The 115,343-nt window shown below is 42.3% G+C and carries 112 protein-coding genes and 4 pseudogenes (1 of these 116 running past the window's edge); 66 read left to right on the forward strand and 50 right to left on the reverse strand.

The genetic code is table 11. The features are described 5' to 3' along the window. Positions 1–537: 537 nt before the first annotated feature. On the reverse strand, positions 538–2,733 hold the full coding sequence (gene katG, locus WA1_RS00005; protein ID WP_017742290.1) for a catalase/peroxidase HPI: 2,196 nt from the start codon (positions 2,731–2,733) through the stop codon (positions 538–540). Positions 2,734–3,036: 303 nt separating this feature from the next. On the opposite strand from katG, the gene WA1_RS58460 reads away from it, so the two are divergent. After that, positions 3,037–3,324: a hypothetical protein gene (locus WA1_RS58460; protein WP_017742289.1), complete on the forward strand. Its 288-nt coding sequence runs from the start codon at positions 3,037–3,039 to the stop codon at positions 3,322–3,324. A 193-nt stretch (positions 3,325–3,517) separates the two neighbouring features. Here WA1_RS58460 and WA1_RS00015 read toward each other — a convergent pair whose 3' ends face one another. Continuing rightward, complete coding sequence (locus tag WA1_RS00015) at positions 3,518–5,206, reverse strand: M3 family oligoendopeptidase (protein ID WP_017742288.1); 1,689 nt, start codon at positions 5,204–5,206, stop codon at positions 3,518–3,520. A gap of 464 nt (positions 5,207–5,670) precedes the next feature. Between WA1_RS00015 and acpP the strand changes: the two are divergent. The 3 genes and pseudogenes from acpP to WA1_RS00025 all read left to right on the forward strand — a co-directional run. After that, positions 5,671–5,907, forward strand: a pseudogene (acpP, locus tag WA1_RS61520) (acyl carrier protein); the annotation flags it as partial. Between the two features lie 33 nt (positions 5,908–5,940). Then, positions 5,941–6,978: a GTPase gene (locus WA1_RS54470; RefSeq protein ID WP_419183606.1), complete on the forward strand. Its 1,038-nt coding sequence runs from the start codon at positions 5,941–5,943 to the stop codon at positions 6,976–6,978. A gap of 157 nt (positions 6,979–7,135) precedes the next feature. Further along, on the forward strand, positions 7,136–7,321 hold the full coding sequence (locus WA1_RS00025; RefSeq protein ID WP_017742286.1) for a hypothetical protein: 186 nt from the start codon (positions 7,136–7,138) through the stop codon (positions 7,319–7,321). A gap of 150 nt (positions 7,322–7,471) precedes the next feature. On the opposite strand, the gene WA1_RS00030 is transcribed toward WA1_RS00025, so the two are convergent. Together WA1_RS00030 and WA1_RS00035 are read right to left on the reverse strand one after the other, a co-directional pair. Next, positions 7,472–8,041 carry a PIN domain-containing protein gene (locus tag WA1_RS00030; protein WP_017742285.1) on the reverse strand — a complete coding sequence of 190 codons (570 nt, stop codon included), beginning with the start codon at positions 8,039–8,041 and terminating at the stop codon, positions 7,472–7,474. Positions 8,042–8,044: 3 nt separating this feature from the next. Continuing rightward, positions 8,045–8,512 (reverse strand): helix-turn-helix domain-containing protein, encoded by a 468-nt coding sequence (locus tag WA1_RS00035; protein WP_017742284.1) that lies wholly within the window; start codon positions 8,510–8,512, stop codon positions 8,045–8,047. Between WA1_RS00035 and WA1_RS00040 the strand changes: the two genes are divergently transcribed. After that, positions 8,506–8,724: a LexA family protein gene (locus WA1_RS00040; RefSeq protein ID WP_017742283.1), complete on the forward strand. Its 219-nt coding sequence runs from the start codon at positions 8,506–8,508 to the stop codon at positions 8,722–8,724. The two genes, WA1_RS00035 and WA1_RS00040, sit on opposite strands and share 7 nt — an antisense overlap. A 145-nt stretch (positions 8,725–8,869) precedes the next feature. On the opposite strand, the gene WA1_RS00045 is transcribed toward WA1_RS00040, so the two are convergent. Then, on the reverse strand, positions 8,870–9,199 hold the full coding sequence (locus WA1_RS00045; protein WP_272819031.1) for a hypothetical protein: 330 nt from the start codon (positions 9,197–9,199) through the stop codon (positions 8,870–8,872). Between the two features lie 512 nt (positions 9,200–9,711). Between WA1_RS00045 and WA1_RS00050 the strand changes: the two genes are divergently transcribed. Then, a complete protein-coding gene (locus tag WA1_RS00050) occupies positions 9,712–10,644 on the forward strand; it encodes a Tll0287-like domain-containing protein (protein WP_033334859.1) in 933 nt (310 codons plus the stop codon). Positions 10,645–10,673: 29 nt separating this feature from the next. Here WA1_RS00050 and WA1_RS00055 read toward each other — a convergent pair whose 3' ends face one another. The 4 genes from WA1_RS00055 to WA1_RS00070 form a co-directional block, all read right to left on the reverse strand. Continuing rightward, positions 10,674–12,170: a serine/threonine-protein kinase gene (locus WA1_RS00055; RefSeq protein WP_017742280.1), complete on the reverse strand. Its 1,497-nt coding sequence runs from the start codon at positions 12,168–12,170 to the stop codon at positions 10,674–10,676. A 122-nt stretch (positions 12,171–12,292) separates the two neighbouring features. Next, positions 12,293–12,580, reverse strand: coding sequence for a VapC50 family PIN domain-containing toxin (locus tag WA1_RS00060; RefSeq protein ID WP_017742279.1), 288 nt, complete (start codon positions 12,578–12,580; stop codon positions 12,293–12,295). Positions 12,581–12,584: 4 nt separating this feature from the next. After that, positions 12,585–13,052, reverse strand: a complete 468-nt coding sequence (locus WA1_RS00065; RefSeq protein WP_017742278.1) for a helix-turn-helix domain-containing protein — start codon at positions 13,050–13,052, stop codon at positions 12,585–12,587. A 176-nt stretch (positions 13,053–13,228) separates the two neighbouring features. Further along, on the reverse strand, positions 13,229–14,476 hold the full coding sequence (locus WA1_RS00070; RefSeq protein ID WP_017742277.1) for a tRNA nucleotidyltransferase/poly(A) polymerase-related protein: 1,248 nt from the start codon (positions 14,474–14,476) through the stop codon (positions 13,229–13,231). A gap of 86 nt (positions 14,477–14,562) precedes the next feature. On the opposite strand from WA1_RS00070, the gene WA1_RS00075 reads away from it, so the two are divergent. Next, on the forward strand, positions 14,563–14,811 hold the full coding sequence (locus WA1_RS00075; protein ID WP_017742276.1) for a Ycf34 family protein: 249 nt from the start codon (positions 14,563–14,565) through the stop codon (positions 14,809–14,811). Between the two features lie 64 nt (positions 14,812–14,875). Here the strand turns inward: WA1_RS00075 and WA1_RS00080 are convergent, their stop codons facing one another. Further along, on the reverse strand, positions 14,876–15,544 hold the full coding sequence (locus WA1_RS00080) for a hypothetical protein (protein ID WP_272819032.1): 669 nt from the start codon (positions 15,542–15,544) through the stop codon (positions 14,876–14,878). A 159-nt stretch (positions 15,545–15,703) separates the two neighbouring features. Further along, a complete protein-coding gene (locus tag WA1_RS00085; RefSeq protein WP_017742274.1) occupies positions 15,704–15,970 on the reverse strand; it encodes a type II toxin-antitoxin system ParD family antitoxin in 267 nt (88 codons plus the stop codon). Between the two features lie 247 nt (positions 15,971–16,217). Between WA1_RS00085 and WA1_RS00090 the strand changes: the two genes are divergently transcribed. The 4 genes from WA1_RS00090 to WA1_RS00105 all read left to right on the forward strand — a co-directional run bounded on the left by WA1_RS00090 (position 16,218) and on the right by WA1_RS00105 (position 19,061). Beyond that, positions 16,218–16,589, forward strand: a complete 372-nt coding sequence (locus WA1_RS00090) for a hypothetical protein (RefSeq protein WP_017742273.1) — start codon at positions 16,218–16,220, stop codon at positions 16,587–16,589. A 144-nt stretch (positions 16,590–16,733) separates the two neighbouring features. After that, positions 16,734–16,928: a hypothetical protein gene (locus WA1_RS59185; protein WP_272819033.1), complete on the forward strand. Its 195-nt coding sequence runs from the start codon at positions 16,734–16,736 to the stop codon at positions 16,926–16,928. 185 nt (positions 16,929–17,113) lie between these two features. Beyond that, positions 17,114–18,199 carry a c-type heme family protein gene (locus WA1_RS00100; protein WP_272819034.1) on the forward strand — a complete coding sequence of 362 codons (1,086 nt, stop codon included), beginning with the start codon at positions 17,114–17,116 and terminating at the stop codon, positions 18,197–18,199. A 94-nt stretch (positions 18,200–18,293) separates the two neighbouring features. Continuing rightward, positions 18,294–19,061, forward strand: a complete 768-nt coding sequence (locus WA1_RS00105) for a MinD/ParA family ATP-binding protein (RefSeq protein ID WP_026134526.1) — start codon at positions 18,294–18,296, stop codon at positions 19,059–19,061. Here WA1_RS00105 and WA1_RS00110 read toward each other — a convergent pair. Continuing rightward, complete coding sequence (locus tag WA1_RS00110; protein WP_017742269.1) at positions 19,058–19,912, reverse strand: phosphate/phosphite/phosphonate ABC transporter substrate-binding protein; 855 nt, start codon at positions 19,910–19,912, stop codon at positions 19,058–19,060. The genes WA1_RS00105 and WA1_RS00110 overlap by 4 nt on opposite strands. A 90-nt stretch (positions 19,913–20,002) precedes the next feature. Between WA1_RS00110 and WA1_RS00115 the strand changes: the two genes are divergently transcribed. Beyond that, positions 20,003–20,893 carry a c-type heme family protein gene (locus WA1_RS00115; protein ID WP_017742268.1) on the forward strand — a complete coding sequence of 297 codons (891 nt, stop codon included), beginning with the start codon at positions 20,003–20,005 and terminating at the stop codon, positions 20,891–20,893. A gap of 122 nt (positions 20,894–21,015) precedes the next feature. Here WA1_RS00115 and WA1_RS00120 read toward each other — a convergent pair whose 3' ends face one another. The 4 genes from WA1_RS00120 to WA1_RS00135 all read right to left on the reverse strand — a co-directional run bounded on the left by WA1_RS00120 (position 21,016) and on the right by WA1_RS00135 (position 25,210). Beyond that, a complete protein-coding gene (locus tag WA1_RS00120; RefSeq protein ID WP_017742267.1) occupies positions 21,016–22,449 on the reverse strand; it encodes an AAA-like domain-containing protein in 1,434 nt (477 codons plus the stop codon). 59 nt (positions 22,450–22,508) lie between these two features. Further along, a complete protein-coding gene (locus WA1_RS00125; RefSeq protein WP_017742266.1) occupies positions 22,509–23,282 on the reverse strand; it encodes a MinD/ParA family ATP-binding protein in 774 nt (257 codons plus the stop codon). A gap of 101 nt (positions 23,283–23,383) precedes the next feature. Then, complete coding sequence (locus tag WA1_RS00130; RefSeq protein WP_017742265.1) at positions 23,384–23,803, reverse strand: hypothetical protein; 420 nt, start codon at positions 23,801–23,803, stop codon at positions 23,384–23,386. 507 nt (positions 23,804–24,310) lie between these two features. After that, entirely contained in the window at positions 24,311–25,210 is a 900-nt protein-coding gene (locus WA1_RS00135; protein WP_017742264.1) for a pyridoxamine 5'-phosphate oxidase family protein, read from the reverse strand. Between the two features lie 349 nt (positions 25,211–25,559). Here WA1_RS00135 and WA1_RS00140 point away from each other — a divergent pair, with 349 nt between their 5' ends. Beyond that, positions 25,560–29,243, forward strand: a complete 3,684-nt coding sequence (locus WA1_RS00140) for a WD40 domain-containing protein (protein WP_026134525.1) — start codon at positions 25,560–25,562, stop codon at positions 29,241–29,243. Here the strand turns inward: WA1_RS00140 and WA1_RS61525 are convergent. Beyond that, positions 29,167–29,403: a DUF4278 domain-containing protein gene (locus WA1_RS61525; RefSeq protein ID WP_081402809.1), complete on the reverse strand. Its 237-nt coding sequence runs from the start codon at positions 29,401–29,403 to the stop codon at positions 29,167–29,169. The genes WA1_RS00140 and WA1_RS61525 overlap by 77 nt on opposite strands. A 202-nt stretch (positions 29,404–29,605) precedes the next feature. On the opposite strand from WA1_RS61525, the gene WA1_RS00145 reads away from it, so the two are divergent. From WA1_RS00145 to WA1_RS00190, 10 genes are all read left to right on the forward strand, one after another. Continuing rightward, entirely contained in the window at positions 29,606–29,827 is a 222-nt protein-coding gene (locus WA1_RS00145) for a type II toxin-antitoxin system RelE family toxin (protein WP_017742262.1), read from the forward strand. A gap of 51 nt (positions 29,828–29,878) precedes the next feature. Then, positions 29,879–30,091, forward strand: a complete 213-nt coding sequence (locus WA1_RS00150) for a type II toxin-antitoxin system VapB family antitoxin (protein ID WP_017742261.1) — start codon at positions 29,879–29,881, stop codon at positions 30,089–30,091. Then, positions 30,078–30,476: a type II toxin-antitoxin system VapC family toxin gene (vapC, locus tag WA1_RS00155; protein WP_017742260.1), complete on the forward strand. Its 399-nt coding sequence runs from the start codon at positions 30,078–30,080 to the stop codon at positions 30,474–30,476. Before WA1_RS00150 ends, vapC begins: the two co-directional genes overlap by 14 nt. Positions 30,477–30,676: 200 nt before the next feature. Continuing rightward, entirely contained in the window at positions 30,677–32,866 is a 2,190-nt protein-coding gene (locus tag WA1_RS00160) for an ATP-binding protein (RefSeq protein WP_017742259.1), read from the forward strand. A gap of 96 nt (positions 32,867–32,962) precedes the next feature. After that, positions 32,963–33,415 carry a Panacea domain-containing protein gene (locus WA1_RS00165; RefSeq protein ID WP_017742258.1) on the forward strand — a complete coding sequence of 151 codons (453 nt, stop codon included), beginning with the start codon at positions 32,963–32,965 and terminating at the stop codon, positions 33,413–33,415. Beyond that, the gene (locus tag WA1_RS59190) at positions 33,405–33,839 is read left to right on the forward strand and encodes a hypothetical protein (protein WP_017742257.1); all 435 of its coding nucleotides are present in this window, start codon (positions 33,405–33,407) and stop codon (positions 33,837–33,839) included. Before WA1_RS00165 ends, WA1_RS59190 begins: the two co-directional genes overlap by 11 nt. 123 nt (positions 33,840–33,962) lie before the next feature. Next, positions 33,963–34,565 carry a Pvc16 family protein gene (locus WA1_RS00175; RefSeq protein WP_081402810.1) on the forward strand — a complete coding sequence of 201 codons (603 nt, stop codon included), beginning with the start codon at positions 33,963–33,965 and terminating at the stop codon, positions 34,563–34,565. Between the two features lie 8 nt (positions 34,566–34,573). After that, positions 34,574–36,622: an eCIS core domain-containing protein gene (locus tag WA1_RS00180; RefSeq protein WP_017742255.1), complete on the forward strand. Its 2,049-nt coding sequence runs from the start codon at positions 34,574–34,576 to the stop codon at positions 36,620–36,622. Positions 36,623–36,694: 72 nt separating this feature from the next. After that, positions 36,695–37,192, forward strand: a complete 498-nt coding sequence (locus WA1_RS00185) for a type III secretion system chaperone family protein (RefSeq protein ID WP_017742254.1) — start codon at positions 36,695–36,697, stop codon at positions 37,190–37,192. 40 nt (positions 37,193–37,232) lie between these two features. Further along, positions 37,233–37,421 (forward strand): hypothetical protein, encoded by a 189-nt coding sequence (locus WA1_RS00190; RefSeq protein WP_017742253.1) that lies wholly within the window; start codon positions 37,233–37,235, stop codon positions 37,419–37,421. Here the strand turns inward: WA1_RS00190 and WA1_RS52055 are convergent. Both WA1_RS52055 and WA1_RS54480 read right to left on the reverse strand, forming a co-directional pair. After that, a complete protein-coding gene (locus tag WA1_RS52055) occupies positions 37,340–37,759 on the reverse strand; it encodes a transposase (RefSeq protein WP_272819393.1) in 420 nt (139 codons plus the stop codon). The genes WA1_RS00190 and WA1_RS52055 overlap by 82 nt on opposite strands. A 112-nt stretch (positions 37,760–37,871) precedes the next feature. After that, complete coding sequence (locus WA1_RS54480) at positions 37,872–38,057, reverse strand: hypothetical protein (RefSeq protein WP_148662582.1); 186 nt, start codon at positions 38,055–38,057, stop codon at positions 37,872–37,874. Between the two features lie 272 nt (positions 38,058–38,329). On the opposite strand from WA1_RS54480, the gene WA1_RS00195 reads away from it, so the two are divergent. From WA1_RS00195 to WA1_RS00285, 20 genes and pseudogenes are all read left to right on the forward strand, one after another. Further along, positions 38,330–38,680 (forward strand): type II toxin-antitoxin system RelE/ParE family toxin, encoded by a 351-nt coding sequence (locus WA1_RS00195; protein WP_017742252.1) that lies wholly within the window; start codon positions 38,330–38,332, stop codon positions 38,678–38,680. Then, complete coding sequence (locus tag WA1_RS00200) at positions 38,677–38,973, forward strand: helix-turn-helix domain-containing protein (protein ID WP_017742251.1); 297 nt, start codon at positions 38,677–38,679, stop codon at positions 38,971–38,973. Before WA1_RS00195 ends, WA1_RS00200 begins: the two co-directional genes overlap by 4 nt. 264 nt (positions 38,974–39,237) lie before the next feature. Next, the gene (locus WA1_RS00205) at positions 39,238–40,515 is read left to right on the forward strand and encodes a phage tail sheath family protein (RefSeq protein WP_017742250.1); all 1,278 of its coding nucleotides are present in this window, start codon (positions 39,238–39,240) and stop codon (positions 40,513–40,515) included. Between the two features lie 40 nt (positions 40,516–40,555). After that, on the forward strand, positions 40,556–41,722 hold the full coding sequence (locus tag WA1_RS00210) for a phage tail sheath family protein (protein ID WP_033334836.1): 1,167 nt from the start codon (positions 40,556–40,558) through the stop codon (positions 41,720–41,722). Positions 41,723–41,884: 162 nt separating this feature from the next. Further along, on the forward strand, positions 41,885–42,304 hold the full coding sequence (locus WA1_RS00215) for a phage tail protein (protein ID WP_017742248.1): 420 nt from the start codon (positions 41,885–41,887) through the stop codon (positions 42,302–42,304). A gap of 19 nt (positions 42,305–42,323) precedes the next feature. Next, positions 42,324–42,686 (forward strand): hypothetical protein, encoded by a 363-nt coding sequence (locus WA1_RS00220; protein ID WP_017742247.1) that lies wholly within the window; start codon positions 42,324–42,326, stop codon positions 42,684–42,686. A gap of 26 nt (positions 42,687–42,712) precedes the next feature. Continuing rightward, a pseudogene (locus WA1_RS61245) lies at positions 42,713–42,838 on the forward strand (DUF6760 family protein); the annotation flags it as partial. Positions 42,839–42,842: 4 nt separating this feature from the next. Then, complete coding sequence (locus tag WA1_RS00225) at positions 42,843–43,376, forward strand: phage tail protein (protein WP_017742246.1); 534 nt, start codon at positions 42,843–42,845, stop codon at positions 43,374–43,376. A gap of 2 nt (positions 43,377–43,378) precedes the next feature. Further along, entirely contained in the window at positions 43,379–44,635 is a 1,257-nt protein-coding gene (locus tag WA1_RS00230) for a hypothetical protein (protein WP_017742245.1), read from the forward strand. Beyond that, on the forward strand, positions 44,632–45,300 hold the full coding sequence (locus tag WA1_RS00235; protein ID WP_017742244.1) for a CIS tube protein: 669 nt from the start codon (positions 44,632–44,634) through the stop codon (positions 45,298–45,300). Before WA1_RS00230 ends, WA1_RS00235 begins: the two co-directional genes overlap by 4 nt. 11 nt (positions 45,301–45,311) lie before the next feature. Continuing rightward, positions 45,312–46,376, forward strand: coding sequence for a phage late control D family protein (locus tag WA1_RS00240; protein WP_017742243.1), 1,065 nt, complete (start codon positions 45,312–45,314; stop codon positions 46,374–46,376). Beyond that, entirely contained in the window at positions 46,373–47,020 is a 648-nt protein-coding gene (locus WA1_RS00245) for a phage baseplate assembly protein V (RefSeq protein ID WP_017742242.1), read from the forward strand. Before WA1_RS00240 ends, WA1_RS00245 begins: the two co-directional genes overlap by 4 nt. Positions 47,021–47,031: 11 nt before the next feature. Continuing rightward, a complete protein-coding gene (locus WA1_RS00250) occupies positions 47,032–47,427 on the forward strand; it encodes a PAAR domain-containing protein (protein ID WP_017742241.1) in 396 nt (131 codons plus the stop codon). A 171-nt stretch (positions 47,428–47,598) separates the two neighbouring features. Beyond that, positions 47,599–48,000, forward strand: coding sequence for a GPW/gp25 family protein (locus WA1_RS00255; protein ID WP_017742240.1), 402 nt, complete (start codon positions 47,599–47,601; stop codon positions 47,998–48,000). Between the two features lie 2 nt (positions 48,001–48,002). Then, entirely contained in the window at positions 48,003–50,864 is a 2,862-nt protein-coding gene (locus WA1_RS00260) for a putative baseplate assembly protein (RefSeq protein WP_017742239.1), read from the forward strand. Between the two features lie 63 nt (positions 50,865–50,927). Beyond that, positions 50,928–51,857 (forward strand): baseplate J/gp47 family protein, encoded by a 930-nt coding sequence (locus tag WA1_RS00265; RefSeq protein ID WP_017742238.1) that lies wholly within the window; start codon positions 50,928–50,930, stop codon positions 51,855–51,857. A gap of 16 nt (positions 51,858–51,873) precedes the next feature. Further along, positions 51,874–52,551, forward strand: a complete 678-nt coding sequence (locus WA1_RS00270; protein ID WP_017742237.1) for a phage tail protein — start codon at positions 51,874–51,876, stop codon at positions 52,549–52,551. Positions 52,552–52,568: 17 nt separating this feature from the next. After that, positions 52,569–53,732, forward strand: coding sequence for a hypothetical protein (locus WA1_RS00275; protein ID WP_017742236.1), 1,164 nt, complete (start codon positions 52,569–52,571; stop codon positions 53,730–53,732). 28 nt (positions 53,733–53,760) lie between these two features. Next, a complete protein-coding gene (locus tag WA1_RS00280; RefSeq protein ID WP_017742235.1) occupies positions 53,761–54,345 on the forward strand; it encodes an Ig-like domain-containing protein in 585 nt (194 codons plus the stop codon). Positions 54,346–54,696: 351 nt separating this feature from the next. Next, entirely contained in the window at positions 54,697–55,857 is a 1,161-nt protein-coding gene (locus WA1_RS00285) for a Fic family protein (protein WP_017742234.1), read from the forward strand. Positions 55,858–55,999: 142 nt separating this feature from the next. On the opposite strand, the gene WA1_RS57990 is transcribed toward WA1_RS00285, so the two are convergent. After that, the gene (locus tag WA1_RS57990; protein ID WP_169886882.1) at positions 56,000–56,173 is read right to left on the reverse strand and encodes a hypothetical protein; all 174 of its coding nucleotides are present in this window, start codon (positions 56,171–56,173) and stop codon (positions 56,000–56,002) included. Between the two features lie 125 nt (positions 56,174–56,298). After that, positions 56,299–57,582: a flavin-containing monooxygenase gene (locus tag WA1_RS00290; protein ID WP_017742233.1), complete on the reverse strand. Its 1,284-nt coding sequence runs from the start codon at positions 57,580–57,582 to the stop codon at positions 56,299–56,301. Between the two features lie 524 nt (positions 57,583–58,106). Between WA1_RS00290 and WA1_RS00295 the strand changes: the two genes are divergently transcribed. Together WA1_RS00295 and WA1_RS00300 are read left to right on the forward strand one after the other, a co-directional pair. Next, on the forward strand, positions 58,107–58,619 hold the full coding sequence (locus tag WA1_RS00295) for a DUF4365 domain-containing protein (RefSeq protein ID WP_017742232.1): 513 nt from the start codon (positions 58,107–58,109) through the stop codon (positions 58,617–58,619). Continuing rightward, positions 58,616–58,927, forward strand: a complete 312-nt coding sequence (locus WA1_RS00300) for a hypothetical protein (protein ID WP_017742231.1) — start codon at positions 58,616–58,618, stop codon at positions 58,925–58,927. The genes WA1_RS00295 and WA1_RS00300 overlap by 4 nt, the downstream gene beginning before the upstream one ends. Here the strand turns inward: WA1_RS00300 and WA1_RS56490 are convergent. Continuing rightward, a complete protein-coding gene (locus WA1_RS56490) occupies positions 58,924–59,097 on the reverse strand; it encodes a hypothetical protein (RefSeq protein WP_017742230.1) in 174 nt (57 codons plus the stop codon). The two genes, WA1_RS00300 and WA1_RS56490, sit on opposite strands and share 4 nt — an antisense overlap. 244 nt (positions 59,098–59,341) lie before the next feature. Here WA1_RS56490 and WA1_RS00305 point away from each other — a divergent pair, with 244 nt between their 5' ends. Continuing rightward, positions 59,342–60,964, forward strand: a complete 1,623-nt coding sequence (locus WA1_RS00305) for a cyclic peptide export ABC transporter (RefSeq protein ID WP_026134524.1) — start codon at positions 59,342–59,344, stop codon at positions 60,962–60,964. A 140-nt stretch (positions 60,965–61,104) separates the two neighbouring features. Here WA1_RS00305 and WA1_RS00310 read toward each other — a convergent pair whose 3' ends face one another. Then, a complete protein-coding gene (locus WA1_RS00310) occupies positions 61,105–61,908 on the reverse strand; it encodes an anti-sigma factor (RefSeq protein WP_017742228.1) in 804 nt (267 codons plus the stop codon). Further along, positions 61,901–62,506, reverse strand: a complete 606-nt coding sequence (locus WA1_RS00315; protein WP_017742227.1) for a sigma-70 family RNA polymerase sigma factor — start codon at positions 62,504–62,506, stop codon at positions 61,901–61,903. Before WA1_RS00315 ends, WA1_RS00310 begins: the two co-directional genes overlap by 8 nt. 333 nt (positions 62,507–62,839) lie before the next feature. Here WA1_RS00315 and WA1_RS00320 point away from each other — a divergent pair, with 333 nt between their 5' ends. The 4 genes and pseudogenes from WA1_RS00320 (at position 62,840) to WA1_RS61255 (ending at position 64,984) form a co-directional block, all read left to right on the forward strand. Then, on the forward strand, positions 62,840–63,373 hold the full coding sequence (locus tag WA1_RS00320; protein WP_026134523.1) for a TlpA family protein disulfide reductase: 534 nt from the start codon (positions 62,840–62,842) through the stop codon (positions 63,371–63,373). 64 nt (positions 63,374–63,437) lie between these two features. After that, positions 63,438–64,289 (forward strand): cytochrome c biogenesis CcdA family protein, encoded by an 852-nt coding sequence (locus WA1_RS00325; RefSeq protein ID WP_017742225.1) that lies wholly within the window; start codon positions 63,438–63,440, stop codon positions 64,287–64,289. Between the two features lie 7 nt (positions 64,290–64,296). Next, positions 64,297–64,587: pseudogene (locus WA1_RS61250) on the forward strand (NAD(P)/FAD-dependent oxidoreductase); the annotation flags it as partial. A 55-nt stretch (positions 64,588–64,642) separates the two neighbouring features. Beyond that, positions 64,643–64,984 carry a thioredoxin family protein gene (locus tag WA1_RS61255; RefSeq protein WP_026134521.1) on the forward strand — a complete coding sequence of 114 codons (342 nt, stop codon included), beginning with the start codon at positions 64,643–64,645 and terminating at the stop codon, positions 64,982–64,984. A gap of 47 nt (positions 64,985–65,031) precedes the next feature. On the opposite strand, the gene WA1_RS00340 is transcribed toward WA1_RS61255, so the two are convergent. After that, positions 65,032–65,637, reverse strand: a complete 606-nt coding sequence (locus WA1_RS00340) for a cysteine dioxygenase family protein (RefSeq protein ID WP_017742224.1) — start codon at positions 65,635–65,637, stop codon at positions 65,032–65,034. A 219-nt stretch (positions 65,638–65,856) separates the two neighbouring features. Between WA1_RS00340 and nrtS the strand changes: the two genes are divergently transcribed. After that, entirely contained in the window at positions 65,857–66,093 is a 237-nt protein-coding gene (gene nrtS, locus WA1_RS00345) for a nitrate/nitrite transporter NrtS (RefSeq protein ID WP_017742223.1), read from the forward strand. Positions 66,094–66,154: 61 nt separating this feature from the next. Here nrtS and WA1_RS00350 read toward each other — a convergent pair whose 3' ends face one another. Then, positions 66,155–69,790 (reverse strand): AAA-like domain-containing protein, encoded by a 3,636-nt coding sequence (locus tag WA1_RS00350; RefSeq protein WP_017742222.1) that lies wholly within the window; start codon positions 69,788–69,790, stop codon positions 66,155–66,157. Between the two features lie 295 nt (positions 69,791–70,085). Between WA1_RS00350 and WA1_RS00355 the strand changes: the two genes are divergently transcribed. After that, positions 70,086–71,435: a DUF2254 domain-containing protein gene (locus tag WA1_RS00355; protein WP_017742221.1), complete on the forward strand. Its 1,350-nt coding sequence runs from the start codon at positions 70,086–70,088 to the stop codon at positions 71,433–71,435. 360 nt (positions 71,436–71,795) lie between these two features. Here WA1_RS00355 and WA1_RS00360 read toward each other — a convergent pair whose 3' ends face one another. From WA1_RS00360 to WA1_RS00385, 6 genes are all read right to left on the reverse strand, one after another. Next, positions 71,796–72,479, reverse strand: coding sequence for a general stress protein (locus tag WA1_RS00360; protein WP_017742219.1), 684 nt, complete (start codon positions 72,477–72,479; stop codon positions 71,796–71,798). A gap of 104 nt (positions 72,480–72,583) precedes the next feature. Continuing rightward, a complete protein-coding gene (locus WA1_RS00365) occupies positions 72,584–74,446 on the reverse strand; it encodes a response regulator (RefSeq protein WP_017742218.1) in 1,863 nt (620 codons plus the stop codon). Positions 74,447–74,886: 440 nt separating this feature from the next. Then, positions 74,887–75,666: a M48 family metallopeptidase gene (locus tag WA1_RS00370; RefSeq protein ID WP_148662584.1), complete on the reverse strand. Its 780-nt coding sequence runs from the start codon at positions 75,664–75,666 to the stop codon at positions 74,887–74,889. Between the two features lie 34 nt (positions 75,667–75,700). Beyond that, the gene (locus WA1_RS00375; protein WP_017742215.1) at positions 75,701–76,975 is read right to left on the reverse strand and encodes a DUF389 domain-containing protein; all 1,275 of its coding nucleotides are present in this window, start codon (positions 76,973–76,975) and stop codon (positions 75,701–75,703) included. A 176-nt stretch (positions 76,976–77,151) separates the two neighbouring features. Further along, positions 77,152–78,411 carry a fasciclin domain-containing protein gene (locus WA1_RS00380; RefSeq protein ID WP_017742214.1) on the reverse strand — a complete coding sequence of 420 codons (1,260 nt, stop codon included), beginning with the start codon at positions 78,409–78,411 and terminating at the stop codon, positions 77,152–77,154. Between the two features lie 287 nt (positions 78,412–78,698). Then, a complete protein-coding gene (locus WA1_RS00385) occupies positions 78,699–80,744 on the reverse strand; it encodes an ATP-binding response regulator (RefSeq protein ID WP_017742213.1) in 2,046 nt (681 codons plus the stop codon). A 359-nt stretch (positions 80,745–81,103) separates the two neighbouring features. Here WA1_RS00385 and WA1_RS00390 point away from each other — a divergent pair, with 359 nt between their 5' ends. Together WA1_RS00390 and WA1_RS00395 are read left to right on the forward strand one after the other, a co-directional pair. Beyond that, entirely contained in the window at positions 81,104–81,373 is a 270-nt protein-coding gene (locus WA1_RS00390) for a hypothetical protein (protein WP_017742212.1), read from the forward strand. Positions 81,374–81,598: 225 nt separating this feature from the next. Beyond that, on the forward strand, positions 81,599–82,042 hold the full coding sequence (locus WA1_RS00395) for a DUF3611 family protein (RefSeq protein WP_017742210.1): 444 nt from the start codon (positions 81,599–81,601) through the stop codon (positions 82,040–82,042). An 83-nt stretch (positions 82,043–82,125) separates the two neighbouring features. Here the strand turns inward: WA1_RS00395 and WA1_RS00400 are convergent, their stop codons facing one another. Further along, the gene (locus WA1_RS00400) at positions 82,126–82,506 is read right to left on the reverse strand and encodes a sensory rhodopsin transducer (RefSeq protein ID WP_017742209.1); all 381 of its coding nucleotides are present in this window, start codon (positions 82,504–82,506) and stop codon (positions 82,126–82,128) included. A 549-nt stretch (positions 82,507–83,055) separates the two neighbouring features. On the opposite strand from WA1_RS00400, the gene WA1_RS00405 reads away from it, so the two are divergent. The 5 genes from WA1_RS00405 (at position 83,056) to WA1_RS00430 (ending at position 88,056) form a co-directional block, all read left to right on the forward strand. Next, a complete protein-coding gene (locus WA1_RS00405) occupies positions 83,056–83,877 on the forward strand; it encodes a hypothetical protein (RefSeq protein ID WP_033334851.1) in 822 nt (273 codons plus the stop codon). A gap of 26 nt (positions 83,878–83,903) precedes the next feature. After that, a complete protein-coding gene (locus tag WA1_RS00410) occupies positions 83,904–84,719 on the forward strand; it encodes an ion transporter (protein WP_017742207.1) in 816 nt (271 codons plus the stop codon). 82 nt (positions 84,720–84,801) lie between these two features. Then, on the forward strand, positions 84,802–85,812 hold the full coding sequence (locus tag WA1_RS00415) for a mechanosensitive ion channel family protein (RefSeq protein WP_017742206.1): 1,011 nt from the start codon (positions 84,802–84,804) through the stop codon (positions 85,810–85,812). A gap of 146 nt (positions 85,813–85,958) precedes the next feature. After that, the gene (locus WA1_RS00420) at positions 85,959–86,588 is read left to right on the forward strand and encodes a hypothetical protein (RefSeq protein ID WP_017742205.1); all 630 of its coding nucleotides are present in this window, start codon (positions 85,959–85,961) and stop codon (positions 86,586–86,588) included. A 967-nt stretch (positions 86,589–87,555) separates the two neighbouring features. Continuing rightward, positions 87,556–88,056, forward strand: a complete 501-nt coding sequence (locus tag WA1_RS00430; RefSeq protein WP_017742203.1) for a PRC-barrel domain-containing protein — start codon at positions 87,556–87,558, stop codon at positions 88,054–88,056. A gap of 52 nt (positions 88,057–88,108) precedes the next feature. On the opposite strand, the gene WA1_RS00435 is transcribed toward WA1_RS00430, so the two are convergent. The 3 genes from WA1_RS00435 to WA1_RS00445 all read right to left on the reverse strand — a co-directional run bounded on the left by WA1_RS00435 (position 88,109) and on the right by WA1_RS00445 (position 90,112). Next, a complete protein-coding gene (locus WA1_RS00435) occupies positions 88,109–88,630 on the reverse strand; it encodes an HPP family protein (RefSeq protein WP_017742202.1) in 522 nt (173 codons plus the stop codon). A gap of 112 nt (positions 88,631–88,742) precedes the next feature. Beyond that, on the reverse strand, positions 88,743–89,111 hold the full coding sequence (locus WA1_RS00440; RefSeq protein ID WP_017742201.1) for a four-helix bundle copper-binding protein: 369 nt from the start codon (positions 89,109–89,111) through the stop codon (positions 88,743–88,745). A 332-nt stretch (positions 89,112–89,443) separates the two neighbouring features. Continuing rightward, positions 89,444–90,112: a BON domain-containing protein gene (locus WA1_RS00445; protein WP_017742200.1), complete on the reverse strand. Its 669-nt coding sequence runs from the start codon at positions 90,110–90,112 to the stop codon at positions 89,444–89,446. Positions 90,113–90,439: 327 nt separating this feature from the next. Between WA1_RS00445 and WA1_RS00450 the strand changes: the two genes are divergently transcribed. Together WA1_RS00450 and WA1_RS00455 are read left to right on the forward strand one after the other, a co-directional pair. After that, complete coding sequence (locus WA1_RS00450) at positions 90,440–90,841, forward strand: hypothetical protein (RefSeq protein ID WP_017742199.1); 402 nt, start codon at positions 90,440–90,442, stop codon at positions 90,839–90,841. A gap of 213 nt (positions 90,842–91,054) precedes the next feature. After that, the gene (locus WA1_RS00455) at positions 91,055–91,435 is read left to right on the forward strand and encodes a response regulator (protein WP_017742198.1); all 381 of its coding nucleotides are present in this window, start codon (positions 91,055–91,057) and stop codon (positions 91,433–91,435) included. A 370-nt stretch (positions 91,436–91,805) separates the two neighbouring features. On the opposite strand, the gene WA1_RS00460 is transcribed toward WA1_RS00455, so the two are convergent. The 9 genes and pseudogenes from WA1_RS00460 to WA1_RS00500 form a co-directional block, all read right to left on the reverse strand. Further along, on the reverse strand, positions 91,806–93,878 hold the full coding sequence (locus tag WA1_RS00460) for a translocation/assembly module TamB domain-containing protein (protein WP_051077028.1): 2,073 nt from the start codon (positions 93,876–93,878) through the stop codon (positions 91,806–91,808). A 47-nt stretch (positions 93,879–93,925) separates the two neighbouring features. After that, complete coding sequence (locus tag WA1_RS59195; protein ID WP_272819035.1) at positions 93,926–94,420, reverse strand: hypothetical protein; 495 nt, start codon at positions 94,418–94,420, stop codon at positions 93,926–93,928. Positions 94,421–94,589: 169 nt separating this feature from the next. Then, complete coding sequence (locus WA1_RS00470; protein WP_051077026.1) at positions 94,590–96,101, reverse strand: AsmA family protein; 1,512 nt, start codon at positions 96,099–96,101, stop codon at positions 94,590–94,592. A 304-nt stretch (positions 96,102–96,405) separates the two neighbouring features. Then, on the reverse strand, positions 96,406–97,482 hold the full coding sequence (gene pstS, locus WA1_RS00475; RefSeq protein WP_017742197.1) for a phosphate ABC transporter substrate-binding protein PstS: 1,077 nt from the start codon (positions 97,480–97,482) through the stop codon (positions 96,406–96,408). Positions 97,483–97,560: 78 nt separating this feature from the next. Beyond that, the gene (locus WA1_RS00480; RefSeq protein WP_017742196.1) at positions 97,561–98,421 is read right to left on the reverse strand and encodes an HAD family hydrolase; all 861 of its coding nucleotides are present in this window, start codon (positions 98,419–98,421) and stop codon (positions 97,561–97,563) included. A gap of 15 nt (positions 98,422–98,436) precedes the next feature. Then, positions 98,437–98,874, reverse strand: a complete 438-nt coding sequence (locus WA1_RS00485) for a hypothetical protein (RefSeq protein ID WP_017742195.1) — start codon at positions 98,872–98,874, stop codon at positions 98,437–98,439. Between the two features lie 145 nt (positions 98,875–99,019). After that, positions 99,020–101,149, reverse strand: a complete 2,130-nt coding sequence (locus tag WA1_RS00490; protein ID WP_272819036.1) for a S9 family peptidase — start codon at positions 101,147–101,149, stop codon at positions 99,020–99,022. A 661-nt stretch (positions 101,150–101,810) separates the two neighbouring features. Then, positions 101,811–104,186 (reverse strand): annotated as a pseudogene (locus tag WA1_RS00495) (efflux RND transporter permease subunit); the annotation flags it as partial. 10 nt (positions 104,187–104,196) lie between these two features. Beyond that, on the reverse strand, positions 104,197–105,033 hold the full coding sequence (locus WA1_RS00500; protein ID WP_017742192.1) for a CPBP family intramembrane glutamic endopeptidase: 837 nt from the start codon (positions 105,031–105,033) through the stop codon (positions 104,197–104,199). A gap of 327 nt (positions 105,034–105,360) precedes the next feature. Here WA1_RS00500 and WA1_RS00505 point away from each other — a divergent pair, with 327 nt between their 5' ends. The 5 genes from WA1_RS00505 to WA1_RS00520 all read left to right on the forward strand — a co-directional run bounded on the left by WA1_RS00505 (position 105,361) and on the right by WA1_RS00520 (position 108,858). Then, complete coding sequence (locus WA1_RS00505) at positions 105,361–106,152, forward strand: DUF4336 domain-containing protein (protein ID WP_017742191.1); 792 nt, start codon at positions 105,361–105,363, stop codon at positions 106,150–106,152. Positions 106,153–106,390: 238 nt separating this feature from the next. Beyond that, entirely contained in the window at positions 106,391–107,035 is a 645-nt protein-coding gene (locus WA1_RS00510; protein ID WP_017742190.1) for a DUF1772 domain-containing protein, read from the forward strand. Between the two features lie 51 nt (positions 107,036–107,086). Continuing rightward, positions 107,087–107,224, forward strand: a complete 138-nt coding sequence (locus WA1_RS59200; RefSeq protein ID WP_158516572.1) for a hypothetical protein — start codon at positions 107,087–107,089, stop codon at positions 107,222–107,224. 173 nt (positions 107,225–107,397) lie between these two features. Next, positions 107,398–108,000, forward strand: coding sequence for an SH3 domain-containing protein (locus tag WA1_RS00515; protein WP_158516573.1), 603 nt, complete (start codon positions 107,398–107,400; stop codon positions 107,998–108,000). A 237-nt stretch (positions 108,001–108,237) separates the two neighbouring features. Next, positions 108,238–108,858, forward strand: a complete 621-nt coding sequence (locus WA1_RS00520) for a DedA family protein (protein ID WP_017742187.1) — start codon at positions 108,238–108,240, stop codon at positions 108,856–108,858. A 44-nt stretch (positions 108,859–108,902) separates the two neighbouring features. Here WA1_RS00520 and WA1_RS00525 read toward each other — a convergent pair whose 3' ends face one another. From WA1_RS00525 to WA1_RS00545, 5 genes are all read right to left on the reverse strand, one after another. Continuing rightward, the gene (locus tag WA1_RS00525) at positions 108,903–109,685 is read right to left on the reverse strand and encodes an SDR family NAD(P)-dependent oxidoreductase (RefSeq protein WP_017742186.1); all 783 of its coding nucleotides are present in this window, start codon (positions 109,683–109,685) and stop codon (positions 108,903–108,905) included. A 285-nt stretch (positions 109,686–109,970) separates the two neighbouring features. After that, positions 109,971–110,204, reverse strand: coding sequence for a hypothetical protein (locus WA1_RS00530; protein WP_272819037.1), 234 nt, complete (start codon positions 110,202–110,204; stop codon positions 109,971–109,973). A 76-nt stretch (positions 110,205–110,280) separates the two neighbouring features. Further along, complete coding sequence (locus WA1_RS00535) at positions 110,281–112,680, reverse strand: glycoside hydrolase family 15 protein (RefSeq protein ID WP_017742184.1); 2,400 nt, start codon at positions 112,678–112,680, stop codon at positions 110,281–110,283. A 17-nt stretch (positions 112,681–112,697) separates the two neighbouring features. Next, complete coding sequence (locus WA1_RS00540) at positions 112,698–114,116, reverse strand: Nramp family divalent metal transporter (RefSeq protein ID WP_017742183.1); 1,419 nt, start codon at positions 114,114–114,116, stop codon at positions 112,698–112,700. A gap of 149 nt (positions 114,117–114,265) precedes the next feature. Then, positions 114,266–115,343, reverse strand: the final stretch of a protein-coding gene (locus WA1_RS00545; RefSeq protein ID WP_017742182.1) for a glycoside hydrolase family 31 protein. 1,367 nt of this gene lie beyond the right edge of the window; the window shows 1,078 of its 2,445 coding nt (coding positions 1,368–2,445); its start codon lies off the right edge, out of view; it ends in the stop codon at positions 114,266–114,268.

Consider the following 115,343-nt stretch of genomic DNA (forward strand, 5'->3'; position numbering starts at 1 on the left):
AGTGCAACGTCTTTACATACCTGTTATGCGATCGCACTTGGCTAAGTTCTATCTATTTCCTCTGACAAGAACGATTCTTTTGGAAGATGCTTCTCATAAACGATTTCATAGGGTTGATACCCTGCTTTACGGTAGAACATTGCGGCTCTTTCATTGCTACATAACAAACCGACTCTGACAATTTACAATGTGGTATGTGAAAAGATTACAGTCAAGGCGATCGCTGTCTGAAATATGCCGTCAAATTCCCAGTTTAAGTCCCATTAGTTTCCGTCATTATCCGTAATAAATAGTTTTAATTTATACAAATTTTTAAAAAATTACGTAATCCTCTCTGGCAAGGGACTTCCAAGAAATAAATTATCCATTTTGTGGGGTGGGCGTCCCCGCCCGCCCTCCGATCTGTAACGGGCGAGACGCCCGTCCCACAAGAGATTTTGGGATACTTTTTTATTTGGAAGTCCCTAATTGGTTCGGATTTTAGTCCGGTTGATGAGTGATGGTACTCTCCTAATCTGAAGACCTTTGCGCTCTCGACTAAACGAGGTCGAAGCGATCGAGGTTCATCACCTTGTCCCACGCTGCCACAAAGTCATGCACAAATTTCTGCTGCGAGTTCTTAGATCCGTAGACTTCCGCGAGGGCACGTAGCTGAGAGTTTGAGCCGAAGATGAGGTCAACACGGGTAGCGGTCCACTTGAGTTCGCCTGTTCTGCGATTGCGCCCCTCGAACTCATATTCATCTTCAGTGGTCGCCTTCCACGTCGTGCCCAGATCAAGCAGGTTCACGAAGAAGTCATTGGTCAACGTCTCTAGACGATCGGTGAAGACGCCGTGTTTGGACGCTTCAAAGTTCGCACTCAGGACGCGCAAGCCACCTACGAGAATCGTCATCTCAGGGGCTGACAGGGTTAGCAATTGCGCCCGATCAACTAGCAACTCCTCAAGCGATTCGCTGTGTTTGCCGCTGGAGTAGTTGCGGAACCCGTCTGCGGTTGGCTCAAGCACGGCGAAGGACTCAACATCCGTTTTCTCTTGCGACGCATCTGCACGTCCTGGCTTGAAGGGAACTTTGACCTCATGCCCAGCCTTCTTCGCCGCTTGTTCAATGCCCACGCATCCGCCTAGAACAATTAAATCAGCGAGCGAAACCCGCTTTCCGCCAGACTGCGAGCTGTTGAACTCCTCTTGGATCGCCTCCAGGGTTTGCAGCACCGTTGCCAGTTGGGTCGGCAGGTTAACTTCCCAATCCTTCTGAGGCGCAAGACGAATGCGCGCTCCGTTCGCTCCACCGCGCTTGTCAGACCCACGGAACGTTGACGCCGACGCCCAGGCAGTCGAAACGAGTTGTGAGACAGACAGTCCCGAAGCAAGAATCTTGCCTTTGAGAGCGGCGATGTCCTGTTCATCAATCAATTCATGGGTGACTGCGGGGATGGGATCTTGCCACAAGAACTCTTCCTCTGGAACCTCTGAACCAAGATAGCGCGATCGCGGACCCATGTCGCGATGTGTCAGCTTGAACCACGCCTTGGCAAATGCGTCGGCGAACTCATCCGGGTTCTCGTGGTAACGCCGCGCAATCGGCTCGTAGATAAAGTCCATCCTCATGGCCATGTCCGCCGTGGTCATCATAGGAGCGTGCCGTTTCGACGAATCGTGCGCGTCGGGCACTGTATCCGCGCCAGCACCGTTCTTAGGCTTCCATTGCCACGCGCCAGCAGGACTCTTTGTCAGCTCCCAGTCATATTTGAACAGGGTGTCGAAATAGCTGTTGTCCCACTGTGTCGGAGTAGGAGTCCATGCACCTTCAATACCGCTGGTGATCGCATCGACGCCTACGCCAGTGTTGAAGGTGCTCTTCCAGCCGAGGCCCTGCTCCACAATGCTGGCACCCCCAGGCTCATGACCGACGTGCGACGATTCGCCCGCACCATGGCATTTGCCAAAGGTATGTCCACCAGCAACGAGCGCGACCGTTTCTTCATCGTTCATCGCCATCCGACCAAAGGTCTCGCGAATATCGCGCCCTGAGCCGACCGGATCGGGCTCGCCGTTCGGCCCTTCTGGGTTCACGTAGATCAGACCCATCTGAACGGCAGCGAGGGGATTTAGGAGCACCCGATCGCCGCTATAACGCTCGTCGCCGAGCCAGACTTTCTCAGAACCCCAGTAGATGTCTTCCTCTGGCTCCCAAACGTCCTCGCGCCCGCCGGCAAAGCCGATCGTCTTGAAGCCCATCGACTCGAGCGCGCAGTTACCAGCGAAGATCATAAGGTCAGCCCACGAAATTTTCTTACCGTATTTCTGCTTGACTGGCCAAAGTAATATGCGCGCCTTGTCGAGGTTGGCATTGTCGGGCCAACTGTTGAGCGGCTCAAACCGCTGGCTACCAGAACCTGCGCCGCCGCGACCGTCGCCAATCCGATACGTGCCTGCGCTGTGCCACGCCATGCGGATGAAGAGCGGTCCATAATGACCGTAGTCGGCTGGCCACCAGTCCTGAGAGGTGGTCATCAGGTCGAAGATATCTGCCCTGAGGGCAGCTAAGTCGAGGCTCTTGAACTCAAGAGCGTAATTGAACGCCTCACCCATGGGATTGGCTTGGGGTGAGTGCTGGTGGAGGATGTTCAGATTCAAATATTTCGGCCACCAGTCTCGGTTCGACGGCATATGACGAGCCGTAAGTTTCTGACCTCCGCCTGTAAACGGGCATCCGCTTTCGCTGCTCATATTATCTCCTGTCTTTGGAAAAGCGCTAATCTACGGTTACAAATTAGAGCTACCGAGAAAGCGATTTAAATTACCATGAAATAGTCACGGATTTAATCATAATCGATATGAGTCCGTTTTAGCAGTACCTTTAAGCTATTGTAATAAGTGCGCTCTTTGATCGCACTGGCGCAAGGTAATGGGCAAGGTGTGAGCAGGCATATGAATAAAGTCAGTAGAAGCATTTCTTAAAGAAATTCGAGCAACAGAATTCGGAATGCTGTCGTAACACCAGATATTAACCTGCCAAGAGAGGAAAATGGAGTGTGGAGGTATTATGAAAAATTGACCATTGGGGATGATGCACAATACCCATTTCCTTTCAATGGTTTTCCAGCACAGCTTCGTCGTTGTGCAATAAGAAAAGCTATTGGTGCATGGGAATCTTGGAACACTAGCTACCAAAAATGGCTAAATCGCATACCTTTATCCCCCTTCCACCATAGCGAGGATAATCGTGGCGGTTTGGATTCGTGCAGCGCAAGCGCATCATACGCCAACTATTATATTCAGAGAGATATTTTAAATTTTCTTTACCCTTATTCCCGTTGATACAACCGCAATGGGTATTTTTTTGCCCGGTTAGGGAAATGATCGTTATTGTGCGGACTGTTCCACACACAAGCCACTTTAACAAAGCGATCCCGATAGTCTGCTTTTGTACAGCTAGGAATTTTTTCTTTTCCCTGTCCAATGGCCGTGGCGATCGCCTATTTGTAAGTTTTTGTAATGAATCCGCTTCAGGTCAAGCCTTCAAAGAAGAACGCACTTTTTCAACGACTTGAGTAAGTGCGCCCGGTTCAAATGGAGAAAGGAGATTTGCCGATCGCACTAATTCTCGAAAGGATGCAGAACCCCCGCGATCGCATAACGCAATATACTCCGCCAACGCCTGCGAATAATCTTCTTCTGCTTTGACCCAAAACTGCAACGCGCAACACCCCGCCAAGGTGTAATCAATGTAGTAAAATGGCGAACAGTAGATGTGCCGTTTGTCTTGCCAAAGTCCGCCTTTGTTGAGGTAGTTCAAGTCTCCATATTGACGCCAAGGCAGATAACGAGCTTCCAGCTGTTGCCACATTTGATGTCGTTCTTGCGGCGTTGCTTTTGGGTTCGCATAGACCAAATGCTGAAAATGATCGACTGCTACGCCATAAGGCAGAAACAGAATTATCGCGGCTAGATGCTGAGAGCGAAATCCATCGGCTCGATCGCCGAAAAACTTTTCCATGTGCGATCTGGTGAGAAACTCTAAGCTCATAGAGTGAATTTCGCACGATTCTAAAGTAGCCCACAGGTAATCGAAAACTGGCAAATGGCGACTGCGCCACATTTGGAAGGCGTGACCGATCTCGTGAGCAAACACCTGCACATCGTTTTTTGTGCCATTGAAATTTGCGAATATGTAGGGAGCGTCATAGGTTGGGAAGTATGTGCAGAATCCGCCTCCTGCTTTTCCAGGACGGTTTTGCAAATCCAGTAAATCCCGCTCAACCATCATGCCGAAAAAGCTACCCAGCGATGGATGCATGGCATCAAACATTTCTTGCGCTTGTTGCAGCATCCAGTCAAGATCGCCAATTGGTGCGGGACTACCTTCTGCATCAAAGACGGACTCATCCCAGAAATACACGGTGTCTAGGTTGAGCCGTTTCGCCTGTTGCTGAATGAGATCCATTGCTAAGGGAACAACCTCTTGGACGACTCGATCTCGATAGCCCTCGACCTCGGTTTGAGTGTAATCCACCCGTCGCAATCGGCGATATCCTAACGCAATGTAGTTCTCATAGCCCAATTTTTTTGCCATGCGATCGCGCAGTTTCACCAACCGATCGAACAGTTCATCGAAGCGGTCTTGATTCTGCTCAAAAAACTGCCAGCGACACTGTTCTACCTGGTGGCGAATATTTCGATCTTTACTTTGCAGATAGGCTTGCAAACCCGATAAATTTACCTGCTCGCCTTGGAAGTCTAGCTTTGCCGAGGCTAGCAGTCCGGTGTACTCATTGGTGAGTTTGGATTCTTCGACTAAATCTGTTGCGATCGCTGGTTCAAAAGTCGTGATGTCTGCTTCCCACAGCAAAAAGGCTTGCCGTCCCAAATTTTGTTCTAGCTCGGCGCGATGGGGGCTGTGGATCAGTTGCCGTTTTAGGTCTACTTCAAGGGCGGTCAAAGACGGCGAAAGTTCGCTGTAGTAGTCCAAGGCAGTTTTGGACTCTGGGTTTTGCGTATCTTGGTGAAAGCGCAGTTGCGTAAGTTCGCTCCACGTATTGATTCGGCGTCGCAAAGCATCCCACTGCTGAAAGACAGCCTTTCGTTGCTCAGAGGTTTGAGCCTGGTTAAACTGCATCTGGATGACTTGGTATTCGGCGGTCACGGTTTCCAGTGTTGGAGTTTCCGCTATGATGTCAGCAAAATCTACTCTCGTTGGCATTAGTCATTCCCCTCTGCGATTTGACATTCAGCGATCGGGATATCAGTACAATACTGAATTAGTATCCCATATCCATTTACATTTTGTAATATAGTTCTGTTTATTTCTGCCTATCTACTTATTATTACGTTTGCTAATTATGTTTTGTCAAATCAAACTGTAGAAATCTCTGAGGACAAATAAAAACTATAAATGCTAATTAAGCTTTATAGTTTTTATAATATCGTTATTTATCTGGTTGATCAGGTATTCCCGTTGACCGCCTACGAGCCGGAAAGCTGGAACCACGAGAAAGACAAAATTTTTCAGATGCAATGGCGATTCTTTCTAAATTGCCCATAGATAGAGATCGTGTCTCAACGAGCGTAAATGAACTTAATTAATTTACAAGCCTGTTATTAACTGGCTTTTTTTGGGAACTATATAAGCATCGACCAAAATCTATAATTAGGTTAATTCCGTTTATGAACCCTCAAACAATCTTTGAGAAAGTACAAGCTATAGTTTCCCAAGAACTAAATGTAGAACCAGATAAAATTACTTTACAATCTAATCTTGAGAAAGATCTGGGAGCAGATTCGCTAGATGCAATTGAATTACTAATGGCTCTGGAAGAAGAGTTTGATATAGAAATACCTGATGCAGTCGCAGAAAAAATGAAAACCGTCAAAGAAATTGTTGATTATATATATAATAAACTTGACAAACAAGACAATAAAAATTTAAAAAATACTATTGAAGATTTAACTAAAAAAATACATACAGCCATGATGGATGGGAAAGAATCAATATCTTCCATCATGAGTCGGTTTTTAAAATCTTTAATTGAAGTTTTAGAAATCTCTCGTAATGAAAAATTTGTCTATCTTTTAGTTGGTCGCACTGGAGTAGGGAAATCCAGCACTATTAATGCGTTAATGGGTCAACAAGTTGCAGCAACTAGTCGTCGTAAACCAACAACAATGGATGTTACTTTTTATGATAATGAAATTAATGGAGTTTCATTTACGGTGATTGATACTCCAGGTCTTTGTGATGATGTCATAGAAGAGGGAAATGACTACAAGTATTTAGAACTAATACGCTCTAAAGTAAACAATATTGATTTAATTTGGTTTGTTACACCAATTTATGAAACTCGAATTCGGAGAGATGAATTAGACGGAATAAAAATAATTACAGAAGCCTTTGGTGCAGAGATATGGAAACACTCAATTATCGTATTTACATTTGCAGACAAAGCTGAAGAGGATTATTTAGTTCAATTGCAAGAAAGAACAGAGGATATTCAATCAGCAATAGCAAAGTATACAGGAATTGAAATAGCTAGCCAAATTCCATCAGTAGCAGTAGATAATAAAAATGAAACTACTCCCGATGGTAAAGTATGGCTTGCAGAACTTTATACAAAAGTTTTTGTAAGAATGTCTAAAAGAGGTACTATCCCTTTTCTACTGACAACAGTTAAAAGATTAAGTTTTAGTAGTATTTTTTTTACACCTGCATCAAAATGGCAGAATATTGAGCTAAACGAAAATCAGAAAAAAGAGATTAAAGAAAAATTATTTAGTGTGATTCCTTTTTTGAAATCTGTATGTGGGAAAATCGGGTCTGTTGTTGGTTCAGTAATTTCTAATTTTACAGGAGTTGAAGAAGCAAAAGATTTGGGGAAATTTACGGGTGAAGTCATTGGAGAGGATTTAGGCAAAAAAGTAGATGACAATATAGTTCATCCTACTTTGAAATTTTTTAAGCAGCTTTTTGATTGGTAGAGATTATGCTAAATTAGCAAGTCTTTATTTCCCTGTTCTGCTGCTAGCAGTCGTTGTGAGCTCCCCGCCCCCTACCCCTTGCCCCCTGCTATCTTTATGATAAGTCTTTAACCGGACTTGATATTACTCTCTTTCCGCCCGAAGATTACTTATTTAAATGAACCGCAAAGACGCAAAGAGCGCGAAGGAAGAAGAAAAGAAGATGAGTCTGAATATCATTAGATATCTCCCAGGACTTATGCAACTTCAACAGCATTTCGGGTATTTAACTTTTGAAAAATGGCAGCGCGATCGCTTTTTGGCTGCTATCGTTTGTGCGATCGCATCTTCGTTCTACAGGTAAATTATTACACAACGTTGTTGATATCAGGTTGAGCATTACAGTAGACTACGACTTAGCTATCTGCTTTCTGTGTACTCAGCAAACGACCTCTTTTGACTTAATATGAAGATACATTTTCTCTGTATGATGCTTGTATTAACAGATCCAAATTTAAATCTCCTGACAAACCTCTCTTAAACGAGTAGCCGTAAGTGCAAGCCCTTGCTGTTTCAACGTTTCTAAATACTCTTCCACTGTTTTAGGAGGATTTTTAAGAGTTTTTCTTTGTCTTTGAGCCGCTTCACAAACTACTGTAAAATTTTGGTTAAGCAAGTTAAGGATAAAATTATCTGGGGACTGCGCTTCAATCCGGTATAAATTTAAAACTTTTGCCAGAAAATCACTTAAATTAAAACTAACGATAATATTAGCACGGCAATGAATTGCGGCGGCGAGGATATGCCTGTCATCAGGATCGGGAAGTTGTAAATCAGGAATAATTGATTCATAACCTGTGACTAAACAGTTTGGGACACTACTATTCATCAGATTTTTTGTTCTCTCCAATTGTTTTTTTGTAAGATCGGGACGGTTTTTCAAAACATTCCGCGTCCACTCGTCATGGATCTCATCCGTCCATCTTGCATGAAACAAATTTGTGAGTGCCAACCATACTAAAAAATCACGCAGTGCGGCTGGATATAGTACACAGGCGTCATACACTACTGTCAAGTTTGACATGAATTAGTATCCCATGTCCAGTTCTTGCGCTTGAGCAGCAAGTTCATTAAGAGCTTTTATTCTTTCGGTATCTTGACGGTTCTTATATTCAAGAACATCTTCATAGCGCATCGTGCGGAGGTTTCCTTCGACTTTGTAGGGAATTTGTCCGGCATCAAGTAAACTCCATACATAATCTTTGGAAACACCTAAAATCTCTGCTGTATGAGAAATATTTAGCTCCTTCGGGATTGCAGTTACTTTTACAGTATTCCCCTGACCCATAATTCCTAAAATCTCAATCAGTAAATCGATAGCAGGAGCGGGTATAGTTACTTTTTTCCCTTGAGTTTCATTTTCCATGACCTCTATATTGTAGTAGCTTTGGTCTTTTGGCAAGGATGCCAAAACTTGACAACTTGCCTGTGCAGCAGTGGCTTGCTCTTGTGTAGGGAGAATATTTTTTGGCGTTTGATGGGTAGAGATTGTCATGTAAATATTTAGCTTTTATCTACTACTATACAAAACTCAATGGTTACCCACCTGCGGAGGCTGATATGCAGCATTATTTTAAAACAACACCACCCACAGTACACAATATGGTGGTGACTTTAGAAAATTTAGGATTGATTGAAAGGGAAAAAGGAAAACCACGCTCTATCCGCCTATTGTTAACAAGAGAAGAATTACCCGACTTGGAATAAATTGTGTAAATTTATAGCAGTGCGATCGCTTTTTGGTTGCTATACTCTGTGCGAGCGTGGTGATAGATAGTTCACTGACACTCTCGACTCATGACTAACTGTCCATTAGCTAGTCGATATACACCTTCTGCGCTCTTGGTAGCGCTCACAGGTGAAGGAAGTAATAGATAATTAATACACAGGGTGTGGTGATTAACAACCACACCACAAAAATCATCGACCATAAAGAGCATACGGAGATGAAATCAGAGACAATTGCTCTCACCTCTGCGCTACTGAGAGCGGAGTTGTGGTTCCGTTTTCTAGTAGTTGAGTTTGCAATGCTTGAATCTGTTCCCCCATTCGTCAAAATCTGTTCTTCAAGGGTGACTATTGTGCTTGAAATGACCCGATCGCTAACCACTGTAGTCTTGTGCTCATTTTTCAACTCTTCAAAAAGGTTTGCAGATTCTAGTTCTGTAATCTTGTAACTCATAATGACCTTGATATTTTTGTTTTTTCGCCAGCTTGTATTGTAAATAACCAAAAAATGTACTGAGTTTAAAAAAACTTTTATCTCAGTATTACTCATTGTTTAGTAACTTTTAAGACATATCTTTGTCATCTGCACCCAAAATGAAGCTATTTGTAGGAATCACTTAGCCGTGAATCTTCAGTTTCTAGACCAATTAAGCGATAAATAAAATCGAAAACCTTTTTCACTGCTCATTCCTCAGGTTTGAGTGGTTTAACACTATCCAAAGTACAATCACAAAATGAAGAACTTGTGAGGAATTCTACTCTTTGTTGCGTAGTGTTAGGGATTGGGCTTGGTGTTGGCTTAGGGAATTGGGGTCTGCGGTCTGCGCTCCGTATATGATATTTGTATTCTCGGAATTCTGACGGCTACTTAAACACGAAAGATCGACTGAAGTGCTGAGCAGCTGGATGCTTACCGAAAAGTTAAAACTCTTTATCATTTTTTCAGGAAATGCATCCTTAAGATATATGTTAATAAAATTAACAAGAAAGTTTCAAAACTTAACATTAGCGACCAAGCTCACCACATTACTACTAATAATATTTATTGGAGGAATTACATTAAGTAGTATAGCTTTTGCTAATCTCCTAAATTACCAAGCTGAAATTGCAGTCAAATCAAGAGCTCGCTTTATATTTCAGAATATAAATGCTGTTCGGCAATACACAACTGATGAAGTGCAACCAGTATTGGAACGACGCTTAGGAGAAGATGAATTTGCACTGCAAGCTATCCCGTCTTACTCAACACGGAAGGTCTTTGTAACTTTACAAAAACAAGACGAAGCTTACAAAGACTTCTTTTACAAGGACGCGATGCTAAATCCTACCAATTCTCAAGATCGAGCTGATAATTTTGAAACAACAATTGTGCAAAAATTCCAGCAAGCCAATAATCTTAAAAACACAACATCAGGATATCGTTGGATTAACGGAGAAAAATACTTTTACACTGCTAGTCCCTTAGCCATAACAGACTCAAGTTGCTTAAGATGTCATAGTAATCCAGATGTCGCTCCTAAGAAAATGATTAAAAGGTATGGAACAGAGCATGGATTTGGCTGGAAATTGAATGAAATTAATGGCACTCAGATTGTTTCTGTTCCAGCAAATATAATTCTTGTGCGAGCTAACCAAGCATTGATCTTAGCGATAGGAATTATCACTTTAGTTTTTGCGATCGCTATATACGTGGCTAACCTATGGCTGAAGCGATATGTTATACAGCCTATCAAGCGCGTTGTTCGAGTTGCAGAAGCCGTGAGTACTGGTGATTTCGATGCTGAATTTGAGAAAGTGTCCAACGATGAAATAGGCTCTCTTGTAGAAGCTTTTACTCGTATGAAGTTGAGTTTGGTTATGGCAATTCAAAGTTTTGAGGAATACCGTCCAAAGAATTAGAAGCAGATGACCTAAGTCATGTATTTCCTCTAACGGTTATGAGGGATTTGAATACGATTTTTAAATTCTTGTGCTCTCTGTTGGTGAGGTATTTTTGCTACTAAGACTTCTACCAACTGCTCTGGTGTTATTTGTGGGTTATTAGCTATAGTATCTTCGATAAGAACAGTAGCGAAAGGTCCGACAAAACTCACCAGTTCTTTACGACAATATTGTAAAAACTCTGGATCGTTAGCAGCCGGGAAGCTGGTTACCATATCCTGAGAGACGGTTGTTTCTTGATGTGTTCCTGTTTTTGAAAGCAGAATTTGAGCGCGGTTTCTAAACTCTTGCGATCTTTGCGAATGAGGAATTGCTACAGCCAGCCGTTCAATAAGTTCGCTGGGTGTAAGCTGTGGGAATTGATTCAAAGTATTTCTGAGTAGAACACTAGCAAACGGTCCCACAAAACTAGTTAATTCTTGCTGACAAGATTCTAAAAACTCTGAGTCAATACCGAGCTGATTTTCAATATTTGTCTTGATATCGGGTAGCTGTTGCTTCCATAGTTTATTTTCTTCTGTCTCTCCAGTCTTTGCAGTTTCAAGCTCATTATTGCCAACAGTTTGGACTTTTTTATCTGGCTGAAGCGCACCAGAATTACCAAATACAAGATGCAATTCCCCTTGGCTGCGGTAACAGCCCTGCAACTCATCGAAAACTTCTTTGGCTGACTGGTAACGGTCTGATGGATTATCTGCTAAGGTTTTTTCTAGTATTTCACTCAATTGATGACTGACCTTAACGTAGGATTGCCATTGCCACTTTAGAGACGGATCGAGTAACAAATTTGGCATTTTTCCAGTCAAAAGAACAACAGCAGAAACACTCAGTGCGTATAGATCGCTACAAGGGTAGCATTGACCCATACGAATTTGCTCCGGTGGAGAATAGCCAATTTTACCCACCACTGAACCCATAACAGAGTACTGGTCATTTTCTGAATCAGCATTCCAAACCTCAGAGACTTTCTGTTTAACGATTCCAAAGTCGATAAGCACGGGTTTAGACTGTTTCTGGGAAAGGATGACATTATCCGGTGCAATATCCCGATGAATGATATTCAACTGGTGAAGATAATCTAACACCGGCAGCAACTCCAGTAACCATTGAATAACTTCAGCCTCAGAAAAAGGTTTTTTTTGCTGAGAAAGGCGAGCACGCAAAAGTTGAGAGTAGGTTTGACCATTAATATATTCCTGCACGATAAACAACCGCTCTTGTTCGGTCAACCAGGCTAGAAATTTAGGGATCTGGGGATGATTAATTTGGTATAAAACTTTTGCTTCGCGCTCGAATAGGTCACGATATTTGTTCAGTAAACGCTCTGATGTGTTTGGAGGTACAAATTCTTTAAGGACACAAGGTTCACCAAACCGCTGAGTATCATACACTAAATAAGTTCTTCCAAAGCCTCCCTTTCCAAGAAGCTTGTGAACCAGATAACGGTGACCAATCAAAGTTCCGGGTTGAATCTCGGCTAGCATGGTTGTGTGGTTGTTTATAAGTAAAATTTTACCTAATAGAACGGGAGCATCTCAAATGTGCGTTTTTGATAATTTTGTGGTGTGAGCTGAAAAGCAAGCTTACCCAAACACAGTAGCAAACCTTAAATCTCCTGACAGACCTCTCTTAAACGAGTGGCTGTCAGCGTAAGCCCCTGTTGTTGTAACGTTTCTAAGTACTCCTTAACTGCCTTGGGTGGATTTTTCAGTCGGCTTCTTTGCCTTTGTGCTGCTTGGCAGACTGCTATGGAATCTAGATGAATAAGGTGTAGAATAAATTTGTCAGGATGCAAAGCTTGGACGCCATATGGAGCGAGATCTGTGTCGCGAAAGTCTCTAAGATTGAAAGTTACAATATAACTTGCATCATAGACAACTCTGAAACTTGCCATGAATTTAATATCCCATATTCAATTCTTGCGCTTCGGCAGCCAGATCATCTAAAATTTTCCTTCTTTCTTCATCATTTCGTTTCTTGTAATCCAGTACATCTTGACAACGCATCCGCCGACTTGTCCCTTCCATGCGATAAGGAATTTTTCCTGATTCCAGTAAACCTATCACATAGGCACGGGAAACACCCAGGATATCAGCAGCTTCGTAAACTTCAAGCTCGTGTCGGATTGGGTGCAGCTTGACTGCGTTACCTTTAGCCATTTGTGCCAAAATCTCTACTAACTGACAAAATGCAGACTCTGGTATCACAATAGTCTCTTCCGTGTTACTTTGCATGAGCTTAATAGTGCGGTTAGCTTGAGGATTCTGCAAATGCTTTGCTAATTTTTCACAACTTGCTTGAGCAACTGCTACCTCTTCGTCAGTTGGTAAAACTGTATCTAAGGATTTGCGAAGGTCGAGTTTCATCAATTTTGACCTGTTGAATGTGTAACATCAAAGCTATCTAAGCTTTACAATAGTAAGACCCGATAATTTAATTGTGAACTACCTTACCTTCTAAAATTCCTCTTACCTAAAATATTCTTTGAATTTGTCATTGGTCACTGGTCACTGGTCACTGGTCACTGGTCACTGGTTACTGGTCACTGGTCACTGATTAACCCAGCCGCAAACTCTATTGCCTCTGTTGCTGTGGAAACCTTACCTTCTATCTGGGCTAGAGCAATTTCGGTTAGCAGTTTACCTACAAGTGGCGAAGCAGGAATTTTTAAGGCTATCATTATATCATTGCCACTCACTATTGATGTGGGATGAGCGACCAGATCGTCAGGGTTAAGGTAGCGGGTGATTAAGGGTGCAATCTCCCCTACCGGAGTTTCGCTTGCTATGGCTAAAGCGGCGATCGCCGGAAACGCCAGTCCTGCTTCTTGAAACAAGAAGTATTGTTCTCGTATGGACAATTGAGAAGTCTTTAACTGTGGTAACACTCTTAAGGTTGTCATCACAGCTTTGACTTCAGCACGGCTGTAGGTGAGTTGCATTAACTCTGTTTCTGCTGTCTCTGGTTCTGGTTTGACAAGACAAGCAAGTTTTGCAATTCCCAACCGTGTGGTTTTAACTGTGTCGCGTATATACTGGGAGAGTTCTATCCCCAGTTGATGCCATGTTTCTGCTATTTGAGAAGCGGCTGTGTCCACTTCTGGAAGTAGAGAAACACTTTCTTTTGTCGCGTATTTGAAGAACGGCGTCAACAAACCATCTTCCCAAGCTTTAATGAGCCAAGGAGTTCCTTGGAATGAATTCAGCATATAACCTAATTCTACTCTGACTCTTTCTGCAGCTACTTTGTTTATGCACCGGGCTAAAGAGCGAATAGTGTCTTGTGTATTTGACTCAATCGTAAAACCAAGTTGTGCTGCTTGGCGATATGCTCGCATTAACCGCAACGGATCGTCTTCTAAGTTGGCAGGTGATACCATTCTTAAAAGACGCTGCTGCAGATCCGCATAGCCTTGCAGGGGATCGATAATTTCTTGAGTATAGGGATTGTATGCGATCGCATTCACTGTAAAATCCCGTCTTTGCAAGTCAGTTGTCAAACTATCGCCTTCCTGTTGGGCGAAGTCAACTGTAGCTTGAGGAAACACCACGCGAGCAATTTGTCTTTCTGCATCAAGTAAAACAAAACCCGCTTTGTAATGTGAAGCGATTTTGCGGGCTGTCTTCACAGCCTTAGATGGTAGTACAAAATCTAAATCTAGATATTCCCGTGTCCTTGAGAGAATAGCATCCCGCACGGCACCGCCCACCATATAAGCTGGTTGTGGCAATAACTCTAAGCTAAAAGGCCAATAATCTGGGGATAAAGTAGAAGGAACTGAGATATTCATTGTAATAAAAATAAACCCAAAGACCAGGCAATATCAATTGCGCTTAAGCTAGATTATCAATAAAGGTTCCTGGAATTGGTTCGATTATGTGTATTTGCGTGAACTGCCATTATGTAGATCGCTGTCTCACCTACCACGCGGTAGAAGGGCAGCACGAGCAGCCCCACTTGACTGAAACACCAGATTTTGAGCCTAATGAACCTTCCATTAATGTTAACATCCGTCCGCGAGAGGATGTCATTGAAATGGAATGGGATGTTGTGGGATGTCTCAGCTTTAAGCGCGAAACGGGTAAGTGGTCTAAGTTACGTCCCGGTGAATTAGTGCCAACTTGAGTGTTGACGAAGTGGTGATGAAAAGGCTAGGGAACAGGGATTGGGGAAAAGTGAGCCTTCCACTCTAGCCCTCGACCCCTTTAGTTTCAACAAAAAACAGATCTTTGAACAACAAAACTAACTTGATACTACAGTAAGCGATCGCCATCCCAAAAAGTCCCCAAGTTATCTGTACTGCAGCAATATGTAACATCCAAAGGCTCACTAAAACTAGCCCCAGAAAGTCGGCAATTAACACGTTGTAACGTTCGGAAATTTTCCAAGGCTGAATGACCATTTCTGATGACGTATAAATTTTGACTCCAGCAAATAAGTTAAACCACACCTGGCTCAATAAAATCAAAATCGAACCCCATCCCAGCCAAATTGATGCTGTATAAAATCCTAAAAGTTCTATAAAAATTGTACTGATAGTGATTTTCAAGAAAGTATCCAGACGACTATCCTTAACTTGCTCCTTCGCTTTAACAATTTGTTGCAAATCCCGATCGGCCATCCGGGCTTGTTCTATACAAAACAAAAACATCCCTGTTGCCAGTAGTTGATGGGTTAATTCCTGACCCCAAATAACTTGTCTCAATATACAAAGATTTGCCGGAAAAAATAGTAAAAATATCATTCCAGGAATTGGCAACATAATGGTTTCCAGGGTTAAATAGATGAAAAATCCATCGTAAAGCGATCGCTCAAGCCTTGGCTGTGGTACGATGCCACTTTCTACTGTTGGTACCAAAAGTTAGTGGACATTGCTACACGATCGCAGTTTAATATCAGCTTACGTAGCGACCCGCCAACTCTATTCATCATCTCCTAGAAAAATTGCCTCCAGATCCCGATAGCCACTTAGCACTCGAATCACCTGAATACTATTTGGTTTGGGAAAATAGAGGACTCATGCACCAGCCTGCTCAATCTGGCGAATGTCCTCCTCTAGCTCTGCAAAGACTGCTTCGCCATCCACAATGTCCCCACGCTCGATCTGCTCAACTCCAACCATAATTTCCTTTCGCAGAGTTTCCAACTTAATTTGCTGGATGCGATCGCGCTCTTCCAACAACCGCAGCGCCTCGCGTACAACTTCACTCGCAGACGGATAACGACCAATTTTGACTTTTTCTTGGACAAACTGTTCCAGTTCTGGCGTAAGTGAGACATTCATAATCAAGCTGCGAGATCGGGTAATATCTTTGATTTTGCTTTAAATAGCAAAGATTGACAAGCTTTGTATTTCTACAAAATGAGTTACCTTATTCCTCATCGACAAATATATTAGCCATCAGTTCGGCGGCGGTGCCTCTCAGAGCAGTGCCATTGCTGACAGCTTGCATCGTTGCCTTAGCCCCAACTTCTCAAAGAAGTCGGGGCTCTAATTAGGGTTCTGACCAACTTCAGCCATCAAAATTAATGTGGCGGACTACTTTCATTACATTGTTTTTTCTTCTTGCAACTTGTTGACCAACCCAGAGTGCATAAAACCCAAAAGTCCACCTTATGAAATAAATGAAGCGGTTGAAACCACTGCTCAACAACAAACTCAAACGATTAACGAATTTGGAGATAGCATCATGTTTGAACAAATTGAATTAACTACCCAAGACAACATTGAACTGACTGATACCGAATTAGAAAGCGTTGCTGGTGGTCACGGTCATCACGGTCACCACGGTCATCATGGTCATCACGGTCACCACGGTCATCATGGTCATCATGGTCATCACGGTCACCACGGTCATCACGGTCACCACGGTCATCACGGTCACAAGAAAAACAGGTGTTAGTGCAACTTGGGGTTAACAACTTGCAACTTGTTGACCAACCCAGAGTGCATAAAACCCAAAAGTCCACCTTATGAAATAAATGAAGCGGTTGAAACCACTGCTCAACAACAAACTCAAACGATTAACGAATTTGGAAATAGCATCATGTTTGAACAAATTGAATTAACTACCCAAGACAATATTGAACTGACTGATACCGAATTAGAAAGTGTTGCTGGTGGTCACGGTCATCACGGTCATCATGGTCATCACGGTCATCATGGTCATCACGGTCATCATGGTCACCACGGTCATCATGGTCATCACAAAAATCACGGTCACAAGAAAAACTGGTGTTAGTGCAACTTGGCGGTTTCCACCATTGAAGCACTGAGCGTCCCCGATATAAATAACACATATAGTTCAATTCATTTAATCTCTTGAACTATGTGTTTCGGGGCTACCTGCTCATACCATATTTGGTTGAACACTTGTGAAAAAGGCGTGTGTTCTCACTAGTTTGAGTTTAATATATTCTCATAAAAGTGAAAATTTTAAAAGCCATGTTAGGCAAACTCAAACTAGCAACCAAATTTACCTTGCTTCTATCACTCGTTTTCTTAATTGGGATTTTAATGAGTGGGTTTGCCTTGTCTAAGGGTCTGGAATACAGAGCCGAAGCAGAGTTAAATTATAGAGCAGAGATTCTCATGCAAATGATGAACTCCTTGAGAGGGTATGCAAATAGCTGTGTAAACCCTCTGTTAAATTCCCTTGTAGAAACTCAACAAAACTTTACTCCAGAATCGCTACCAAGCTATTCGACAAGAGAATTCTTGGAAAACTTTAGAAAGAATGAAAAATTTACAAATTACCTTTACAAAGATGCCACAGTTAACCCAACAAATGTACGGGATAAAGCTGATGAATTTGAAACCAAAATTGTAGAGCATTTTCGCAGTGAACCGGAATTGAAAATCATATCTGGTTTTCGGACAATGTTGGGAGAGGAACTTTTTTATACTGCCCGACCTTTTGCTATTACAGACCAAAAATGTCTTCGCTGTCATAGCACTCCAGAAAAAGCGCCTAAGAGTCATTTGGCAACCTACGGTACAACGAATGGTTTTGGCTGGAATTTCAATGAGATCGTTGCGACTCAAATCGTTTATGTACCTAAAAGTCAATTTCACAATACTGCTTTCAACAATTTTTATTTAGTCATCGGAATTTTTATAGGTATATTTATTATAATTATTTTGCTGATTAATTTCTTACTGAAATGGAATGTTATCTTGCCTCTTAAACCATTAGCTCTGGTGGCAGAAAAAATGAGTGCTGATACCATTAGAGGTGATGAGGCAAAAGAGTTTGAACTTAAAAGTTTGGTTGTGATATCGAAGCGTGCTGATGAGATAGGGCAATTGGGGCGTGTCTTCCAAAGAATGGTTCGCGAGATCTATGCTCGCGAGCAACACCTAAAACAACAGGTGCAGGAACTTAGCATTGAAATTGACCAAGCTAAAAAGTCAAATCAAGTAGCCGAAATCGAGGAGATGGACTACTTCCAAGATTTGCACAAACAGGCAAAAGAGATTCGGAATAAATGGCAAAATTCTTCTAATGAATAATACCAATCCGTCCCATTCTTTTTTCAAATTTGTAGAACCATTTTTTATCTTTACAATCTTAAATTTTATTTTATATAAAAGATTGATTTATATTATGTGTAAAGTTATATCAATACATTCATTCCGTGGTGGAACTGGTAAGTCAAATGTCACTGGAAACTTAGCAACTATCTTGGCTCTCTGCGGACAAAGAGTTGGTATTGTTGATACCGATATTCAATCGCCAGGAATCCACATACTTTTCGGTCTGAATGAGGAAAAAATTGGTTACACTCTGAATGATTATCTCTGGGGTCGTTGTGCTATCGAGCAGACAGCCTACGACATAACCCCAATTCTCAAGGCGAAACAAGGAAATAGTGCTATTAAGGGTAGCATTTACTTGGTTCCTTCAAGCATCAAAACGAGCGAAATCTCCCGAGTTGTGCGTGAGGGATACGATGCACGTCGGCTAAATGATGGCTTGCAAACTCTGACTCGCCGTTTGAAACTGGACTACTTATTAATTGACACTCATCCTGGAATTAACGAAGAAACTCTGCTGTCAATGATTGTTTCCAATATTCTGATCGTTATCCTACGTCCTGACCAACAAGACTATCACGGTACCGCAGTAGCTGTCGATGTGGCTCGCAAGCTGGAGGTGCCTAAAATGTTATTAGTGGTTAATAAGGCGCTGCCAACGTTAAATTTTCAGGTGTTGCGAGAGCAGGTGCAGAACGCTTATAAAACAAAGGTAGCGGGTGTCTTACCCGTGTGTCAAGAAATGTTTCACATAGCCAGCAGCGATATCTTTTGCCTGCGCTACCCTTTTCATCCTTGGACTCAAGAAGTGAATGCGATCGCCAAACAAATCATCTAAAATAAGCGAGCAGGTTTGTTATGAACCTCATGTGCAATTGAGGTAACTCGCTCCACTACAGAAATCATATATTGGTAATCTGGTAACTTCCCATTCGGTACATATCCTAATTCTTGAGTCAAAATTGGAGTCGCAGCATTCATAATTTTGCGAATAACATCTTGTCTGTTATGCTCTACAGAGGGTGAAATCAAAACCACACCAGGTGGAACTTTGTGAACGTCCGCGAACAATATGCGGAACTGTGTAGTATTTAAGTTTGGACTATAAAGATTAAATTCCTCATTAGAAAGAGCACCAGCAGTAACTTTTTCTTGTGCTACCCATTCAAGTACTGTCTTGGGTGTTGGAGCAAATTGGATTTCAGCCAAAGTTAAACCATAAAGATTGTAAAGGGGTAAATAATATCCAGTTGCTGAACCTAGATAACCCAAAGCAACTGTTTTCTGCTGCAAAGCTTTCAAGTCTTGGATTGGACTATCTTGGCGAACGACAAAGATAGATTGTAAATTACTGGTACCTAAAAGAGGAAAAAGAGCACTGTATTGATGTTTAGCCATAGCTATTGCTGCTAAACCAGGAGGAGCAAAAACTAGTGACCAAGCGCCATCCGCAATACGCCTGAGAGCTAAGTTTTCATTAAATGCAGGTTCTATCTCAACACGCGCTCCTGTTTTTTCAGCTAAATAGCGACCAAAACGAGTAAACCGATCCCGTGTTTGTTCTCCTTGTTCATAACTAATAACGCCAATAGTTAACCTATCCCCTTGGCTTTGCCTTGATTTTACCGCACAAGCACTAAGGAGTAGCAACTGTAAAAAAAAGCAACGACGGGAGAAGGTGAAAGACATTAACAATTATGATAGTGTAAACCAAGAGAATTATCTGACTTAAATTTGGAGAAATTATCATTTCTAATACTAGTTGTATTCAATATAGTTATGAAAATAGAAACAAAGATTAATATACTTTTTACAATAGTATTTGTCCTCGGTATTATCATTAGCGGTATTGTATCATCAAAGCTACTTCAGGAAAATGCACAACAACAGGTGACAGCTAAAGCACAAATGCTGATGGAAGTCATGAACTCAGTGAGAAACTACACAAATAACCGCATTAACCCTTTGTTGGAATCTAGGTTACAAACTGAGGCGGCGTTTATTCCAGAAACAGTGCCTGCCTTCTCTGCAATTCAAGTTTTTGAAGATTTGCGCCATCACCCAGCTTATAAAAATTTCTTTTATAAAGAAGCAACTCTTAATCCTACAAATTTACGTGATAAAGCTGATATATTTGAAGTTGATCTTGTCAAAAAATTTCGCAAGAATTCAGGGACTAAAGAAATTTTAGGGTATCGACAATTTCCAGAAGGAGAAAACTTCTTCATCGCCCGTCCTCTTGCTGTAACCCAACAAAGTTGCTTGCAATGCCATTCAACACCAGAATCTGCGCCTAAAAGTCAAATAGCAAGCTATGGTTCAGTTAATGGCTTTGGTTGGAAGCTGAATGAAATCATCGCTGCACAAGTCGTTTATGTTCCCGTCACACAAATACTTGACAGTGCTCAACGATCTGCTTATGTGTTAATGGCAGCTTTGATTATTATTTTTGCTACCATCTTTTTTTTGACGAATCTTTTATTAAGAAAAACAATCATTCAGAGACTTAAAAAGATAGCTAAGGTTGCTGAAAAAGTTAGCACTGGTGATATGGATTCTGACTTTGGAAAACAATCAAATGATGAAATTGGTGCTTTAGCGGTAGCTTTTAACCGAATGAAAAAAAGCCTTGAAATTGCCCTTAAAATGCTAAATCAAACAACTTACTAAAAATACCTCAACTGTGATTCCTCGTAGCCGATCGCGCCAGACATTGCGGTTTACATGAATTCGCCAACAGCCTCACTTGGAAGATGGAAAATTAGTAAATCATTGAAGTCAGAAGAAACCTCTCACAAGTCTATATGCTTGCTAAAATACCGTCGATAAAGCTCACAGCTAGGCATAACCAGATTTTCGTGCAGCTTGACTAACCCCATGCTATGTAGCTTAAACGCACTCAGCTGCTCTATTTCTATAGGTGTTGATGATGCGATCGCCTGCTCATAAGCGGCTGCTAGTTGGGGATGCTCTTGTAGACTTCGTAAATGTCGATGCAGGTGATTGCAATAAATGCCCGCATTTGTTGCAGCCGTTTGGATTAACTGCTTCAAAGTCAAGTCTTTTCGCGCTAGATGATACAGAGCTTGTTGCACGAGATACGGGTGCCCTGCTACAAGCTGTAGAAGTTCTGATAATTCATCCTCAGATAAATGAAGCCCATAACGTTGGGATAAATCCAAGACTTGCAGGGGTGTAAACGCCTGCAACTCAATTGCCAAACCTACATTAAAGGGAGACTTATTAATATCTAAAGGGATATAAACTTCTGTGGAATGGACAATCAGTAGCCGAAGATTTTGCCACAGAGGATTGCCACTATCCCCATAAGCTGCTTCTTCATACCACGATCGCAACAGCGTAAAAAAATCATCAACAATTTCTGGGTGTAAAAACACTTCATCAACTTGATCTAACGCTAATACCAAAACACCATTAATCTCTGGTAGCAAACAGTCTTCAAAATAAGCGGTACAGTTACTTTTACTGCCAAAAGTTTCACTCCAGTAATCCTCTACCCGATGTGGTAACTGCAACTTTCGAGTCACAGAAGCGCAGAACCAACGTAAGAATTTATCTAAGTCACTAAAAATACAACGTTCTGCTCGCTGCAAGCTAAGAGCGACTGTCCGTACTCCCACATTATTAGCAAGATCGGAACACTGTTGTTTGGCATGAGCTAAAATTCTTACCATCAAAGAAGTTTTACCCATTTGACTCGGTGCTTTAATGCGAATCAGTGCGCCCGGTCTCGTAATTTCCTCATAACAACGAGAATCTACCGCAGAACGCTCCACATAAAGATTAGAATTTAGTGGCACCAGTCCCACTGGGGACTCTAATTCCGGAGATTGAAAACTAGGAGATTGAAGACTAGGAGAAGACAAGGAGGACAAGATAAATTCTTCCCTTTCTTCTTGATCTTTCTCCTCTTCACAAAAAGTTCTCTGTGCCAAAACTGCCATCAAATTATTTTTATTGACTTTTTCCCCAAGGCTCAATGAAAGAATCTGCCACAATTTTGGACCCACATCATGCTTGATGTATTCGGGAGCATAGCCACAATCCACTGCAATTTGGTCATATTTTTGACCTAGTAAAGCTCCCCGCAGTACAGCTACTTCAATATTTCTCAGGTGTTTTTTAGTCTTGGCAAAGACTGCAGCATCTGCTAGTTTTAAGGCTACTTCAAAGTTAATTGCTTGCTCTTTAACACTTTCTATCATGGGTCATTTGTCATTGGTTATTTGTCATTGGTCATTGGTCATTTGTCATTGGTTATTTGTCATTGGTCATTGGTTACTGCTTCCCACAATGCTTTTTCTACAACCTGTAGAAGCATTTGACTAAAGGGATGATCTGGATATTCCAAACAAAAGATTCCACTGCTGCCTAGTTGAGCTACATCTTCCGTAAGTGGTAATATACCTGCAATTGGAACATTGTAAGTTTTTTCTACTTTTTGTTGTAGTTCTGAAAAGTTCATACGACTTGGAACTTTATTAACTATCATCATCATCTGGACTTGAAGCTGACGGGCAATATTAACAGTAACAGCAGTTCCTTGGAAATCTTGACGGTCTGGACGTAAAATGACCATTAAAAGGTCAGAAAGAGCAATAGACAGTAAAGTTTCTCTACTAAGACCGGGATGAGTATCAATAAATAAATAGTCTAATTGCAGTTCTTCAATCAATTGCTTGAATCCACTTTTCAGGATACTAACGTTATATCCTTCACAGACAATTCTGGCAATTTCTTCCGCATTTATGCTGGAAGGTATGAGAAAAACTTTGCCTTTTCCCGCAATTTCTAGATAAGAGCTAACATCATATGCAGTGTCAGCTATAGAGCAGTGATTCCACAAATAGTCATTTAAAGTGTTGCCTGTAGCTGTCTCATTAATATTAAATAGAGCATGAATACCGGGGGATTGGAGATCGGTATCTATAATTGCAACTCGTTGATCTTGGAGTGCTAGGGCTACTGCTAAATTTGCTGTTAAGTTAGATTTACCAGTTCCGCCCCGAAATGAATGAACTGCAATAATCTTAGACATTCTTTTATAACTTTAAATTCTAAATTTTTTTATTTTGTAAGTACGGACGAGTCTTCCTCTTGCAGTCTTAACGGGTAATTTTTATCTATCAAATAAGATAGCTATACTAGAGAGCCATTCCGAAAATATTCAACCTCTATCTGTAATTGTTGAAAATAATCAGTCTGAGTAATTTCCGCAACTTGCTGTGTCAGTTTATTTAAATCGATCTCGATTTGTATCTCTTGACTGTGGAGTTTTCTTGTTTCTTCCTTTGTTCTCAGTAAATTTTCTAATTCAGCTTTTTCTTGCTTTAAAGCTTTAATTTCGGCTCTTAAACTCTTGTTAACATTATGCAGATCGGACTTAAACTTTACTTTTACGCTATTTTTTCTAAACTGCTTCCTAGTTCTTCTAAAAGGAACAGGTATAAAAAGATTACTTGCTGCATTCACGAAAGCAGCAAAATTTACAATTTGGATGCTTGTCTTCATACCAAAGGAAACTGCTCCGATACAATCATCGCGAGAATATTGGGACATAATTTACTCCACATCAATCTCAGGAATTTCCTGACAGCAGGAGATGTCTTGTAACTAAGTAGCCAAAAATAAGAATTATTTGGAGTAATCTGGGGTGAATCGGACTTAACCGACCCCAGATTACCTCGCTCATTTGAGCACTCCCAGAGCGGGGTGTAGTTTGCCTCGACACTGCTTAAGAGCTTGTCAATAGATTCCGGTGTTGCACTGTGTGACGCAGCCATGTTCCTTGTCCGACGCTTGAGACTGGCTAATCTCATTGAGTCATGACCCTTAAGCGGACGACTTGAAACAAGTTCAAGTTGAGTCATGGTGGAGCCAGTAACCGAATTGCTCCGAATTACTCTGGATTACTCCAGTTCACGTACTCCTCTCCTAGCTACTTCGTCTTTACTAGAATTATGCGATCGCGCGACCTGATGAAAGATCAGTTTTGCAATGAAAAAGGCGATCCAGAACTGGTCTTGACAAAACGATATTTTTATGTATTTTATGTACTTCTAAATTCTAACTCGGATTCGCAGGTGAATATTCCCCAAAGCGCCAACGGAGTGGGCAAACATTCCTACTTTCCAACACTTGCTCGATATCAAACTCTACCAAACGTTGCGCCCCGGCAAACTCACTTAATCTCTTAGCCTCCCAAATCACCTTTGCTTGCCCTGTTAATTGTAATGTATGCCCGCTTTCAAAGTTAACAAACAGCAACCCCGTGTATGGATTGACAAGCAAATTGCCAAGGGTTTGAAACATATTATTTCCAGCGTAATCAGGAAACACCAATTTGTGACTATTTATAACTCGTACAAAGCCTGGAAAACCACCACGGTGAGAAGCATCAGCCCCCACTTCAGGATGGTAACTAGCAATAAAAAAAGTATCAGCTTGAGTTATCCAACTTTCATCAGTTTGACTGAGAGCATCTCTGGTTAATACTTCAGGCTGTTGGAGTGACTGTGTAAGTTCGGTTTCTATATGACGTGATTGGATATATTTTGGACAGTTGAAAAAAACCTGATCGAGTTCAACAATGATTTTGTCATCCGATGGTAAATTGGCTTTGCCATTGAGACGTAAGCGTCTGCGGTTTGCTAAATCAATCACTAATAGACCAATAGCATTATGACTAGCAAGGTTCTGATTGAGTAAATCTCTTGATAGAAAAGTGGGATGAATCTCTAGTGTTTGTTTGTTTAAGACTCGAACAAAACCCAAATCCCCTGTTAATAACGAAGCCCAAACCCTCCCTTTGGCATCTACTGTACTCGCAACTGCTAGTTGTTGATTCCTCAGAAACTCTTGGGCTGCTGGTTTGATAATATTACCGAGCATCCGACGCAACTGTTGTGCCTCTTCGCGAACCCCTGCGTGATTTTGAATTGCGATTTCGCCAGAATGAAAATCCATACCTACATCATGAAGATGATAATAAATGCCATGTTACTGTAATGCCATCGTTTGACAAAAATCTTTACTTATCTACATATTTAATGACTTAGCTTAAATTATCCAAGATCAGTTTTGGTTTCATGAGGTTGACTACAACTGATCTTGGCAATAGTATTTGCCCGTGGTATTGCGCGAAGCATAGAAATTTTGATATCTCTATCTATGGAAGTATGTCTTTAAGAGGTTGTTTGAAAAGTGGTCAGTTGTGATTTTAATTACATTACTACCCCCCTTAGTCCCCCCTTGTAAAGGGGGGAAACAAGAAAAATTCGCTTCCCTCCCCAATCCAAAATCCAAAATCCAAAATATGGCTACGTTAAATGCTTCTCAACAAGGACTGGTAAAAATCAAACAAGCGAGAAGTCAAAAAGGTTGGGCTGTTGATGACTTCAGGTGGCTTGAAGCAGCAAGTCTAATTTTGGGAACGAATTGGAAAGAACAGGGAGTGCTTGCTATCGGTATTTCTGAAGGAACTTGGAAAAGATTTTTAGCCGGAAAACACCCAATTAATGCCTCAGCGTTTAAGGCTTATTGCGAAGTTCTTGGGCTGAGTTGGGAAGAAGTTGCTGAAAAGAAGGTAAAAGATCGAAAAACACCTAGCAACCAAGAAACCCCTCTTTCTCCTCATGACTCCCCAACCTTAAAAGGTACTCCACAGTCTCCTCCCCTTCATGCAGACTGGGGTGAAGCACCTGACGTATCAACTTTTTATGGTCGTGAAGAAGAATTAAACACAGTCAAGCGTTGGGTTGTACAAGAAAACTGCCGCTTGATAACGCTCTTAGGTATGGGTGGAATTGGTAAAACAACGCTTAGTGTCAAGCTAGCGCAACAAATCATAGAGATGCAAGATACGAGGTTTGTCATTTGGCGCAGTCTTCGCAATGCACCTCCACCAGAAGATACTTTGGCTGAACTGATTCAGTTTTTATCCAGACAACAAGAAACGATTTTGCCAGATGGCTTAAATAGCAGAATCTTGCTGTTACTAAAATATTTACGTTCTTCCCATTGTCTGCTGATTCTCGATAATGCTGAATCAATTTTACTCCCAGGCGATCGCACTGGTCGTTATCGCGTAGGATACGAAGGCTACGGCGAACTGTTGCGATGCGTGGCAGAAACTTCACATCAAAGTTGTTTGATTCTAACTTCACGAGAAAAACCCCAAGGACTGGCAAAGTATGAAGGAGATAGTTTGCCTGTTCGATCTTTACAACTTACAGGTTTACTAGAAACAGAAGGGCGAGAATTATTTCATGCTAAAGGGAAATTTATAGGCTCCGATACTCAATGGCAAGTTTTGATTTCGCGCTATGGTGGTAATCCCCTTGCTTTAAAGATAGTCGCGTCTTCTATCCGCGATTTTTTTGATGGTAGCATTTCCCAATTTCTGGAAATTTCCCAACAAAGTATCTTCATCTTCGATGATATTCGCGATTTACTCGACCAACAATTCCATCGACTCTCCGCCTTGGAACGGGATATTATCTTTTGGATTGCCATCAATCGCGAACCTGTTTCGTTATCAGACTTGCAAACAGATTTTGTCACCCATGTTCCCCCTCGTGAATTGCTAGAGTCCTTGTCATCTTTGCAAAGACGTTCTTTGATCGAAAAAACGAGTGGTGGTTTGACTCACCAACCCGTCGTGATGGAGTATACTACTACCCAAATCATTGAGAAAATATCCCAAGAAATTCAAGAATTGCCAAATAGAAAATGGGAAGAAAAAACTCAACCCAACTCAACCCCCAACCCCCAACCCCCTACTCCCTTATTTATCAGTCATGCCTTGATTAAAGCCCAAGCTAAAGATTATATACGGGAGACTCAAATCAATTTGATTTTGCAGCCTATTATCAATGAATCGGTATCTCAGCTTGGCAGTTTAGAAAATCTTTTCCATAATCTCTCTCAAATTCTTTCCTATTTACGTGGAAAAACACCCAAAGAAACAGGATATGCAGCCGGAAATACTTTGAATTTGTTACATCAAGCACAAGTTGATATGACTGGATTTGATTTCTCTGGGTTAACGCTGTGGCAAGCATATATGCAGGGAGTACATTTACATGATGTTAATTTTTCCAATTCCGATTTATCTCGCTGTGTTTTTACTGAAACATTAGGTAATATTTTATTCGCTGCTTTTAGTCCAGATGGTCAGCTTTTGGCAACTTGTGACACTGACTGCAATGTGCGTGTCTGGGAAGTCGAAACAGGAAGATTATTGTTAATTTGTCAAGGTCATAGCAATTGGGTAAGGTTTGTGGTCTTTAGTCCAGATGGGGATATTTTAGCAAGTGGCGGTGCTGACCATACCATAAAGTTATGGAATGTCAGTGATGGAGTTTGTATAAAAACCTTAATTGGGCATTGTCATGAGACATTTTCTGTCGCTTTTAGCCCGAATGGTGATATCTTAGCTAGTGCAAGTGGCGATCGCACGGTCAAGCTTTGGAATATCCGCGACGGGAACTGTATCAAAACTCTAACAGGACACACAGACTGGGTGAGGTGTGTGGCATTTAGTCCAGATGGAGAAATTTTAGCGAGTAGCGGTGCAGACCATAAGATAAAATTGTGGAACCTAGAAACAGGTGAATGCTTGCACACCCTATCTCAACACCAAAGTTGGGTACGTTCTATTGCTTTTAATCCAAGCGGTGACACCTTAGCCAGTGGAAGTGGCGATCGCACGATTGCAATCTGGGATTATCATACAGGTGAGTGCATCAAAACATATACAGGGCATACGAACAGTGTCTATTCTGTTGCCTATAGTCCTAATGGAGATATACTCGTGAGTGGAAGTGGCGATCGTACTGTCAAACTTTGGGATTGTCATACCCACACCTGCATAAAAACACTGCACAAACAAACCAATGAAGTTTGTTGCGTAGCATTCAGCCCAGATAATCAAACAATTGCTTGCGTCAGCTTAGATCAAACAATGCGATTGTGGGATTACCACAACGGGCAATGTTTAAAAACTTGGCAAGGAAACACCGATTGGGCGCTACCCGTTACATTTAGCCCCAACGGGCAAATTTTAGCCAGTGGTAGTAACGACAAAACAATTAAATTATGGGACTGGCAAACAGGAAATTGTCTGTTGAGCTTGCAAGGACACACAGACTTTATTTATGGTTTAACATTTAGTCCAGATGGGCAAATTTTAGCCAGTGCCAGCACCGATTCTACAGTCAGGTTATGGGCTGTAAACACGGGAAAATGCTTTCAAATTTTACAAGGACATACAGATTGGGCTTATACTGTAACTTTTCATCCTTCATCTGAAATCATTGCCAGTGGCAGTGCTGACTGTACCATTAAACTATGGGATTGGCACACCGGACAGTGTTCCAAAAATTTAATCGGTCATGCAGACAAAATTTGTGGACTAGTCTTTAGTCCTAATGGGCAAATATTAGCGAGTGCCAGTGCCGATCAAACTGTGAAGTTATGGAATTGGGAAACAGGTCATTGCACAACAACTTTACCTGCTCATGATGCCAGAGTTTACACCGTTATATTTAGCCCAGATGGTCAAACTTTAGCCACTTGTAGCACTGACCAAACGATAAAATTATGGGATTGTGAAACGGGTAAATGCCTTAAAACTTTCACAGAGCATACCAACTGGGTATTTGCCATTGCCTTTAGCCCAGATGGACAAATCCTTGCTAGCGCTTCCCACGACCAAACCGTCAGAATATGGAATATAAAAACGGGGAAATGTCAACATATCTGTATTGGACACGCCCATCTAGTTTCTTCTGTTGCTTTTCATCCGGATGGAAAAGTCATAGCGAGTGGATCGCAAGACCAATCCGTAAGGATTTGGGATGTAAAGACAGGAGAATGTGTGAGAATCTTGAGAGCGAAAAGACTCTACGAGGGGATGAATATTACTGGTGTGACAGGTTTAACGGATGCAACAGTTTTGACACTTCACTCTTTGGGTGCGGTAAGTTTAGATAGGTAACTCCACGATACTTCAACTCAGATTTGGTTTGAGTTGGAACTGTTGTTATCCTCAAAATTGAGTAACTAATGCCTCGATACTTTGTATTGACAAAATATGGGGGGTTTGGGAATTGGGTATGGCTTGTGTTGTATTGAGAACCGCGATAAGAGAGTTGCATTATTGAATTTTTGTGGTTAACTCGTGTTGACTGTTATCACCATAGAATTTAACTTTCCTTAAGTCCATGTATAAAAGTTATGGAGTTGGTAAGTTAGAGACGACTTAACTTTTCACTCAACTCTGATATAGCGATTCCCACACTCGTGAAGTACACCGAAGAAATAATTAACCGCAGATGAACGCAGACGGACGCAGATAAATTGGTACCTCAGCAGCCCGGAAAACGCTATAAGAAAATACCAATAGATATTAAGAAACAAATCGATTCAAAAATTCTAGATTTAGCAATAGAACCTCGTCCAAACGGTGTAAAAAAATTACAATATGAGAATTCATATCGAATTCAAGTAGGAGATTACCGAGTTATTGATGAAATAGAAGATAATTTTTTATTAGTCGTAGCTCGAATTCCTCAAATATAATAGATATTAGGATCGCATTGTCCTTAAGACCAGTTCTCCCACTGTTAGCCCATGCAAATCACTCTCAACCTCGATGAAGCCCTTCTTAACGAAGCATTCCAGCTTACCAACCTCACTACTCAAGAAGAACTGCTTAACCTCGCTCTGCAAGAACTTGTACGCTCGCGTCGAAAGAAAAACCTTCTCGACCTCGCAGGACAAATCCAGTTAACTCCAGACTTCGACCACAAAGCTCTGCGTGAAACTCATCATGCTGCTAATTGATACATCGGTTTGGCTCGGTGTCTTTCGCGATTCCACTGGTCAAATACGCCAGCAGCTTGAAACTCTAATTGCCGATCGTCAGGTTTTCCTCTCCCGATTCACTCAGCTTGAACTTCTTGAAGGGAGCCTGAACGAGCAAGAATGGATCGTCCTCTCTACCTACCTCGCAACACAAGATTACATTGAACTTACGCCTCATTCCTGGCAGTTGGCTGCCCGTATTTACTATGACTTGCGCCGCCAAGGACTTACCGTTGGCAGCCCGATTGATTGCTGCATCGCTCAAGCTGCTCTAGAGAATAATTTACTTTTGATTCACAACGATCGCGACTTTGAAATCATTGCCCAAGTGTGCTCGCTCCAACATTTGCGCTTTCAACCCTAAATCTTTTCTGCAAAGCACTACTGAATGATGCCGGAAAAGTAAATAACTCTTTTCTAGTTGTCAATGAGTCTGCTATTCACACAGATATTTCTAGGATTTACAAAAAAGTTAAGGAGTTTTGAAACTTAACTTTTCTGTATCGACGGCAATGACTCAAATAAGTAAAAATGTTCCTGAATTATATAATTCAGAATTTGGCAATGATACAGCTAGACAAGGCAGTCCTGGAACAAAACAGACAGATAGCGAACCAACCTAACAATAACAGTTCGCTGCCCATACTGCAATGGTTGGATAGTCTCTTGAAACAGGTAATTAGCTCAGACGATACCAATTACGAAATAGATGAGTCCAGGGTAAATCCTTACTCTGGGCTGTATATTGACCCGGTAAGTGTCAGTAAACTATTGGTAGCTGAAGCAGGAACACCAGCATTTTGTGTAGATACTCAAATTTTAGAAGTCCGTTTGCAAAAGGCTTTGCAGGCAGATATTCGCTGGCAGCAGTTGCAACAATCCTTTAACTTATCAGTCTTTGATATGGGTGTCATAGCGATCGCTATTGCACCCGATTTTGACTTGCGTTATGAGAAACTTTATGCATATCTGCAAGATGATGTCACTCGCAAACGTCCCAGTATTGATTTAGTATTGAATCTGCTGTGTGCTAATGCTGTTGACAAACTACAACGACACTCTCACTTTGCTCCTAATGCACCACCGATCCGTCATGGCTTACTACATCTAATCGCGGATGGGCATCAGACACAGCCTGCTTTTCTCAGCCACGCCTTAAAAGTGGATGAACAAGTCAGTCGCTTTTTACGACAACAACCAGGACTCGATCCCCAATTAGCTTGTCATTGCCAGTTAACTCAACCAAATGTCAGTTTGAACGGTTTATTCTTAGAACCGACAATTGAGCAAGGGTTACAAACAATTGCCCACCACCTCAAATCCACAAATCAGCCACTCAGTTTGTATTTCCAGGGAGAACCAGAATTAGGACAACACAAAATAGCTGCTGCTATTGCCACAGAATTACATCGTCCGTTATTGAGCGCTAATTTAGCTCAGGTATTAACCTCAAAAACCAATATTTCTCAATGGTTACAGCGTTTGTGGCGAGAGGCAATATTTCAGAGAGCAGTGCTTTATCTAGAAGGATTGGACAGCTTAAAGCCTCAAGAACATTCAACGGCTTATGCTCAACTGTTGACCATATTATCATCTCAAACATTGTTCGCGATTTTATCAGGCGTACAGCCGTGGGAAGCTACTCGTGACATTGAGATCGTTCAAGTTTCTTTGACAATGCCTGATTTTAATCGAAGACGTGCTTGCTGGCAGTTTCACCTAAATAAAGCCCAGATTCCTCACTCCGATCACGATTTAGATAACATTGCTGACCGATTTCGTCTCACAACAGAGCAAATTAGTCAAGCGATCGCAACTAGCCGCAACCAAGCTCTCTGGCAAGCAATACAACAAAGCCAAACCACAACTCCTGCGATCGCTAATGTGTTTGCCGCCGCCCGCACTCAATCGGGTTTAGATTTAGGTTCAGTTGCCCGCAAGATTCAACCAAAGCATGGTTGGGACGATCTTATATTATCTTCCGAACCCTTAGCTCAACTCAAAGAACTGTGTAATCACGCTAAATATCACCATGTTGTATTCGAGCAGTGGGGCTTTGAACGCAAACTGTCACTCGGTAAGGGATTAAACGCCCTGTTTGGTGGTTCGCCAGGAACGGGGAAGACAATGGCAGCCGGGGTAATTGCCAGAGAATTGCAACTCGATCTGTATAAAATTGACCTGTCGCAAGTTGTGAGTAAATACATTGGCGAAACCGAGAAAAATCTCGATCGGATTTTTACCGCTGCCGAAAATGCCAATGCTATTTTATTGTTCGATGAAGCAGATGCCTTATTTGGCAAACGCTCGGAGGTAAAAGATGCTCGCGATCGCTACGCCAATTTAGAAGTTGCTTACTTGCTCCAAAAGATGGAAGAGTACGAAGGCATCACGATTTTGACTACCAATTTACGTCAAAACCTTGATGAAGCTTTTATTCGCCGGATTCGTTTTATCATTAGCTTTCCCTTTCCCGAAGAAGAAGAACGCTTACAGATTTGGCAAGGGATGTTTCCTACTGAGACACCCCTAGCAACCGATGTTGATTTATCTCGTTTAGCTAAACAATTCAAACTAGCAGGGGGTAGCATTCGCAATATTGTCCTTGCGGCGGCGTTTTTAGCAGCTGATACAGGAGAAGCAATGCTCTCTGAAGGGAGATGCTCTGCGATCGCAATGAAACATTTACTGCAAGCAACTAAGCGAGAGTTACAGAAAACAGGACGGTTAATCAATGAGGCAGAGTTTTTATGAGGATTTGTCCTTTGTCATTGGTCATGAATTCTTTCTCGAAACTTATTCAGAGAGGTGAGGTATAGTTAATTTATGCAGGACAGTACATTCTTACGTATGGCAATTACAAACTTAGATGCGATTGCAGATTATTTTATTTACATAGCTAACGAGACAGGTTCATTTATCAGTAACCTGAAGCTGCAAAAACTTGTGTATTATGCTCAAGCTTGGCATTTAGGAATTTATGATACTCCTTTGTTTGAGGAAGACTTTGAAGCTTGGGTGCATGGTCCAGTTATCCCTTCTTTGTTTTACAAGTATAAAGAATTTGGATGGAAGCCGATTCTTAAAGAAGTTGAGCAGCCTAAGTTTATGTCAGAATTAGAAGAATTTTTAGAGAATTTGACTGAGGAGTATTTTATTTGTGATGGGTATGAACTAGAACTAATGGTTACTCGTGAAGACCCTTGGAAGTTGGCGAGAAAAGGTTTAGCTAGAGATGAACCTTCTCATGCGATTATTACTAAAGAATCCATGAGAATCTTCTACAAAGAACGTGCCGCCTAAAAAACCTAAAAAAACAGATACCCGTAATAAACAATCTGCATCTGCAATTAAACGAATACCAGTAGAAATACCACAAGGAACTAGTTTTTCTTTTAGATATCTCCAAAATGATAAGCCAAAATTCACCATTCAAAATCGAGATACTAAGTATTTTGAATCTCTTCTCATGAGATTGCGAGATTTATCAACCTTAACATTTGCAGAAATTATTAACAATCGTAGTAAAAGTCTTCGATGCCATTTGATAGATTGGAAAGATACAACAGAACCAAATGGCTTTGGCATACCGAACGAGGAGCAAATCGTCAACTCAGCTTATCAGTTTCAGATATCATCAAACGAACATGGTAGGGTGCATGGCTTTTTTCTTGAAAATATTTTTTATATTGTTTGGCTAGACCCTAATCACAACCTTTATCAATGATTATGTGTTAAAAACGCTACACATATTTACGCTGTATGCCACCAGTGACATTGAGATAATTATAGTTTTTTGTCATTGGTCATTTGTCATTAATTTTTTCTCCCTTATCTCCCTTTTATCGCAATGATTCATTACTTAGACGAAACACTCAGGATTTTACTAAGTGAAGTGATGTTAGGAATGCAACCTCATAGCATTCAATTTGAGCGTCCCACCAAAACCTGGGAAGACCAAACGACAGAACCTCGCATTAATTGTTTTCTCTATGATATACGTGAAAATACAGAATTAAGGTTTGATAGACAACAATATCTAAATGTACCGCCCAACGAAAAAACGGGTACTCGGCAAGTTGCTCCCCGACGCATAGATTTTACCTATCTAATTACAGCGTGGTGTGCAGAGGTTAGCGATGAGCATGAATTGTTGGGTAACGTGTTACTGACGTTATTGCGCTACCCTACTTTACCAAAAGATAAGCTACACCAAAACTTACAAAATCAACCATTCCCGATCCGAACTTGGGTGAGTCAACCAGAAGACACGCCCAAGATTTGGGAATTTTGGGGCGCGAATGAGTGGCGTTTAAAAGCAGGAATCAGTTATCGCCTGACACTAGCGATCGCACCAACTCCCGAAACAGTCACATTGCCTAACGAAACACGAATCAACATCAACATCGATGATAATCCAAAATCTAAAATCCAAAATCCAAAATTGAATTGAGGTGTCCTATGTCCCACAAATCACCAAAAGCGATCGCTTCTTCCAAATCTCAAACCACACAGCAAACAGCCGATTTGCAGCCAGAAAGTCTAGAAGCAGAAGAACTGACTGCACAAGAACCAGTTTCACTTGCATCACAGATTTCGTCAATTAGTAATACTCCAAATCCAAATGCTCACGCAGCAATAATAAATCGCGCTGTAGCATCTCCCCAATCTTCGCAGCAAGTTATCTTGCAATTACAGCGACAATATGGCAATCGCTATGTCAATCGAGTCCTGCAGCAAACGCGACAACTCCAAACTCCCATTCAAGCAAAATTAACCCTCGGTGCAGTAGGGGATAAATACGAACAGGAGGCAGATCGCGTCGCTAAACAAGTTGTCAATCAAATCCAAACATCGCAATTAACAAGTACAACTCAAACGCCGTCTGTACAACGAGACATGATGGCACAAGAAAATAAACTCCAAATGAAACCTGCGGACACCATTCAACGAGAAGGTGTGCTGGATGAAGAGAATGAGTTAGGAGTGAATGCTCTATTGCAGCGATCGGCAACTGTAGATGGAGGCACTATTACACCCGATCTAGAAACCTCAATTCAACAAGCTAGAGGCAGAGGGCAGCCATTACCAGACAATATTCGGCAACCGATGGAACAGGCATTTGGTGCAGATTTTAGTGGCGTGAAAGTTCACACAGATGCACAGTCTGATGGACTTAATCAAGCAGTTCAAGCAAAAGCATTCACCACAGGTCAAGATATTTTTTTCCGACAAGGGAAATATAATCCTGGCAGTTCAATAGGACAAGAATTGCTTGCTCATGAGTTAACTCATGTAGTACAGCAAACGCAAGGGCAGATACAATCTGTCCAACGTTCGGATGATGAGGAGTTGCCTGGGCCTGGTCCCATTCCTGAAGATCTATTTATTGAGCTTTTAAGACTGAGGCACATAGCAAAAGAAGAAAAAAATAACAAAAGAAAAGAAAATCTTGAAAAAGCACTAGAGACTACTTACTATTTCGCTAGTGCGACGGATACAACGAATAGTATCTTAGGTTCAAAGTTAGGTGTTCTTCAGAACCTAGCTGATAGTTCTGGAGAATTAGTAGGTGCGGCAAAAACAGCTAGCACAACATTAGGTGTTTTTGCAGGATCGGGAGCAGGCATTCTGAGCGGAATCCGAGAAGGGAAGCAAGCATATGATGCTTTCAAACAAGGAAACAAAGCGGAGGGTAGTGCATACGCTCTTCAAGCTCTGGGAGATACTGCAAGTGGAGCCTTGAATATCGCATCAAATTTCTCACCTGCGGTTGGGTTAGCAACGGCTGCATCAGGAACTGGTGCAATTTATGGTACAGTCAATGCATTTCGCTATGGAACAGGTGCTTACAATTCACACAAACGCAAAAAAGAACTTGAGAATATTGCGTCTCGGAGAAAACTAGCTTATAGGTTCGATCCGTCTTTTGGGCGGGATGAAGAAGATCTAAACATCATTCGAGCAGCAGAATATGCTGCTGATATTCAGAGAAAGGCAAGGAATCGTCAGGCTTTGTATGCCACAGGTGGAGCATTACAAGTGGCTGGAGGTATAACTACTCTTGTAGCAGGTGGAACTGGTGTTGGCGCAGGTGTAGGCATTGGTCTTGGCGCTCTTGGAACAGCAATACAACCAGCTGCCATAGTCACTCAATTGCTGAAGCAAAAGGGGCGAGACTACGCGGCAAATTATCAAGATACCAAATTGGGACAAACCTTTGGAAAAATATTTAACAAAGAAAAGAGTACAAAAAATAAGGACAAAGAGCGAGAAGACATTGCCTATTTACTGATGAAAAATCATCAAGATTCAGATATGCAGGAAATATTAAAAAATTTGCCCCAGGTAACTAAAGAAGAAATTAGTAAATATCAAACAGGAGAGATGGCACAAGAAGATCTGATTTCAATCCTTAAACGAAGAGAAGAAACTTTGAAACTCAAAGTCCCGAATGCATTGAGGTTCTCCCGCAAACTAAAATCGTCCCTTCCAGAGTTACCAGAATAGCCTACAAAGAATAAAATTGCATCTACTTTTGAGGAACGTCATCAAATTTTCAAAAAAGGAAGGTACTAATTTGTGACAAATCCAGAAATATCTCAACTACTACCAATTCTCCAACAAAACGGTTTTGTAACCCAACTGCTTCCAGCTAGTAATGAATTTCCTAACGAACAACTGTTTGTTGCTTTGGGTACAGAACACAAGTATCAAACCTGGAAGCTAGAAATGCTATTGCTACCAGGAGTTGACGATCCACCACTCCTACAATTGTTTCTGTTACTGCCCTTGGAGGTGAGGGAGACAGCTATATTAAATTTGGTGTCAGTCATTGTTTATCTCAACGACAGGCTCCCTCTACCTGGTTTTGGATTCAATTGGCAGGATGGTATTATTTACTATCGGCTCATCGTTCCTTGTCCCAATCAGGAACTAGATGGAGAAGCAATTTTAGGTACAATACGAATGATTTGTTATTTAGTTGATGAATTTGTTGAAATTTTAGAAGATGTTGCCCAAGGGAATAAAAATCAGGAACAAGGGATGCAAGCCATTGAGCAGAAAATTGCAGGATAAGTCATAGCGATCGCCATGGCTTATCAGTAAGGAGAAGAAAATGACCCCAATTGAATTATACAGAAAAGGATTTAAGGCGTTGGTAGATGCTTTGGGATATGCCGATGCTATCCGGTTTATTCGTCAATTTGACTCAGGCAGTGGAAATTACACTAGTAAGCAACCCCGCACGCTTCGTGACGGGGCTTTAGTCCAGTTCAAAGTATTTGTCGGAAACAGACAAAGCTGACCTTCCAACAAACAACTCATCCCCGGACTTTCGGGCTGACTTACGGACAACCCCAAAACTGCAATATTGGCAGCAGCATTCAAATCAGCATCGCACGTCATACCACAATGCCCACAACGATACGACTTGCCAGAACGATACGACTTACCTTTGACCGGATGTACGTGGTGACACCGCGAACAAGTTTGAGATGTATACGCAGGAGGAACCAAAACAACGGGGACTCCAGCAATGGTTGCTTTGTATTCCGTAAACAACCGCAACTGGTAAAATGCCCAGTTATTCGTCCTGCGTCGTTCAGTTTTAGAGCGTGGTTTTTCGTTAAGCGATTCTCTAATGTTTGTCTAGATATGCAACAAGTTCCCAAGAAAATTTCACTCCAGTTAAAACTGGACGAGTCGCGGTTCCTCCTTGGTCTAAAGACGCTCATGTTCCCCGCTCCCGCGTTTTCTAGATGAGCGTCATCAATGGCTTGACTCCCTGACAATGGATGAAATCTTGGCAGATATTTCTCAACGGCAGAGTAAGGATAATTTGGGGGAGTAATAGCGGTAAAGAAGGCAGAAATACGCTTGCTACTAGAGCATAAGGTTCCCCACGCTTGAAAGCGTGGGATTTAATAAAGTTGCGGAGCATTGATTTGTCTCCATAACTAAGGTAGGGGGCTGTCTTACCATCTGGCAGAGCTATTAGGGCTTACTTTTGTATGAAAAACTACAATATTCCTTCTGCGCCCCCGCAGTATGCCTCGTGCCTTTCTTCTGGTAATTTTTCCTATTGACTTATCGTACCAAAAAAGGTACAAATGAGATGTAATATCAAGTTTGACCGTAACTAAAACGTATGTAATGTTACAGTAACATACTACACATCGTTGTGGTGCGACTTTCGGGCTTCCTTTGATCGAGATGGCAGAAAAGCGTGTTCCTGCGAGCTTCTACCAAAATGAAAATGGTGTCGAACCAGTTCGTGACTGGTTGAAAGGTCTAGATGCAGACGAGCGTCGTTTGATTGGTATAGACATAAAAACTGTTGAATATGGTTTTCCCATCGGGATGCCAACCTGTCGTCTAATGGGTGATGGGTTGTACGAAGTACGTACTAATTTACCCCAAGGTCGTAAAGCACGCGTGCTGTTCTGTATTCATGAGGGCAACATGGTTTTGTTGCATGGGTTCATTAAAAAAACCCAGAAAACACCGAAGAAAGACCTAGATTTAGCAAGAGAACGAAAACAGCAAGTGGAGGCAATAGGATGAAGAAAAATCCTCATATCGGTTCTTCTCTTGATGACCTGTTCGAGGAAGAAGGGACGCTCAACGAAATTAATATTATTGCTGTCAAACGGGTAATTGCGTGGCAGATCCAACAGGAAATGACTAAGAAAAATCTGAGCAAGACAGAAATGGCGCAACAAATGCAAACAAGCAGATCGTCCCTTGACCGTCTGTTAGACCCAGACAATCCCGCCGTAACGCTGGATACTATTGAACGTGCTGCCAGAGTCATCGGGAAAAGGGTGCGCTTTGAACTGGTGGATGCGCTCGAATAGCAGGGCTGTTGAGATGCCTTGTTTCCTGACCACTTGCAATTGAATTGCTTTTCTGGCTCGTCTATCTTGGATGTTTCCAGGAGCGATATCATGATGAAAAGTTAAGCATAGCAGCTAGTCAAAACTACTTAACTTTTCTGTATCGACACCAAATCTAGAAAAATCTTATAACATAAACAGTTCAATCAAAAAACTTTTTGGGAATCAATGCACGATTACCCATAACTAATAACTTATTCTCAAACTCAGGAGATCGTTCTAAATATGGAATATCGTTCCCCTGGTGTTTACGTCGAGGAAGTTCGCTCCGCCGTCCAAGCGATCGCAGGCGTAGGCACCAGTACTGCCGGTTTTATTGGGGTAGTTCCCGATACAATTGAAATCCCCAGACCTAATCCTAACTACGATCCGACTCAAGCCATCAGCCCCCAGAATGTGCCTGATGAAACAACTCCCTTTGCAGTAACAGTCAAAGTGGGTGAAGTCAAATTATGTACTAACTTCAGTGACTTCAAGCGTTTCTTTGGTGATTTTTCTAACAATACAGGTCAAAATCTCCTCGCACACGCTGTTTATGGCTTTTTCAATAATGGTGGCACAAGCTGTTACGTGGTGCGGGTGGTTACAGACAGTGACATTACTGTAGACTTCTTGGAAAAAACATTTGAACCGATAGATGACATTGCCATTGTCGCTGCACCAGGGATTCTTAATGATGCCGTGCGGAGTGCAGTTGTCACTCATTGCGCTCAAACCACTCAAGACCGATTTGCCATTCTCGATAGTCATGAGGTTGTGGAAGCAGAGGGTAAAACAACAAGCGAGAATATGCAGAGTTTCCCTGACTTAAATCAATTCAATCCGTCTATAACCCCAAATCTTCTCCCTCAGAACTCTGACTATGCTGCTTTCTACTTCCCCTGGATTGAGGTGTTCGATCCAGTTACCCGTATTAGGCAGCCCAATGGAAATGGACGCAAATATGTTCCACCTAGCGGTCACATTGCAGGTATCTATGCCAGAGTTGACAGCACGCGGGGCGTTCACAAAGCACCAGCTAACGAACCAATTTTTGGCGCACTGGGTTTGAAATACAATCTCAGTCGCAGTCAACAGGATAGACTTAATCCTCAAGGTGTTAACTGTATCCGGGATATCAATGGTAATATTCGGGTGTGGGGAGCGCGGACAGTGGGTGGCGATCGCAATGGCGAGTTTCGCTATATCAACGTGCGGCGATTTCTGCTTTTCTTACGCGAATCAATTGACGAAGGGACTCAGTTTGCCGTCATGGAGCCGAACGATCCTGCCTTGTGGGCAAAAATTACTCGCAATGTCACTGCATTTCTCATGACTGTTTGGCGATCTGGGGCGTTGTTTGGTGCGACACCTAACGAAGCATTTTATGTGCGGTGTGATGAAACCACCAACACACAAGAGGATATAGAATTAGGTCGAGTTATCACAGAAATTGGTGTCGCTGTTGTCAGACCAGCTGAATTTGTGATTTTCCGCCTCAGTCAAACTACACCTGTAAGTTAAGTTAAGTTTTTGTCTCACGCAAAGGCGCAAAGAAGAATTTATGATGTCTGCTTACCGCGCTCCTGGTGTGTATCGAGAGGAAATTTTCTTACAGCCAGAAGCTCCTTTAATGACTGGTATTCCAGGATTTATAGGTATATTTAATCGTCTGGATAATATTGCTAAACCGCCTGCTAATTTTCCAATTTTGTTACATCGGCAAAGGGAGTTTGAGGACTCTTTTACGAATACAGTGACAAATGTCTTAGGTGTTAAGTCTGAGGGGTATTTGCAAACGGCTATTCGGGGGTTTTTTGAGAATGGCGGTACTCGTTGTTATGTGGTGCGCGTGGAGTCTCTCCAAGAATCGGCTTTTCAACAAGCGATCGCGTCTTTAGCTCCTCTCACCGATCTGGATTTGGTAGCAGTACCAGATGTCATGTTACTGACGGATGAAAACGCTATTCTACGAGTGCAGCAGACGGTTTTACAACATTGTGCCGAACAAGGCAATCGCTTTGCCATTCTCGATGCATTGCCAAACCGTTCCACAGAAACCATAATTGCTCAACGTCAACAATTGACGGTTAGTCAACCGGAACCTGTGAATGGTGCATTGTATTATCCTTGGCTGACAAATGCTTCAGGTAGATTGATTCCTCCTAGCGGTCATGTTGCGGGAATTTTTGCTCGGAGCGATCGCGATCGGGGAGTCTTTAAAGCACCCGCTAACGAGATTATTCGTGATGTCTTGGATCTAGAAAAGGCGATCGATAATCCCACTAACGCTGAATTAAATGGACAAAGTATCAATTGTTTGCGGGGTTTTCCAGGGCGGGGAATACGTCTATGGGGTACACGTACCCTCAGCCGCGATACCAACTGGCGTTACATAAATGTTCGGCGGTTGTTCTTGACGGTAGGACGTGCGATCGAGCGCAATCAAATTGGTGCTACCTTCGATCCCAACGCTCCTCAATTGTGGAACCGCATTCAGCGCGAGTTGAGCGCTTATTTGACCCAACTGTGGCAAGAAGGTGCATTGCAGGGACAAACTCCAGCAGAAGCATTTTACGTGAAATGCGATGCTGAAACAAATCCGCCTGAAGTCCGAGAACTTGGACAGGTGATTACAGAAATTGGTCTAGCACCAGCCACACCTGCAGAATTTATCGTCGTGCGAGTTATTCAGCGTGCTGGAACTACGGAAATTATACCCGAATTGTAGTTTGTAAGCTGTTGTGCTGATTAAAAATGCACAATCAAACGGGCGAGGACGCCCGTTCCACAAGAGCTAGGTTTACTAGGGTTGTGTAAAGCTTAATACCAATTTCTAATCTTTAATTCACAATCTTCAATCCAAAATCCAAAATCCAAAATCTAAAATCCTATGACTGACCCATATCGTGGCTTTAACTTTCGTGTCGAAATTGACGGTATCACAGAAGCTGGTTTCCAAGAATGTAGCGGCTTAGATGTTACTACTGATCCAGTCGAATATCGGGTGGGTACTGACCCGAACCATGTTCGTAAGTTGACAGGTTTAAATAAATTTTCTCCAGTTATGCTTAAGCGTGGCATTACGGATTCTCAGGAATTATGGCAATGGCAGCAGTCAACTGCTGCTGGACGCACGCAACGACGTAATGTATCAATTGTTTTGGTCGATGAATCTGGTACAGAAAAAATGCGCTGGAATCTTCTTCGGGCTTGGGCTTCTAAGTGGACGGGACCAACTTTTAACGCGACGAGTAATGAAGTTGCGGTTGAGCAGTTAGAAATCTGCCATGAGGAACTCGTGAGAGCTTAAAAATTGTTAATGATGTACTATGCTTCAAACTGAATTTCCGTTTACGCTACCTTTGGGATATATTGATGCTGAAGGGAACCTCCATAAAGAAGGAGTAATGCGTTTAGCCACGGCTCTAGATGAAATTGCTCCTTTTAAAGATGCACGGGTTCGTAGTAACCAAGCCTACTTACTGTTAATCTTGCTTTCCCGTGTGGTTACAAAACTAGGTACTTTAGAATACATTAATCCCAAAGTGATTGAAAGTTTGTATGCTGCCGATCTGGCGTATTTACAAGACCTCTATGGTCGTGTCAATCAAACAGGACAGAACCGAGTGCGTACTCAGTGTCCTCATTGCGAACAAGCTTTTGAAGTGGAGTTGAGCAGCGTGGGGGAGTAAAAAGCTACCCCCTCCATCGCCTCTACGAGGAGGTAGCATATATTGCTTATCATTTTCACTGGTCAGGCGATCGCATCTTGGAATTAGAACATCCCGAACGCCTGAAATGGGTTGCAGAAATTGCCAAAATTAACCAGCGTTTGAGCGCTTAAGTCAATGACTTTTCTCGGAAATACACCACCTGGTCTAAATATTGCTACTAGTGTTGCCACCAATGTTACAGCCCAAATCCTTGACCCCTACCGAGCTTTTAATTTCTTTATCGAAATTGACGGAATTCTGGCGGGTGGTTTCTCAGAATGCAGTGGGTTGCAAGTGGAAACTGAATTTATGGAGTATCACGAAGGAGGTGTTAATGAATACCGCCATCATTTTGCCGGAGCTACCAAATATCCACCCCTAGTCCTCAAGCGGGGAGTGAGTCAGATTGATGAATTGTGGGCATGGCATCAAGATATTGTCATCAATCGTGAAGTTAAACGCCGCAACGGTACTATCTACCTGTTGAATGAACAACGCTTGCCAGTGATTTGGTGGGATTTTCGAGATGCTTTTCCCTATCGCTGGAGTGGTCCAGAACTACGGGCTGATGCGAATGCGGTGGCATTTGAGAGTGTGGAACTAGTACATCGCGGTTTAAGCCGACCCAGGTTGTCTGGAACTGTTAGACGTGCAAGCAGGTTGCTGTGATTATGCCTGATACTCTTTCATCTCCCGTAACACCAGAATCATCAAGTCCTCTCATACAGAGACTGGATCGCCGTCGCACTGAACCTGTAAGCTTAGTTAATTCATTGAGATTCCAGCCCAGTGCCATGAAGATACCACAGGCAATTGTTCAGCGCTCAACATTGGTTCAGCAATTACAAAGTCGCTACGGTATTCATACGAATGAAGTTGCCGAGTCAGAACTGGTGTTAGCGAATCCACCATCATCAGAAGTCTCTGATAATACATTGTCCACGGTTGCTAGTTCTATTGCAACGATGAAGCAAGAAGGCAGGAGGCACAAAGAAGTCGCAGAAAAGGCTTCCTTTGATGGCTTCTCTACAAGACGCGACGCGAAGGCCAACGTCCACGACGAACGGCACTTCAAAGAAGGAGGCAGATGGGAAGATCGTCAAGTGGGGTTTAAGTCTCAATCAGATTTCCACTCTACTCCATCTACGGCTGAATCTACTTCATCTGTAACTTCTACACCTGGAGGTCAGTTTCGGGTAAGTCGTAAGGCAATTCCCAAGATTAGCCAAATGGATGCTAGTACCAGCATACAGGCAAAGTTAGATACTTATAATCCAGTAAATTCCCTAGTTTTTACAACAAATAAAATCCCTTCAGCTACTGCCGCGATCGCTGAATTACAACCATCTCAGATGTCGTTAAAACAACAACCGCCATTGGTTCAGATAAAAGCTGCAACAACGGCATCATTACCATTATCACCAGCTGAATTAATTCAGCGATCGCCTGCAAGTACCTCTCTACCTTCAGTAAGTCAACTACCGGTTGTGTCTGAACTTCCATCCAGTTCTCCACGACTTCAACGAGCTAACAATGAGGATGTTGTGGATTTGGGATACATCGATTTTCCGCCTTTTGGCAATTCTGCTAGAGCGAATACTCAACCAGCGAACTTTGCACAGGAAAATGGTTATGTCAGCATCCAGGGAATTGAAGCTAATTATGCACGTACCAATCGCGGTAGGGAAAATCCCCCGGCTGCTTTACCCCTAAATACAGGTTCAGTAAGTGAAAGTATTTCCGAGGTTGTTCCCACTGTAACCGCCCATCAACCATTGTCTACTGAAATGGTTGTCCCAGTTATGCCTTCCAAGCATCCAAATTCCTCTATTCCAGAGGTAGATGTGGCACAGGTAGCAGAACAGGTGAGTCGCATCCTGTTTCGTCAGTTACGAATTGAACGCGAACGTCGAGGGTTTGGAAGATGACACTTGCAAAACTCAAAATTCGACCAAAATCGCCTTCCCGATTGCCCAGTATTGAAGTCCTATTTAATCCCACCACTTATGCAATTACCAAGTCGGTGAACTGGACACTGCCCCAAGATGCTAATGGCAAATCGATTAAATCTCAAAATTATTTGAATGCACCAACCTTATCATTTAGTGGCGGTGGTAGTCGGCAACTTTCTTTAGATTTATTTTTCGATGTCACAGAAAGTCGGTTCCAAGATGTACGAGAAGAAACTAACAAAATTGTTGCTCTCACCCGCATTGAACCGATTAAGCCAACACCCCGTCCACCAACCTGCGAGGTATCTTGGGGAAATGCACGACCTAATTCTGATTTTCCTTTTGTGGGCGTTGTCAGTAGTTTGACACAGAAATTTACCCTGTTTCGGCGAGATGGCAAGCCTGTACGGGCAGAATTGAATGTCGTGTTTTTGGAATTGCTGGATGCAGAAGCAGATCGGCGTCAAACCGATCCGGAAATGACTACCCGTGTAGTACGATTGGGAGACACACTCAGCAGTATTGCCGCAGAAGTGTATCAAGACCCAACAAATTGGCGGATGATTGCCGAGGCAAATGGTTTAGATAATCCCCTCGATCTGAAGATTGGCACTTCATTAAGCATCCCATCGTTACGGTAGGAGGATTAGTTATGGTTTTTCCTAATTTGAGAGCGCCTATCACACCAAGCTTTGATATTTTTATTAATGGTCAATCGTTGTCAAATCAGTCCTTCGATGCCTTTAGCCATATTGTTCGGATAATCGTGGATGATGACACAGAATTACCGAGTATGTTCGCGATGGAATTCACCAGCGCTGAAGACTCAGAAAATCTTTGGCTAAACAATAACAACTTATTTGTTATTGGTGCTGAAGTAAAAATTCAATTGGGTTATGGTGATATTATTGAAACAGTAATAATAGGTGAAATTACAGGCTTAGAACCACGGTTTTCCGTCTCTGACCCACTCAGCTTGATTGTACGTGGTTACGATCGCCGTCATCGGTTGCAACGAGGGCGTAAAACGAGATCGTTCGTCGATGGACGAGATAGTGCGATCGCATCTCGCATTGCTCAGGAAGTCGGCTTATCATCTGCTGTCACAGATAGTTCAGTCCTACACCCTTATGTCTTGCAAGCCAATCAAACTGATTGGGAGTTTTTACAACAGCGAGCCAAGCAAATTCAGTATGAGGTCGTGGTTGAGAATAAAACTCTTTTCTTTCGACCTGTAGGAAATGGCAAAAATGCTGACCTCTCACTTAGTTTGGATGATTATTTGTTGGAGTTTTGTCCTTACCTTTCCTCAGTAGGTCAGGTCAATCAAGTAACGGTACGGGGTTGGGATTTTCAGCAGAATGCTGTAATTTCAGGGAATAGCAGCACTGTTACTAGCATGGGTGGAAGACAGAATGGTGCCCAACTAAGTCAACAAGCCTTTGGAAATGCGATCGCTCAAATCAGTAACCATCCGATTATGAGCCAAGCAGAAGCCGATCAATTAGCGGTAGCCCAGCTTAACCGCACAACTTTGAACTTGATCGCAGGTGAAGGTGTGTGTTTAGGTTGCACCGATTTACGTGCTGGTCGTGTCATTGAAATTACAGATATTGGCGATCGCTTTAGTGGAAGATACTACGTTACTTCTGTCAGCCATCGCTATAGCTACGAGGGTTACTACACTCATTTTTGTGTACGGAGAAATGCCTCATGAACTTCTTGGATATTTTGGTCGATGAATCAACCCAATTGGCAATGACCAGTCGTATTTACGGTGTAGTGATTAGTACTGTCACCAATAATCAAGACCCTGATAACTTAGGGCGGATTAAAGTCACCTTTCCCTGGCTAAACGATAGAGATGAAGGCTATTGGGCAAGACTTGCTACCCCAATGGCGGGAGATGGTCGCGGAATTTATTTTTTACCAGAAGTTCATGACGAAGTGTTAGTCATTTTTGAACATGGTGATGTCCGGTTTCCCTACATAATTGGGGCGCTTTGGAATGGTCAGGGTCGCCCTCCTACCAATAATAATGATGGTAAAAATAACATTCGTTTAATTAAATCCCGCAGTGGTCATCTCATCCGTCTAGATGATACAAACAAAGCCGAACGAATCGAAATTATTGATAAAAGCGGCAAGAACAGATTAGTTTTTGATACACAAAACAACACTATCACCATTAACTCAGCCCAAGACCTGACCCTCTCCGCCCGGAATGGCACACTCAAACTAGAAGCAAAATCAATAGAATTAGATGCCTTAAATACCCTCAAAGTCAGCACCAATAGCCAAGCCGATATTGAAGCTAGGGGCGTGATGAATATTAAAGGTCAAGTTATTAACTTAAACTAAATTTCTAGATTATGGGACAACCAGCAGCCAAAAAAGGCGATCGCATTACAGCCACTGATAACCATTTTGTAATCATACCAACAGTGCCGCCCCAAACTCAACTCTTACCCCATCCCTTTATAGGCATTATCAATAACAATCTCAGCCACAATGTCAACATCATGAGACTACCAGCCGCCACCGTCGGCAGTACAGCCGATAACACTCCCCCCCACATCCCCACTCCACCCGGAACCAGCTTCCAATCACCACCACCCAATCGCGGCACAATTCGCTTAGGTAGTCCCACAGTCCGAATCAATGGCAAGATGGCAGCCCGTAATGGCGATGTAGCCGAAACCTGCAACGACCCCGTAGATTTACCCATCGGGCAGGTAATTGCCGTCAGCACAGTATTCATGGGTTAACAGTAACTCTGTCGAGAAATTTCTCTTAACGTCTTTCCTCTGTGTTCTCTGTGCCTCTGTGGTTAAAGAAATTTTTTCAACCGCTCCAGACGCAGAGAACACAGAGAGAACAATCAAGATCTTATGGACATAACTAATATTTCATAGTTTTTAATTACACAGTAGGTAGTGATGGCAAGAACATTTTTAGGCGTAGGTGTAGGCTTTCCCGTCAAAGCAGATAACAACGGTGTCATAGAAACAGCTGCCTATGAAGCTAGTATACGTCAATCGATATGGCTAATTCTCGGTACTGCTAAAGGAGAACGGGTAATGCGCCCTGAATTTGGCAGTGGTATTTACGATCTGGTATTTGAAATGCAAACAGCAGCAACGGCGGGACAAATTTCCCAAATGGTGCGTGAGGATTTGCTGTTTTGGGAACCACGTATTGATGTTTTGGATGTGCAAGTTGTCCCTCGGTCAACTTCAGAAGGGGAAGAATTATTGATCGGTATCGATTATCAAGTCCGGGCAACCAATAACGTGTTTAATTTGGTCTATCCGTTTTATTTAGAAAGGAGTGCAGGGTAGTCATGGCACTTTCTCTACCACCAATCGATCGCCGCACAGCCTCAGAAATTGCTGCACAACTGCGATCGCTTTTAGTAATCTATTATCCGGCATCTTTTCGCAACCCTAATGCTGTGACTGGTGTAAATGCGGCATTGGTGCAAGTGATGGCACGGTTTGCAGAAATCATCATTCAGCGACTCAATCAAGTTCCTGAGAAAAATTTCCTGGCATTTTTGGATTTGTTGGGGGCGACTCAGTTACCACCGCAAGCAGCACGAGTACCGCTGACATTTACTTTGGCAACGGGTACAACTGGCGATGCAGTAGTGTCTGCGGGAACTCAAGTTGCTGTCAGTGAAACTACGCTGTTTGAAACAGAAAGAGATTTAATTGTTACATCAATACAACTGGATTCTGTGTTGGTGCGTGAAGGCGATCGCTATGCCGATCGAACAGCTACTTTATTATCAGATAATCTTACTAGTATTGCTGCCTTTCAAGGCGAGCGCCCCATTGACCATGTTTTCTACATCGGACACAGCCAACTTTTGAGTTTTCCCGAAATTCAAAATTTGCAAATCCAGTTCCATGCTGTACAACTTCTGGGTGACAATGCAACTGTACAGTGGCAAATCTGGAATGGGACTGAATGGGCAACAATTGCACCAATTAATCCCGAAGTTCTTAACCAAGTTGGCAACCAACAACTAAATTTTGCCACAGTTCCAACTGTGCCCATATCTTTAGTTAATGGTATCGCAAACCGTTGGTTACGCTGTCGCTTGCTCACACCCATTACTGGTACTATTCAACTATCATCCTTACAAAACCTCAATTTACAGGCGACACTCAACCTGACAGGTTTACTGCTAGAGGCTGCTTTTACAAACCAATTACCGATAGATTTAACGAAGGAATTATTCCCCTTTGGAGAGAAACCCAAATTCGGTGATGTCTTCTACCTCGCTCACCTTGAGGCGTTTTCTTTGGCGGGGGCTAATATCACGCTCAATATCACGGTGATTAATCCAGGGGGTAATACCCTACCTCCTACCGCAGATCCCAGGCTGATATGGGAATGCTGGAATGGTCAAATTTGGGTTCAGTTAGGCACAACGAGTAAAGATGGTGCGATCGCTCCTGTTACTAACAATTTTGCAGACACCACCAATGGGTTGACAAGCACAGGAACAGTGAAATTTACCCTACCCACAGGGGTGAAATCAACAACTGTAAACGGGATTGAAAATGCTTGGTTACGGGTACGAATTGTTAGTGGAAACTATGGTGTAGAAGCACTTTATGAGTTGGTTCCTACTCCGTCACCCCCACCACCACAGCCAACTTATCGCTTAGTTCCGGCGACGTTTGCTCCCCCAGTCATCCAATCAATTCGGGTGGATTATCAGTTGACGCGATCGCTTGCTCCGGAAGCGATAATTACGGAAAATGATTTTGTCTATTCTGAAAATCTGGCAGTTGCAGCGACACAACCCTTTACACCTTTTCGTAGCACCACAGATACACAACCGTCGCTCTATTTAGGGTTTTCTTTACCACCAGGTCGTCAAGAATTTCCCAATCGCCCTATCAGCATTTATATCAAAGTTCCAGAGATTAGCAATAGTGAAGCCCTACGTCTGGCGTGGGAATATTCTAACGGTGAAACCTGGCAAACTCTAGTAGTCCGAGATGAGACTGCTGGGTTTAGTAGATCGGGTCTGGTGGAAGTTTTAGTACCAGCAGATTTTACCCCATCTACAGAGTTTGGTAGAGAAAGATACTGGTTAAGGGTACGCTTGCTTAGTAGTACAGAGTTGACAGCACCGCATTTACAAAGATTGCTGTTGAATACAACGATGGCAATTCAGGCTCAAACCTTACACAATGAAATTCTCGGTTCTAGTAATAGTACTGAGTTTCAAACCTTCCGCGCTACTCGCACTCCCATTTTAGATGGTCAACAATTGGATGTGCAAGAGTCTGATGGCTGGACACATTGGCAAGAAGTTACAGATTTTTATGGTTCTACACCCCGCGATCGCCATTACCTTCTCAACCATCTCACCGGAGAAATTCGTTTTGGGGATGGACAACAGGGAATGATTCCCCCCACTGGTACGGGTAATATTCGCCTCACCCGTTATCAAACTGGAGGAGGAGCAGCAGGTAACCGCAATCCAGGAGCGATCGCTCAACTCAAAACCACTGTACCCTTTATCAAAGCGGTCACTAATTTTGAAGCAGCGACAGGGGGAACTGATGCTGAAAGTTTGGAAAGTCTACGCGATCGCATTCCTCGCCAACTCCGCCACCGCGATCGGGCTGTGACAGTAGAAGATTATCAAGATTTGGCAATGCAAGCCTCACCGGAAGTCGCACGGGCAAAATGCGTTCCTCTACATAATCTGGTAGTCAATCCGGTGATTACTTCACAAACATCAATAACACCAGGCGTTTTAAGTGTAATCGTTGTGCCCAATAGTGATGCACCCAACCCTTCACCCAGTTTAGAATTAATCAATCGAGTGCAGTCCTATCTTGAACGTCGTCGTTTACCAAATGCTGATTTGGTGGTCGTGGGACCTGAATATGTCCGCGTCGATGTGACGACGGAAGTTTCTCTAGTCTCTCTTGATTCAGCCAGTGGTGTTGCTGCATCAGTCCGCCAAACCCTAGACCGCTTTCTCCATCCCCTCACAGGTGGACTAGACGGTAACGGCTGGGACTTTGGACGGGAACCTTATAAATCAGATTTATATGCTTTACTCGAAGCCATTCCTGGTGTTGATTATATTCGGAGTCTAAGTATTTCCCCTATTCCAGACAGTAGCCAATTTCTAGTTTATTCCGGTAATCACACAATTAATTTAACGATTTAGCCCTCATTTATCAGCAAGACTTCTTAATTTTGAATTTTGAATTTTGAATTTTGAATTAATATTATGCCTCTCTCCCTTCCCAACCTCGACGATCGAACTTATAACGATTTAGTTGCTGAAGCTCTCAATCTAATTCCCACCTATGCACCGGAATGGACAAACCATAACCCCTCCGATCCAGGGATTACGCTAATTGAAATGTTTGCCCACATCACAGAAATGTTGCTGTATCGGCAAAATCGAATTACCCAACAAAATATACAGATGTTTTTGCGACTGCTGAACAATCCTGAATGGCAGCCTGGGGAAGATTTGCAGCGAGACGTGCAAGATACTGTATTAAATTTACGACAACACGATCGAGTAGTAACCTGTGAGGATTTTGAGGAAATAGCACTTGCATCCGATCCAAATGTAGCTCGTGCTTATTGTGTCCCTCGACGCAATCTAGAATCAGAAAACTCTCTAGATCGCAGTGTCAATAGACCGGGACATATCAGCGTCATCGTTATTCCCCAGAGTCAAGATCCCATTCCCCAACCGACACCAGAGTTGCTCCAGCTAATCAAGGATAACCTAGAACCTCGAAGATTGCTAACTACACGAGTACACGTAGTTGGTCCGCGCTATTTTCCTGTAGGAATCAGGTTGACTCTCGTACTCAAGCGGGATGCGATTGAAAGTAAAACCCATGATGCAGCGATCTCCGCCCTTAAAAAATTCTTCGATCCGCTAATGGGTGGATCGCAAGGTAAAGGTTGGTCTTTCGGGCGCAATGTCTATGTCTCGGAAATTTATCAACTGCTGGATAATTTATCAGGTGTCGATTATGTTACCCGCACCAACGATCGAGATGAATTAATTGTGGTCGATCGGAGCCGGCTTGTACAGCAATCAGAAGAACTGGTAGCTGTCGAAATTAGACCCGAAGAGTTAGTGGAATTTCGGCTTGACACCAGCGAAATCACGATTAAATCTCCCCTGCAACTCTAATGACAACTTACAGCTTATGCGATCGCCCAGCACCTTACTCAACTATCTCCCTGCAATTTATCAAACCGACCCCTTTATTGGTCAGTTCTTCCTAGCATTTGAAAAAATCTTGCTGGGGCGTCAGGATGAAGTAACTTTTCCCGATCGCGGACTAGAAGAAGCGATCGCCAATTTCCCCACCTATTTAGATCCTTACAAAACTCCTGAATCGTTTTTGTCTTGGTTAGCTAGTTGGGTGGCGTTGAGTGTGCGGGCTGATTGGCCAGTACCTATCCAGCGTGATTTTATTGCCAATATTGTCCAGCGCTATCGATTTCGCGGTACAAAAGCCAACCTCCAAGAACTACTGCGGATGTTTGTCCGAGGTACACCGGAAATTATCGAAACTAACACCGCCGAGTTTCAGATTGGTGTTCATTCCACTATTGGTGAAGACACTTACCTCCGAGGCGGATCGCCACACTTTTTCCAAGTCACGATTGTCCTACCCGAAGAATTACGGAACCGACCTCAAGAACTCGCCCGTCAACTGGAAATTGCCCACGCCATTATCGAACTAGAAAAACCTGCCCATACAACTTACGAACTTATTCCTATCTATCCCGGTACGATGCAGATCGGCGTTACTTCAACAGTGGGGATTGACACACTACTAGGAACTGTTCCTGTATCTTCAAGTACTTCTATCAATTAATCAAGGAAACTAAAACTATGCCCGAAATTAAACGCCTCAACTACTTTACCTCTCAATTCCTAGTTGAGCAGGATTTTCAAGATGAACAAGCCTACCATCGTCAGATGCGCTATCGCCACAATCGCTTGCTGCATACCTGGGGAGTCATTGAAGGACTGGAAGTAACTCGTAGTGGCGATCGCCAAGTCTCAGTTAGTCCTGGTACGGCGAGCGATCGCCAGGGACAAGAAATTGTCTTGACTGCTGCTACAACGCCTACACCCAGCAGCAACAATACATTTAGACCCAATGCTACGGTGTATGTTACAATTGCCTACAATGAAGCTTCCGATCCAGGCGATCGCTACCAAGGTGGGGGCGTAGATAACTTTACCCGCACCACAGAGCGCCCTATTTTGGAAATTTCAGACACAGTACCGCCACGGGATGGCTCAGTGATTATACTAGCAGAGATAGTGCTCGATGCTAATGGTAACATCAACACCATTAACTCTTCAGTACAGCAATTGGCGAGTGCGGTGATTGCACCAGCAGCGATCGGGACGACTCAACTCGCAGACGGTATAGTTACCACTGCCAAACTAAACGATAACGCCGTCACCAGAGCTAAAATAGGCGATGGTGCTGTAGGTAATACCCAGTTGGGCAATAATGCCGTTAACAGCGCCAAAATTGAAGATAACGCCATCACCACAGCCAAAATAGCAGATAATGCTGTTAATGCTGCTAAAATTCAACTTTTAATTCCGCAACAAAATAGACCAACCAGACGCTACTACGCCCCTCTGTTTCCAACTCTATCAACTCAATTGTCAGGACCAGATCCAGGTTATTTATATGCTCCCGGTACAGGTCTTCTGCTACGGCAACTCGGCAGAACTGTTCTTTGGCTGAATCTTCCACACGGTAGCTTAATGACCAACTTTGGTGCGGTTGTCAGAGAGCCAGGAAATACAACCTTTTCCTTACAGCTTACTCTGGCACAGTTAAATAAAGACCATATATCTAATACTCTTCAAATCCTCTCATTTACCTCAACCAGTGAAAGAGCATCCATTCTCAGTCAAGAGGTTAATAATGAGTTTTTCTATGTGGTTTTTGTTAATTATCAACAAGCCTCAACGAACGTTGCAATTATCCAATCTGTTTACATTGACTATCAGCCCACTCAATTATTCTAACTATTCAGCAAAATTTTGGAGATAAAAAATGGAACGCAAAGTCACTATCAAGTCAGCAGAAAATAGATTAACGGTTGCGGTTTCAGAGGCTCAAACAATTGAAATTTTTGACGAGCAAGGTCAATTAATGGAGACAATAAGAAGCGAAAAAATTATTGCTCCTCAAATCTTTTACCTTAAACCTGGTGACTACACCGTTGTGACTAACGGCAAAATTGAGCAGACCACCGTTGATGCAGAAAAAATTAATGTTTCTTTTCCAGAAATTACTCAACTGCAAGTGACATCAGACGCAAAAGATTTTCATAAAGTAGATGGGATTCCTGAAATTCCAGCAGACGGCACATCTTTTACCACCATCACTATCCAAAAAGCAGATATTCAGGGTAATCCCTTAACTACAACTAAAGACAACGATGAAATCTTTCTCCGCACCGATGCGGGTATCATCAAAGATGAGAAAGGATCTCAACAGATTCGTCGTCTAGAACTTCAACAAGGAAAAGCAGCCTTCCGCCTCTATTCAGAGGAGCGCAAACGGGTTGCTAAAGTTCAGGTGATGTGTGCAGATCCCGATGTGATGAACACATCTATTCACATCGAATTTTTCTAAAAGCGTTGTATCCAGGGTCATCACCGCCCTTTTCAGGTTAACTGAGATCTGGCAGCATTCTCAACAAGACTATAAAAACCGGGTTTCTAAACGACAAATTAAGCTTTTTTAGAGTCATCATTCTCAAGAAACCCGATTTTTGATCTAGTGGTTCACCGCATTTCACCAAAACGATCGCAGGTGCTCATCATGTCATGACAATTACAGATAAACCTATAGAAAATCAAGGTATTTTTTGCACCTCAGGGTAATAGAGGACACGAGCGAAGTATGATGCTTAATAAAAAATAGTAAGCTATCTTTTAATAAGAGCGATCGCTAATAAAGGTTCATTTACTTTTGAGAAAAAATATGGAACGTGGTCTTCAGGGAGATTATATACCTAACACGACCACATCGGAAAGGTTTCTGGCATTTGTGCCTCGACCTCTACCACCAGTACCTCCTTTGCAGTTAGATAGCAATCTATACGACCTGATAGAACGTGCTAATAGAGCGTTGGGGCGTTTGGATGGATTAACTACACTCTTGCCAGAACCATCTCTGTTTCTTTACCTTTATGTACGCAAAGAGGCATTACTTTCTTCCAAGATTGAGGGAACTCAGTCTTCGTTCTCCGATTTGCTACTATACGAAATTGAGGAAGCACCAGGAGTTCCTTTAAATGACGTACAGGAAGTATCTCGCTATGTAGCCGCTCTTAACCACGGTTTGACTCGTTTAAGAGAAGGCTTTCCCCTGTCTTTACGCTTGATTCGTGAGATTCATCAAGTGCTGCTTTCAGGGGGTCGAGGTAGCGAGCGCACTCCAGGAGAGTTCCGTCGTACTCAAAATTGGGTAGGAGGTACGCGCCCTGGTAATGCACTTTTTGTGCCTCCGCCTCCGACAGAGGTGATACCTTGTCTGGGGAGTTTGGAAAAGTTCCTACACGATGAACCAGAACGCACGCCAGTATTAATTAAGGCAGCACTCTCTCACGTCCAGTTTGAAAGTATCCATCCGTTTTTGGATGGCAATGGTCGTCTAGGGCGCTTACTCATTACTTTTCTGCTATGTGCTGAAGGTGCCTTGTCAGAACCGTTACTCTATCTCAGTCTCTACTTTAAAACACATCGACAGTTGTATTATGACCTGTTGCAGCAAGTGAGGATTAAGGGGGACTGGGAAGCTTGGTTGATATTTTTTCTAGAAGGAGTTATGGTGACTTCTGAACAAGCAAGCAGTACTGCTCGTCGGCTGTTAACTCTGTTTGAAAACGATCGCCAACGGCTTGGAACTCTTGGTCGTGGGGCTAATTCCACTCTACGATTACACAACTTAATGCGGAAAAAACCACTGTTTAGTATTACCCACGCCAAGAATGAGTTGGGACTCACCATACCAACAGTCACCTCAGCACTGAAAAATTTGGAAAGTCTTGGTATGGTGAAAGAGATAACAGGGCGGCGTCGCGATCGCTTGTTTGTCTACAATGAATATCTCAGCATTCTCAATGAGGGGATTGACTCCTAATCCCATTTGACTTTCAGAAGCAAAGACCTCGCATGCTGCTTGAGTGGGTAAATAATCTGTAGTTTATAAAATAAAAGAACTTACACAAAATTGCAAGGTGTAAGTTCTTTGACTTTAGAAAAAGTATGTTGGAAGAATAAATTTAATTACCACCATGATTGAGCGAATAATTAACAGGATTTTCTACAGTGGATTGGTTGGACATTAATCTCCTAGGAGCACAAGCTTGTGTAAATAACAAAATGCCGATCGGTAAAGCAATTGCCAACATTCTATTCCAGTGCATATTGTTCATAGAATTTATTAAACTCTTCATCAGTTCAACTCCTTGATTGCAGGTGTTCTGTAATCTTTATAGAATTTGCTAATAAAAAAGTCGATACAGAAAAGTTAAGTATTTCAAAACAGAAGCTAACTTAACTTCTACTGCATTATTCTTAACTAGAGTGACACATTCAATTCTTGGCATGATAATAATTTTCTCTCCAGCAATTGAAAGGAAATTCGTTTACCCGTACACCAGCCGTAATATCCATAAGTTTCAGAGCCACCAATAATTTTTTCAAAGCCTACAAAATATAGCGTTGGCTCAACAATAGATTGGCACTTGCCATCTGTTTTTGGTAGTAATCTATCGTTTACATTAAGATACAATTCAGGCTGTTTCAAAATTTTATTGATGCCGGGACGAAAGCCAGTCCCTAAAATAATTGCATCGTAATCTTGCGATACACCGTTAGCAAAAATTACGCCTGTTTTTGAGAGTTGCTGAATACTACTAGAGATGACTTGAATATTTCCTTTTTTAATTTGTTTGACAGTGCCTCGATCTACCCAAGCTACACGACCTTGATTAACTTCTACATCCATTGGTCCTTTATCTTCTGGATAGATAGAGTACGCACTCAAGTCTAAAGCAAAACGTTGAATAAATTTATCGGTTTCCTCAATATCTGCTTGCAATTCTTCAGGAGAGAAATTTATCACTCTCTCCATAGCTTCTATTCTAGTAGAGATTGTATTTTGATTAAACAACCTTTTAAGGTATGACTTACTTCGCCATAACCAATATTGTAGCGATCGCAATCTTGGATAAAGAGGAAATACCCAACGTTTACCACGAATTAACATATGTACAGTAGCAGCACCATGCTCATATAAATCTAATGCTATTTCTGCTGCTGAATTTCCCGAACCAATGACTAAAATTTTCTGATTTTGATAAGGTATACCATTTTTATAAGCACTACTGTGAAGAATTTGACCTGAAAAATCTTCTTGTCCCAAAAATTTTGGTATCATTGGTTCATTAGTTAGCCCTGTGCAGATAACAAGAACCTTGCATTGTAAAATATCTTTACCTGTTTGTATTTGCCAGTTATAATCTGTTTGATTCTGATTATAAATCTTGGTAACGCTTTGTACCTCTTCAGCAAAACGAATATGTGGGTTCACTTGAAAATGATGTGTATATTCTGTTAAATACTGCACCATCTCATTTTTGGTCTTAAAGGTGGAATATTTTTCCTTACCCTCAAAAAAAGGTAGAGTAAAGTAAGGATTTTGGCTCACTAGTCGCTCGTAGGCATTTTTCCAGATAGTTGCTACAGTGTCACCTTTCTCTATGACAACAAAATTATCAATCCCAAATGTCTTTAAACTAGCAGCTACAGTGATACCGCAAAAACCAGCCCCAATAATGATAATGTCTAGTTTAGTATTCATAAATTTATCTTTGGTTGAAAACTTAAGAGGATGTTTTAAAAGTCATAATTGATGTATCAAATATCTTTTACCCCACCCTAACCCAGACCGATGGATTGGTCCGGGAACTAGATTTTTCTTATTTCCCCCCAATACATCGGGGGTTAGCACAACAGGGGTATTTATAATAATTAATACTCAATTAGCACGCTCATCACTGTCAACAGCATTAATTTGGTGTTTTATAGGTCTATAGGATGAAATCAGTTTTTGCACGGGTATCCTACCTTACAATTGCTAATTGATGCATTGCATCGCAAAGTTGACTATAAGTATTTATATCGGTTATCTCTTTCACTGTCTATGTAGAAAAGTTAAGTACTTTCAAAGGTACCAGAAGTCAACTTTCGCTTTCCTATTAAAAATTACTGCAAATTCCCACGGGAGCATCCCAATTCCCACAAGCAACAAGGCTCCATTTAAAGCTAGCTTTATAACATCTCATTGAGGGATCATTCAAAATTACTTCAAGCTATTGAAATTTTGTGTTGATCGAACCTCATATTCTTGAATCATTAAGTCGAGCCTACATTCGAGCGAGCGCTGGTAAAGCAGGCTTAAATCTTTCTATCCGCGAATACGATTATGGAGTAGACGGCAACTTCGATGAAATTACTATCCGCAATAATCGACGAGTCGAGTCAGGCTTTTCCCTAAGCTTTCAATTAAAAGCTTCAACCCAATGGCAGCGAGACGATAACACAGTTATTTATGACTTGGAAGCCAAAACCTACAACGATTTAGTCATTCGACGTAATTTCAGGATGGCTGTACCTTGTATCCTCATCCTGTTCGCCTTACCAACAGACTCATCTCAGTGGTTGATATACAATGAAGAAGAAATGCGGCTTCGAGGCAGTTGTTACTGGGAATATCTTAGTGGCAAACCAACTGCAAATCGGCAAAGTGTTAGAATTAAAATCTCGCGACAACAACGGTTAACTCCAGAATCATTGCTAGATTTAATAGAGAAAGTAAAAACAGGAGAGTGGTTATGACAGAAAAAATTCTCCCGGAGCAATTACAAACCCATCCTCTCAAAGTTGCTGATGTCGTATCTTATCTCCAGCAAAATGGTTGGCAAACAGTCACCCATCCCAACCCGCGTTTATTAGTATTTCAAGGTGCTGTAGATGATGCAGGAAATCCCATCCAGCTTATATTACCAAGCCAAAACACTTTTGAAGATAGCGATCGCTTGTTAACAAAAGCAGTAAACCTGCTAGCAGTTATTGCAGATAAATCCCCGCAAGAAATTGTTGATTTAGTTAACCAAGCCCATGCAGGTTCAACCGCAAGTAACTAGTACAAGGGGCGCGGAAATAAGGCAACCATTAGTAACAACTTTATGTAAAGTTCGCGTATAGCCTGACGGGCATAGCCTGCGACAACGCGTAGCGTGCGCGAAGCGCATAAGCGGACTTTGATACCACAAAAACCAGCCCCAATAATGATAACGTCTAGTTTAGTATTCATATGAACTTTGCTTGCAAACTTAACTGTTATCTTTATAAACTTGTTTGGTTTCAATAGTCGATATAGATTAGTTAGGGAATTTGAGCTATTGCCAATCCACAGAAATCCCGTTACTACCTCATAATTTTATGAGTTAAGTTTGTAAGTTAAGTGACTCTAGTAGCCAATTACTTAACTTTTCTGTATGGACAAGGAAATTGTTAGATTCTATATATAAACAGCAAGTCTATCAATGGCAAAAGAGATGAACTTAATAACTTTGCTGTTACGCTCTTCTTGGAAAATTCTGGCTCTTGCTGCTTTTATCGGGTTATTGAGTGGGGTTAGCACAACAGGAATACTTGTAATAATTAATACTCAATTAGCTCGCTTATCACTGTCAACAGCATTAATTTGGTGTTTTATAGGTCTTTGTTTTATAAAATTTCTGACTAATATTATTTCTAAATATTTGTTAATAAATTTGGCAGAAAAAGCACTTGTGGACTTACGCCTTATGTTGAGCGAAAGAATTTTAGCTACACCATTATATCATTTAGAAGTTTTAGGAAAACATCGTATTTTAGCTACGTTAACAGACGATATTTTAGCAATTGCTAACACGGTTTACATTATTCCTACATTGTGTATTGATATAACTATTGTAGCAAGTTGTCTTTTTTATTTGTTGTGGTTATCCCCAAACATATTTTTTTTGGTAGCCATCTCTTTATTATTAGGAATATTTAGCTATCAGCAAATTGCATATAAAGCAACATCATTTTTGCTCTTAGCTCGCCAACAAGAAGATAAATTGTTTAACCATTTTCGGAGTATTACTGAAGGAACAAAAGAACTTAAACTTCACTATCAGCGACGACAAACTTTTTTGAAGAAAGAACTTCAAGAAACTGTACAAATCTATCGGCGTAAAAATGTAGTTGGAATGACTATATTTGCAACTGCTGCTAGTTGGGGTAATAGCTTATTCTTTGTGGTTGTCGGACTGGTAATTTTTGCTCTGCCTACTCTCCAAATTATCCCCACTCATATTTTATCTGGCTATGCACTGACTATTCTCTACTTGCTTTCACCTTTGGATTACATTATGAGTGCTATTCCTACTTTCAGCAAGGCAACAGTTGCTTTAAAGAAGGTTGATTCTCTCAAACTATCATTATCGGATCGTAGCGATCGCTGTTATTTTATAGCTTGGGATAAAGCCGATAATTTTTGCGATAGTTTAGAATTTATGGGGATCGCTCATACTTATCATCAAGATTCAGAAGATACAGCTTTTACTCTTGGTCCCATCGATTTGACTGTTTTAGGTGGTGAAATTGTTTTTATAATTGGTGGTAATGGTAGTGGGAAGTCTACTCTTATTAAACTAATGACTGGTTTATATATTCCTGAAAGTGGAAAAATTTATCTCAATAACAAACTAGTTACAACAGAAAATCAAGAGTGGTTTCGCCAACATTTTTCAGTTGTATTTTCTGATTTTTATCTGTTTGATAATTTTTTATATTTGGATAAACCTATTGCTGACAACCAAATTTATGACTATTTAGTTAAATTACAACTAGATAAAAAAGTGAAAATCAAAGATGGCGTACTTTCCACTACCTCATTGTCTCAAGGACAACGAAAGCGTTTAGCCTTGTTAACAGCTTATTTAGAAGATCGTCCTATATATGTATTTGATGAATGGGCATCCGATCAAGATCCCGTGTTTAAAAAGATTTTTTATACGCAGATACTGCCTGAATTGAAAAATAAAGGCAAAACTGTAATAGTCGTTACTCATGATGACCAATATTTCTATTTATCAGACCGCTTAGTTAAGTTAGATTATGGTAAGGAAAAATGCAAGATAATTCATTAGGGGACTTCCAAATAAAAAAATATTCAACTTTCTCTTGTGGTACGGGCGTCCTCGCCCGTCCTATGCTAGTGGCGGGCTAGAAGCCCGCACCACAAGATTGGATAATTTATTTCTTGGAAGTCCCTAAATAACGGAGTAATCTAAATTTGTGAACTCCGCATAACCACAGTTCCTGTGGGACGAGAGACATTCTTATCTGTCTCCAAGGTCACAATTAACCCAGAAAATTGTGGGTGATAAAATTCTCTGTACATTTGAGGAGTAAATGGTAGCTCATAGGAAGTGTTTCCCCAAGAACGGGTCTTAACTTCACCACAGGGTAACTTTTCGTTGGCAACAAGTGTCCACAGTAGATAGACATATCCAGGAGGTGGGGCGGGAAGATTCTGGAAAACCATGACTGCTTTTTGTTGTTCGGGATTTATAATCATACTACCTGAAGCAACATCTGCTGAGTTGACGCCTTTTAGAGTAAACAGTCGCGTTTCATAATTTTGGAGCATGGTCTTCACGACTTGAGCTTGGGCAAAATCCTGGCGCAAACGCTTGTTGTCTGCTGTGACAAAACTCAGAGTTTGACGTAACCGATAATTATCAATCCCCAAAATGACAACAAATAGTGCAGCAATGCTAAGTGTAATTTTCCTCCATGGGCGTGGTGTTCGCGTCGCAACTCTTGAGGAGTTTTGAGCCGCAGTAGCTTGCGCGGTCGAACTTTCAACTTGTGCAAGAATTTTTGGCAGTAAATGCGTTGGAGCTTCTACCTCGGTAAAACCATCTAGTACTTGTCGCAGAACTTCCTGCAAATCTTCAACTTCAGCAATTAGTTCTGGATGTTGAGCGAGTAACAGCCGAAACTCTTCAGCTTCTTCAGGGGTAAGATCGTCAACGACAAACCCTGCTGCAAGGTTTTTGATATGTTCGGGATCGAAAGATTTATTCATACGCTAATAAATCAGAATCTAGTAAGATGCGTTTTAGTTTTAGTAATCCTTGGCGGGTGCAGGTTTTGACTGTGCCTAGAGGAATCTCAAGTTGTTTGGCAATTTCTGACTGACTTAATCCTTGGTTATAAGCGAGTTCAATCACCTGGCGCTGTTTTTCTGGGAGTTGTAAAAGAGCATTGTGAATTCGTTGAGATCGTTCTGCAAAGGTTGCCTGCTCAACAGGCGTTGGAGAAGATGCTGCTTCGCTTGTCATGGTTTTTCCCCATTGTTCAACAAGTTTAAGTTGTCTGCTACGAGCGCGGAGTTTATCAATTGCTCGCGAGCGTGCGATAGTCACAAGATAGCGAACGAAAAACCGACAATCTGGGTTGCTAGATGCTTTTCTCCACAGTGTGAGAAAAACTTCTTGCGTCAAGTCTTCTGCTTCTTGCGAGTCAGCCAAAATCTTGAGTGCTAATCCATACACTAAACGGCTATGACGATTGAACAAAACGCTTAATGCAGAAGAATCGCCATTTTTAAGCGCCACAAACAAAGCTTCATCTGTCTCCTCTTGAAGCTCTCTCGAATTTGACTGGGGAAGTTTAGGTTCCATGCTATGTCAAAAACATATCTAAGTAGATATTGAAGCAAATTAACGATACGTTTTGTTCTATCACCTCTCTCCAAAACTAAAACAAGCAACTCTGCTTAAGCTATCTATTTTTATGACGACTGGTGTCGTGCGATCGGATTGGATACTCTCACAAAATAATTTACCAACAAGTCGGATTTCATTAAATCCAATTTCAAAATTCAGTCGTCTTATAAGCAGATGCCCACAAAATCACAATTTAATTTCCCAATTTTGGGGAAACCACCGCACAATATTGTATGTATTGTGGCAGCATCCATCCTGCAATTGAAACTCTAGAACAGGAAAAATTGTATGCACAAACACATGAATTTCTTGCTCAAAATTTGTTTGAGTAGCCTTGTCTTCACATTATCAATGGTAGCAACAACCTCAGCTAGTATTTCGGCTACTGAAGCTCAATCATCAATTGCGAAAGTTGCTCAGTCAAATCCCTGTGCTGGGAAAAATCCTTGTGCAGCTAAAGCCAATTCTGTAGGAGGATCTCTAGCCAAAGAACTGCAAGGTAAACCAGTCGTGGTAGATGTGTTTGCGACTTGGTGTGCTGGCTGCAAAAATATTGCTCCCACTCTGTCGCAATTGAAACAGGAATACTCTGGAAAGGTTAACTTTGTTGTCCTGGATGTCACCGATAAAGCCAAACTTAAACAGACACAAGCTAAAGCAGAAAAGTTAGGTTTGGGAAAATTCTTAGAGGCTAACAAGAGCCAAACAAGCACAGTCGCTATTGTTGACCCAGCTACTGGGAATATTTTAAGTATGTTCAAAAACAATCCCAATAAGGCTGATTACACTAAAGTACTCGAAACCGCTTTGGCAAAAAATTAGTTGGGTTTATAGTATTGCCCCTATCTTTAGGGGCGATGCTAGCTTATTTAAATAGGAGAATTCCATGAAACAAATACCTCAGTCATCAACTGAACATAACTCGTCTCAAGGTTCTATAAAGCGGAAAAAATGGCTGGTTTATGGTGGATTGGGATTACTATCCCTTGTTCTGGTTCTGACTTTGGGACCTATAATCAGTCATCCTATTGAAAGGCTCATTTCTCTTGTCGAAAACCGCTATCAGCAGTGGTTTGACCAACAAAACACTGCAAATCCCTTTGTGTTGTTGCCTTTAGCGTTTATCGGTGGAGCGATCGCTAGTGTCTCCCCCTGTATTCTGGCATTGTTACCAGTCAACCTCAGCTATATCGGCACGCTAAAAATTAAATCCCGTTGGGATGCCTTTAAGAAAGCTGGTTTATTTGTCCTGGGAGCAGTCACGATTTTAAGTTTGTTTGGCTTGGTTTCATCCTTTGCCGGAGCCGTCATGGTAGAGTATCGTGGCTACATCAATATTGTAGTAGGACTAATTATGGCTGTGATGGGTCTGTGGTTAATGGGGGTAATAAAAGTGCCTTTACCGCAGATGAATGTGAATCTTCCCCTGGCTGGACCATATGGAGTCGGGTTGACTTTTGCTCTGGTCAGTTCTCCCTGTGCCAGTCCGGTACTGTTTGCCGTGCTAGCAGCAGCCGCAGCAACAGGTTCTCAGGTCTTAGGTACGTTAACAATGGTCAGTTATGCTCTAGGTTATACCATTTTGATTTTTCTCGCGAGTTTATTTACGGGGCTTGCGAAACAAAGCAATCAGTTGTTGAAACATTCCGAGGGAATTATCCGTTTTGGTAGTCTAGCGCTCATTCTGACTGGGGCATACTACTTGTTCACTGGGACTCAATGGTTCTTGGGAGGTTAAATTAATTGTGGTCGAGAATCTGGTTATTATTGGCTCTGGACCAGCAGGCTATACCGCCGCTATCTATGCGGGACGTGCTCAACTCAAGCCTCTGGTATTTGAAGGATTTAGTGTTGGAGGGATACCTGGAGGTCAATTGATGACCACCACTCAGGTAGAGAACTATCCCGGTTTCTCAGAAGGAATTCAAGGTTCACGATTAATGCAGCAGATGCGCCAGCAAGCACAGCACTGGGGTGCTACGTTAATTGCCGATGATGTGATTGCTGTGGATTTTAGTCAATACCCTTTTGCGATCGCCTGTTACCTTCGCTGCCTAAACAGTTTTTTCGTCACAATATTAGGAAATAAATATGCAAGAAAATTTTTCTGTCGATGGAACTTTCTTTACAGGGCGAGCAGCTTTTGAATGGTTAATGCAGGAATCTAATCGGTTAATCATTGTCAAGTTTGTGGCTCCCTACTGTCCTTCCTGTGAAACACTGAAACCCGTACTACATAAAATAGCTGTGGATAACACAGGAAGTTTACACCTCGTTGAACTCGATATGACCGAAGAACCTGAACTGGCTATTACCTTTGGTGTCAGAAGTGCTCCAACAGGAGTATTACTTAAAAAGCAGCAAACCTTGGCACAAATAGTAGGATTGAAACCTAAAAAACAATATGCAGAAATGATTCAATCTGCACTGTGAACTACCCATACGCTGAAGTTGAGAAGTTGATTTGCCTGACAACATCATCAAAAATTTTTCGCAGTACGGGTAACAGGATCGAATTCAAATCGTTGTTCATAGTTTGTTTCGCCATACAAATTAAAGCTAATCGTCGGTTCATCGCCGAGTGCTTCAACACTATGGATTGCATCTGGCATAAAACTAATAATGTCTCCTGGAGTTACAATAACATCTCCGACTTTTTCAATACCACCATTATTATCAACCCGTCTCCAAAGCGTATTTTTTTCTTCTCCGCTAATCAGCGCTACAACTCCCCAAGTTGCATGATTGTGAATTGGTGATACTCTTCCCGGTAGCCAGGTGACTGTCTGCACCGTCAAGGGGAAATCCGGCTCATCATATAGGGTGAGTACTGACCAACCTGTCTCTTGATTGGGTTCGAGATATTCACCTTGCAACCACTCCGAACTTGTTAATAATCGACGTACTAGAGGACAAATTGCTTGAAGTCGGTGGCGATCGCTCTTGAATTTATAGAGAATATCTTCAAGATCCGTTAAAAACCGATAGAGTCGATATTGACCTGTTGATAATTCTAGATTATCTGCCGATTCTTCCCAGGCTTCACACCTGCCGTCACCTGTTACTAACCAATCTTGATTTATCATATCTACTTCCGTTATAGTTCCAAATTAGACCTGTTGTTATGACGACTGGCAAAGCCAATCGGATTAGATGCTCCGACCAAATATAGCAGTTCTCACTTGAATGAAGTACAGATTTATCTGCGTGCATCCGCTACAGGCTGCGGTTCCTTAATTATTTGATGTATAGTCAAGTATTATAGTTTTCGTAGTTGTCTCTCAGCTATGAAAGCAAATCAATAGATGAAGCAGGTAAGAAATTGCAAGGAATTTTGCTTATGTCTTTTTGACCAAGACATGATACCGACAGCATTAAAAGTGTCTGTTGTGGTTGGTTCTATACTATTTGTTATCAATCATGGTTCGGCTTTTGTTAAAGGTCAAATGAATCGCGATCGCTGGATTTCTGCTATAACTTACCTAGTGCCTTATATGGTAAACATTCATGGTCAATATGTAAGCCGTTCTAAAAGACGTTGATTTGCCTAAAAAAGTCATCACAAAGTTTTTTCAGAACAATTTCAATCCTCTACCCACTAAACTAATGAGAGGTCGTGCTAATCCCATCGCACAATTGCCTCTCATCTTCTTTGATATTAGCGCTATTTCTCAGATAATCTCTCACCCAATCACAACCCTGTACTAATAATTTATCTGGATTAGAATTTAAATCCAAATGCCAAAAAATGACATTTCCCAAAGAGTCGGAAGAAGCTAAAACTCGACCATCTGGACTAAAACTCACGCTTTTAACACCTGCATGATGTCCTCCAAGGGTTTGCAGTATTTTCCCTTCTCTCGTCCATAATTTTATTGTCTTGTCGTCACTGGCTGTGACAAAAATTTTACTGTTGTGACTAAAAATCATGCTATTGATATCGCCTTCATGACAATACAGTGTCACTAGCATTTGACCTTGCAAATTCCAAAGTTTAACAGTTCTATCTTTACTCACAGTGGCAATAGTTTGACCGTCTGGACTTATAGCGATCGCTAAAATTCCATCCTCATGTCCCCGCAAAGTCATAAGTTCTTTACCTTGGCGGTTCCAAATTTTAGCAGTTCCATCTTGGCTACCTGTGGCAATAAGCTGACCATCGGGACTAAAATTCACGCTCCTCACACCCGCTTGATGTCCTTGCAAGGTTAATAATTCTCTACCTGCAAAATCCCACAGTTTGACTGTATTATCCCAACTAGCACTGGCAACTGTTTGACCGTCAGGACTAAAGACAGCGCTTCTCACATCTCCTTGATGTCCTCGCAGTGTCACTAATTCTTTACCATTTAAATTCCACAACTTGACTGTTTTATCTCGGCTGGCGGTAACAACCATTTTCCCATCAGGGCTAAACTGCAAACTTCTCAATGTATCGGTATGACCTTGTAGGGAAGTTGTCTGTAAAGTCTCCATACTTTCAAGGTTCCACAATATTGCAGTATTCTGTCTTCCTATAGTACCAAGAAATTGACCTTTAGGGTTAAAACTAATACCCACAGACGCAGCTTCTTTGAGATTCTCACTCCAAGCAGCGACTGTTCTTATTTTAGATTTTGGGTTGAGGATTTTGGATTGGGGATGTGTTTGTGACCCTATACTGGTTCCTTCTGGGTTCCACAGTCTGACACTCCCATCCTCGCCACTGCTTGCTAGGGTTTTGCCATCTTTGCTAAAGTGTACGCCCCAAACAGCGTCTTTATGACCGTGTAAAACTTGTAACTGTTCGCCTCTGCGGTTCCAAGTTCTCACAGTCGTATCCCAACCCGCAGTAGCAATGGTTTGACCGTCACCACTGAAAACTGCACTACCGACAATATCCTCATGACCGCGCATTGTTGCTAGTTCTTCTCCCTCTAAATTCCAGAGTTTCGCGGTTTTGTCCCGACTAGCAGTTATCAAGTTTTTACCATCGGAACTAAAATTAACGTACATGACCCAATCTTGATGTCCTCGTAGTGTGACAATTTCTTTACCATCCAAACTCCAAACTTTAGCTGTGCCATCTCGACTGGCTGTCGCAATTGTTCCTCCCTTGGGGTTGAAATGAATGGCAACAACCGGGGCATTATGAGTGCGGAAAGATGTCAACTGCTGTCCCCGCAAGTTCCACAGGCGGATTGTACCGTTCCATTCCATTGAGGCGATCGTCTGACCATCAGGGCTAAATCCAACACACGCAACCCAATCTTTGTTAGGTAGGAAAAGTAATTCTTTACCGTCTGCAACACTCCAAATTCTGGCAGTTTTATCTCGACCACCACTGACTAACCACTTACCATTTTTGTTAAAATTTACACTCCATACAGCGTCTTGATGACCCTGTAAAGTGTGGAGTAATTTACCATCACGCTGCCATATTTTAATCGTTTTGTCCCAACTGGCACTTGCTAGTTTTTGACCATTGGGACTAAACTTAACTCGGGTAACGACATCTCCGTGACCTGTAAAGTGATCGCGTTCTCTTACCCAATAAAGAGACTGGCGAATGGCTTTTTCTACCTGTGTCTGAAGGAGCATACTGGCATTGTCCCAACCTATGTGCTTTAACTTCACGCCAGCTTTTAACCCGGAAAGTAAAGCATCAAAGGGTTGCTTGGAATCAAAAGAAGCTTCTGAGGAAATCGTTAAGGCTTTAATTTCGCCCAGAACAACTTGTTTTTTTTGTTCGTTAGTTTGCCAAGCGAGCAACCCTGATAATCCCAAAAGGCTGACAGCTACCAAAGAAACTGCTGAAAGCCCAAGCAGTCCACGGCGAATCGTATTTTTAGCTTGTTGTTCGGCATTAATGAGGATTTGATTGGCTTGTTCTGAGGCAATGAGCGCACTCTGTACCTCTCGTTTTTCTAGTTCTTCGCTTGCAGCTAAAAACCGATAATCCAGATTGCTCAAACTTTTGCCCTTTGCCCAAATTTGAGCGTTTAAAAGTGCTTGTCCCCGCAAGAGGTTAGTTTCATCCTGATAATCTGATGCTACCCAAGCATTAATTAAATCTGCATAAGGTCGTAACTTCTTTAATTGCTTTTCTACCCACTCTCTATTAAAAACTTCTTGATAAATAGGATTATAAACTTGTAAAGCACCTTGTTTTTTAACAACCAACCCTGACAGCAATAACTCAATTTTTTCTGGCGAATCGTCAGCAGGAATGCTTCCGTTTTGCAATATTTGCAAGTAGAATCCTAGCAATCTGCTAGCTCTTTGTTCGTTGCAAAGCAATCTGTCGCGTATTGTCCTTAAATGAGGTGGTTCATCTTGGGAAGCCCAATTTTCTATGATATGCGATCGCACAATTGTAGAGACTTGTTCGGACACTTCTTCTGGTTGCGTCAATATTTCCCGCATCAATTTTGCCAAGAACGGAGATGCTTCAGAGTTAAGCATCACTTTTTCTTCTGTTCTTGTAGAAACGTTACACAGAACGCTTTTAACTATCTGGCATAATTTTTGTGTCAGGAATGGTTGACCCCCAGTCCAAGCAAGTATCTCTGTCAGCACTGCTTGGGGATTATCGATTTTAGCTGCTAAGCCTAGCTCCAAGGGTTCGACTTCGTGCAATTTAAACCCATTTAACTCGATAGCACGTCCAATATTGAAAGGTGTTCGAGTTTTGTCTACAATCAAATCTGAAGGCGTTGCTACTCCTATAAGAGCAAAGGTGAGACGTGTATGTTCGTGACAACAACGTATAAGAGCAAAAAAGTCATCAGTATTAAATGGTAAGCTTAAAGTGCTATCGATTTCATCGAAAAAAATAACTATCGGTTGCTCAAGGCACTCCGTCAGAACCGATTGTAGTAACTCACCCAAGCATCCTACAGGAGAAAAATCTTGTCTTTCTGCTAACCAATTTCGGACATTAATCTTATCAGAAAGCCGAAAACTCCTTACCAACCGCATAATAATATCTGCATACCACTGATTGGCTGTGATGTTGCTATTTCCAATTCCAGACAAATCAACGGTTGTGCAAACAATACCATCCTCTTGCAGCCGTTTAGCCACTTGTACCCGCAAACTTGATTTGCCCATTTGACGAGAGTTAAGAATGTAACAAAACTCGCCCGCCTTTAAAGCCTTGTAAAGTTCTTCATCCGCCTGCCGTACTACGTAACTAGGTGCATTAGCGGGAAGACGACCCCCCACTTGATACTCGTAGGATGAAATCAGTTTTTGCACGGATATCCTGCCTTACAATTCCGAATCGATGCATTGCATCACAAAGTTGACTACAAGTATTTATATAGGTTAACGCTGTCACTGTCGATGTAGAAAAGTTAAGTACTTTCAAAGATAGCGAAAGTGAACTGTTATTTTTAACAGTACTGGATAAGCGCTCTAATAATTCTTAACTTTTCTGTATTGATACTATGATACTAACTATGGTCTTCACTACTTGAGCTTGAGGAAAACTTGCTCAAGTGTGCTCCTCACAAGATAGAAACGGCAAAGTAAATTATAAAATCAATGAACAATGAGAAATGTCAAGGTAAGCAAACTTTGGGATCGGCTCCACTCTAGCTACTGGTTTATACCAACAGTCATGGCATTAGCAGCTACTGCTTTAGCTTTCACAGTGCTCATTTTTGACCGCACGGGCAAGGTGGAAATTGATTATTGGTGGGTTTACACTGGTGGAGCCGATGGAGCGCGATCGCTACTAGGATCTGTTGCAGGTTCAATGGTGAGTGTTGCTGCTACAGCCTTCTCAATTACGATTGTGGCACTTCAGCTAGCAGCTTCCAATTTTGGTCCCCGACTTCTGCGTAATTTTATGCAAGATACAGGTAATCAAGTTGTACTTGGCACATTTATTGGTACGTTCATCTACTGCTTGCTCGTATTACGGACAATTCGTGGGGAAGGAGATGGATACGAACAGTTTGTACCACAGCTTGCGGTGACCGTTGGCATATTACTCGCAATTATTAGCATTGGTGTTTTGATTTATTTTATTCATCATGCCTCAACAATAATTCAGGCATCTAACGTTATTCAGAATGTTAGTGCAGATTTACATTCAGCAATTGAACGCTTATTTCCACAAAAAATAGGACATGGTGAACCAGAACTCAGACAAACAGTTACAGAAATTCCTGCATCTTTTGAAGAGGAAGCTGTACCAATTCGAGCTAATAGCACTGGTTATCTACAAGCAATTGATGACGAAGAATTGATGAAGATTGCTTGTAAGTATAATTTGCTAGTACATCTTCAGACTCGACCAGGAAAATTTGTAGTTCAAGGGAGCGGTTTAATCTTAGCTTTTCCTGGTGAAAAAGTGCATCAAAAACTTACCAAGCAAATTAATAATGCCTTCATTCTAGGTAAAGAACGTACAGAACAGCAGGATGTAGAGTTTCCCATTAATCAGTTAGTAGAAATCGCTCTACGTGCTATCTCTCCTGCTGTGAATGATCCATTTACTGCTATTCGCTGTATTGACCAATTAAGTGCTGGATTGTGTCACATAGTTCAAAGAAATTTTCCTTCACCTTATCGCTACGACAATAATAATAGACTGCGCGTAATTACTGAAAGCGTAAAGTTTGCAGGATTAATGGATGCTGCTTTTAACCAAATTCGCCAGTATGGGCGGTCTGATGTCGCAGTAACTATTCGTTTGTTGGAAGCTATAGGATTAATTGCTACGTACACTAAAAATTCCAAATATCAAGCAGTTCTGCGGCATCATGCTGACATGATTTTACAAGATAGCCGGGAGGAACTTTCGCAAGAACAAGACCGCCAAGATGTAGAAGAACAATATTACCAAGTTATTAAAAATTCAGATAATTACAGCACTATTAAGGATTGGAACTGACTAGAGGAGTCGCATATTAAATTAATAGTTTTTAGAGAATACTTATGAGAAGTGTGGATTGGAAAGGTTATCGAGCGATCGTTTGGTTAGGACAAGCTCTCCTAAGAATTTTTGTCATAGCTGCAGTAGTTCAAGGTAAGTGGTTAAATACCTTGGTCTAGCATTTTTCCTTGTAGCATCTCTGTAGGCGGGTTTCTCTTCAACGTAGCTCGGGGCAACCCCGCCGTAGGGGACTGGTGAACCCAGAGTGGGTTTCCCCCCCTTGTAGCGCCTGCCATCGCAAAGGCACTAAGAAATTAAGAGATTTTTATTATGGTGATGCTACTGGACATGATATTAGCCATTCTTACAAGAAAGAATTTAGCGGGTCTGCTCTCGTTTGTCCACAATTGTTACAGGTTCATCTTCAGTGGCAATTCTCTCTTCATATCTGGGAGCAGTTCTATCTTCATATCTATCTGAAGCTAGACCTACAGGAGGTGCAGCATCAGAACTATAATTGCGACCTTCATTAGATACATCGTATATGTTCCAATTACGAATATTCCGATTCCGTAAAATGGAGCTAGCACGGTTAATTTCATCCTCCGTGCCTTCAATCATCACTAAATAATCACCTTGAGATATGCGATCGCTATAGGCTCGAGCGTCTTCTTCAGGAATTCCAGCACCAGTTAAAGCTCCTACAAGGCTTCCTGCTGCTGCACCAATCCCCGCACCAGCCAAAGTCGTTGCTATAGTTCCAGCAGCGAGAAAAGGACCAACTCCTGGAATAATTAAAGCTTCTAAACCTACAAGTAAGCCACCGAGACCACCTAAGACAGTACCTGCTACTGCACCAATTCCAGCACCTTCTTGAGATTCATCATCACCACGGTCTTTGATATCAGCTCCTGCAATTTGGTCATTATGCTCTGCGTTCTTCGCTAGTATAGAAACTTGGTTCATAGTGAAACCGGAGCCTCTCAAATCATTTAACGCCGCTTCAGCTTCTTGTCTGTTGGGAAATGTACCAACTGCACGCTTACGTTGTTGAAGTGTCATTTTTCCTCCTTTCAAGATTGACAAATAACAAGTGCTTCTAATTTGACGGTATCTTCAAAAAGTGGAAAACTAGTGGAGGATATTAAGTAAGCAGGAAGTAACTTTCATCTCTTTATATTTATATTAGTGCAAGGATTTTCAGCCAAGCTTCTTTTTAAGCGGTTCAAAATTCGGGTAACGAGTTGCTCTCCCATAACAGGCTTGCTCACGCAATCGTCAGCACCAGCTGCAAATATCCGTTCCACAGTATTGATTTCTGTAGTATAAGCAGTTAAAAACAATACTGGTAGTTTGCTCCAGAACGGATCGTTACGTACTACCTGGCACAATTCAATCCCGTTTATGTAAGGCATTTTGGCATCTAAAATCAGTACATTCGGGGAAAATTCCGTTAAATTATCCCAGAATTGGCGCGGATCGCCAAGAGTCGTCACCTTAAAGCCCCAAGGTTCTAGTAATTTCTGTACAACAGTCAGCACTTCTCGATCGTCGTCTACAACCATTACTTTCGCTTCAACCGAACCTAAGCGTTGCAGCACCTGGTTTACTTGCTGAAAGACAAGATTTTTCGGCATGGATTTATGCAAAAAACCATGTCCGCCAGCTCGTGCGACTTCTACACGGTTAGTAAAATGACTTTGGTCTGTAAAAACTATGACTGGAATTGGTGGTGTTCTGTTTGATAATTCTGCTATTAGCTTGAAGTTTTCTTGAAGATTAGGTTGACAGGTAAGATCCAGTAGTAGAGATAGATTGTGGTGTATTTGTAGATTATCGATCGCACTTCTAACAAATGTAATATTTGTAACAATTTTGACTTGTATTCCTCGAACAGTCGCTTCCTCGACCAACTCCTCAACAAATTGCCTATCGTCGCTTAGAAGCACGAGTACATCCTGCTGTTGCTGAGGTGATACTTGCTCGGATGGAGTGTGTTCTAGCTCATGCTGCAATTTCATCACGAGTTTACTCAGACGTGGAGATTGAGACTGATTAACGAGTATTCCACCACCAAGCAAATGCTCCATCTTGTACGCTAATTGCGAACCTTTAGCAAAACCAAAACTTCCCAAGGAACCAGCTAGCTTATGCGCCTCTTGCTCTGCAAGGTTTTGCAACTGAATATCAAGTTTACCCTCTCTCAACGCATTCACTGCTTGCTCTAAAATGACAATGCGCGAGCCGACCCTAGCTTTGAACTCTTCTTGTGCCTTAGCAATGGCTACAGACAAAGTTTGGTGCTTTAATGAATTTGGCTCTTCTGGAGTTTCCTGACCATTTTGCTCATCAGAGAGAGCTTTCAGGCGATAACCTAGCCCGTAAACTGTTTCTATGAAATTATAGGGCGCACCTGCTGCTTTCAGTTTCTGCCGTAAACTTTTAATGTGCGATTTAATTGTGTTTTCTTCTGGTGGGTCAATATCTGCTCCCCACAAACGATCGATTATTGCACTTCGGCTAAAGACGCGCTGACTGTTGCGTAAAAAAAGCTCCAGAACACTAAACTCCTTTGGTGTTAAATGCAGAAGCTGGCGATCGTAACTCACTTCACAGCTACTGGGATCGAGACGCAAGCTTCCCCATTCTAAAACAGGAGGTAAAGAAGAATTTCCCCGACGGAGTAACGCACGTATACGGGCTGCTAATTCTGGAAAGTCAAAAGGTTTAACGAGATAATCGTCTGCTCCCGCATCTAATCCCATAACTTTATCAGTTTTGGTATCTTTCGCGGTTAGTAACAGGATAGGCATTTGATAGCCGTCTTGACGTAATTGCCGACAAAGACTTATGCCATCTATCTTAGGTAGGATGACATCTAGTAAAATCACATCGTAGTCGCAGACTGCCACTAATTCCCAACCATCTTGACCGTCAACAGCAATATCAACAACATAACGTTGTTCTGTGAGATATGCTGCAACAGCTTGAGCAAGTAGATTGTCATCTTCAACTAAAAGAATTCTCATATGGAACCTTTGCTTCTAAAAGCAACCCCGCTCGCTAATACCAATCTCTAGAATTAGTTATGTCTTGTTCAGAGGTATTTGGCATCTATCACAAGCGAGGAAAGATTCAAAGAACGTCAACATATAAAGACGACAACATTATTTTTACTACTGTACTGACGCTCTTGCAGTGTTAATGATGACAGCCCATGTTCTTAGTCCCACAACTCCATCATTTCTTAAATAGCCTTTCTCAGTCTAATGAGGTACACCCCCCTTTCATCCCCCCAAGGCATCGGGGGGACAGAGGGGGGTAATTTTTGTACCTCACCAAGTTGAAATTTGCTGTAAAAGGTAAAGCAGTTAATGAAATTGCTGAGAGAAAACTCAGAGATAACAAACTAGATCGAATAAAATTAGCATTCATATTCCAAAATTTCCATCTTCTAAGATAAAGCTGCTTAAGAATCAATCTCACGTTTTAAAGCCGCAATTCTGTCATCAGGTGCAGGGTGTGTACTTAAAAATGTTGGAGGACTCGGTTGATTGCGTAACTTTTGTAAAAAGGCAATCATTGCTCTTGGATCGTAGCCAGTGCGTGTTAAAGTTTCGATTCCTCTTCGATCGGCTTCGTATTCATCTTGACGACTTCTAGGACGTTGCAGTGCTAGTTCTACTCCTAATTGAACGGCTGTACTTCTGTCTAAACCTGCTGCATTGGCAAGACCCCGAGCAATGGCTGTTTGCCGCATCTGTTCGATAGAATGTCGGCTAGCAATATGACCAATTTCATGAGCTAAGACAGCTGCTAATTGAGCTTCGTTATCTGCTGCTCTCATTAAACCAGTGGTGACATAGACGTAGCCTCCAGCAGTTGCAAAGGCATTGATACTGTCATCTCGAACGACTTGGAATGTGTAGGGAATATTAGGACGGGTACTATTTGCAGCCAAGCGCTGACCGATTCGATTTACGTAAGTATTTGCTTTGCGATCGCTGTAAAGTTCTACTTGACCGCTACTAATTAGTTGCTGATTAATTTGTTTGCCAAGTTGAACTTCTTCTTCATCAGAAATGTTATATAACTGAACGACTTGTGCGCCTTGAAGTAGTAATTCCAACCAAGGAATTGCTAGAGATACTTCAGGAGAACTGATAATAATACCAAATGCCATCAAAAGCGACACAAAAGGATAAGATAAGCGACGATGAAAGTGATATTTTGCAAAAATATTGGACATAGTTAAAACCATTTATATGTTATTTCTTTATATGTTAAAGACTCTCAAGCACGCTGACATCAACTAAAGGTGTAATGTTGAAGTTTTGTTGTAGCAAACGAGTTTGAATTGCTTGAGTCAGGCGAGAGCGAATTTCAGCAGAAGATGTTGTAACGCCCGCACGACGTTGAACGTAAACTACACAAAGCAATGTATTCTGACTTTTTATATCGGCACGGGTAAAGCGAGCATTTGCCTCTACCAAATCGGTTAGAGGATTGTGATTGACAACCTCTTGAATTTCCGCGTTTGCTCTTTGAGCAAGGGAAGCGCGTTGCAAATTTGGGGAGTTGGTAAACTGCCAGCTGAGCAAGCTAATGAGTGCGATTGCAGTACATACCAATGCTACGGGAAACAACCAACTTTTGCCTCGCTTGTAGCGTACCCCACGTGCAGACAAACCAAACAGTCGGAACAAAGAGGCAGCTGTTAAATTAATGCCCGCAAGTTGCAGTAGTAGGAGAAACAAAGCGTCAATTGCCAGATCCCACCTACCAAGCACGCTTGCCATACCTACAATACCTGCAGGAGGAGCAAGAGAAGCAGCGACTAGCATTCCAGTGGCTGCTCCAGAAACCAAGCTACTTCGCTCCGATTGAATTAAGTTTAGTGCTCCTGCCGCCCCAGCTGCTAGAGGCAAAAACACTGCTACTGAAGAAACTTGACTGTTTTCAATCATCAAGCTTGTAGGAATTTCTTGACGCATAATTAAACTGAGCATTCCAGCGATCGCGATCGTGACAGCTAACGCTGCAAAATAACGCAGTATACTGCGCCCCATGAGTTGGCGATCGCCTCTAGCTGTGGCAATTGCTACATTCATTGCCGGACCTGCAAATGGAGCAATCAGCATTGCTGCAGTTAGTAAGTAAATTGTATTGGTAAACAAGCCAGACCAGACGACAAAACCTGCTGCTGCTGCATACCCCAAAAAGCCTTTCCAAGAACCAACACTTTGCAAACCAGAGAGAAATATTTCAATTGGACTGCGTTCTTCTACATTTGTGACCTGTTGAGGAGCTTCTTCTTTTGGAGGATGTAAAGTTACAACACCTGAGGGGATCAGAGTAATATGTACTTTAGATAGGTTTTCCAATTTTGCCAATAACTTCTCAACGTGCTGATTGGAAACATGAACTAGTACTATATCAATAAATTCCTCACTGCCTTTTGCCTGGAACTCGGCAAGGTTCACTCCATCAACAGACTTAGCAATATCAAGAACCTGTTGTCCTTGTTCGCGTGGTACTTGGATAATGACTTGGCGCATAATTTCCTCCTGTAGCTAACCATTTTGCAATGCAGGAGAGTTGTGTGTCTAACTAAAGAATTTGCAGATGTCTTTAGAAACTATTGAAGTTGCAACCAACTCCTATCGGTCGTCCTACATTAGTTTCACCCAAAAATGCCCCATTCACTACTGCATTTTTTGTAAAGTTATTGCTCTTACCTTCCTAACTTATTTAGATCGAGGTTGGGTGGTAGTAACACTTCATCAACTGCATGGATGATACCGTTGCTGGCTTGGATGTTTGGTTGAACTACACTTGCATCATTGACAGCAATTTGATTGCTAGTTCTATTAACCTTCACATTGATGGGTCTGTCTGCAAGAGTTTTCAATTCTCCATTACTGAGTTTATTGGCAGTTATTTCACCAGATACCACATGATATCTTAAAATCCTAGCAAGAATTTCTTTGTTCTCAGGTTGTAACAATTTGTTCAACGTCTCTTTGGGTAAAGCAGCAAACGCCTTGTCGGTTGGAGCAAAAACAGTATAAGGACCTCCATCTCTGAGAACATTTGCTAAACCTGCTGCTTTTAATGCAGAACTCAGTGTAGTAAAGTTCAATGTTGAGAGGGCATAAATATCCCCAGGTTCTGTTGTAGAAGTCGTTGTGGAAGTTGTTGATGTATTTTGACTAACTTGGTTGTTGCGAAGAGCAATGTAATTAGTCGCTGAAACATTGTTAGCCAGTGGTTCCACACGTTCTTGCTGTACTAAAGCTTGATACAACAATGCCGCTGCTTCCGCACGAGTTAGAGTTCTAAGCGGATTGAGAGTTCTTACATTTGGATAGTTGACAACAATGTTTGCTTCAGTTGCAGCCGCTATAGGATTGATGGCATAAGCTGGTATCCGTCCGGCATCTTCGTAGTAAGTTCTGAGAGTATTTGCGGGCGTCTCCTTAGCAGATAAACGCAATCCCTGTGCTATGGCAGTTAGAGCTTGTGCTCTAGGAATGGGTTGCTCTGGTAAAAATAAGCCACCACTGTAGCCTTGCATAAATCCTGTTTGAAAGGCTTCTCTAATGGCAGAAACAGCCCAGTAGTCAGCAGAAACATCTCTAAATCCAGTATCACCTAATGGACGAATTTGATTTTGCTCAAAAGCATTGGCAATCATTGCAGCAAATTCTGCACGTTCCACAGGTTGTTCCGGTCTAAAGGTTCCATTAGGAAAGCCTGTAATGATGTTTCTTTGAGCTAAGGCTTGAATGAATGGACGCGCCCAATAATCAGGTGCAACATCAGAAAAGTTGTTTACACTCTGACTTGGAGTTGGAGATGGAGATGGAGTTGGAGATGGAGAAGTTGTTTGAGCAATGGCAGGAACAGAAGTTGTTAGGGGAACCATTGCACCAACTGTCATAGCAATAGATAGTAAGGCACTACCTGATGACCTACGTAAAAAACTACGCATTGTTAATATCCTCTAAATGCGAGGCTAGCTTTTAAGCTTCGCCCCAAGTATAACTGGAAAGCCCGATCGCTTCTTATTCTTCTCAAAGCGATCGGAAAAAATAGGCATTGCACAATATACAACGCCCAGCAATTAGTGAAAGAAGAAATTGAGGTTAAGTTATGAACGCGAATTAAGTCACTTAACTACTTCTGGTTTGAAGATAACTCTAAAAAGTGGAAAACTTGTGGAGCTTGCAATCGTATTGACAAAAATACCTTTATACTGTGGCTACTACTTCAGGTTCTTCAGACATTCTTGGCAAGCCTAGAGACAACCTCAACTAACTCAACCGCCCTAACTGGTTTAGCCAAGTGTACCTGAAATCCGGCATTGATAGCTTTTGTGTAGTCCTCTACTCTAGCATAGCCCGTAAGTGCAACTGCTTGAACGCGCCCGCCTATCTCCAGTTCAAGTTCTCTGATTTTACGAATTAGTACGTAACCATCTTCTTCAGGCATCCCGATGTCACCGATTAGTACATCCGGTCTAAATTGTTCGAGTGCTGCAAGCGCCTCCCTGACTGAGCCAACAGCCATCACTTGTGCTCCACGCTCAGCAAGCACTGTGCTAATCCATTCCCGCACGTCAGTTTCATCGTCTACAACTAACACTCCCACCCCGTTAAGGCTTGCAGGATTGTCTAATGGTGTTGAATCTTCTTCAACAGCAAGCGGCTGTGTCTGGCGTTCCGGATCGCTTACTTGAGAATTTTCTGGTGAGGAGACAGTTATCAATGGTAGCTGTACAGTAAATGTCGCTCCTTGTCCTTCGCCCGGACTGTCTGCTTGGATAGTACCTCGGTGTAATTCGACAAAATGACGTGCGATCGCTAGCCCTAAACCCAGACCCTTATTAGAACGAGTACTTGTGGCATCTGCTTGACGGAAGCGATCGAAAACATGGGGTAGAAAGTCAGCACTAATACCTTTACCCGTATCGCTGACTTGAATCTGGGCGTAACTTAGGAACTGGGGCGATTGTTCCCTACTCTCTACTCCCGATTCCCTGCTCTCCTCCTTTGACAATCGCACCTCAACCCGTCCGCCATTCGGTGTAAACTTGATTGCGTTAGAGAGTAAATTTAACACAACTTGTTGCAAGCGCTCTGAGTCACCCCAAATTGGCTCTATTGTAGTATTAGGAATAAAATCTAGTTGAATTGCCTTAGCATTGGCTGCTGCTTGCACAACCTCGAGCGCTGCAGTTATCACTTCCACCGGGTTAACCGAGCGGCAATTTAGCGAGATATCTCCCCTAACAATACGTGAAATATCAAGCAAGTCTTCAATAAGTTGCATCTGCAAGTTGGCATTACGCTCAATAGTCTCAATGGCAACAGCAGCCCTAGAAGCATCTAGCATACCTGTTTGTAACATCCCAGCCCATCCCAGAATTGCTGTCATAGGAGTACGCAGTTCATGAGAAACTATTGCTAAAAACTCGTCCTTTGCTTTGTTTGCTGCTTCTGCTGACTTGCGTGCGGCTTGTTCGCGCTGCAGGAGTTCTTGGCGTTCTTCCTCAACCTGCTTGCGCTCAGTAATATCTTGCATAATTTTTGCAAAACCACGCAAATTCCCGTTCTCATCTTGTAGAGGTGTAATGATACAATATGACCAAAAATGAGTGCCATCCTTGCGTGCATGCAAGCGATTCTCTTTAGAAAAACCTTCAGTCAATGCTGTCCTTAGTATTTGCTGGGGTCTGCCTTGCTCAATTGCTTCTGGTGTGAAAATTCGCTCGAAAGGTTGACCGAGAATCTCGTGTTCCTGATAACCTAAAATCCTTTCTGCTCCAATATTCCAACTGACAAAGTAACCGTTTGGATCGAGCATGAAAATAGCGTAATTTCTAGCTCCTTCTACTAGCAAACGGTAACGTTCTTCGCTTTCGCGCAGGCTTTCCTGACTTTGACGTAAGCGCTCGTGATTTTGCTGAGCTGTACGTGCGTTCCTCTCAGCTTGCTGTCGTGCAAAGCGTAAAGACGAAGTGAGCGAATTAATCAGCAGTGCTACTAACACAAACTGGGCTAATCCCACTAAACTTGACAAGCTTACATCCCATAGGTAGCCTCGTCTAAAGAAGTAAGTGCTAGCCACAGCAGACAAAACAGTTGCTAATAGCCCCGGTCCCATACCACCGTACCACGAACTTACCATAACAGCAGCTAAAAACAGTGGGTAAATGGTTAACTTGTGCAGATACAATAGCAAGCGTGTCGATAGTAGAGCCAGTAAAACCGTTACTATAGGGACGCTATAACGTTTTAATTGAGAGCGCGTCAATTTCACCATATTCTATTTCTCTGGCATTTTTTCTTAATTGATTTTCTAGGATTGCTATATTTCTGCTCCAATTTTCCACTTTTTTAGTTTAAGTTATGAAACAAATTATAGTTTTATACCAATTTAATATGAAGCTTGCATATTATTTTTACCCCTCCTAACCTCCCCTTATAAAGGGGAGGAAAATAAATTTCCTGTTTCCCCCCTTTATAAGGGGGGTAAGGAAAGATGCCACGGATAGTAGAGTTTTTTCTATGCATCTTCATCTGAAAACCGTATTACCCTAAATTTAACCAAGTTCATAAATTAGTTTTAGCCACAAAAAATCTTTTTACAATTATAAGCTTCTGAAAAAAAAGGATTGAAAAATGAAAAATATTTGGTCATATTTCAGAAAATGGTTAAGCTTAAGTGTGGCAACATTCTTGGGGTTGCTTGCAATTCAGATTGGATTACCTGCACTTCTTCTTTTTCTCCAAGTATCCTCCTTTGAACTTAATATCGGTGATTTGTGGATTCTGAATTGGGAGAATGAGGCAAGCGGTTCTGGCATATGCTTTAATCTAGTGCCTTTATTAGCGATCGCTATTATAGTAAGTTTAGTAGGGATTTTCATGAAATCGCTCCGTAAACGTTAATTTTTTTAGTCCTGTATCCACTAATTCTCCACTATTACTATCTAACGTAAAGTGACACGGCTTAATACTGAGTTAATACAGTTTTTTTAGTTAAAATTATGTTGAGTAATTTAGAACCCTTTTCCCATCCCCCAAGTAAAAAAGAATTTGCCAAGACTTTTCGCGTAGTGAGTCGAATCAGTTTTTGGGTACAATTAGCACGCTTGTAGTGTTTCTTGTCTTGCGTTGTTGTTTGCGTTGTTCAGCCGTAGTGTCACTACCCAAACGAAGAACCTTGGTATTGGATTCGCTATATTTTTAGCTATTGTTGGCTTTTTCTTACTATGCTTCCGAATCTATTGGGCTTTCCGTTATAGGCATTTAGCTAAATTACTACAAGCACCAAACCCTGAAATACATCCTAAGAAGGAAGACTTAATTCAAGTTTTACGGGTCTGTTCAATAGCTAGTTTTTCTGGTCTGTTAGTAGCTTTTCTTGGCTCTGAAGTGGCTGTTATTGCGATATTGGCAAAAGCTCTAGCCCAACCTCAAGGAGTAGCAGTTTATAACCCAGAACAAGTCATTCGTTCTCTAGATATTTTTGTAATGTTAGCCAATGTCAATATGATTGGGACTCACTTTTTTGGTGAAGTTACTTCTTTGGGATTACTCTATTGGGTAGAGGATTGAATTACATAAATTTACAATTTATATAGATATATGGGTAGTTATTGCCAATATCTTAAAAAGCACAATGTTCTGCGTTCTCTTAGTTAGCGATCGCTGGCATAGGCAACAGTACTGAGTAAAGCATTTTCAGACTGCCTGGAATCCAATCGAGTATGCTGCACGACTATAGGAACATCTGACTCGATGACACTGGCATAGTCAGTGTCGTGAGGAATTGGTTGAGGATCGGTTAGATCGTTAAAACGCAGGTGCAATGTGCGGCGAGCCGGAACGTTAATGTGGTAAGGTCCGATAGGTTCGCGATCGCTAAAATAAATCGTGATTTCTACACGAGCATCTTGGTCTGAAGTGTTCAGCAAACAAGCGGTCTCATGACTAGTAAATTGAGGTTCCGGACCGTGACCATAGGCTGGGATGTAGCCCTCTGCTATTGCCCATCTCTTCTGTCCAATGGGTTGATTCATTGCTTTGCTACCTTTTGTTGAGATTGTTCTTTATAGCAGATTCTAACTAAATGAGGTACAAGTTGTTGTAAGGGCGCAAGGCGTTGCGCCCCTACTAATGTACTTCATTTACCTGAAAAATGCTGTAACTTTTTACCTAACTACTTATCATTGACAGTATCACTATAAATCTAACTTTCACAACTTCCTTCCTCTGGTGGATAGAAATGGAGAAACAATTCTTGTTCCAATCGCCACTTAGAGACGGTAAATAAAGATCCCAAAACAAAGTAGTTTTCAATTTTAGTAGATATTCTGAAAATTCCTATGAATTATGCACAAGTTTTCCACTATTGAGGCTTATCTTCAAATTGTAGTGCCTGACTCAGTCCTTTAAGTTGAACTACAAACGAACAAGGTAAACAAGATAAATGTGAAATTATAAAACGGCACTGGCACCCATACTTGCAATCGGTGGGCGATCGCGATACCCATTCCTAAATTCTTGTGGGTAAATCAATCGCAAGCAGAATGAACAGTAAATTTCAAGAAACTTCAGGAGATTTTGTAATGAATAAATTTGTTAAAAAAAGTACTTTTATCCACAAACTGTGGAATCCCAAAGGAACTATTGCTCTAGCACTAGCAGCTTTTATACTTCCCGCCTGTACCAATAACTTGGAAGCACGCGATCCAGAACCACCAGAAAACAATGTCACGACAGAAGAAGTTGCTGACAACACAAACCAACTGATTGGAAAAACCGTTACGGTTAGAAGTACACCTGTTAAGAAAATCGATCCATCAACCTTTACGATTAGGGATCAGCAATTCTTTGCTAGCGAACCCATTCTAGTTGTCAATGCTTCAGGAAAACCCTTTGTTTTGCCGACTGACTTAGGTACACAAATTCAAGCTACAGGAGTAGTTCGTCAATTTGTGGTTGCAGAGGTTGAGCGAGAATACAATTTAGATTTAGATCCAGAGTTGTACGCTGAGTACGAAAACAAACCTGCGATTATTGCACAGTCGCTTGCACAAGCACCAAAACCTGGTGAAATTACCACAGATCCCAACCAATACTATGGTAAAAGGCTAGCAGTGACAGGTGAAGTCGAAAACATTAGAAGTACGAATTCTTTCACTTTGGATGAAGACAAATTGTTTGGCGGACAAGATTTACTGGTCTTACACTCGACTCCACAACCAAAGGTGACTGAAGGTGAAAAGGTTGCAGTGACAGGTGTACTTCGTCCTTTTGTCGTTGCTGAACTCGAGCGAGATTACGACCTTACTTGGGATTTAACCTTGAAGAAGAAGCTAGAAGCAGAGTACAGTAACAAACCCGTGCTAGTTGCGAACGAAGTGTATCCCTCAGCAATTCCGCAATAAACAGCTAGCGTATAAAACCGCAATTTATGAGCAATCCGAATCTTGTTGAAAAACAAGCTCTCGATCGAGAGCGTGGGGAAGTCTTGCAACAGCTAGAGGATTGGTTGGAAGCGCCTATGCTGGTACTGGGTTTTACGTGGCTAGCATTATTCGTCATTGAACTAATCTGGGGACTAAACCCTCTGCTAGATGTTGTTAACACGACTATCTGGATTATTTTTATCCTAGATTTTTTAGTTAAATTTGCCCTTGCTCCCCGCAAGCTCTCTTACATCAAAAGCAACTGGCTAACTGCTGTCTCTCTGTTATTACCAGCTTTGCGTACTTTTCGGATTATACGAGTAGTAAAAGCACTACGAACAGCACGGGCTGTCAGAGGGTTGCGGTTATTGCGCGTTATGACTCGTATCAACCGAGGTATGCGGGCTTTAGGAGCAAGTATTAACCGTCGAGGATTTGGTTATGTCGTAGCGCTAACAGTCATTGTTACGCTGGTGGGAGCAGCAGGAATGTATGCATTTGAAAACGAGGTTGCTGATGGTTCGGGGCTGAACAACTATGGCAATGCTTTATGGTGGACGGCAATGCTCATGACGACGATGGGTTCTGAATATTGGCCCAAAACATCTGAGGGTCGCGTGCTTTGCTTTTTTTTGGCACTTTATGCGTTTGCAGTATTTGGCTACGTCACTGCAACTCTAGCAACTTTCTTTATTGGTCGCGATGCAGATGACGACGAAGCGGAGTTAGCAGGAACGAAATCAATAGAGGCACTTCATATTGAAATTGCAGCATTGCGGGAGGAAATTCAAGAATTGTTGTGTCAGAACTCAGAGCGATGAGACCAATCTAGAGCCAAAAGGAGGAATTAAACTTAATTAATTTTTACTAATATTAACAAAAAACCATCGGTGAGGAAGATTCATGAATGCAGAGATATCCGCAGCTTGGAATAAAGTTCAAAGCATGATTAACAGTTTTATCGTTCTGCTACCGAACATTGTGCTGGCGTTAATTGTTTTTGTACTTTTTTTCTTTATTGCTAGGACGATCAAGGGACTGGTTAAGCGATTGACTCGCAGCCGTCGCCACGCCCGAAATCTGGGATTGGTATTGGGACGATTAGCTCAGGGTTTGACAATTCTGCTTGGTCTGTTTATCTCCCTATCCATTGTGATTCCCTCATTTAAAGCAGGTGATTTGATTCAATTGCTAGGAATCAGTGGTGTAGCAATTGGTTTTGCATTTCGTGATATTCTGCAAAATTTCTTAGCTGGCATTCTAATTCTCTTAACTGAGCCGTTCCAAATCGATGACCAAATTGTTTTTAAAGACTTTCAGGGAACGGTAGAAAATATCCAAACAAGGGCAACAACAATTAGAACTTATGATGGTCGTCGTATTGTAATTCCAAACTCTGAATTGTTCACTAATTCAATTACTGTCAACACCGCCTTTGAAAACCGTCGTATTGAGTATGATGTTGGCATTGGCTATGGGGATGATATCGAGCGAGCAAAGCAGTTAATCCTGGAGGCAATCCATAGTGTAGACACTGTATTGAAAGAACCAGCTCCTGATGCACTGGTGATGGAACTTGCTGAAAGTACTGTCAACATTCGCGCTCGGTGGTGGATAAAGCCGCCACGGCGTGCCGACGACCTTACCTCAAGGGATCGAGTTCTTTCTGAAATAAAGAATAAGCTAGTTGAAAACGGTATTGACTTACCTTATCCAACTAGGCAGATTTTGTTCCACGATCAAACTGAGGAAACAGATGGCGATCGCACCCGTCAGCGTGAAGGTTGGCCTGCGGGTAAAAACTCTGTCCCTAAGCCTCGCAGCATTAGCGGCTCGCTCAGGCGGCTTGCTGAATTACGGGCGCAACGTGATGACAACGGTCAAGTACCTTCTCAAACAGCTAAAGACTCATGAAGAATGTTCAGTAGGATGGGTACTGCCCACCAACGGCGAATGAGGGGCAGTGCTATAAAATCCGATCTCTATTCGATCTCTTTTTAGATAAAAGAATTAAAGAAACGAGGAGGTCTAAGAAAGTTTAAAAAACAGAAATTCATGTTATGAAAAAAATCATTTGCTTAGGGTTAATTAGTATTTTAACAGTAGTAACTATACTAAGTATTAATAGATTAAAGTTGCAGGCGTTTCAAACAGAATGTTGTCATTGGTCAGGTATAATTTCTAATCCATATATAGATATGACAGAAGAAGCATGGGGTCAGGTAGGTGCTGTGACATATCCAACAGCTGCTCAATGGATGCGTACTCATAACGGCATTAGCCACCCCTTAGATGAAACACAGAAACGATATTTACGCTCCTATTTTGGAGGGTTAGTTGACCATGTTGTAGTCATTTATAACGCTAAATTAATGGATGACTGGTTATATGCTGATTTTAAGATAGATATTGGACTTGTTGATTCTATTGCTCAAACTTACTGCGAACGAATTTATCTTGAAGAGTCATACAAACCTAGCGATTTTGGTCAGCTGATACTGTTATCTCATGAGCTTGTACATTCAAAACAGTGCAAGCGATTTGGCGGTGCAAGTAATTTTGGATACTATTATTTTAGAGAATTTAAAAGGGTCGGTCAGATTTATGAAAATAATACACTGGAAAAAGAAGCTAATGAATATGAGAGACAATTTGCAGGGTGGCTTTCTAATCAAATAGCGAGTAATTGAGTCTTTTTGATTGGCTTGCCATTGTCACTGTGGCTGATAGGTCTGTGGAAGTTGGTTTATGGTGTACCTGTTATTGTCATAGGATTACTTTGTCTGCCATTGATAACTGCGGTTCTAACAATTAAATTAACTTTATTAACTCTTTCAGTTTGGATAAATAAAAAACGTTTTTTGAACAAGCAAAGTAGTCCTAAAATTTCTTCATTAATGCATTATTATCTCATCAATTTAGCCGCATTAATCTTTGTTCCCTTCTTAGCTTACTGGAATTTATTGGGGTTTCAATTTTAGTTATAACTTTAAATCGAGAAACTGGAGTTTAGACTAGTCTAAACTCCAGTGAGAAAAAGAAGTTAATTCTTAGTGATGGAATCCATTCCAGTCTATATTAAGTTGTATTATAGCGTTTCCCAGTCTACTGAAGTACAAATTTATCTGCGTCCATCTGCTACAGGGTGCGGTTAATTATTTCTTTCTGTACCTCACGTGAGTGGGAATTGCTGTAATCATCGTAGCTAAAGGTGTAGCGGTGAACCCGTGGACAAGAATATCTAACGGTAGAGTTTTGATGTTTTCTAAGATAGTAACCTGAAGTCAATAAACTATAGAGGCTGCACTCAGAAGAATGCAAAAACCACGTCCCAGTAATATATTAATACGTGCCTTCGTATTAATTTGCGCTAGCCTAGCAATCTTCGTGCTTGGTTCAATAATTTTTCACGCAAGTCAACAAACGAGGGAAAGCCCTGAAATCCTTGGAAACCCAAAACAAGGATTGTTGAAGTAATGCGATCGCAACCTCACCCACCATCCTAAATTACCGGATACTGGTTACAATTTTCGCGAACAGTTGGAAAACAATTATTCAGTAATTAAACATCCTCCACTAGTTTTCCACTATTGATGCTTAATCTCAAAATGTCTGGACTTGAATGTAATAAATAATAGTCATTAGGAAAATAAAAACATGGCTTTGTACAAACTTGATGAATACGATCCTAACTACGCTAGTGATGTTTTTGACGGTCATGACATCAAAAACTTTGATGTTTATGCTGATGGTGATAAAGTTGGTTCTGTTACTAACGTGCTAGTTGATGAAAACGATGGTCGGTTCCGTTATTTCATTATTGATACAGGCTTTTGGATTTTAGGCAAAAAAGTATTGCTTCCAGTTGGTTTAGCTCGCCTAAATTATGATGATAAACGATTGTATGTTCCAGGATTGACTAAAGAGCAAGTGAAAAATTTGCCAGAATTCAGTGAAAATTTGGCACTTGACAATGATTATGAGGAGCGAGTCAGAGGAGTTTACCGCCCGTTAGCGGGAACAACAGCCCTAAGTCCGTTTTCTTATAACCCCGCTACCTACAATTATTTGCAAGAGCCTTACTTTTATGATTTGAGCGATCGCAATCTCAGAACCTATGAAGAACGCTTGATAAGCAAGCGATACCAATCACGGTAGCGAAACTAATGTGCTAGAAACCACCTTTGCGAGAATCAATGTAAGCTTTGGTTCATGACTTCGAGCTAAGGTATGTTAGAAGCCATAGAGCAAAGCGTTCCAATCCAACCAACAAGGCAGTAATGCCCACAGCTAGACCAAACAAAACTAGATTATTTTCATTGCTAGCTTTTAAGGCAAAGCTTAAGGATGTGGCAACAGCTGGGGGATGCATAACATCTAACAGTATCATCAGCACGATTGTAATAATCATTCCAGTTCCACCAGAGACGTAACCCGAACCTAACAGCGTGTATGTTACAAAACCGATTCCCGCTGCCATCATTTGGGAAATGACTAGAGTTCGCACAGTATTTGTACCGTGCTGAGGATCGAGATAAATGAGAAAGGCGCTAGAGGCTAAGGATGCAAACAACAAACGCTGACGGGTTAGTACTTCCACTAAGGCAAACACGCTCAATATGACTGCTGTTGGGGCAGTGGCTAAAGCTAACTCACCCTTCCAAGTTAGGCGTTTGCGGAGCGATTTAGTCGCACTTTTCAAAGGCTTTAAGCTGGAACGATGAGGTTTCATTCTAGCACTCTAATAAATTATCTATTTTCTAGAACTGGCGTCCTCACCCATTCTACACAGGTGGCGGGCGGGACGCCCGCACCACAAGAACTTTTTTTAATTTGGAAGTTCTTTATGCAGTTGCCATTGACATTTGCCGACAAGATTCAGCACAGCGATGGCACATATCAGCGCAAGCTTTCATTTGAGCATCATCACCCATACGCTCGCAATCTTGAGCGCACCGATCGCACACTTCTGCACAAACGCCACAAGTACGGGTATGAAGGTCAGAAGTTCGCAACATAAAATTAGCACTGGTTACACAAATTTCAGCGCAATCAAGCATTAACCGGATGTGAGATTGTTCCGCATGATTACCACCCTTTTGTAGACAGTAATTTATGGTATTCAAACAGATACTATGACAATCTAAGCAGTTTTGAATACACTGTTGCATTTCTTGGTTAACACGATCTAAAGTAAGTTGTTGTATTGCCACAATTTTTACCTCTCTACTTACTAAATTACAGGCAGAATAGCCTTTAAACTTACTTTATAAATATAGAAATGCAGATGCGTCTATCAATAGCAATAAGGAATATTTATTACCTATGAAATAACAGTATTTCATATGAATTTCATTTTAGAGGTAACCCAATTGATTGGAGTATTTGTTAACTCCGTTCATATTTCCTTTCAGTAGATTCTCTGTTATTGCTTGACGATCTCTTCTACCTAGAGGGCGGAGATCTGTAACATCTATTTGTAATCTTGAATACAATTTTTCAAATTCAGCGCCATGGGAAAGTGCAGATTACAAGAACCACTTTTTCAATTCTCTGGATAACGAATGGCTAGCTTATCCACTACCATAGTGACTCCTGTAGTATAAGAAGCTGTGTTATGGGCTGCTCGCCATGCTGCCCAATTAGGAACAAAACCTATTAAAGAAACTCTACTGTTCTCTACTATTACATTTACATCTTCAGCTTCCACATCCATGTTGCTTTCCAAAGCATTCTCAATGGATTTTGCAATCTCCTCATCTCGAGCGTCTTTAGTAGGTACAACTGCTAGTTCATTGATAACATCTATGACTCCAGTAATTCCATAAGCAATATCTTCCGCCTGAAATTTCTTCCAAAAAGCATCTACTGTACCATGGAGAGTTAGTAAACCTCCAATAACACTGACATCTATCTTATTGTCGTCAATATCCGGGTTTCTAGCGAGACTATTTACAACATTTGATGCAACTTCTTCATCTGTAAGGACGGGTGTCATAGGCAGATACTGGACCCATAATTGATTGTTTATCTTAAGTATTCCTACAACCTCTCTAACATCTTCCTCAACAATACGTTTAGCTCTAGAACTTGATACTGTACCTGTAAGAGTGACTTTGGAATTATTAACTATTACATTAACTTCAGATGTGTTCGCACGGTCATCCCAGCAAAGTTTATCTACGATTATGGTTCTAAGTTCTTCGTCTGTCATAACACCCTCCTTAGTCGAACTTGTTCGCCTATAAATGTATAGCTACTCTAATAACCACTTATCAACCGGACTGTCTGAACGAGCAAACGCCCAGTCAGATAATATCTCTAAATAGTGGAAAACTTGTGGAGCCTCCTTGCAATACTACCAAAATTGAATATGAACTATAAAGCAGTCAGATAAATATATCCAATATTAATTGTTTGCAATTCCTCATCTGCTCAAGTTTTCCACTTTTAAGTTCTATCTTTTAAAGATGAGTCTAAAATACGTGGTATCTCCCGATTAGAACTGCCCATTCTTGCTGTTAATTTGAGATAGACAACTATGAGCGCTCAAATATATTCTTTTCCAGAACCATCAAGCAAGCTCAAAATAAAAACAACAATGACAGGACACGCTACTAAAACTATTCAGCTGAACTCGCTAGCTGATTTAGATCGGATTGTATCCGAACAGTTTGATTTACCTGCACGTCCATATTCAACAGATATTAACGCTGCTTTGCAATTAGTTGCCGACGTTTTGGAAAACTTTGAGTGTCCTCACTTTGAAATATCTCATCGTGAGTCTAATGCTTTTCCAGGTCTACCGTTTGCCGTCAGCTTTAACCAAGAAAGATGGACCTATGGCAAAACAGCGCCTTTAGCGATTTGTCACGACGCTTTGCATAAGTTCAAAGGAGTTGCAGTCACAATTCCTGGAAGTTACTACTGGAATCTAGACTAACGAATTTTTAAGTGTTCTCTACTGAGGACACACAAAAACTCCTGTATCTAGCAGATAATTAGAAATAGAAGCAAATTTTGGTAACAGAAGCAGTAGAACTTTAACTTTACACAGTTCTTTAAAAAATATAATTAAGTCCGGTCATTGTTAGGACAGAAAGTTTTGACAAATTGTAAGAAAATAGTAGAATATGTAGAATGAAAGATGATAACAATGACAGCTAAACAAATTCTAGTTATTGATGATGAAGAGGATATTCGCAAGTTAATTCAGACCTGTTTGGAGATCATGGGAGGCTGGCAAGTGCTAACAGCCCCATCAGGTCGCGAAGGGCTGCTATTGGCTCAGTCTGCTCAGCCTGATGCTATTCTTCTAGATGTCATGATGCCTGATATAGACGGTCCGACCACCTTTCAACAGCTACAGGCAAATCCATCAACTAAGGATATTCCTGTAATTTTACTAACCGCTAGAGGGCAAGCTGCCGAACATCGTCAGTTTGCTCAAATGGGTGTGACAGGTGTAATTAAGAAACCTTTTAATCCTCATAAACTAGCTGACCAAGTAGCGACAGCTTTAAGCCCAAATGTTTAATTCATATTGTTAGCTATTTAAGTTGAGCTAATAACATTATTTCCTTAAAGCACTATGGTTATTATCTACAAAGGGGAGCAAAGGTGTCGTTTACGTAATATATAGCGGTTTTCAGTTGGTTGCAATACATTGATAATGGTCTTGTGGAACGGATGAGACGCCTGTTCTAGGGGAAAACTAGATTTCCAGTTCCCTCCCCTTTTCTAAGGGGAGGGCTAGGGTGGGGTAAAAACAATGCTAAAACCTCGATTTGTCAGATCTTACAGACTTGTATGTACACTGTAGCTTTATTAAGGGAGGCGAGGTGGGATCATCTGTCGCTAACATTTGGAGAAACGGTATAAGATGATAGGAAATTACGGTGTTTTTGTTAAAACCGAGTCTCGTACTGAATTTCAAATCTACTTTCGTCTTCCAAATCGGTAGAGCCTCGCATCAGAATTTCGTCATTGACTCGGTAAAGCAAATTATAACGGAAAGATTCATTGGTCAGAAAAACCCGTGATAGGGAGACAGAGAAATTTTCAGTAATATCAAACACTCCCTCTGCTGCTAAGCTTAAAACCGAAGCCCGTGATGATTCATTAGCGACAGTGGTAGGATACACCCGGAAGGTACTAAAGCCGATCGCTTGTCCTATTGCACTAATGTTTTCTTGCAAACCACTCAACAAAGTAGAACCAGCAAAGGTAGCAATTCCCAATGCTGAATCTGTCTGACCTAAAGTATTGATAATAGAACCACCTAACAACGCAATAATTTCTGATTCACTCCGACCGGGTGTACTTGTTAATTCCAGATTGTCAGCTAATTCACTAGCGGGTCCTCTGACTCTGGCTTCAACGCGAACAGTTTCTAAAGTTCCTAAGCTGGTGACAGCTGGAATATCGCTAATTTCAGCAGAAAAAGGCGAGTTTTGAATACGGTTTCCAGTCGATAACGCTCCTGTTGTCTCTGGTACAAATGCTACAAGTCGGACATCAAGGACGGGGTTGAGTCCTCCACTAGAAGTAAACACTGCGGTGTGTTCGTAACCCCGTGCTAAGGTAAACTGAGTAGTAAATAAGTTAACTTGTCCTCCTGTAAGACGAATAACACCTTGAGGACGAGGATTTGCTAAGTTGCCATTAATAGTTAGGTCGCCTTTTGTTTCAAAACTCAGTATGGATTCACTCAGGAGATCGCCTCCAGGAACAAAGTCTCCAAATAATGGCTGAGTTGTTATCCGAACATCATCGCCTAAAACAAGCCGTAAATTTTCAAAGTCTATAGGTATAGGCGAACGGGCGGTTGTAGTTGCAGCGCTTCTCGTTGAACTACCTGATTCTCTTCTCCTCTCAAAAGTTGTGGTGGCTGATGTAGGTGGAGTATTAGCATCTTGTCCTATCTTGACTCGACCATCGCTCAAGCGAATTTCTCCGCCAATTTCCGGGTTAAACACTGTTCCCCCAATGACGACATTACCACTGACATCGCCTTGATACAACTCTTGTACTTGCAAATCCAGGTTTTGTAGCGATACCGTGAGAGGATTATTAATAGCTTCTTGTTGTACTTGAGGTATTTTATACAGGGGAATGACTCCCTCCGCAGTCAATCGACCCCCATTGTACTCTCCTTGAACGCCTTCGACGATCGCTCTATTCCCATTAAATTGCAACGTTCCTGTGACATCTGTTAATGGTTCGGTCAGCGCCGCGACCTGCAAAGTAGCATTTTTGACTGTGGTATTTCCCGTAATAATTGGTTGGTTTAAAGTGCCTCCAACTTCTACATTCAGTTGTCCAGTTCCATTGACCCAAGTCACTGCATCGGTAAATAGATTTAACAGCGCTAAGCCCTCATCTTGCACGTTGGCTGTGACGCTAATTTGATTGCTATCTGGCTGCGTGTCAGCGCTCGGCAAGGCAATGGGTACGCTTCCTTGAATTTCTAATGGCTGCGTACCTGCCACTAACACGTTAGTGGCAAAATTGAAACGAGCATCGTTATAGTTGAAGCTCAATTCTCCTGACTGCACGGGTTGCTTGTTTACGGTTGCATCGACTAACGTGACTTCTCCAATGGCTTCGGGGTCTTCTAAACTCCCTCCCAGAGTGGCAACAGCATCGACTTGACCTGTGACATCAACTGGATATCTTTCTATAAAAGGCTGAACTAATGATAGAGGCAGATTTGAAACGCGCACTTGTCCCGATAGTTCTTGACTTCCTAACTGTCCTGTGAAAGCCAGTCGCCCTTGTTCTAAATTAACGCGCAGTGGTAATAGTGTGATGCTCTCATCTGTATAAGTTCCTCTAGCTATGAATTGTTCAATAGTGTATTCTCCCCATTGCGCTTCAGTGCTTTGAAGATTAAAGTCCGCATTCAATCCTGTTTGCAACGAGCCTGTTATCTCGATTTGTCCGGTGAGAGTCCCTTGTAATTCTGCAAGTGTTGGCAATCTCTGTGTTTCTTCACGCTGTATGCGCTGTTGTGCTACGCGGTTTTCTATTTTCTCGAAAACTCTAACTGGGCGAGTAAATCTGTATTGGGTAAACCAATCGGCTTTGTTTGAAGTACTTCTGCTCCCGCTAATTCCGGAGTCTGCAAGCCGGAAGAAAGGTCTTGATAACCAAAAATGTTGAATGCTTGTAATATTTTCTGGATTCTGGCAGAGTCAAAACTAATTTGGGTTTGAAATTGAGGGTTGTTTCCAGTTTGTAAGTTTCCGCTTAAGGATATGCGACTATCATCTAGAAATAACTCCCCATCAGTTAGCGTTGCAACACCATTGGCAAAATTGATGCGCCCTCGGAATTCATCTGCTGTGGCTCTACCAACTCTAGGTTGAGCGATCGCTACGTCTCCTACAACTGTAAACTGGTCTAAATTAATCGCTAAATCCCCAGATATTTGTCCGGCTAGAGGTTGTAAATTGGGATTATATCCAGGAATGAAGTTTTCTAGAACCGCCACAGGAAAGTCTTGCACGTTGACGAGCAAGGTTTCTCCCTCAGTTCTGCCAGTTGCGACGTATTACTAGATAGCGGAAACTTGAAGTATCTTGGAGTCAATCATAGTCAATCGTTCTCATCAAAGTTTCCCAGTATTCACTCACACTTTTATTAGCATCAATTGCTTTCTTCTTTGAGTTTTTTCCAGGTGGCTGGTGTCAAGTCGCTTGAACATTGGAGAGAGCAAGCGTTAAAGGCTGTTTACCGCCAACAGAGCCTGTCACTTGGGCATTGGCGGTGACATTACCAATGGTGATGGGAGTTGAGAAGCCATATTTCTGTGCGATCGCATCTGCTGGAACACCTTGGGCTTGAAAGTTAAAGTTCACCTGATTTTGTTTGCGTCCAAGTTGAACCTTACCGTTTCCAACGATTTGCCCTCCTGCAACTGGGGTTAACCGCAGGTTGGATACAGTCAGTTGAGATGCAGTTTCTGAGATATTCAATCGGAAGGCAGTGCTAATATCCTTAAAAGGAACGCGGTCAATTTGAGCGGGTTTTGTAGTGCTAGCGGTTCCGCTCAAAACTGGTTGTTTGATAGATCCGTTCAACTTAATATTTGCTTGTAGTTCTCCTGCTACCGGAACTGGCACATCGACATTCAGTGTGTCTACAACGTTTTTAGCACTAACTGGTTTGGTTTGAGCTACGACATTGAATCCTGTTTGAGTACCAACTGTTCCATTTGCTATCAGGGGAACTTTTCCATAGTTTGCACTGAGATTTTCTAAAGTAACCTGTTGACCCTGGAAAATTAATCTTCCACTTGCATTAGTGAACTTTTGTGGAACGTTTTGAATCTTAGCAGTAACGCGATCGACATTAGCTGTTCCTGTTACAGCAATTTCTGGCTGAGCCGTTGGTTGGTATTGAACTGTTAGGTCACCATCTACACGACCCGCTTGCAGGATAATTGGTAACTCAATTAATCGACTGATATCAGCTGCTTGTGCATTTTGCGCTTGGACTTTAAGGTTTGTTTGTAGTGTTTTGAGTTGCGTCTCTCCATTTAACTTTAATACCCCTCCCCTAGTAGGTTGAGCGCTAATTTGATAATTAATCTTTTGATTTTGAGATAAAATCCGAGCAGTTCCATTGACCGCATCTAATGTTACATCACCATTAGGCTTTCCTGGTCTAGGTATTGGATTTAATACCACATTACCATTCTGAAGCCGAAGAGTCTGTAACTCAGTTTGAATAAAACCTCTTCCCTCTCCAGTTTTAAGTTGAGTCGTTATCCAGCGTCCCTGCTTATCCTGGTCAATGTATGCATTTGGCTGAACAAGAGTGACATCTAATTCCAAAGTTCGAGTGAAAAGGAGCTCCAACGGAGAAAACTCAACCTCCACAGCTTTTGCAGCCACTCGGTCGGGATCTGTAGGGGTTGCTGGTATTGATAGAGAGCCAAACCTAAGACTTGTTAGGGAAAAACGCTCAACTTTTCCTATTTTTATAGGTCTTCCTAGTAGCTGTTTGAGATTTCTTTCAACTAAAGGCGCTAAATCTTGATAGACAAAATTTCTCAACCACAAAGCACCGCCAGCGATCGCAACTAGCAGAATGACACATAAAATTAGACTAATACGTCCTAATAGAAAGAGCCTTAAACGAGGATTAGGTGGACGATTTGGCTCTTGTTCGTTTCCTAAATGTGGAGAACGCTTCATAAGTCGTTACCAGCATTGTTTACCGCTATCGAGTAGTTGACGTGCGCTTGCTTTGGGTAAAGTAATTTGAGCATTATCTTCCTTACCTTATAAGAAGAAATAGGCATTGCACAATTCAAATATGAATTTAGTCTAGTTATTTCTAAACCATTTTAAATGTGCAATACCTAACCATTGGTAAGAGGGCAAATTGAGGTTAAGTTGTTGAATGCTAGTTAAATTACTTAACTGCATTTAACTTGAGAGTATCTTCAAAAGGTGGAAAACTTGTGGAGTCTCAAGCAGTTTATAATGTGGCGATGCATTACCGAGCCGCAATTTTTTCACTCACTGTTGATTGTACCCTTTGAGCAAGGTCATTTGATATAGGTATGTATCCAAGCTGTAAAGCGTATTTGTCACCTTCAGTCAACGCCCAGTTAACAAAGTTTTTGAGAGCAGTCGCTTTGGCAGGATTATCGTAGTCGTTATACAACAGGAGCCAAGTTAGACCCACAATTGGATAGGATTGCTCTCCAGAAGGGTCTGGAATTTCTAAGGCAAAGTTTTGTGGAATTGTCTGTCCTTCCAAAGCTCTAGCAGCAGACTCTGGTGATGGAGCTACAAATTGACCGGCTTTATTTTCCAAAGTTGCTATGTTTAAGTTATTTTCCTTGGCATAGGCATACTCAACGTAACCGATCGCTCCCTGAGTTTGTTGAATTTGGGCTGTTATTCCTTCATTGCCTTTAGCTCCGATTCCCACAGGCCAACTGACTGACTTACCAACACCCGCCTTCCAATTGGGACAAGCCTTGCTAATGTGATTGGTAAAAAGGAAAGTAGTCCCGCTACCGTCAGCGCGACGAACAAAGGCGATGGGAGTATTGGGTAGATTAACATTGGGGTTTTGCTTGGCAATTAACGGATTGTCCCATGTTTTGATATCACCCCGGACAATACCACAGTAAGCTTGGCGTGAAAGCCTCAAATCTTTGACATTACCTCCTAAATTGTAAGCAAAAACGACAGCACCACCTGTTAACGGTACTTGAATTGGTTCAGAATTGTATTTTGCCCGGAATTGTTCGCGTTCTTTTTCTGTTAGAGGTGCATCGGTTGCTCCGAAATCTACAGTTCTCTCTAAATACTGATTAACACCAGCACCACTACCTATTGATTGGTAGTTAATTTTGACATTTGGGTTTTGTTGGTTATACACATTGAACCAAGATTGATACAAGGGAGCAGGAAAGGATGCTCCAGCACCAGTAAGAGAGACTTGGTTACCTGGAGTCTGTGGTTGGCAAGATAATAAACCTGTAGTCAGTGCTACTCCAGTTACTGTGAGAATCCAATAAGGAGTTTTTGTATGATTAGAGTTGCCAAATTTTTGTAACATGATGACATTTTACTTTGAGAGATATTTAACTGAGCAGAAAATTTCGTCATTCCAATGATGGAGTTGTTTTTAGAAGTTCTACTCACCGACACTCAATTGCTGTAAAGAAATTTGTTTGCTGATACTTTCTACAGCAAGTGTTAGCGATCGCATCAGTTCGGAATTTTCGCTATAGTCAACAGGTGCGAGGTTGGCAACTCTCTGACTTTGAGTAATTCTTAACTCCCGTCCCCAATCTGTTGGCTTACCGTCCTTATAAAGACCAATAGCTGTACCCTGTTCTTGATTCATCAGGGAAAAACAGGGAATATCTGATGCACCATCCCCTATATAAATGACTTGCGTTAGTGGTACGTGCAATTCTTCTGCGGGTACATCTCGATAGACAAAAGTTTGCCCATCATCTTGTTGATGCTCAATTCCTTTTGCCAGTTGAAATAAATACCGGGTTTTCTCAGTATGGGTCACAATTTTCTTCAAAAACTCGATTCCGCCATATTGATTGTAGTGAAATTCACAGCCCCACATTCTTTGAAAATTTGGGGCTATGCAGTTGTGACAAGCAACTTCCACCATGCCGCAGGTAATCAGATAAAATTCAACTTCTACCTTTGGGTTGACTTCACTAGCGCTTTGTCGCAAACGCTCAAACATTTTAGTAACACCATCAAAGGGAGCTAATTTTTGACCAAATCTGGCAATATATTCCCGTGTAATTTTGTTGTCTTGTCGTTTTGATTCTTCAATCAGGGCGTAAAACCTGGCAAGAATTTTATCCCAGCCTTTGTCAATCAAGGGTTGAATTCGCTCCCGACGGAATTTAAGAGCGTCAATATCCAAGCTAAAGAGCAGGCTATCAACGGTATCTGGTACAAGGGTGTCGTCAAAGTCGAAAACTACAGCGATACGATTAGAAAAGGGTTTGGTCGAAACAGTCATAACAAAAAGCTCTCACTATGGTCTTTTAGCAAAAGTATTGGTAATTTTAGATAAAATCCTCAAGTAGCCAGGATGATTAGTTAAAAGTCGAGCAATTAATGGCAAAATAACCAGCGTTATAGATGTGGCAAAAATTAGCGATCGCGTTAAAAAGATAAGTCCTAAAAATAACAACCAACTGGGAATAATTAAGACAGCTAAAAGTATTGCGGTACGTCCAGCGAACTTATACCTTCTCCAGCGAAGCATTAACCAGCAACCTAATATTTCTCCCAAGCTTGCACATATTGTCAAACCAAATATTAGGGGAGTTGTTGCGAGAGTAAGGAGTTCAATTCGAGTCGTGTAAAACCCTGTTAGAAAAAGTCCTAACGCTATAAATAGTAATGCACCACTGAGTCCTCCAACTACAGATGCTATGTATCCTTTTGATTTTTTATTTGCGTAACTCATATAACTTGAATTTTTAACATCCACGCTTATCCAATAACACCAAGCAACTGCAACAACTGTCTTCCATCTTCACTAGTTCCATTCGCTCTCCTTGCTATTTTTGCTAAAGTGCGATCGCAAATCTTGTAGCGATCGTACTTGAGTTTTATTTCCCTACTTCTATTTTGGGTGGTCGTTGAGGTGCCTTAACATCTTCCACATCAACCGTTAAAGCTTCTAAGCGTGCTTTAACTTCTGGCGAGATTGACTCCTGAGCGCGTCCGTTCAGGTAACGGGCAAAGAAGGACTCTACAGCGGCAGCGACTGCCAGTCGATTGTCTTCACGTCTAAAACCATGCCCTTCATTGGGAGCAACCAGGTATTGCACCTGCCGACCCAAGTCGCGTAAGGCAACTACAATTTGATCGGACTCAACCTTTTTGACTCGCGGATCGTTTGCTCCCTGAATTACCAGCAGTGGGGCTTGAATCTGTTTGGCCGCAAAGAGGGGGGATTGCCGACGCAGACGCACTCTGTCTTCAGGGTCTTCGGGATCACCCACGCGCAGCATAAAGGTTTTTTTAATCGGCACCCAGTACGGTGGAATTGCATTAATCAACGTGATGATGTTCGAGGGTCCAACGTAGGAAATGCCCGCTTTGTAAAGTTTAGGAGTAAAAGCAAGACCTGCCAGGGTTGCATAACCTCCATAAGAAATTCCAAAGATACCAACTCGCTCTGGGTCGGCAATCCCCTGTTGGATCAGGTATTTCACGCCATCAGTGATATCGTGCTGCATGGCACCCCTGCCCCATTCCTCATTACCCGCGTTGAGGAATGCTTGACCGTAGCCTGTCGAACCTCTGAAGTTAGGCTGAAACACAGCATAGCCTCGGTTGGCTAAAAACTGAGCATAGGAATTGTAACCCCAAGTATCCCGCGCCCAAGGACCACCGTGAGGGATGACCACAACGGGAAGATTGCGCGGCTCCACACCTTTAGGGATAGTTAAGTAAGCAGGAATTTCTAAGCCATCGCGAGCTGTGTAGCGAATTGAACGCATGGGAGCCAGATATTTGCTGGGCAACTTTGGACGGGATTCGTAAAGCTTTTCGACTTTGCCTGTCTCCCGATTGAAGAGATAGGTCGAGCCGGGATCAACGTCGCTCTCAACCTTCACTAGACGCAGACGTTCGTCATTCGTGGCTGAATCGAAAAACAAATCTCCCTCTGGCAGTTTTGTTTGCAGTAAGGCGAGATCGCGGGCAAACTCTTGATTCTGGGGATAAATCCGCAGGCGATCGCCCACATAATAAGTTGCAATCAACTCGTCTGTTGCTTCTGAGAAAATTGCGCCGCCGAAATCAACTCGTCGCTGCGGATCGGCAGTGACTAACTTGCTCTGCTGAGTTTTGGGGTTGAATAGCACAAGGCGAATCAAGTCTACATCATTGCCTTTATTGGTCATCACGTAGACGCGATCGCCATCTTTATGAAAGCGGAGTGGAAAGCAAGTCTCTTCAAAGCTGCAAGTATACACAGGAACCAGGGTTTTTCCCTGATTCTCAACCCGCAAAATTTCTGTACCGCCATCCGTTGTCTGTCGCACCGCTAAACGAATATTGCCTTCCAAGTCTGCTACCCAGCTAGCAACATTTCGATCGTTTTTAATCAGTAATTCCCGTTCTCCGGTGGTCAGATTCACACGATAAACGTCATGCAACTGCGGGTTACGGTCATTCAAACCTACAATAATGTAATTGGGTGTTTTCTCTGGCACAGCGTAGATACGAGCCTGAATGTTCTCCAAGGGTGTTAGGTCGCGTGCTGGGGGAGCTTTTGAGCCTTGTGCAGGTATGGCACTAGGAGCAACAGCATAAATATGGAAATTCTCGTTACCCCCTTTATCTTGCCCATAGAGAATATATTTTCCGTCTTCGCTCCAAGCATAAGTTAGGATTGGGCTGTCTGTATCGGCAGTCACTGGGCGTGCTGCATCAAACGGTTCACCAAGGCGTTTGACCCAGACATTCAGCACGTCGTTTAGCGGCTTTTGGAAAGCTAAAAATTTTCCGTCGGGCGAGATCTGGGCGTTAGCAATCTGGGGATCGGCAAAGAAAAGTTTCCGGTCAATTAAGGGTGGTAGTTTGGCTAAATCGTTGTTGTTCAATGTATCAGATGCAGAAACGTTAAGCCTTTGGAATTGATTATTTTCTTGACTGATCGCGGCGTAACCCATCACCAGTTCCGAGAAGATCGCAACGAGTGCTATACCAGTTCTCTTTATCCATTTCAAAGTCAACCTCCTCTTAGCAGAATAATGATTTCTGATACAAATCCATAGTAGGAATTAGCGTTTGTGCTTGCTTCTTACTCTAGTCGCAATCTGGGTAGCTGTAAACAATTCATGATTTGATTAATCAAGCTATAAATAAGCAGGGTGCAAGGAAATTGATTAATTTTATAAATAAAATCAGACTTGCAGACAAGATGCTTTCTTGGTATGTACTTCACCTTAGCCAATCAGTATAAAGATTACATAAAAATTGTAACTTATTATGAACATTACTATTTTTAAGTTAAACCTAAAAAGTGGAAAACTCGTGGAGGAATTATCAGTAAGCTTTAAGTTTCATCTAGAGATGAGTAAAAAGAATACAGTCGAGATTCCGTTCACTAGCGTATGAGTCAAAGCGGCACTTTTCCAGTTCTTCCGGTATGCAATGATGCCAACCACTACGCCAAAGAAGGTAAGGAATAATAATCGTCCTAACGATGCGTCCACGATTACATGCTTGAGTGAAATGGTCTTTGATCGCATCCTCCGACCGAAACTCCCTACCTTGGCTACTGGCTGGATTCAACGATTCTAACGATTGGTTTAGTCATTCATTTGCTAAGAAACCCAGGAGAAATTGGTCTGATTAAGGATGTTGACCAGCCCTATTAATGGAACGTTATTTATTACTGCTAGTGCGGCGACGACGATGTTTTGAGAAGTCGTGGAGTAGTGCCATCAATGCTGGAACCACGGTCGGTGTCAGGATTGTGGAGAACGCTAATCCTCCTACTAAAGCAATGCCCAGTCCCTGATATAGTTCAGACCCCTGTCCTGGAAATATTGCCAGGGGTATCATTCCCAATACACTGGTGCCTGCTGACATAAAGATCGGTCGCAGGCGATCGCGGGTGGCGTTGTAGAGCGATTCGTTGTACTTCTGCCCCTCCTCTTGAAGCTGTAGTGCTCGCTCTACAATTAGAATGGCATTATTCACCACGACTCCAGTCAAAATCAAAAACCCCAGTCCGGTAATCATATCCAATGGCACGATCGCGCCTGGAATCCAGTTAACGAATACCAGACTCAGCAGCGCTCCAGTCAATCCCATCGGTACAGTTGCCATAATCACCACTGGGTAGAGGAACGAACGGTAAAGCGCTACCAGCAGCAAATAAGTAATCACTACGGAAAATACAAAGGCAGATGCAAGCTGTCCCACAGTTTCCGATAGCCGATCTGCCGAGCCAGCCAGTTCTACGCGAAATCCAGGCAGCAAATTTACCCGTAGGGGTGCCAAGATCTGATTTTCAGTCTGATTGACAAGCTGTCCTAACGGTGCATCAGGAGTCAGACTCACGGTTAGGGTGGTTGAGCGTTCTAAATCGACATGATTAATCACATTGGGTCCTGTCGTTTCACGCACAGTCGCCACATCCGCCAGCTGAATCTGTCCCCCTTGAGTGTTGGGCACAGCTGCCGTATCGGAAGGTGGAGTTTGGGGTATCTGATTGCTGTACAGCGATAACTGGCGCAATTGATCGGGTGTCTCAACAAAAACATCTTGCAACTGCACGGTGACATCAAGTTCTTCCTTGCTATCGACAAACTCAGAGGCAAAGCGCCCTCCCAAAGCGGCTTCGACCATCGCTCCGACATCTGATTCCGACAGACCCACTTCTGCCAAACGCTCTCGATTGGGAATGACTTGCAGCTCAGGAGCACCACTGACAGAGTTAGAGCGAACATTAGCGACTCCGTTCAATGTCCTGAACTTTTGGGTCACTTGTTGCTCTAGCTGATTGAGTTGCTCAAGATTTGGACCGATGAGCTGCACTTCAAATGATTTACCCGGATCGTTAAAGATGGGAACGCGAATGGGGAACAGGAAGCGATAGCCCGGATAGCCAAAGCTTTTCCCAATCAGTCGGTTGACCATATCTGCCAGCCCACTGCCTGTTGCCACTTCTGGCTTTAACGTGATGCCGATCGCCCGGAACTGAGGGAAATGGATAAAAAATGTGTCGGCGATTTCGGGCTGCTGTTTGAGGAACGTTCTGGCTGGAGCAGAAAGCTCTACTGCTTCTTGGACACTAGTACCGGGAAACGGCTCTGTCAACCACAGGATGAAATTGCGGTTTCCCTCTGGCAGATAGTCCGCAGGAGGCAGCAGAATGATACTGGAAACTAACAAAACAACAGGAATCGATAGCAGTGCGAGTCTGCGCTTCAGCCGACGGGGACCCAACGCCCAACCTACAGTTGCCAACAAAACGCCTTCTAACTTACTTTGCAACCGTTGAAATACTGCCGAAGTCTGCGCGACCAATCGCTCTAGCCAGTTGAGGACGCGGAGATTTTTGTTGGAGACTTCCTGGTGTCTCCGTGTCTCCGTGTCTCCGTCTCCTCTTCCCTGTGCCTCTGCTGGGTTAAAAAACAGACCCGCCAACATCGGCACTAACGTCAATGACGCAAACATGGATAACACAGCGGCTGCCGTAATCGTGATTGCCATGTCGGCAAACAACCGTGCTACTTCGCCTGTCACCAGCACCAGTGGCGCAAATACAGCCACGTTTGCTAGGGTTGCTGCGAGTATTGCCCCTCCTACTTCTTTCGTACCGTCGATAGCAGCTTGCAACTTACTTTTACCCTGCTGCATATGGGTAAAGATGTTTTCAATCACGACAATCGCGTTGTCTACCACCATCCCCGCCGCGAACCCCAGCGCCGCCAAACTGATGATATTGAGCGATCGCCCCAACAAGGCGCTGACAATGAACACAACGATCATCGCGGTCGGAATGCTGATGGCAACCACAACGACTGTACGGAGAGAACCCAAAAACAACAGCAGCACGGCGATCGCCAACACTCCACCCGTCAGCAAATCGCTTCGTACATTTGACACAGACTGGCCAATGTAAGTGCTCTCGTCGTAGGGAATTTCAAAGTCAATCCCCAGCCCTTCGCGATCAAACTGTGCCTCCAACTCGGCTAGCGTTGTCCGTACATCTCTGGACACCAGAGGCACATTTGCTCCCACCCGGCGTAAGCTTTAAGTTTCATCTAGAGATAAGTAAAAAGATTACAGTCGAGATGCCGTTCACTAGCGTATGAGTCAAAGCGGCACTTTTCCAGTTCTTCCGGTATGCAATGATGCCAACCACTACGCCAAAGAAGGTAAGAAATAATAATCGTCCTAACGATGCGTCCACGATTACATGCTTGAGTGAAAACAGAAAGGCTGTGAGCAACAGACCGTAAGCCAAACCAAGTTGCCTAATCAATCGGGGTTGAATCAATCCACGCCATAACCACTCTTCAACCAAGGGAACAAAGATACCATTTACAAGTAACAGGCTGGTGACAATAAGCACTGGAGCCATCTGAGGAAACAGCAGAGAACCCAAATAAGGACTTTGCCAACTAGGGAGTCGAACATTTCCCCAGAGCCATCGATCGACAGGATAGAGGAGATTTATTGAAATTAGAATTGCTAGCGCACCAATCCAGGGTAACCACGTCTTTGCCTGTGTCAGAATATCGTGTAGAACCAGGCTGATACGCTGTAAATTGCGCTGTGCTTTGGGCACAGAAATCCACACGAGCGGAACATAACACAAGACGAGCGATAACATATCGTTTACCTGCCCTGCTGCTAGGATGGGAAGCCAGCGAGCAACAAAACGCCGCGCAATGTATTCTGCGACAATGATGAGCGCGACCCATGCGATCGCCCAAAGAATTGGATTTTGTGAGATGAATTTTTTGACTATGATTCTCGACATTTGACTCCTGATGTAACTTCCCGGTTTAATTAGCGATCTCTTGTAAGAATTTAAGGTAAGCACTTGCAAACTTCCTTGAACAAAAGCAGTTTCCTCAAATACTTTCGTCAAAATCTCTTTGTAAGACTAGCAGAGCGTTTTGCAGCCATCAGATTTTTTTCCTACGTCAAAGCAGAAAGAACCAAAAATTCATAAGTTTAGTTTGATTTGTTAGGATTTAAATTAATTTTCCAAATTCTTTTTATTCAATCTGGTTGAATGTAAAGTTTAAGAAAAAGTTGAGTGGTTCAACTGTTTAAAGGAGTTATGAAAAATTTGCCATAGTTAGAGCTTAAATCTAAATAGTGGAAAACTAGTGGAAGACTTTAAAACATTTTTAAAAGTACTACTTGAGAGTTAGCGTTGCACAACTAAAGGATGATTAAAATAATTAGGTAGATGAAGACAGAGAACCCCAAGGCTGTTTCTATGAGTCACGACCCTATCGAGCTATATCAGCCAATCAATACGTTGAAACCAGTCGATGAAAATGTTTGGATTGTGGATGGGTCAATTGTCCGCATGGCAATGTATGGAACGACGATTCCTTTCTCGACTCGGATGACGGTTGTGCGGTTGAACAATGGTGAATTATGGTGTCATTCACCTATAGAACTGACCCAAGCACTGAAAACAGAGATTGATGCACTCGGCTCAGTTCGTCATCTGATCTCACCCAACAAGATTCATTATGCTCACATTAGCACTTGGGTTAAAGCGTATCCAGAGGCGACAGCTTGGGCATCGCCGGGAGTGCAAAAACGGGCTACCCAGCAGAAGATTCAAGTCACTTTTAGTGCTGACCTTGCCAATGAACCACCCTCACAGTGGGCAAATGAAATTGACCAGTTGATTTTTCGTGGTAGTCGATTCATGGATGAAGTGGTCTTCTTTCACCGCAAGAGTGCGACCCTGATTCTAGCTGACCTGATCGAGAACTTCGAGCCGAACAAAGTCAGTCAAACCTTTCGTTGGCTGTTAAAGCTGGCTGGTAGTACCGATCCGGATGGTAAAGCTCCACTTGACTTGCGACTAACATTCTGGGGACGCAAGAATCAAGCGTGTCAGTGTGTTGAACAGATGCTGCAATGGGAACCTGAAAAAATTATTCTGTCCCATGGTCGCTGGTATGCGTCTAACGGTGCTGCTGAGTTGCGGCGTGCTTTTCGTTGGCTGGGAGATTTTGATTGATTGATGAGTCGTCGCTTAAGAACAGCACTTTAATCGTTACTCCATGTTTGTTTCAGCGAGTTCCTGGGCGATCGCTATTCCTAATCGCTCCCAATTAGTACAAAATCTCCTTCCAAAGATAGTAGAGATCCAGTCACACCACTAACAATATTAAGGAAATCACGGTGGTCGTGGAGTGATACTTTATAACAAATGCAGAACTGGTATTCACATTCGAGACTCATGTACAGGGAAAATCGTGCGGTTAGATGTTGCTAACTTAATGCTAAAACAGACGACTGACGACACATATCTGCATAAAACAGTGGGCAAGCGTATTGATGGTGATAAGAACAAATGTTATGAAAAGAAGGAATTAACCATGTTTTTGAAAACTTGGCGATTTATCACAATTATCCTCACTGCACTTCTCTTGGGGACAACGTTCTCTCATGTATTGGAACTACCATCCAAGATGAGTTATGAAGCGTCGCTGTATGTAACGCTTAACCGACCGGGTGGTCTATACCAAGGATTTGGTACAGTCGGTTCAGTCATTGAAGTAACTGCTATCCTCTCAGCAATTGTGCTGTCATTCTTTGTACGCAAGCACCGATTGGTCTTTCAGTGGACACTGCTCGGCACAGTTTGTCTGGTGGTAGCCCTTGTAATTTGGTTCGTATTCATTGCGCCTGTAAATGCTGAGATCGATACGTGGACACTCAATTCCATTCCAGCAGATTGGACACAGTGGCGCAATCAGTGGGAATACACACACGCAACTCGCTTCGTAATTCACCTGATTGGGTTCAGTGCGCTGCTGATTTCCATACTAATTGAAACTCCAACGAATCGTTCGCGCGATCGCGTCCCCCGTAATGTTACTCAACTGACCAATCGCTGAACCTCTCTGTTGTTGCATCGTTGTTGCGTCACTTTCTACAACTTATACGGTGTGATTAACTTTGTAAACACTAACAACAATGCCAAGAGACAGCAAAAGAGTCAATGGAAGGGGATTAAACCTGTTGATGAAAATGTTTGGATTGTAGATAGATGGGTTCGTCCGTATGGCAATGTATGGAATAGTTAGAGAAACATAATAAAGAGTCTGTGCTGATTGTCGAAGGTATATACCCATCAGCGTTGCCACAAAACGCTAAATAGTACATCTGGCGCTGCAACTAGAAATATCAATGAATGTACTGAAATTCGCCATTCGCGGAGCAATATGCATTGAGAATTGTAATGGTTGTGACTTTTATTATGAAACAGAAGAATTTTTGTGACAGATACTCAATTTTAACAGCTTTGGTAGTCTTTCCTACAACGATTTTTGCAACTCCCTGTTTTGCTGTTAATATAGATAAAATTCACTCTATTCCGTTTTCTCATCCGGAAAGAGCTTTGCAGAAGAAGCAGGGTGAATATCAGCTGGCGCAATATTCGGGTAGCTGTCGTCAGGTTGCGGCAAGAAGTGGTCTTTACGTCTGGCAAAAGCCAACAACGATTAGTTCTGTAGTTGCTCTTTTAGACTATGGACAAGAGGTCACGATCCAAAATCGTGGGAAAAATGGATGGGTGCCAATTTCAGCCCCTGTAAAAGGCTATGTATTCAACACTGATTTTCTCATCTCCTGCCAAGCGGCGACACCCCCGAATCAAAACTTCTGTCGCAAGGTTGTAGCTGACGCAGGGCTTGTTGTGCGGCGAAAACCTTCTATTAATGCAGCGAGGGTTGGAGTAGTCGCTGATGGTCAAAATGTTTTAGTTGCGGAGCGGGGAAGAAATGGTTGGGTGCCAATTTCAGTTCCTTTGTTAGGCTATGTGCAATCAAAGTACCTTGGCTATTGCCCTGGAGGAGTATAAAACTGGGAGTATCAGCAATACAATGCCGTTTCTGTTACTTATTGCCTTTGTTTTCTGTTAACTGTCTATTTTTGAGCCAGTTAATTGTGCTGCCATGATTAATTGTTAGAATGGGTGAACCAACGCTAATTCGCATATTTTCCTCCTGAGATAATGTGTAGATATTAACAGTTCACCAGTCCACTTTTTGAAAACGTGGAAAGTTTTCGGTTCTCAGTTCTTAACTCAGTAAAATTCATGGTTGACTGGATTACTGACATTATTTCTTCCTTTGGTTATCTAGGTGTCGCTCTATTAATGGCGCTAGAAGGTGTCTTTCCTGTCTTGTCTTCGGAGGCGATCGTGTCTTTAGCAGGGTTTAGTGTCGCTCAGGGCAAGTTAGGCAACTTTTTTTGGGTGGTTGTGGCAGGGACAATAGGTTCTGTACTAGGTATTTTCCCTTGGTATTACGTTGGTAAGCGTGTGGGTAAAAAAAGGTTGAAACAGTGGATAGACAGACATGGTAAGTGGTTGACCCTATCTAATAAGGACATTGACAAATCAAAGCAATGGTTCGGGAAATATGGAGGCGCTGTGGTGTTCTTTGGTCGGCTAATTCCAACCATTCGCACCTACATTTCCATCCCCGCAGGTTTAGTAGAGATGCCTTTGCTTCCCTTCTTCCTCTATTCCGTCGTTGGTATTGTCTTATGGGTGGGACTGCTGGCATACACAGGTTATACACTGGGACAAAATTACTATCTGGTGAAAAAGTTCCTAAGTCCGGTTGCTCTAGTTGCGATCGCGGCGATCGTAATTGCATTTGGAAGTTGGTTGATGCATCGCAAGCGTAAGCAACAGAGAAACAACCAACGCTGACAGCTGGATTGCGATTTTTGAGAATGTACCAGGTGTCAAAAAACTCAGGCACCCTGACCCAGGTTTTGCATGAGTCCGCCATCAATAAATAGAGTCGTACCATGAATATAGCGCCCATCCTTTGATGCCAAAAACACGGCAGCATGGGCAATTTCTTGCGGCTCGGCAGCCCGTTTCATTGGAATGGACTGCACCTGCTGTTTCCAAACGGATGGATCATCCATTGCTGATTGGTTAAAGGGTGTCAAAACCATTCCCGGAGCAATATTATTCACATTGATCTGTTTATCTGCGAGTTCCAAGGCAAGGGTTCTTGTCAAATTGCGGAGTCCCCCTTTGGCAACATCGTAATCTGCTGCTCCTGCACGAGGAATCTCTTGATGAACGCTGGTGATGTTAATAATTACCCCGCGCTTTTGAGAACCTTCTATCCCCCGAATGAACTGCTGGCAACAGAAAAAGGGTCCATAAAGGTTAGTCTTGATTGCCCGATCCCAGCGCTCGTAGGACATATCCTTAACAGACACCCCAGCCGAGTCAATACTTGCGTTATTTACGAGAATCGTAGGTGTTCCCAACTTGTCCTGAACTTCTTTGAACAAGCGCTCCACATTCTCAGGTTTGCTCTGGTCAAGTTGGGCAATTATCGCTTTCTGGCCTGCTTCCTCAATGAGTTGCTGAGTATGTTCGGCACCTTGGCGATCTTCAAGATAAGTGACAGCAACATCTGCACCCTCTCGTGCAAAGGCGATGGCAGTTGCTTGACCAATCCCGGAGTCTGAACCTGTGATTACAGCAATCTCTCTAACAAGCTTCTTACTTTCCATAACGTAAATCCTTAAAATTGGTGTTCAAGTGACTGAATAAGTGGTAAAAAACTGCTTGCAAATTTGACTGTCGCTACTAAGTTTCGGACACCAGTTCCACTTTGATCTAACCAGCTTGTCGCCGATCAAAGGCGATCGCTTACCACTTCCTTATCATCATTCGTTAGTATTGCAAGACTTCTAATATCCTGAAATCATCCTAAAAAACTAAAAGTTCTCTCATCTGACTTATAGCGCGTGTTACCTTATCTACTAATCCGCCTAAAGAACTAATTAGTATTAAGTTCAGTTGTAAGTAAAAGTACAAAAACTTTCTGGCATCAACTTACCCGCCGCATCAAATTGTTGAGGAGTTCGCAACTCTGTCATCACGATGTTCTTAAAAATATTATTGCGCCATTGTTGATGTGCTTTTTGTAGTGCTGTCTCCTCGTCGCGGTTATAAGAAAGTTGCACTTTCAAAATCATCGGCTTGTCTTGACCAATAAAGTTTTCTCCGTTGTATATCGTGCTAAGCAATCGCCTTGGTGGGGTGGGGTAATAATTACGAATTACGAATTACGAATTACGAATTATCTTGACTCCCGTCCCCAAGTTAACTAATTACAGTGACTTGATAGTTGCAATTTTCCCAGTTCTGTGAATGAGTCCAGAAAAAGGTAAAGTTAATGGGGGATTGCTGACTCGGAGAAATAGCAATATCTACGAATTCAATATTAATTGTAGTTGGTGTTGAGCCAGTGTTTTGTACCGTTTGCCAGTTATCATTCGACCAGTGCAATCGGAAGGAAGCTAATGCTTGAATTCGCAAAGTGTATCCCGCCTTCACGTGACGAATTTGACGGTTGAATTTCCAAATTTCTAGAAACTGAGTTGGTTTGGAATTCCCCAAATAACGATTTGCTACTTCTGGAATCCAATCAAACACCTTGCCATCTCGAACAGAACGTAATAACTTAATATACTCCGCGTGCGCCCATGCTAGAGGCATTGCTGAACCAGTAGGTTTTCCAAAATACAACTGAGAGTCTGGATAGTCTGGTTCATCCCAGATTTGTTCTGGTAACAATCCCGTGTCTGAAGCAAAGGCTTCCATCGCCTGTATAAAAGGTTGCACATCATGCCCTGCGGCAAGCTCGTAATGTCCCCTTTCTCCTGTCAACAAAGGCCAGACTCGTCCTTTGCCATGATGCAAGAAAGGACCGCCATCATCTCGTTGTCCATAACCGTCATGATTGTAACGATGCCAGCAGGAACCCAAGGGAGTGTCAACTTTTAGTACTGCATCCACGACTTTGAGAGAATCGACAATCAAGGGGTCATAGGGAGCGCGGAGACCATAGCGCACTAATTCCAGAAAGCCTGCATCGACAATTTCTTTTGCTGGAAATTGCCACTGACTACCAGGAGGACAGTTAGCAATTGATAGCACTCTTTGATTCGGGTCTTCATTTGGATATGGGTTACGAACATCTACCGGGTTAATCCGAATGTAATGCCGTTTAATCTCAGGAATTAAAGTTCCTTCAGTTGTTACTGTCCAGGCTTCTATATGACTTTCTAAGAAATCGGCGTACTCTTCAATAAATTGAGCAGTACTTTTATCTCCTCGTTCGCGGGCAAAGGTTGCTGCACAAATGAGAGATGCAATAGTTGCAGCAAGGGTTGAAGGCGAATAGCCGCTAACTTCTTCCCACCGTTCTTGCTGGGTAGCAGGACCGTAATTAATTAAGTACTTAGTTGCCCGCATCACTATTGGATAAGGATCGAATTGGCGTAAGGCATTGTGCCGATAAAGTCGCCATGCTAGTAGAATTGGGAAGGCTACTTCGTCAAGCTGAATTCCCGTCCAGTAGGGTTCGCCATTTATCCAAAAGTTTTGAGCAAAACCACCATCTGGCTGTTGGCTGGCAGCTAGGTAAATCAATGCTTCTAAGGCAGTTGTCTTGTGTCCGGCTGCCAGCAATGCTGTAACGCTATTTACCATGTCGCGAGGCCAGACCAGATGGTATCCTCCCTGTTGCTCATCACCATGGGCATTACCCCAAGGAATTGACAGCGAAGCAATCATTGCGCCGGGATAGATTTTGTCTTCGTGTGCTAGTAACAGGCTAAAGCTACTATAATAAAGATTACCTCCATCACCTGAGACTTGTTCTAGTGGTAGGCGATTTTCGCAGGCACTGTTCCACTGATTGATGTAGCGGGCTTTCTGTTCTTCAAAAGGAATATCCAAGGACAGCAAAAGGGTTGTTACAGCGTCGTGGAGTTGGCTGGCGAAGGCAAGCCCTAACGTGAATTCCTGATTATTCTTTGGATCGATTTCGCCTGTCAGGGCAATATTCCCTGCTTGGGCTTGCTGAAATTCCCAGTCCATCTGGAAATTATTTGCTAAGTCTGTCCAACCGTCACTTTCACCAACATAGCCACAAGAGGTGCGTGTGAAGGGAACGGTTGCTGCCATTGCCAACCAGTTATTATTTTGTTGAGCTGTTAAAATTTTGACTCCTGCTACTTCTACCACTCTAGCACTATCATTCCAGCCACCAACACCTAAGTGCGGCTCGCACAGCGCGTAGAGCTGGAGTTTTGCTAGTACTTGTGGATGACCCGTAAGGCGCGTGTGTTGTAAAATGCATGAATCTCGCGGGTCAGTAATGATTTCTTTGGTAATGGTGTAGCGTCCTTCCGGATCGGAATTGGTAATGCGGTATCCGAGAAGGTGGGGGAAGATACGTTCGGTTTTGGTATGGAGATGGCACTGTTCTTCATGAAAAAAGCTAGAGCCATCAGTCACCAAATATTGTAGATCCCGGATTTGGGGACGGTCAATGGTGGGGTAATATACTTCATTGAGAATGCCATTAGAAAGGGTAAACCAAACGCGACTGGAGATGGCGTAAGCAGTCCCTACCCCGTCTTTATTGCCTTGAGTCCAACGGGGTTCTTGTCCTGGTTGTCCAAAAGCTGTGGGTTGATTTTGCAGTTCTGTCATTTTTCATGCCCTTTTCTTCAGTTAGAACTTGCACCTGAACCTATGATTCCAATGAGTTGCAACAGATAAATCACTGCAAATACGGCGAAAAATATTCCCGCGATCGCAGTACCACCAAAAATTATCTTTGACGGTCGTAGTTCCTTTGGTAACATCCGGTGGTTGAGGAAGAGGGTAAGCCCGGTGACAATGGGAATATGAGCGGCTTCAATTGCGCCTGCGGTTTGCAGCAAGCCAACAGGTTGACCGAAGAACAGATAAACGGCGATTGGTAAAACGACCAGTAACACGACAATATAAACACGCTGCAAGAACTTCTCGTTAGTCCAGCGTCCACGCACACCAAATCCTTGCAGAATAATCTGCGTACCATCGGCAAACATCCGCCCAAAACCATCTTCTACTGAAAGGACAGTGCTACAAAAGGTAATAAAAACAATCGCCACCATAAACCAAAAGCCAAATGGTCCCCAAAGATCGCCCAGTAAGGTTCCCAAAGTTTCTGCTACCTGATTTTCTTTTGGCACAAGTCCCTGAGGACGCAGCAACTCGCCACCGAGAATCAGGAAAGACAAAGCCGCTAACAGCGCGCCAACTACAGCTAAGGTGTTGGATATGGTCATCAGATTTATCCAGCCGCGCAGTTTCTTTTTCTCCTGTTGGTTGAGTTGCTTGGGGTCTATCCTCTCTTGTCCCTTAACACTTGCAGCACCGTACCCTCTGGCTTCTATCCAGTAGGAATACCACATTAACCCGGCTGCTCCTGCTAGCATAAAACCCAGCCAAGGTAGTATTTCTTGATACCGCACATTTTCGGGAATTTGCGGTACTAACCCGTCTAGCAGTTGGCGAAAGCTGGGAAAAACAAAAATAGCAGCTGTTACCACTGCAATTGTACGGGCAATCCCTATGTAGGAAGAGATTTTTTCTACTACGTTATATTGCCCAAATAAAACAATCGCTGCTGTAACGACGATGATAATCACCGTCCACAGTTGGACACTTCCCCTGGTTACCAAAATCAGTGCAGTAGCCGCCGCTCCTGCTAGTCCAGCTACAGTAGAAATCGCCACCACTAATTGCGGTAGCAATATCAGCCAGATAGCCCAGTTTTTTGGACCTGGAAGTTGCTTGAAACCTTCGAGAATAGTTGTGCCCGTGCAAACTGAAAAGCGACCCACCTCACCGTTAATAAACCATTTCAGGATTACAGCAGCAAGTAGCGCCCATAGCAGAGAGTAACCATAAAAAGCGGCAATGCGAGGTGTAAATAGTAACTCTCCAGAACCAGCAGCCGAAAGCATCCACAAAAAGCTTGGACCAAGCCACTTCAAGTTTTCCCAACCGTGTGGTGACTCTGGTATGTTTATTGTGTCTTGTTCCTGTTGTCTTTTTGTAGTTTGTGATGATGAGTCGCGATCGCTTTTATTGCTCATTGGTACTATTGGGTTGAGAAGTATATTGGCTTATAAAATTACTCTTGTTAATTACTAGCAATGAATAAACTGGTTATATTTTCAAGATAGATAGAGATAGTGGAAAACTCGTGGAAAAATGATGAATGACCGTTTCCTGCTCTTCTAAATTAGTTGCAACCAAATCGAATCTGTCTAAAGAAATGACATTGCAGTTGTTCTCCATGCACGGTTGTTTCTTTCTCGTCTACCCAGGCTTGTTGCACCGATGTGCCATGTACGTGTAATTGTACCCTTTGATAAGGGAAGCCATAGTTCCCCTGCTGTTCCCACACAAGTTCCAAACTTTTCTCCTGTCGGATGAGGTAAAATCCATCGAGTCGAGATTCTCCGTATCCATCTCCTGCATCGCTGTATAAAGTGTAGGAAATTTGGATTGGATTTTCTCCCCCTGCCCTCTTCACAGGTGGGTAGAGATGAAGAACTAGTTGTTGATTTTCCTCCATTGGCAATATACTTCCTGCCTTCACTAACAATGGAATCTGTTCGAGCGGTGCTTCTAGCTCAATCGTCTTTCCGCCTTCTATCATCGAATCATTCCAAAAGTTGTACCAGTGTCCTTGAGGTAGAGAAATCATGCGCGTTTGCTCTCCCTCTTGCACAATTGGACAGACAAGCAACGCATCACCCAGATAAAAGGCATCTTCCACATCCCAAAGGGAGCGATCGCTCCAACTAGACCAGAACAGAGGGCGCACGGGCGGATATCCTTTCTGAGTTGTTTCCCACGCCAAGGTATAGAAGTAAGGCATCAATCGGTAGCGTAACTGTAGGAAGCTACGGACGATACTCAAGTAAGGTTCACCATAACTCCAAGGGGTACGAGGAGCAACGCTAGTGGAACTGTGCGTTCGATAAAACATCAGAAACGTTGCCATTTGAAACCAACGCAAATAAAGTTCTGCTGAAGGGTTACCTTGAAAACCGCCAATGTCAGGACCAGTATAGGGAATGCCTGATAGTCCCAACCCGACGACTGTTGCTACTGTCTGACGCAGTGCTTCCCACGTTGAGATGGTATCTCCTGTCCAAGTCCAAGCATAGCGTTGCAAAGAAGCCCATCCCGAACGCGATACAATGAAAGGACGTTGTTGCGGTCGATATTGACGAATACTTTCGTAAGCAGCTTCAGCTTCTAGTAACCCATAGACATTGTGTGCTTCGCGATGATCGCCTCCCCTACCTTCC

This window comes from Scytonema hofmannii PCC 7110, assembly GCF_000346485.2.
Classification (GTDB): Bacteria; Cyanobacteriota; Cyanobacteriia; order Cyanobacteriales; family Nostocaceae; genus Scytonema; species Scytonema hofmannii.

Bases quoted from the DNA above. Each gene is read 5' to 3' on its own strand.
- katG (WP_017742290.1), bottom strand. From the start codon at position 2,733: ATGAGCAGCGAAAGCGGATGCCCGTTTACAGGCGGAGGTCAGAAACTT.
- WA1_RS00015 (WP_017742288.1), bottom strand. From the start codon at position 5,206: ATGCCAACGAGAGTAGATTTTGCTGACATCATAGCGGAAACTCCAACA.
- WA1_RS00025 (WP_017742286.1), top strand. From the start codon at position 7,136: ATGAACCGCAAAGACGCAAAGAGCGCGAAGGAAGAAGAAAAGAAGATG.
- WA1_RS00030 (WP_017742285.1), bottom strand. From the start codon at position 8,041: ATGTCAAACTTGACAGTAGTGTATGACGCCTGTGTACTATATCCAGCC.
- WA1_RS00035 (WP_017742284.1), bottom strand. From the start codon at position 8,512: ATGACAATCTCTACCCATCAAACGCCAAAAAATATTCTCCCTACACAA.
- WA1_RS00045 (WP_272819031.1), bottom strand. From the start codon at position 9,199: ATGAGTTACAAGATTACAGAACTAGAATCTGCAAACCTTTTTGAAGAG.
- WA1_RS00050 (WP_033334859.1), top strand. From the start codon at position 9,712: ATGTTAATAAAATTAACAAGAAAGTTTCAAAACTTAACATTAGCGACC.
- WA1_RS00055 (WP_017742280.1), bottom strand. From the start codon at position 12,170: ATGCTAGCCGAGATTCAACCCGGAACTTTGATTGGTCACCGTTATCTG.
- WA1_RS00060 (WP_017742279.1), bottom strand. From the start codon at position 12,580: ATGGCAAGTTTCAGAGTTGTCTATGATGCAAGTTATATTGTAACTTTC.
- WA1_RS00065 (WP_017742278.1), bottom strand. From the start codon at position 13,052: ATGAAACTCGACCTTCGCAAATCCTTAGATACAGTTTTACCAACTGAC.
- WA1_RS00070 (WP_017742277.1), bottom strand. From the start codon at position 14,476: ATGAATATCTCAGTTCCTTCTACTTTATCCCCAGATTATTGGCCTTTT.
- WA1_RS00075 (WP_017742276.1), top strand. From the start codon at position 14,563: ATGTGTATTTGCGTGAACTGCCATTATGTAGATCGCTGTCTCACCTAC.
- WA1_RS00085 (WP_017742274.1), bottom strand. From the start codon at position 15,970: ATGAATGTCTCACTTACGCCAGAACTGGAACAGTTTGTCCAAGAAAAA.
- WA1_RS59185 (WP_272819033.1), top strand. From the start codon at position 16,734: ATGTTTGAACAAATTGAATTAACTACCCAAGACAATATTGAACTGACT.
- WA1_RS00105 (WP_026134526.1), top strand. From the start codon at position 18,294: ATGTGTAAAGTTATATCAATACATTCATTCCGTGGTGGAACTGGTAAG.
- WA1_RS00110 (WP_017742269.1), bottom strand. From the start codon at position 19,912: ATGTCTTTCACCTTCTCCCGTCGTTGCTTTTTTTTACAGTTGCTACTC.
- WA1_RS00115 (WP_017742268.1), top strand. From the start codon at position 20,003: ATGAAAATAGAAACAAAGATTAATATACTTTTTACAATAGTATTTGTC.
- WA1_RS00120 (WP_017742267.1), bottom strand. From the start codon at position 22,449: ATGATAGAAAGTGTTAAAGAGCAAGCAATTAACTTTGAAGTAGCCTTA.
- WA1_RS00125 (WP_017742266.1), bottom strand. From the start codon at position 23,282: ATGTCTAAGATTATTGCAGTTCATTCATTTCGGGGCGGAACTGGTAAA.
- WA1_RS00130 (WP_017742265.1), bottom strand. From the start codon at position 23,803: ATGTCCCAATATTCTCGCGATGATTGTATCGGAGCAGTTTCCTTTGGT.
- WA1_RS00135 (WP_017742264.1), bottom strand. From the start codon at position 25,210: ATGGATTTTCATTCTGGCGAAATCGCAATTCAAAATCACGCAGGGGTT.
- WA1_RS00140 (WP_026134525.1), top strand. From the start codon at position 25,560: ATGGCTACGTTAAATGCTTCTCAACAAGGACTGGTAAAAATCAAACAA.
- WA1_RS61525 (WP_081402809.1), bottom strand. From the start codon at position 29,403: ATGCAACTCTCTTATCGCGGTTCTCAATACAACACAAGCCATACCCAA.
- WA1_RS00150 (WP_017742261.1), top strand. From the start codon at position 29,879: ATGCAAATCACTCTCAACCTCGATGAAGCCCTTCTTAACGAAGCATTC.
- vapC (WP_017742260.1), top strand. From the start codon at position 30,078: ATGCTGCTAATTGATACATCGGTTTGGCTCGGTGTCTTTCGCGATTCC.
- WA1_RS00160 (WP_017742259.1), top strand. From the start codon at position 30,677: ATGATACAGCTAGACAAGGCAGTCCTGGAACAAAACAGACAGATAGCG.
- WA1_RS00165 (WP_017742258.1), top strand. From the start codon at position 32,963: ATGGCAATTACAAACTTAGATGCGATTGCAGATTATTTTATTTACATA.
- WA1_RS00175 (WP_081402810.1), top strand. From the start codon at position 33,963: ATGATTCATTACTTAGACGAAACACTCAGGATTTTACTAAGTGAAGTG.
- WA1_RS00180 (WP_017742255.1), top strand. From the start codon at position 34,574: ATGTCCCACAAATCACCAAAAGCGATCGCTTCTTCCAAATCTCAAACC.
- WA1_RS00190 (WP_017742253.1), top strand. From the start codon at position 37,233: ATGACCCCAATTGAATTATACAGAAAAGGATTTAAGGCGTTGGTAGAT.
- WA1_RS54480 (WP_148662582.1), bottom strand. From the start codon at position 38,057: ATGCTCCGCAACTTTATTAAATCCCACGCTTTCAAGCGTGGGGAACCT.
- WA1_RS00195 (WP_017742252.1), top strand. From the start codon at position 38,330: ATGGCAGAAAAGCGTGTTCCTGCGAGCTTCTACCAAAATGAAAATGGT.
- WA1_RS00200 (WP_017742251.1), top strand. From the start codon at position 38,677: ATGAAGAAAAATCCTCATATCGGTTCTTCTCTTGATGACCTGTTCGAG.
- WA1_RS00205 (WP_017742250.1), top strand. From the start codon at position 39,238: ATGGAATATCGTTCCCCTGGTGTTTACGTCGAGGAAGTTCGCTCCGCC.
- WA1_RS00210 (WP_033334836.1), top strand. From the start codon at position 40,556: ATGATGTCTGCTTACCGCGCTCCTGGTGTGTATCGAGAGGAAATTTTC.
- WA1_RS00215 (WP_017742248.1), top strand. From the start codon at position 41,885: ATGACTGACCCATATCGTGGCTTTAACTTTCGTGTCGAAATTGACGGT.
- WA1_RS00220 (WP_017742247.1), top strand. From the start codon at position 42,324: ATGCTTCAAACTGAATTTCCGTTTACGCTACCTTTGGGATATATTGAT.
- WA1_RS00225 (WP_017742246.1), top strand. From the start codon at position 42,843: ATGACTTTTCTCGGAAATACACCACCTGGTCTAAATATTGCTACTAGT.
- WA1_RS00230 (WP_017742245.1), top strand. From the start codon at position 43,379: ATGCCTGATACTCTTTCATCTCCCGTAACACCAGAATCATCAAGTCCT.
- WA1_RS00235 (WP_017742244.1), top strand. From the start codon at position 44,632: ATGACACTTGCAAAACTCAAAATTCGACCAAAATCGCCTTCCCGATTG.
- WA1_RS00240 (WP_017742243.1), top strand. From the start codon at position 45,312: ATGGTTTTTCCTAATTTGAGAGCGCCTATCACACCAAGCTTTGATATT.
- WA1_RS00245 (WP_017742242.1), top strand. From the start codon at position 46,373: ATGAACTTCTTGGATATTTTGGTCGATGAATCAACCCAATTGGCAATG.
- WA1_RS00250 (WP_017742241.1), top strand. From the start codon at position 47,032: ATGGGACAACCAGCAGCCAAAAAAGGCGATCGCATTACAGCCACTGAT.
- WA1_RS00255 (WP_017742240.1), top strand. From the start codon at position 47,599: ATGGCAAGAACATTTTTAGGCGTAGGTGTAGGCTTTCCCGTCAAAGCA.
- WA1_RS00260 (WP_017742239.1), top strand. From the start codon at position 48,003: ATGGCACTTTCTCTACCACCAATCGATCGCCGCACAGCCTCAGAAATT.
- WA1_RS00265 (WP_017742238.1), top strand. From the start codon at position 50,928: ATGCCTCTCTCCCTTCCCAACCTCGACGATCGAACTTATAACGATTTA.
- WA1_RS00270 (WP_017742237.1), top strand. From the start codon at position 51,874: ATGCGATCGCCCAGCACCTTACTCAACTATCTCCCTGCAATTTATCAA.
- WA1_RS00275 (WP_017742236.1), top strand. From the start codon at position 52,569: ATGCCCGAAATTAAACGCCTCAACTACTTTACCTCTCAATTCCTAGTT.
- WA1_RS00280 (WP_017742235.1), top strand. From the start codon at position 53,761: ATGGAACGCAAAGTCACTATCAAGTCAGCAGAAAATAGATTAACGGTT.
- WA1_RS00285 (WP_017742234.1), top strand. From the start codon at position 54,697: ATGGAACGTGGTCTTCAGGGAGATTATATACCTAACACGACCACATCG.
- WA1_RS57990 (WP_169886882.1), bottom strand. From the start codon at position 56,173: ATGAAGAGTTTAATAAATTCTATGAACAATATGCACTGGAATAGAATG.
- WA1_RS00290 (WP_017742233.1), bottom strand. From the start codon at position 57,582: ATGAATACTAAACTAGACATTATCATTATTGGGGCTGGTTTTTGCGGT.
- WA1_RS00300 (WP_017742231.1), top strand. From the start codon at position 58,616: ATGACAGAAAAAATTCTCCCGGAGCAATTACAAACCCATCCTCTCAAA.
- WA1_RS56490 (WP_017742230.1), bottom strand. From the start codon at position 59,097: ATGAATACTAAACTAGACGTTATCATTATTGGGGCTGGTTTTTGTGGT.
- WA1_RS00305 (WP_026134524.1), top strand. From the start codon at position 59,342: ATGAACTTAATAACTTTGCTGTTACGCTCTTCTTGGAAAATTCTGGCT.
- WA1_RS00310 (WP_017742228.1), bottom strand. From the start codon at position 61,908: ATGAATAAATCTTTCGATCCCGAACATATCAAAAACCTTGCAGCAGGG.
- WA1_RS00315 (WP_017742227.1), bottom strand. From the start codon at position 62,506: ATGGAACCTAAACTTCCCCAGTCAAATTCGAGAGAGCTTCAAGAGGAG.
- WA1_RS00320 (WP_026134523.1), top strand. From the start codon at position 62,840: ATGCACAAACACATGAATTTCTTGCTCAAAATTTGTTTGAGTAGCCTT.
- WA1_RS00325 (WP_017742225.1), top strand. From the start codon at position 63,438: ATGAAACAAATACCTCAGTCATCAACTGAACATAACTCGTCTCAAGGT.
- WA1_RS61255 (WP_026134521.1), top strand. From the start codon at position 64,643: ATGCAAGAAAATTTTTCTGTCGATGGAACTTTCTTTACAGGGCGAGCA.
- WA1_RS00340 (WP_017742224.1), bottom strand. From the start codon at position 65,637: ATGATAAATCAAGATTGGTTAGTAACAGGTGACGGCAGGTGTGAAGCC.
- nrtS (WP_017742223.1), top strand. From the start codon at position 65,857: ATGAAGCAGGTAAGAAATTGCAAGGAATTTTGCTTATGTCTTTTTGAC.
- WA1_RS00355 (WP_017742221.1), top strand. From the start codon at position 70,086: ATGAGAAATGTCAAGGTAAGCAAACTTTGGGATCGGCTCCACTCTAGC.
- WA1_RS00360 (WP_017742219.1), bottom strand. From the start codon at position 72,479: ATGACACTTCAACAACGTAAGCGTGCAGTTGGTACATTTCCCAACAGA.
- WA1_RS00365 (WP_017742218.1), bottom strand. From the start codon at position 74,446: ATGAGAATTCTTTTAGTTGAAGATGACAATCTACTTGCTCAAGCTGTT.
- WA1_RS00370 (WP_148662584.1), bottom strand. From the start codon at position 75,666: ATGTCCAATATTTTTGCAAAATATCACTTTCATCGTCGCTTATCTTAT.
- WA1_RS00375 (WP_017742215.1), bottom strand. From the start codon at position 76,975: ATGCGCCAAGTCATTATCCAAGTACCACGCGAACAAGGACAACAGGTT.
- WA1_RS00380 (WP_017742214.1), bottom strand. From the start codon at position 78,411: ATGCGTAGTTTTTTACGTAGGTCATCAGGTAGTGCCTTACTATCTATT.
- WA1_RS00385 (WP_017742213.1), bottom strand. From the start codon at position 80,744: ATGGTGAAATTGACGCGCTCTCAATTAAAACGTTATAGCGTCCCTATA.
- WA1_RS00390 (WP_017742212.1), top strand. From the start codon at position 81,104: ATGAAAAATATTTGGTCATATTTCAGAAAATGGTTAAGCTTAAGTGTG.
- WA1_RS00400 (WP_017742209.1), bottom strand. From the start codon at position 82,506: ATGAATCAACCCATTGGACAGAAGAGATGGGCAATAGCAGAGGGCTAC.
- WA1_RS00405 (WP_033334851.1), top strand. From the start codon at position 83,056: ATGAATAAATTTGTTAAAAAAAGTACTTTTATCCACAAACTGTGGAAT.
- WA1_RS00410 (WP_017742207.1), top strand. From the start codon at position 83,904: ATGAGCAATCCGAATCTTGTTGAAAAACAAGCTCTCGATCGAGAGCGT.
- WA1_RS00415 (WP_017742206.1), top strand. From the start codon at position 84,802: ATGAATGCAGAGATATCCGCAGCTTGGAATAAAGTTCAAAGCATGATT.
- WA1_RS00420 (WP_017742205.1), top strand. From the start codon at position 85,959: ATGAAAAAAATCATTTGCTTAGGGTTAATTAGTATTTTAACAGTAGTA.
- WA1_RS00430 (WP_017742203.1), top strand. From the start codon at position 87,556: ATGGCTTTGTACAAACTTGATGAATACGATCCTAACTACGCTAGTGAT.
- WA1_RS00435 (WP_017742202.1), bottom strand. From the start codon at position 88,630: ATGAAACCTCATCGTTCCAGCTTAAAGCCTTTGAAAAGTGCGACTAAA.
- WA1_RS00445 (WP_017742200.1), bottom strand. From the start codon at position 90,112: ATGACAGACGAAGAACTTAGAACCATAATCGTAGATAAACTTTGCTGG.
- WA1_RS00450 (WP_017742199.1), top strand. From the start codon at position 90,440: ATGAGCGCTCAAATATATTCTTTTCCAGAACCATCAAGCAAGCTCAAA.
- WA1_RS00455 (WP_017742198.1), top strand. From the start codon at position 91,055: ATGACAGCTAAACAAATTCTAGTTATTGATGATGAAGAGGATATTCGC.
- WA1_RS00470 (WP_051077026.1), bottom strand. From the start codon at position 96,101: ATGAAGCGTTCTCCACATTTAGGAAACGAACAAGAGCCAAATCGTCCA.
- pstS (WP_017742197.1), bottom strand. From the start codon at position 97,482: ATGTTACAAAAATTTGGCAACTCTAATCATACAAAAACTCCTTATTGG.
- WA1_RS00480 (WP_017742196.1), bottom strand. From the start codon at position 98,421: ATGACTGTTTCGACCAAACCCTTTTCTAATCGTATCGCTGTAGTTTTC.
- WA1_RS00485 (WP_017742195.1), bottom strand. From the start codon at position 98,874: ATGAGTTACGCAAATAAAAAATCAAAAGGATACATAGCATCTGTAGTT.
- WA1_RS00505 (WP_017742191.1), top strand. From the start codon at position 105,361: ATGAAGACAGAGAACCCCAAGGCTGTTTCTATGAGTCACGACCCTATC.
- WA1_RS00515 (WP_158516573.1), top strand. From the start codon at position 107,398: ATGAAACAGAAGAATTTTTGTGACAGATACTCAATTTTAACAGCTTTG.
- WA1_RS00520 (WP_017742187.1), top strand. From the start codon at position 108,238: ATGGTTGACTGGATTACTGACATTATTTCTTCCTTTGGTTATCTAGGT.
- WA1_RS00525 (WP_017742186.1), bottom strand. From the start codon at position 109,685: ATGGAAAGTAAGAAGCTTGTTAGAGAGATTGCTGTAATCACAGGTTCA.
- WA1_RS00535 (WP_017742184.1), bottom strand. From the start codon at position 112,680: ATGACAGAACTGCAAAATCAACCCACAGCTTTTGGACAACCAGGACAA.
- WA1_RS00540 (WP_017742183.1), bottom strand. From the start codon at position 114,116: ATGAGCAATAAAAGCGATCGCGACTCATCATCACAAACTACAAAAAGA.